Annotated in this window: 67 protein-coding genes, 1 tRNA gene and 1 pseudogene; 28 read left to right on the forward strand and 41 right to left on the reverse strand. The window is 72.9% G+C overall.

The window, feature by feature from the left end:
- Positions 1-379: 379 nt before the first annotated feature.
- Entirely contained in the window at positions 380-598 is a 219-nt protein-coding gene (locus tag ACZ5D2_RS29290) for a hypothetical protein (protein ID WP_468933409.1), read from the reverse strand.
- A 194-nt stretch (positions 599-792) separates the two neighbouring features.
- Positions 793-1,476 carry a GNAT family N-acetyltransferase gene (locus ACZ5D2_RS29295; RefSeq protein ID WP_468933411.1) on the reverse strand — a complete coding sequence of 228 codons (684 nt, stop codon included), beginning with the start codon at positions 1,474-1,476 and terminating at the stop codon, positions 793-795.
- Between the two features lie 1,318 nt (positions 1,477-2,794).
- Between ACZ5D2_RS29295 and ACZ5D2_RS29300 the strand changes: the two genes are divergently transcribed.
- Positions 2,795-3,835: a hypothetical protein gene (locus ACZ5D2_RS29300; protein ID WP_468933414.1), complete on the forward strand. Its 1,041-nt coding sequence runs from the start codon at positions 2,795-2,797 to the stop codon at positions 3,833-3,835.
- Positions 3,836-4,263: 428 nt separating this feature from the next.
- On the opposite strand, the gene ACZ5D2_RS29305 is transcribed toward ACZ5D2_RS29300, so the two are convergent.
- Complete coding sequence (locus tag ACZ5D2_RS29305) at positions 4,264-4,986, reverse strand: hypothetical protein (RefSeq protein WP_468933417.1); 723 nt, start codon at positions 4,984-4,986, stop codon at positions 4,264-4,266.
- A 178-nt stretch (positions 4,987-5,164) separates the two neighbouring features.
- On the opposite strand from ACZ5D2_RS29305, the gene ACZ5D2_RS29310 reads away from it, so the two are divergent.
- Positions 5,165-5,338, forward strand: a complete 174-nt coding sequence (locus ACZ5D2_RS29310) for a hypothetical protein (RefSeq protein ID WP_468933419.1) — start codon at positions 5,165-5,167, stop codon at positions 5,336-5,338.
- A gap of 587 nt (positions 5,339-5,925) precedes the next feature.
- On the opposite strand, the gene ACZ5D2_RS29315 is transcribed toward ACZ5D2_RS29310, so the two are convergent.
- The 3 genes from ACZ5D2_RS29315 to ACZ5D2_RS29325 all read right to left on the reverse strand — a co-directional run bounded on the left by ACZ5D2_RS29315 (position 5,926) and on the right by ACZ5D2_RS29325 (position 9,323).
- Complete coding sequence (locus tag ACZ5D2_RS29315) at positions 5,926-6,129, reverse strand: hypothetical protein (RefSeq protein WP_468933422.1); 204 nt, start codon at positions 6,127-6,129, stop codon at positions 5,926-5,928.
- 771 nt (positions 6,130-6,900) lie between these two features.
- Positions 6,901-7,482, reverse strand: a complete 582-nt coding sequence (locus ACZ5D2_RS29320; RefSeq protein WP_468933423.1) for a peptidoglycan-binding domain-containing protein — start codon at positions 7,480-7,482, stop codon at positions 6,901-6,903.
- A 977-nt stretch (positions 7,483-8,459) separates the two neighbouring features.
- Entirely contained in the window at positions 8,460-9,323 is an 864-nt protein-coding gene (locus ACZ5D2_RS29325) for a hypothetical protein (RefSeq protein ID WP_331732962.1), read from the reverse strand.
- A gap of 1,042 nt (positions 9,324-10,365) precedes the next feature.
- On the opposite strand from ACZ5D2_RS29325, the gene ACZ5D2_RS29330 reads away from it, so the two are divergent.
- The 3 genes from ACZ5D2_RS29330 to ACZ5D2_RS29340 all read left to right on the forward strand — a co-directional run bounded on the left by ACZ5D2_RS29330 (position 10,366) and on the right by ACZ5D2_RS29340 (position 11,206).
- Entirely contained in the window at positions 10,366-10,806 is a 441-nt protein-coding gene (locus ACZ5D2_RS29330; RefSeq protein ID WP_468933427.1) for an IS5 family transposase, read from the forward strand.
- A complete protein-coding gene (locus ACZ5D2_RS29335) occupies positions 10,758-11,033 on the forward strand; it encodes a hypothetical protein (protein WP_331732965.1) in 276 nt (91 codons plus the stop codon). Before ACZ5D2_RS29330 ends, ACZ5D2_RS29335 begins: the two co-directional genes overlap by 49 nt.
- Positions 11,034-11,132: 99 nt before the next feature.
- Positions 11,133-11,206 (forward strand) — tRNA-Ser (locus ACZ5D2_RS29340).
- 54 nt (positions 11,207-11,260) lie between these two features.
- On the opposite strand, the gene ACZ5D2_RS29345 is transcribed toward ACZ5D2_RS29340, so the two are convergent.
- Positions 11,261-11,467 (reverse strand): hypothetical protein, encoded by a 207-nt coding sequence (locus tag ACZ5D2_RS29345; RefSeq protein WP_468933430.1) that lies wholly within the window; start codon positions 11,465-11,467, stop codon positions 11,261-11,263.
- Between the two features lie 184 nt (positions 11,468-11,651).
- Here ACZ5D2_RS29345 and ACZ5D2_RS29350 point away from each other — a divergent pair, with 184 nt between their 5' ends.
- The 3 genes from ACZ5D2_RS29350 (at position 11,652) to ACZ5D2_RS29360 (ending at position 15,757) form a co-directional block, all read left to right on the forward strand.
- Positions 11,652-12,050, forward strand: coding sequence for a DUF4760 domain-containing protein (locus ACZ5D2_RS29350; RefSeq protein WP_331732971.1), 399 nt, complete (start codon positions 11,652-11,654; stop codon positions 12,048-12,050).
- A 240-nt stretch (positions 12,051-12,290) separates the two neighbouring features.
- Positions 12,291-14,798, forward strand: a complete 2,508-nt coding sequence (locus ACZ5D2_RS29355) for a helicase associated domain-containing protein (protein ID WP_468933434.1) — start codon at positions 12,291-12,293, stop codon at positions 14,796-14,798.
- Between the two features lie 323 nt (positions 14,799-15,121).
- Complete coding sequence (locus ACZ5D2_RS29360; protein ID WP_331732977.1) at positions 15,122-15,757, forward strand: VOC family protein; 636 nt, start codon at positions 15,122-15,124, stop codon at positions 15,755-15,757.
- A gap of 289 nt (positions 15,758-16,046) precedes the next feature.
- Here the strand turns inward: ACZ5D2_RS29360 and ACZ5D2_RS29365 are convergent, their stop codons facing one another.
- A complete protein-coding gene (locus ACZ5D2_RS29365; protein ID WP_468933438.1) occupies positions 16,047-16,739 on the reverse strand; it encodes a peptidylprolyl isomerase in 693 nt (230 codons plus the stop codon).
- Positions 16,740-17,393: 654 nt separating this feature from the next.
- Here ACZ5D2_RS29365 and ACZ5D2_RS29370 point away from each other — a divergent pair.
- Genes ACZ5D2_RS29370 through ACZ5D2_RS29380 form a run of 3 tightly spaced genes read left to right on the forward strand, consistent with a single transcriptional unit; the run spans position 17,394 to position 19,220 of the window.
- Positions 17,394-18,416: an aldo/keto reductase gene (locus ACZ5D2_RS29370; protein ID WP_331732983.1), complete on the forward strand. Its 1,023-nt coding sequence runs from the start codon at positions 17,394-17,396 to the stop codon at positions 18,414-18,416.
- 16 nt (positions 18,417-18,432) lie between these two features.
- Complete coding sequence (locus tag ACZ5D2_RS29375) at positions 18,433-18,708, forward strand: hypothetical protein (RefSeq protein ID WP_371681541.1); 276 nt, start codon at positions 18,433-18,435, stop codon at positions 18,706-18,708.
- A 59-nt stretch (positions 18,709-18,767) separates the two neighbouring features.
- Positions 18,768-19,220: a MarR family winged helix-turn-helix transcriptional regulator gene (locus ACZ5D2_RS29380; RefSeq protein WP_468933442.1), complete on the forward strand. Its 453-nt coding sequence runs from the start codon at positions 18,768-18,770 to the stop codon at positions 19,218-19,220.
- Between the two features lie 218 nt (positions 19,221-19,438).
- Here the strand turns inward: ACZ5D2_RS29380 and ACZ5D2_RS29385 are convergent, their stop codons facing one another.
- The 8 genes from ACZ5D2_RS29385 to ACZ5D2_RS29420 all read right to left on the reverse strand — a co-directional run bounded on the left by ACZ5D2_RS29385 (position 19,439) and on the right by ACZ5D2_RS29420 (position 27,218).
- Positions 19,439-20,164, reverse strand: a complete 726-nt coding sequence (locus ACZ5D2_RS29385) for an SDR family oxidoreductase (protein WP_331732990.1) — start codon at positions 20,162-20,164, stop codon at positions 19,439-19,441.
- Between the two features lie 78 nt (positions 20,165-20,242).
- Positions 20,243-21,088, reverse strand: a complete 846-nt coding sequence (locus ACZ5D2_RS29390; RefSeq protein WP_331732992.1) for a cyclase family protein — start codon at positions 21,086-21,088, stop codon at positions 20,243-20,245.
- A 49-nt stretch (positions 21,089-21,137) separates the two neighbouring features.
- Positions 21,138-21,443, reverse strand: coding sequence for a putative quinol monooxygenase (locus tag ACZ5D2_RS29395; protein ID WP_331732994.1), 306 nt, complete (start codon positions 21,441-21,443; stop codon positions 21,138-21,140).
- A 121-nt stretch (positions 21,444-21,564) separates the two neighbouring features.
- On the reverse strand, positions 21,565-22,812 hold the full coding sequence (locus tag ACZ5D2_RS29400) for an MFS transporter (RefSeq protein ID WP_371681542.1): 1,248 nt from the start codon (positions 22,810-22,812) through the stop codon (positions 21,565-21,567).
- 271 nt (positions 22,813-23,083) lie between these two features.
- On the reverse strand, positions 23,084-24,118 hold the full coding sequence (locus ACZ5D2_RS29405) for a 3-oxoacyl-ACP synthase III family protein (RefSeq protein WP_331732998.1): 1,035 nt from the start codon (positions 24,116-24,118) through the stop codon (positions 23,084-23,086).
- Between the two features lie 82 nt (positions 24,119-24,200).
- The gene (locus ACZ5D2_RS29410; protein ID WP_331733000.1) at positions 24,201-24,887 is read right to left on the reverse strand and encodes an HAD family hydrolase; all 687 of its coding nucleotides are present in this window, start codon (positions 24,885-24,887) and stop codon (positions 24,201-24,203) included.
- Positions 24,888-24,915: 28 nt separating this feature from the next.
- Complete coding sequence (locus tag ACZ5D2_RS29415) at positions 24,916-25,989, reverse strand: ScbA/BarX family gamma-butyrolactone biosynthesis protein (protein ID WP_468933449.1); 1,074 nt, start codon at positions 25,987-25,989, stop codon at positions 24,916-24,918.
- Positions 25,990-26,144: 155 nt separating this feature from the next.
- A complete protein-coding gene (locus ACZ5D2_RS29420) occupies positions 26,145-27,218 on the reverse strand; it encodes an aldo/keto reductase (protein ID WP_468933452.1) in 1,074 nt (357 codons plus the stop codon).
- Positions 27,219-27,455: 237 nt separating this feature from the next.
- Here ACZ5D2_RS29420 and ACZ5D2_RS29425 point away from each other — a divergent pair, with 237 nt between their 5' ends.
- Positions 27,456-29,063 carry an FAD-dependent monooxygenase gene (locus tag ACZ5D2_RS29425; protein WP_468933455.1) on the forward strand — a complete coding sequence of 536 codons (1,608 nt, stop codon included), beginning with the start codon at positions 27,456-27,458 and terminating at the stop codon, positions 29,061-29,063.
- An 81-nt stretch (positions 29,064-29,144) separates the two neighbouring features.
- Here ACZ5D2_RS29425 and ACZ5D2_RS29430 read toward each other — a convergent pair whose 3' ends face one another.
- On the reverse strand, positions 29,145-29,972 hold the full coding sequence (locus ACZ5D2_RS29430) for an MDR/zinc-dependent alcohol dehydrogenase-like family protein (protein ID WP_468933458.1): 828 nt from the start codon (positions 29,970-29,972) through the stop codon (positions 29,145-29,147).
- Positions 29,973-30,024: 52 nt separating this feature from the next.
- Complete coding sequence (locus ACZ5D2_RS29435) at positions 30,025-31,269, reverse strand: hypothetical protein (RefSeq protein ID WP_468933460.1); 1,245 nt, start codon at positions 31,267-31,269, stop codon at positions 30,025-30,027.
- Positions 31,270-31,667: 398 nt separating this feature from the next.
- Between ACZ5D2_RS29435 and ACZ5D2_RS29440 the strand changes: the two genes are divergently transcribed.
- The 3 genes from ACZ5D2_RS29440 (at position 31,668) to ACZ5D2_RS29450 (ending at position 38,057) form a co-directional block, all read left to right on the forward strand.
- Positions 31,668-35,612 carry a type I polyketide synthase gene (locus ACZ5D2_RS29440; RefSeq protein WP_331733010.1) on the forward strand — a complete coding sequence of 1,315 codons (3,945 nt, stop codon included), beginning with the start codon at positions 31,668-31,670 and terminating at the stop codon, positions 35,610-35,612.
- 240 nt (positions 35,613-35,852) lie between these two features.
- Complete coding sequence (locus ACZ5D2_RS29445; RefSeq protein ID WP_331733012.1) at positions 35,853-36,497, forward strand: TetR/AcrR family transcriptional regulator; 645 nt, start codon at positions 35,853-35,855, stop codon at positions 36,495-36,497.
- Between the two features lie 159 nt (positions 36,498-36,656).
- Positions 36,657-38,057, forward strand: coding sequence for an oxygenase MpaB family protein (locus ACZ5D2_RS29450; protein WP_331733013.1), 1,401 nt, complete (start codon positions 36,657-36,659; stop codon positions 38,055-38,057).
- Positions 38,058-38,323: 266 nt separating this feature from the next.
- Here ACZ5D2_RS29450 and ACZ5D2_RS29455 read toward each other — a convergent pair whose 3' ends face one another.
- Positions 38,324-39,190, reverse strand: a complete 867-nt coding sequence (locus tag ACZ5D2_RS29455; protein WP_331733014.1) for a DUF8189 domain-containing protein — start codon at positions 39,188-39,190, stop codon at positions 38,324-38,326.
- 374 nt (positions 39,191-39,564) lie between these two features.
- Between ACZ5D2_RS29455 and ACZ5D2_RS29460 the strand changes: the two genes are divergently transcribed.
- Positions 39,565-40,296: a hypothetical protein gene (locus tag ACZ5D2_RS29460; protein ID WP_331733015.1), complete on the forward strand. Its 732-nt coding sequence runs from the start codon at positions 39,565-39,567 to the stop codon at positions 40,294-40,296.
- A gap of 92 nt (positions 40,297-40,388) precedes the next feature.
- On the opposite strand, the gene ACZ5D2_RS29465 is transcribed toward ACZ5D2_RS29460, so the two are convergent.
- The 3 genes from ACZ5D2_RS29465 to ACZ5D2_RS29475 form a co-directional block, all read right to left on the reverse strand.
- The gene (locus ACZ5D2_RS29465; protein WP_331733016.1) at positions 40,389-40,973 is read right to left on the reverse strand and encodes a Rossmann-fold NAD(P)-binding domain-containing protein; all 585 of its coding nucleotides are present in this window, start codon (positions 40,971-40,973) and stop codon (positions 40,389-40,391) included.
- 202 nt (positions 40,974-41,175) lie between these two features.
- The gene (locus ACZ5D2_RS29470; protein WP_468933467.1) at positions 41,176-41,835 is read right to left on the reverse strand and encodes a DUF4232 domain-containing protein; all 660 of its coding nucleotides are present in this window, start codon (positions 41,833-41,835) and stop codon (positions 41,176-41,178) included.
- A 134-nt stretch (positions 41,836-41,969) separates the two neighbouring features.
- Positions 41,970-45,068, reverse strand: a complete 3,099-nt coding sequence (locus ACZ5D2_RS29475) for a BTAD domain-containing putative transcriptional regulator (protein WP_468933470.1) — start codon at positions 45,066-45,068, stop codon at positions 41,970-41,972.
- Between the two features lie 184 nt (positions 45,069-45,252).
- Here ACZ5D2_RS29475 and ACZ5D2_RS29480 point away from each other — a divergent pair, with 184 nt between their 5' ends.
- From ACZ5D2_RS29480 to ACZ5D2_RS29490, 3 genes are all read left to right on the forward strand, one after another.
- Positions 45,253-46,371: an alkene reductase gene (locus ACZ5D2_RS29480; protein WP_468933473.1), complete on the forward strand. Its 1,119-nt coding sequence runs from the start codon at positions 45,253-45,255 to the stop codon at positions 46,369-46,371.
- A 155-nt stretch (positions 46,372-46,526) separates the two neighbouring features.
- Positions 46,527-46,892: a hypothetical protein gene (locus ACZ5D2_RS29485; protein WP_331733020.1), complete on the forward strand. Its 366-nt coding sequence runs from the start codon at positions 46,527-46,529 to the stop codon at positions 46,890-46,892.
- Positions 46,889-47,548, forward strand: coding sequence for a nucleotidyl transferase AbiEii/AbiGii toxin family protein (locus ACZ5D2_RS29490; RefSeq protein WP_468933476.1), 660 nt, complete (start codon positions 46,889-46,891; stop codon positions 47,546-47,548). The genes ACZ5D2_RS29485 and ACZ5D2_RS29490 overlap by 4 nt, the downstream gene beginning before the upstream one ends.
- 2 nt (positions 47,549-47,550) lie before the next feature.
- Here ACZ5D2_RS29490 and ACZ5D2_RS29495 read toward each other — a convergent pair whose 3' ends face one another.
- Complete coding sequence (locus tag ACZ5D2_RS29495; protein WP_331733022.1) at positions 47,551-49,002, reverse strand: amidase; 1,452 nt, start codon at positions 49,000-49,002, stop codon at positions 47,551-47,553.
- 164 nt (positions 49,003-49,166) lie between these two features.
- On the opposite strand from ACZ5D2_RS29495, the gene ACZ5D2_RS29500 reads away from it, so the two are divergent.
- A complete protein-coding gene (locus tag ACZ5D2_RS29500) occupies positions 49,167-49,799 on the forward strand; it encodes a TetR/AcrR family transcriptional regulator (protein ID WP_468933480.1) in 633 nt (210 codons plus the stop codon).
- A gap of 48 nt (positions 49,800-49,847) precedes the next feature.
- Here ACZ5D2_RS29500 and ACZ5D2_RS29505 read toward each other — a convergent pair whose 3' ends face one another.
- From ACZ5D2_RS29505 to ACZ5D2_RS29515, 3 genes are all read right to left on the reverse strand, one after another.
- Entirely contained in the window at positions 49,848-52,805 is a 2,958-nt protein-coding gene (locus tag ACZ5D2_RS29505) for an AfsR/SARP family transcriptional regulator (protein ID WP_468933483.1), read from the reverse strand.
- A 412-nt stretch (positions 52,806-53,217) separates the two neighbouring features.
- Complete coding sequence (locus ACZ5D2_RS29510) at positions 53,218-54,894, reverse strand: AfsR/SARP family transcriptional regulator (protein WP_468933486.1); 1,677 nt, start codon at positions 54,892-54,894, stop codon at positions 53,218-53,220.
- A gap of 76 nt (positions 54,895-54,970) precedes the next feature.
- Positions 54,971-55,432: a hypothetical protein gene (locus ACZ5D2_RS29515; RefSeq protein WP_331733026.1), complete on the reverse strand. Its 462-nt coding sequence runs from the start codon at positions 55,430-55,432 to the stop codon at positions 54,971-54,973.
- A 239-nt stretch (positions 55,433-55,671) separates the two neighbouring features.
- Here ACZ5D2_RS29515 and lanKC point away from each other — a divergent pair, with 239 nt between their 5' ends.
- The 3 genes from lanKC to ACZ5D2_RS29530 all read left to right on the forward strand — a co-directional run bounded on the left by lanKC (position 55,672) and on the right by ACZ5D2_RS29530 (position 58,566).
- Positions 55,672-58,215, forward strand: a complete 2,544-nt coding sequence (lanKC, locus tag ACZ5D2_RS29520; protein WP_468933490.1) for a class III lanthionine synthetase LanKC — start codon at positions 55,672-55,674, stop codon at positions 58,213-58,215.
- Between the two features lie 59 nt (positions 58,216-58,274).
- Entirely contained in the window at positions 58,275-58,376 is a 102-nt protein-coding gene (locus ACZ5D2_RS29525; protein ID WP_331733028.1) for a class III lanthipeptide, read from the forward strand.
- Between the two features lie 76 nt (positions 58,377-58,452).
- Positions 58,453-58,566: a class III lanthipeptide gene (locus tag ACZ5D2_RS29530; protein WP_331733029.1), complete on the forward strand. Its 114-nt coding sequence runs from the start codon at positions 58,453-58,455 to the stop codon at positions 58,564-58,566.
- 501 nt (positions 58,567-59,067) lie between these two features.
- Here the strand turns inward: ACZ5D2_RS29530 and ACZ5D2_RS29535 are convergent.
- Entirely contained in the window at positions 59,068-59,322 is a 255-nt protein-coding gene (locus ACZ5D2_RS29535; RefSeq protein ID WP_331733030.1) for a hypothetical protein, read from the reverse strand.
- A gap of 167 nt (positions 59,323-59,489) precedes the next feature.
- On the opposite strand from ACZ5D2_RS29535, the gene ACZ5D2_RS29540 reads away from it, so the two are divergent.
- A complete protein-coding gene (locus ACZ5D2_RS29540) occupies positions 59,490-60,773 on the forward strand; it encodes a helix-turn-helix transcriptional regulator (protein WP_331733032.1) in 1,284 nt (427 codons plus the stop codon).
- Between the two features lie 78 nt (positions 60,774-60,851).
- On the opposite strand, the gene ACZ5D2_RS29545 is transcribed toward ACZ5D2_RS29540, so the two are convergent.
- The 5 genes from ACZ5D2_RS29545 to ACZ5D2_RS29565 form a co-directional block, all read right to left on the reverse strand.
- On the reverse strand, positions 60,852-61,118 hold the full coding sequence (locus ACZ5D2_RS29545) for a DotH/IcmK family type IV secretion protein (RefSeq protein ID WP_331733034.1): 267 nt from the start codon (positions 61,116-61,118) through the stop codon (positions 60,852-60,854).
- 32 nt (positions 61,119-61,150) lie between these two features.
- Positions 61,151-61,993, reverse strand: a complete 843-nt coding sequence (locus tag ACZ5D2_RS29550) for a hypothetical protein (protein WP_331733036.1) — start codon at positions 61,991-61,993, stop codon at positions 61,151-61,153.
- Positions 61,994-62,177: 184 nt separating this feature from the next.
- Complete coding sequence (locus ACZ5D2_RS29555) at positions 62,178-63,278, reverse strand: serine hydrolase domain-containing protein (protein WP_331733038.1); 1,101 nt, start codon at positions 63,276-63,278, stop codon at positions 62,178-62,180.
- Positions 63,279-63,350: 72 nt separating this feature from the next.
- A complete protein-coding gene (locus ACZ5D2_RS29560; RefSeq protein WP_331733040.1) occupies positions 63,351-64,022 on the reverse strand; it encodes a DUF4097 family beta strand repeat-containing protein in 672 nt (223 codons plus the stop codon).
- Positions 64,023-64,332: 310 nt separating this feature from the next.
- Positions 64,333-65,466 (reverse strand): FAD-dependent oxidoreductase, encoded by a 1,134-nt coding sequence (locus tag ACZ5D2_RS29565; RefSeq protein WP_331733043.1) that lies wholly within the window; start codon positions 65,464-65,466, stop codon positions 64,333-64,335.
- A 138-nt stretch (positions 65,467-65,604) separates the two neighbouring features.
- On the opposite strand from ACZ5D2_RS29565, the gene ACZ5D2_RS29570 reads away from it, so the two are divergent.
- Positions 65,605-66,330, forward strand: coding sequence for a TetR/AcrR family transcriptional regulator (locus ACZ5D2_RS29570; RefSeq protein WP_331733044.1), 726 nt, complete (start codon positions 65,605-65,607; stop codon positions 66,328-66,330).
- Between the two features lie 88 nt (positions 66,331-66,418).
- Here the strand turns inward: ACZ5D2_RS29570 and ACZ5D2_RS29575 are convergent, their stop codons facing one another.
- The 4 genes from ACZ5D2_RS29575 to ACZ5D2_RS29590 all read right to left on the reverse strand — a co-directional run bounded on the left by ACZ5D2_RS29575 (position 66,419) and on the right by ACZ5D2_RS29590 (position 68,265).
- A complete protein-coding gene (locus ACZ5D2_RS29575) occupies positions 66,419-66,877 on the reverse strand; it encodes an iron chaperone (protein ID WP_331733046.1) in 459 nt (152 codons plus the stop codon).
- Between the two features lie 44 nt (positions 66,878-66,921).
- Positions 66,922-67,410, reverse strand: a complete 489-nt coding sequence (locus tag ACZ5D2_RS29580; protein WP_468933510.1) for a helix-turn-helix domain-containing protein — start codon at positions 67,408-67,410, stop codon at positions 66,922-66,924.
- Positions 67,411-67,472: 62 nt separating this feature from the next.
- A complete protein-coding gene (locus tag ACZ5D2_RS29585) occupies positions 67,473-67,883 on the reverse strand; it encodes a VOC family protein (protein WP_331733048.1) in 411 nt (136 codons plus the stop codon).
- 91 nt (positions 67,884-67,974) lie between these two features.
- Positions 67,975-68,265 (reverse strand): DUF4287 domain-containing protein, encoded by a 291-nt coding sequence (locus ACZ5D2_RS29590; protein WP_331733050.1) that lies wholly within the window; start codon positions 68,263-68,265, stop codon positions 67,975-67,977.
- Between the two features lie 150 nt (positions 68,266-68,415).
- On the opposite strand from ACZ5D2_RS29590, the gene ACZ5D2_RS29595 reads away from it, so the two are divergent.
- From ACZ5D2_RS29595 to ACZ5D2_RS29605, 3 genes are all read left to right on the forward strand, one after another.
- Positions 68,416-68,889 carry a DUF3515 family protein gene (locus tag ACZ5D2_RS29595; protein WP_331733052.1) on the forward strand — a complete coding sequence of 158 codons (474 nt, stop codon included), beginning with the start codon at positions 68,416-68,418 and terminating at the stop codon, positions 68,887-68,889.
- A 130-nt stretch (positions 68,890-69,019) separates the two neighbouring features.
- Positions 69,020-69,433 carry a rodlin gene (locus ACZ5D2_RS29600; RefSeq protein WP_331733054.1) on the forward strand — a complete coding sequence of 138 codons (414 nt, stop codon included), beginning with the start codon at positions 69,020-69,022 and terminating at the stop codon, positions 69,431-69,433.
- A 130-nt stretch (positions 69,434-69,563) separates the two neighbouring features.
- Positions 69,564-70,349 (forward strand): aminotransferase class IV, encoded by a 786-nt coding sequence (locus tag ACZ5D2_RS29605; RefSeq protein WP_331733056.1) that lies wholly within the window; start codon positions 69,564-69,566, stop codon positions 70,347-70,349.
- On the opposite strand, the gene ACZ5D2_RS29610 is transcribed toward ACZ5D2_RS29605, so the two are convergent.
- From ACZ5D2_RS29610 to ACZ5D2_RS29630, 5 genes and pseudogenes are all read right to left on the reverse strand, one after another.
- Entirely contained in the window at positions 70,298-70,627 is a 330-nt protein-coding gene (locus ACZ5D2_RS29610) for a chorismate mutase (RefSeq protein ID WP_331733058.1), read from the reverse strand. The genes ACZ5D2_RS29605 and ACZ5D2_RS29610 overlap by 52 nt on opposite strands.
- A gap of 11 nt (positions 70,628-70,638) precedes the next feature.
- The gene (locus ACZ5D2_RS29615) at positions 70,639-72,063 is read right to left on the reverse strand and encodes a DHA2 family efflux MFS transporter permease subunit (protein WP_331733061.1); all 1,425 of its coding nucleotides are present in this window, start codon (positions 72,061-72,063) and stop codon (positions 70,639-70,641) included.
- A 29-nt stretch (positions 72,064-72,092) separates the two neighbouring features.
- Positions 72,093-83,144: pseudogene (locus tag ACZ5D2_RS29620) on the reverse strand (SDR family NAD(P)-dependent oxidoreductase); the annotation flags it as partial.
- A 1-nt stretch (position 83,145) separates the two neighbouring features.
- Positions 83,146-87,879 (reverse strand): type I polyketide synthase, encoded by a 4,734-nt coding sequence (locus tag ACZ5D2_RS29625; RefSeq protein WP_468933504.1) that lies wholly within the window; start codon positions 87,877-87,879, stop codon positions 83,146-83,148.
- 80 nt (positions 87,880-87,959) lie between these two features.
- On the reverse strand, positions 87,960-88,877 hold a 918-nt coding region (locus ACZ5D2_RS29630), incomplete at its 5' end, for an acyl carrier protein (RefSeq protein WP_468933507.1).

Genomic DNA, 88,877 nt, shown 5'->3' on the forward strand with positions numbered 1-88,877 from the left:
CCCGCGGAGCGGGTCCCACAGCGCTGCGCGCTGTGCCAGCGAACCGCCTCGCTGCGCTCGGCGGGCTCGGCTTCGCCGAGCCAGGGACGGCCCTTCGGGCCGGAGTCCTCCGCTTCGCTTCGGACTGATGGGGGTTCCGCTTCGCTTCACCCGAGTGGCCTGGCTTCGCCAGGCCCGGACCTCCCGTGCTTCGCGCGGGAGGTGACCTCGTTTCACGAGGTCCAGGCCTTCGGCCTGTTGGGTGGGTCCGCTTCGCTCCCCCACCTGGTCCTTCCGGCTTCGCCTCCAGGACAAGCCCGCTCCGCGGGCGGCTGGCTGCGGGACCGGTGGGGGTGTGCTGCAGGGATCCCGCTTGGAGGTTGTATCTGGGGCTGGTCGTCTACAGCGTGCCGTCAGCGATACGTTCGGCCGCGTCCCGCGCGACCTCGTTGGCGATGCGTACGCCATGCCTCTCGCCAGCGGCCAGGAGGGCTTCTTTCACCTCCGGCGCCGGTCTGCCGGCATGCGTCGTGCGGATCTCCGTCAAAGCCTTCTCGTAACGCGTCACCTGTTCCCGGATCCAGGGAACGGCTTTGTCGTACTCGGAAGCGTCAGCCACACGAACAACCTACCTCAGGCAGTTTGTGCTTCATTCTCTCTTTCGGATTGATTCTGGAACCGGTGGACTGCACCGCTGGCTCGCCACGTCGCCGATCTGTGAAGCTGCGAAGTCCCTGGTGGGCTCTGCGTCGGGCCGCAGGGTTCAATTTGCTCCTGCTTCCCGTCCCGGGCTACAGGGATAGCTCCAACGGCTCACACCCGCGTCTGCAGCACCTGCCCCTGCCAGAACGACCCGTCCGACCGCAGCTCTTCGAACTCCAGGGTCGCAGTGAAGCCCAACTCCTCGTACTCGCGCACAAAGCGGCCGTCCTCGCCGGTCCAGCAGTGCGTCCGAAGCAGCCTCACGCCACACCGAGCGGCCTCGGCACGGGCGTCAGCGACCAAGGCCGCCATGCTGAGCTGCCGGAACCTCACCCTAGTGACCAGGAAATGCAGATAGAGCTCAGGCTCCTCGGCCGGCGGAGCGAACTCCGGGGCCTCACCAGTCAGCACAGAACCACCCGTGATACGGGTCAGCAGGTCCCAGCAGATCCGCATCTCCCCAGCCTGGGCATGGCGCAGCACCTGCTTGACCACCCGCGGGGGTTCCGTCCACTCCAGCGTCTCGTACAGATTGATGTCTTGGGCCGGAACCAGCCAGGAACTGTGGCCGTGGAGCATCGACACGAACGCCCCAGCCTCATCCAGGCCGCCCACAGTGACCTTCATATCCCACATGGCGCCCTCCCCAGGAATCGTCCCTCCAGCCAGCCGACGGTCAGCGTACTGCCCGCTCATGACCCCGATCCCGCGAACAACGGCACCCATACGAAGAAAGGCATTATCCCAGGATGAACAGGCCAGTTTTGGTGTTATCGCGATATAGGCGCTGATCATGTCCTCGATCTGGGATGACAGTATCGTGCGCGACGAAGTAGCGGAGGAGGTCCGTGAGGGCCAGGGCGGGGTGTTCTCACCAGCCTTGGGCCGAACTGCGGCTCACCGTGCTCATCGACCCCGCCGACGACCCGGCCATCACCGCTGGGGCGCTCGCCTCACACCACCCGGCGGCCGGACTGATCACCGTAGACCCCACCCCCGCCACCACAGCGCCAGCCGCACTGGCCCAGGACGTTCTCCACGCACTCGGCAAAACCTGCCTCGGCACCCCGGACAACCACGGCACCTGGGCCGACTCCCTCACCCCCGCATGGACGGCAGTCCGCGCCTGGACCTCCGCCCTTCACATCAGCGCCCTGACCGTCACCCGCGCCCACCGGCTCACCGAACACCGCCTACGACAGCTCCTTCACATGCGAGAACACACCGGCATCCACCTCACCCTGCTCTGGCACATCCACACCACCCCCACCCTCCGAAAGCTCCTGGCCAAAATCGACCACCACACCACCCACACCCTCACCACCCCGGCCAACACAGCCCCAATACCTGCCAAACGCCGGCCATCACGGACAGCTCTCCCCTGGCTCTATCCGCCACGGCCCCTGCCCTACCTCGCAGCCCCGCGAGCAAAACACGGCCCCTGCGACGGTGTCGGGACCATCCCTCACCCGGCCCGGCCGGGCACACCCGTCCTCGACGGCCACGGCGAGCTCGCCAACCGCCTCCACACCCTCGCCCACCCCCTCCATGCGGCAGCCCTCACCACCACCCTGCTCACCGGAGCCAGCCCCACCCACCTCGCGCTGATCCGCGGCATCGACATCCACGCCCACGGCACCCACGTCAAAATTCACGACCCCCACACCCACCGCCACTGCCGCGTACACGCCCTGCCCACCTGGGCCCAAACCCTCATCAGCGCAGCACACCACCACCATCACGACACCGACCGCCCACCAGACAGCCCCCTCCACCCCTCATCACCGCCCGCAACGCCGCCACCCTCACCGAACACGCCACCGCCATCCGCATCCACCTACCCCACTGACACCCCACCGGCCCGAGGCTCAGCAGTATGGGCAGGTGCGCGGGGCCTCCATGTGCCAGGAAGCGCGCCGAAGTTGTCGGCCGAGTTGAGGCAGACCAGCGACGCTCAGGCACGACCAGGCGTGCCAGGCCGCTGGCCTTTACTGCCGGGACTTGGCTGAGACTGTGAGAGCTGCGGATCTCTCGAAAGCCCGGGCATCCGCTTCTCGGGATCGTCCCAGTACGCCTGCTGACGGCCCTGAGGACAGCCGTAGACTCGCGCGCCATGGAAGAGATTTTCAGGCTTGGAGAGATCAGCTGCCCGTCGGGCACTCTGGTCGTCGTTGACGGAGGGCAGCTGGGGACGTGGAGCGGAGAACGGTCGCCGGCGGAGATCGATCCTGCGCTGCTTGGTGTCGACGATCCCGCGATGGCTGCCGAAGTACGCGGCTCAGTTGACTTTGCCGTGGTCGGCCCGGACGCCTGGGCAGCGGCCCGCACCTTCGACCGGCAGCCAGGGGCCATGCTCCACGACATACCCCCCTCCCGGGCAGCGATGCTTGAGTCGATGTTCGACGAGCACTGCCGGAGCACACGGCTGGACGCCCGCTTGACCGCGTTGCCGAGCCGCGAACCACATGCCCAACGCGCACGCCGTACCGCCGCTCAAGGCGGCGGCGGCTTCCTGATGTTCGGAGTGCCCGTCGTCGCAGTGGGCGGAGTACCCACCGATCGTCACCTGCCGGTTCTGGCTTCACGGGTCGACCACGGCGAGGGCGTCGGACCGCGCTGGTCTGAGATATCGGTTCGAATGAGCGAAGCCCCGACGCAGTCATCCGTGCGCCTGGGTGAGGTCGGCATCGACTGGGCCCGCGTGCTCTTCGGCGACACGGACGCCCTCAACTCCTGGCAGCACGACGAGCCCGTGGACGGCCTGGCCGACGTCGCGTTCTGGGGTGCTGCCGCAGAGGAAGCCGCCGCGAAGTTTTCGGCACCGAAACTGGGCGAACCCGGCGAAGACCGAGTCCACGGATGGGCTGGGCTGCCCGTGGCGGAAGCCTGGGACAAGGCACGCGCTGTGCAGAGCTGGAAGGAGAAGACCGGGCGGCGCATGATGGTCGACTTCCGGCCCCATTCACATCACTGGCAGATCATGCGACAGGTTCGCGCCTCTGCAGTCGAGGCCGGAACCGTGGACCTCGGCGACGCCCGACTACTCTGCGCGATGACCAGCTGGGGCGACGGCTACTTCCCCGTGTTCGCCGACCTGGACGCCTCAGGCGCCACGGTCGCAGTGAGAGTGAGCTTCCCCGACACCACCGAGTAGCGGACTCCCCCGTGACGGCATGGGACACGAGAGAACGCTGACTGGCGACGCTGGACCACGCCAACCCGATCTGCACCAAAACGACCAGCGCAAACGCCAGACATGACAGCACCACATCGGCACCCCATGTCAGCACCAAACACCCACACCCACCAGCGGCGGAAACAGCACCCAGACCACTGACAAAAACCTGCCGAAACCCACCGACAAAAACCTGCAGATCATCACCTGACTTGCCGCCTGATGGGCTAAGAGCTGCACAGACTCCCTCAGGGGTCAAGCCCGTCAAGAACGCCCCCACAGCAGCCCACACGCCCCCGGCCCTTCAGGCCCATACCCCACCAACCACCAAAACGCAGACAACTGACGGGCCGTCAGATAAGATAATGGAATTCAGGCCGTCGCACCAAGAAACTAAGTAATGCGTCTCACGATCCCAAAACAGCCGCCTTCAAATAGATGACATAATTGTCAACTTCTGTCGGGCTATAGCCGTGTCTACCAATACGCGGAAAATCTGATGGCGTCGTCAGAAGAAAAGTCTTCAGTTCCTCCATATTGGTCAAGGCGAGTTTCTTAACCTCGGCTACGTAGCGATCTACTGCAGCAGTTGAATAATTGGCGTTGAAGTCTGGGTGCCCGTACACGAAGCGCACGGGCACCGAGTTGAGAAGCTCGCGACCTTCACGTTCTCGGCGAATCCGATCGGCTTCGGCTTCCTGTTTGGCAGCATGGAACTTCTCCTGCATCTCCCGCGAGCCCTGGACGTAGGCAGAGAGCCGCTCAACCTTCATGTCCAGCTCCATCACTTGGCGGAGTGCGTCCGAGAGCTTCTCCTCCACGAGGGCGACCCGGTTCAGGGCCTCGACCAGCGGGTCGTCGGCAGGTGGCCTTTCCGCCTTCGGGCGGGCGTTGTTGGCCCGATGCCAGGCTCTGGTCCAGGCGCCCTTGTCTCCACCGCAAATGCGTACGAGCTCGTAGAGGGTTCCCTCCTGGGGGAAGCTCGTCCCTCTCGCAGCAGCCCGCACTGTGTTGGGCGCCAGGCCGGCAGCGCTCGCGACCCTCTCCATGGTCTTGCCGCTGTTCAAGATCATCTCGTTGAGCGCCTGAGCCAACTGTTCAGGTGTGCTCACCGTGTCCGGGCCAACCATGTCTTCCCCTCAGAGCTCCTCAATCCTGCGCAGATCGTAGAAAACTGAGGACCCCTCCGACCTGCAGTTTCCGCAACTCCAGGCGGGATCACCCCAAGAGAAATCAGTTCTCCGCATCCTGATCCACACACCCCGTGAGATGAACGCACAAGCATCCGCACACCTCACGGAGGCGCTCATGACCTGGTCCGATCTCTGCTCCACCCTGCTCACCGGCCTGCTGGAGCAGCTCCCGTCAGCCGCAGTCATGACCGCAGTAGGTGCGGTCATCGCGTGCCGACGCCGCCGGAAACCCAGTGCCGCGGAGTCACGCGAAGCCGCGGCCAACAGCGATGCGCCGCCCGCCAGCTGACTCTGACAGCCCCGTCCCGGTAGCGACGCCGGTCACCGGTCGGCCCCGGCCGGAGTGGGCAGGGAGGCGAGCGGGGAGCGCCGGCCCTTGGGCATGGCGCGCAGCGCGGGCCAGTCCACCTCCGGATGGTCGCCGGTCGACGTCACCGGCCCGGTAGAGCCAGATCCCCACTGTTCCGCCGCGGGCCGCGCCGAACTTCACCCGCACCTTCTGGGCGTGGCGGAGGCCCAGAGGCCTGGGCCTAGTCACCGCCGTAGCGGCCGCTGACCCCAGCCGGGCACGGCACCCGCACTGCGCCGGCATGGACTGACCGCATCACGGCTGGAACCTGGCGACGTCACGGATGGGTGGCCACGGGGGTGGACAGCATGTCCGCGCTAGTGGGCACCCACTACAGTGGACATGGCATCACGGGAAGCAAGCTTGCTCTGTACATGCTCACCCAGAGCATTGTCAGTGGTGGGCGGCAGACTGATGTCATGAGACGGCGACCTCTGCCCCAGGTGTGTAAGTGAGACAGAGATCGCCGCGGGTGAAACCGCACCTCGCGCCTCTTGGTGTTCCAGCACCAGGGGGCGCGTCGCGTTTTACAGGTGGCTGACCAGCATCTCGTACAGCCACACCAGGCACTGGTGGATCCAGTGCGCGGCCTCATCAGCAAGACCAGCCAGCAGGGCCTGGGCTACGCCGGCGAGCAGTGCATCGCGAGCGGTGCTGCGGTTCCCACCCCGGACAGACGGCGTGCCATCGTCCTCCGAATCGTCGGACGGCGACTTGTCGTATGCCGGCATGCGAACCCCCATTCAGGACCGCCGCGCCTCAACTGGATGGCCGGGGCGACGGTCCGTCAAAACCCGGCCCTCCAGAAGCTGCACAAGCACCCGAATGGCGTCGACACAGAGTATCGGCACGCACAGACAACCGTTGAAATCCGGCGCCGAGCTGTCCAACCACGCGTTGGTGGCCTCCCCTGTCAGACCACCGCCTGGGTACCGGTGCTGAGGGCCGTGACCTGGTACTTGTCGCTGAGCACCGACTTGTAGCCGGAACCAACGAGGTTCGGACATGGGGGTCCCCTCAGAACTACGTGACGACACGCGAGCGCTTCGTGCGCGAACGGCGGCTTACTCGCGAACAGGACGGGTTCTCACCAGCGCGTACGTCCTGACCCCGATAAGGGGTGAAGCCGTCGAGGATCTCGTCCGTCAAGTACATCTTGCCGACCACGGAGTGGCACTTCTTACCGGTGTTCGGCACCGGAACAGCTTCTTCACGGCGAGTCGTGCCCGGGAGGGGCATACCCGCCTGGTCGATCTTGACCGTCCCCCGCATGACCTGCGGCGATCGCAACAACAACCGGGCCCGATCCGACCCGCACCGGGGCCCTGGAGGGGAAAGAAGACAGTACTGAACACGTGCCCCTCGGCCCACGGACGACTGTGTCTTTCGCGACCTGGGAGGCGTGGTCGAGGCTGTCGCTCATGATGCCCATCGGCTGGGACTCCTTCCGGCTAGCTGGGTGGCTGCTCGTCTGCTGGTCAGGGCCGGACGATGCTGGCAGGTCAGTGGCCGCAGGCCTGCTTGGGGTGGTCCAGGTAGGCCCAGGTGTCCGGCCCCACTTGTCCGTCCGCCTTGATGCCGCTGCAGGCCTGGACCGTCTTGACTGCGGCCTCGGTACCGGAGCCGAAGTTGCCGTCGACCTCGATGGACTGGCCGTAGTTGGAGTTGAGCAGGCACTGGATCTGCTTGACCTTGGAGCCCACCATGCCCTTGGCCATGGTCTGGGTTCGGTCCCAGTTGAACTTGCAGTCCGCCACCCCTGCCGCCCCTGTCGTCGAGGCCTGAGCCGGTGCCGGGGAGGTGCCAGAGGGGCGGGACGCACTCGGCTTCGTGCCTGCGGGCGACGCGGAAGACGAGGGTGGGTTCTTGGAGCCCGGCCCTGGCTGGCTTTCGCTGACGAGCTTCTGCTGCCCGGCCGCAGGCTCGCCCTTGAGGCTGGCCGAGGCGTCCGCAGAGTCGGCGCCTGGGTTCTTGGCCTCCGGGCTGCCGGAGTTGGCGGTGGTGGCTATCAGTCCGGCCGCGCCCCCGAACACCAGGAGTGCGGTGACGGCCGCGATCACGTACGCCCTCGTACTGTTGGGCAACCCGCTCTTCCGCGTGCTCGCACGGGCGACGGAGGGGGTGCTGCTGCCCGCAGCCCGAGGCCCGACCGACGCCGGGTCTTGCGCCGATGGCGGAGCCGGAACAGAGGCGGGAGACCGATCGGGGGCCGCAGTCGGTGCCGACGGGGCGGGTGCCGGCATCGGGGCGGGCGCAGAGGTGGCCTGGGCCGCTTCCTTCGCCTCCGGTCGTGTGGTGTCGTCTGCGGTCAAGGCAGGCTCCGGGGCACTCTTCTCCGCCGGGGCCGCCGCAGCGTCCGCTGTCGGGGCGTCCTTGGTCGATGTGCCGGCTGTCGGCTGCGGCCCGTCCGCCTCTACCAGCTCCGCGGGCGTGGGATCCGGGCGTGCCGGAGCCGCGGTGGCCGAGGGCTGTGCTTCCGCCGTCGCGGCCTCCCACAGGCCGAGGATCCGTTCGGCGTCGTCTTTGGCGTACCGCTGGCAGACGACCTCCATCGCCTTCCGGTCCGGGAAGGCGACGCCTTCTCCCACGAGGAACCGGCGCCAGGACGACCGCGACCACCCTGTCTGGAACTCCAGGGAAGTCAACGACAGCTGGCGGTCGTCCTTGATCTTCCGAAGTTCCTGGCGCAGTGCCTCGGCGGCGGTGGGCGCGGACGGGTTTCCGTCGCGTTCCTGACGCACGTTCCCTCCTGGGGCTGGCCCGCACCGGGGCCTGACCCGCACCATCCCGGGGCCGCCCCGCACGGGGCGGCCCCGCCCTCCCCCGCGATGCCGCCCGCTCCCCCGGCGCAGCGGGTGAGATGCGTTCCTTGCCGCAGGTCACAGGCGTGCGGAACAGCAGGAACGCGGCCGGGCTTTCGGTGGAACGGCGGAACGCCGACCGTCGGTTTTGTCAGCCCGGCCGCAGCAGGCCACAGCCCCCTCTTCTCCCGCACGGTGCGGGGACCCGACCAGGACGGACACCATGCGCGTTCGACCCGGGGCCGAGCCGCCGGAGAAATTCAGCCCCGCTGGATTCCGTACGTGTCGTGGAGGATGCCTCGCCTGCCGTCCTGTATCTGCGCCAGGAGCTTCAGCCCCTGCCACTCGATGGCCAGATACCAGAGGCCAGTCGCCAGCTCGCCGATGGGGGTCGGGCCACCGTCCTCGGGCATCAGAGGTGTCGGGGCCGGGACGGCGAACCAGAAGGGCGCCTTGAAGTCCCATTTCCTCCCGCCCCTGAAGATGGCATCGAGCGGCATCCAACGCTCCTTCCAGGCCGGCAGGGGGTCCTGGGCGTGGGCGTGGAAGATGTGCAGGCTGCCGTTGAGCGGGATGCCGTCGATGACGGCCTGTGCTACGTCCCTGAGGGCCCTCGTCCGGATGGCTTTCGCTTCCGCATGCGCGGCAGCGCGGACCCGGTCGGCCTCTTCATGCGCTTCGGTGCGGACGATCTCCGCCTCTCGGAGGGCCTGTTCCAGGAGTTCCTTCGCGGAGTTCCGTACGCGCTTCCAGGGTGCTTGGGCCTGGCGCTGTAAGAACTTGACCTCGACCCAGCGGTCGCGCCACTGGGTGATGAGCGTGGCGTGGGCTGGGGAATGCGCCGCGGCCTGAGTCCCCGGTTGCTGGGGGATCGGGCTGCAGACGACGCGCACGAACTCCAGCAGCGCCTCGCACGAGGGAAGTCGCTTGCCCGAGAGCGCCTCGTTCACGCCTGCCTTGGTGAGCTTCGGGCGCACGGAGGCTTTGACGAGCTGGGAGTAGGAGGGGGCGCCGAACTGGATGTGGAACCGGGTCAGGTCGATCGCGAAGGTACGCAACGCCTCGTCGTAGGCGCTCATGGCCTCGGCGTCGCCCGGGTGCGTCTCGACACTGCCCTGCGTCACTGCCCCTCCTGGCGTCGCGTACAGCGTGACGGTCCACGGTAGGGCAGTTACGCCTGAACGTACGCGGATTTCACCGAACGTTCCTGAACGGCGTGGCCGTTCGACGAAAAGGCGTGTCTGTTCCACCTGCGACCAGCAGCGTCCGGGTGTTTACGGGGTCATCTGAATCACTGGGGTTTCATGGGACCGAAGCGGTCTGCTGCTTGCATGACTACAGGTGAAGCAGCAGCTCAAACCGCCCTGCAGATCGGCTCCGCGACTGTGCTGACGCCTGGACAGGTGGATGCCGCGATGTCCTTCCTGATCCATGACGTCGCCGGGAACGTGGCCGCCACCGCCCTCGTAGGCCTGGCTCTCGCGGCCTGGCGATGGAACCAGAGGCGGCGAACTCGGAATGCTCCGCAGCCCGAGCCCACTCCTCCCGAGTGACCAGAGCCGGTTAGAGATGTTCTCTGGGGGGGGGTGCGCCCCACGGCCATTTGCCCGCCGGGGCGTAGGTGGCACAGGAGCGCTGCGTTTCACCCGCGCCCAACGCCGGGGCGCGGGGACGTGACGGCCCGGCCGGGCGCCACAGCGGAGGGGGCGGCGGCGGCTCGGATGTCGGCGACCCCACGCCGGATGCGCGCGGCGGTGCCTTCGGTGCCGAGCTCACTACCGCCCGTTGACCACCCCCGATCAGACCCGGACCTCCTCTGGCTTTGTACGTCAGTGGTAACTCACCAACAAAGCCACCCTTCGCTTCCTGGAGCAGTCGAAGCCACGCCGCGTGGTCCGCTGGTCGCGAGGATGCTGCGACTGTTGCCGCGGCGAACGCGTCACCCACGGTGGCGTAGGGGGAGCAAACCACATAGACCGCCTACGCATACGCGAGGGCAAGAATCACCCCTGCGGAGGAACTGCGAGCCGGAGGTCCCGCCGCAGCGAGGACCCCCGGCTCCCGGGCTGCGCGGGCGGCCCGGGAACCCGCAGGAACGACTAGGCAGTGTCTGATGCCTCTTGCCCGGCATGGTGGATCCACCGCTGTTCCGGGCAGGGGTCCGTCATGGTGCGTCGGCATGAACTGACGAACGCTCAGTGGGAGCGCATAGCTCCGCTGCTGCCGGAGACCGGGAACCCGGGTGGGCGGTGGGCTGATCACCGTACCGTGGTCAACGGTGTGTTCTACCGGACGCGGACAGGGATTCCGTGGCGTGACCTGCCTGAACGCTACGGAACCTGGCAGACGGTCTACGAACGCCACCGCCGGTGGTCGGCCGACGGCACCTGGTCGAAGATCCTGCGCGCTCTGCAGGCCGGCGCCGACTCCACCGCCCAGGACACGGACGGCGAGTGGGCGGTCAACGTCGATTCCACCACCTGCCGGGCCCACCAGCACGCGGCCGGAGCCCGGCACGCTCCCCCAACCGACCACCCCGAAAAGGGGGTGGCTCGCGTGTGGACGAAGAGGGCCGCGAGGCCCTGGGACGCTCCCGGGGCGGACTGACCAGCAAGATCCACCTGCTGGCCGACGACCGCTGCCGCCCCCTGGCATGGCTGACCTCGCCCGGCCAGCGCGGAGACGGCCCGATGTTCATCCCGCTCATGCAGGTACTCAAGGTCGCCCGCACTGGGCCCGGGCGTCCGCGGACCCGGCCGGACCGGGCCTGCGGCGACGCAGCCATCGTGATCTGGCTCCGCGACCTCATCAAAGAGCCATCAGACACTGCCTAGCCGGAGGCCCTTCCGGCTCCGCCTCCAGGACCAGCCCGCTCCGCGGGCAGCCAACAGCAAGGGGGCACCTGGGTGGCATAGCCTCAGCCGGCCGCGGCGGGGGCAGGTGGCGCAGAGGTCGACGCACCCTCTTGCTCAGAGGGATGACGCCGGTTCGAATCCGGCCCACCCCTGCCGCGTACTGTCACAGGGAGCCCTCGCTCATGACCTGGTTCAGGCTGACCGGGTCAGTCCAGGGTTTTGTTCGCCGGGCTGAGGGCGTAGAAGAAGTCCCTTCCCACGGTCAGGTCCGTGTTGCCTGACTGACCGCCCAGGAAACTGGCGCTCGACCCGATGGCTCCAGGACCAGCAGCCAAGGCCTGGGGCGCTGCGGCGAAGACGATTGCGGTGCCTGCGAGGGCAACCGCGGCGAGGATGCACTTAATGGTGTTCACAACCCCCTTCAACCATCTCCAAGGCACGCTGAGCTGCGGGTGGCTTCATGTCATGCGATGGAGGCAGAACCGGTTGAGGCACTCTTGGTGAACCCTGACCGCCAGATCACGGGCGGGGCTAGCCTTGGCCTTCAACGGACCGGGGGGAAGCATGGGCTGGGATGCCGTGGCAGCGTTGAGTTCCGTGTCCAGCACAGTCATCGTGGCCCTGGCAGCGATGTACGCCGCCCGCCAGGTCAAGGAGGCCAAACGCACCCGGGCGATCACCTCGCTGGTCGCGCTGCACCAGGAGTATCAGTCTGCTGACCTCAGTCGCATCCGTCGCCGGCTAAAAGCCCATGAGCTCGGGGACTTCACCCACCTTGGCACAGATGACAGGGAGGGCTTGGACAACCTCCTCCAGAAACTTGAGCTCCTCGCAGTGCTGACCAATCGCGGCCTGGTCAACAGCGGAGACGTGGTAGCCCTCTTCCCCGGAATCCCCACAACCTTCGCTTTGGCCCGTCCCTACATCAACCTGCACCGCACCACACGACCGGAATATGCCAGCCAGACGGAAGAGCTCGTACGTCGATACTTCTGATAGATCATCGCGGCGGACCGGCACCCGACGCAGGTGGGACAGACAACTCCCATACGGCACCCTCGGCCCCCTCTCACACCCGACACCGGTGAAGGCTGTCGAACGAGACCTGTCCGCAAATGCCGGGCACATCCATATACTGGTCCGGTAAATTCAAGATACATTGATGCAGTGTGTAGTATCTCGAAAACTCGGCTCCTCCCTTCCGGCGGGGGTGTTTCAGCGGAGTGACGAATGTCGATGACCACCAGAATCACGCTCCGTCCACACCAGGAAGAGGCTGTGGAAGCCATCGTCCACGGGCTGGAAACTCCTCCGGGAAAGCGGATCCCGAAGGCAGGACTGCGGGCAACGGTCGTGTCTGCGTGCGGGACCGGAAAGACGTTCATTGCCGCGGCGGCCGCGCTGAGGCTTGCCCGTGGCGGCCGGGTCCTGGTGCTCCTGCCGACGCTGGATCTCCTCACCCAGACCGCCCGGGAGTGGCGGACTGCCGGCCACACCGGGCCGGCGGTCGCGGTGTGCTCACTTGAGGACAGCGCCCACCTGCACGACCTGAAGGTGCGCGCCACGACGTCGGCGCCGCAGCTCGCCCTGTGGCACGGCCGGGGCCCGGTCACCGTGTACGCCACCTACGCCTCCTTGCCGGTCGTGGCCGAGGCATTCGGTGGGGAGTACGGGCTGGTGATGGAGCCCTTCGACCTGGTGGTGGTCGACGAGGCGCACCGGACATCGGGGTCGGCGGGGAAGGCGTGGGCGGCGGTGCACCGCCAGGAGGTGATCCCGGCCCACCGCCGGCTGTACATGACCGCCACCCCGAGGATCTGGGCCGAGCGGCCGCGGACGCGGGCCGAGATGCGGTCGGCCGCGGCGGCACACCGGCGGAAGGAAAAGGTCCGGCGGCGAAGGGAAGAGGCTGCCGGGCGCACCTACGTGCCATACCACGAAGCGCTGTCGGCGGAGTTGGCGTGCTCGATGGACGACCCGAAGGTGTTCGGTCCTGTCGTCTACGAGCTGTCGCTGGCGGACGCGATCTCGCGGGGGCTGCTGGCGCGGTATCAGGTGGTCGTGGCCGAGCTGGTGGACCCTGTCGTGACCCCGGACCGGCTCTATGGGAAGGAGCGGTGGGAGGAGGAACTGCGGGGCGAGCGGCTCGCAGCGATGCAGACCACCCTCCTGGAAACCATGGCGAGCCACGGTCTGAAGACCACCATCACCTTTCACCACCGCACCATCGAAGCGCAGGCCTTCGCCGAGGGCCTGCCCCGGGTGGCGGCCCGGCTGCATGCCGTCGACCCGGGCCGGCACCCGGCGAAGGTGTGGACGGGATGGCTGCGCGGACAGCACGAAGCCGAACACCGCGCCGACGTCCTCGCCGACTTCGGACGGCGGGCCGGCCGCGCCGTCCTCGCCAACTGCCGGGTGCTGGGCGAAGGTGTCGACATCCGCGCCGTGGACAGCGTGGCGCTGATCGACCCCAAGGGGTCCGCCGTCGACATCGTCCAGGCCATCGGCCGGGCCCTGCGCCAAAAGCCCGGGGAAGGGAAGATGGCGACGCTGATCGTGCCGGTCTTCCTGGCCGAGGACGAAGACCCTGAGGGGATTCTTTCCTCAAAGTCCTACGGACCTTTGATTCGGGTATTGCAGGGTCTTCGGGCGCATGATGAGCGTGCCGTGGAAATGCTCGCAATTCCTCAGGAAGCGCAGAAGCGCATCGTAGCGCCGTCGCCCCTGATCGGCGAGGCGCCCGACGCGGGCGGCGAGGAGGCTCGGCTGCTGCTGCGGTTCGCCGCCCCGCGGGACCCCGCGCTGATCGCGAAGTGGATCAGCTACCAGGTGTTCAACACCGAACGCCAGGACTGGAGGAGGGGCATCGAAGCCGCGCTCCGGTACCGGGAACGGGAGGGCGACCTGGAGGTGCCCTACGACCACGTGGAGGGTGCGCACCCCCTCGGGCGGTGGCTCTCCGACCAGCGGCGTGCCTTCCGCGCCGGGCAGATGACCGGGGAGCGGGCCGCCGAGCTGGAGGAGCTCGGGATCGTGTGGGACACCGCCGACGCCGCCTTCGCCGAGAACCTCGCCGCCGCACGGGCCTACTACGAGCAGCACGGGACCCTGGCCGCGCCGCGGCACGCGACCGCGCTGGACAAGCCGGTGGGGCAGTGGCTGACCAACGTCCGCCGGCCCGGCGGGCTCGGGAAGGACCCGGAGCGCGCGGAGCGGCGGGCCGCAGCCCTCGCCGCGATCGATGCGGACTGGAACCCGGGCGCACTCGGGTGGACCGTGGACTGGCAGCGCCAGTACGCAGGCCTGAAGGCCCTCCTCGCGGACGGTGCACGCCTTGCGGGCATCGTTCCGGGGGTGACATGGCACGGCGAGGACACCGGCCGGTGGCTCGCCACACAGCGCCACGACTTCCGCCGGCTGAACGAGGAGCAGCAGCGCCGCCTCGCCGGCCTCGGCGTGAAGCCGGCGCGGGCCGTACGGACCCGTACGGCGGCCACGGAGCCGGGCACGACCGCCACGTCCGGGCGGGGCGCGGAAGCCTTCCACAAGGGCATCCAGGCCCTCACCCAGTACATCGAACGGGAAGGCGGCGGCCTGCCCGGGCGAGCCCACATCGAGCACCTCCCCGACGGCACCGAGCACCGCACCGGCGTATGGATCACCAACCAGAAGCAGCGCCGCGACCGGCTCGACCAGACGCAACTCGAAGCCCTCGCCGCACTCGGAGTGCAGTGGGCGCAATAGCCCCGCGAGGCCGACACCAGGGCGCTGCCCTACGCGGGCGCCACGGCACCTACCGGGGAAGCGACACCAACCTGCACCAGACGGATGGGGTCGTAGCTGCCAGATGAAGATGCGCGAGGAAAGCATCGGTTCCTTCCGCAGCAATGTATGGGCTCCCTCACCACCGGCGAAAATGGCGGCAGCGCTGCCGCCTGGCTTCGACCGGGCCTCCCCGCCGGAATGACGATGATCAATCCGCTCCACGGCTGAATCCGCAGCGTTCGCGGCCGGAACGGCGGGCGCGGCGTCGGGATTTGTGCGGGTTGTCGGGTGATGATGGCCCAGTGCGACTTGATCACGTGTCCTACGCGGTGGCCCGCGACAGCTTCGTCTCCACCGTCCAGTGGATCGGATCGGCCCTCGGCGGCGGGTTCGTCGACGGGGGCGTGCACCCGCGATTCGGCACCCGCAACTTCATTCTCCCCCTGAGCGGCGGCACCTACGTCGAGGTCGTCACCACGCTCGACCACCCCGCCGCCGACCGCGCACCCTTCGGCCAGGCAGTCGCGCGCCGCGCCGCCGAGGGCGGCGGCTGGCTCGGCTGGGTGGTCTCCGTCGACGACATCGCCCCGGTCGAAGCCCGCCTCGGCCGCACCTCGACCGAGGGCCACCGTGTCCGCCCCGACGGGCTCGACCTGAGGTGGAAGCAAATCGGCCTGCTGGAGCTTCTGGAGGACCCGCAACTGCCTTACTTCCTTCAGTGGTTGGTACCCAACGAGGAGCGCCCGAGCGCCGACCCGCGCACCTCCACCACCATCCACGGGGTCTCCATCGCCGGCAACGCCGCCTCCATCGCCGAATTCCTAGGCGAACCGGCCGACCACCCCCTCGACCAGATCGACGTCACCTGGGTCGAGGATGAGGAACCCGGCCTGGTCTCGGTCGAGTTCGCCACCGCTCACGGCCCCGTCACGATCTGACCCCTGCCGACTGCCCCGCGGGAGCAGCCGGCAGGGGTCTCCCGGCAAAAGGGTGTTACAGAAGGCTCCTTCTCCAGGACGGACAACGGTTGGACGGCGGTCAAGGCGTGCCTCCGCACGCTCTCCCTCCTCGGCGGCTGGGCAATAGCCTCGCTGCTCCGGACGCGGAGGCGAACGGCTTCTCCGTGGCCCTGTGGAAAAGGGGATTCGGGTGGCGTCGAGCAGCCGCCGGAAGCGCGGCCTCAGGCGCCAGGCACGCTCATCGAGGTCGTGGCCATGTCATGGTGCGTCAATGCCGGCCGGACGGCCGGACGCGGAGCAGCTCGGTCCGTAGTACGGGTGTGCCGTCGACCGGTGCCGGGTTCTCCGCGGTCGGCTCGATGCCTCCGGCGGCGGTTTTGTCGAGTGTTGCCAGGCCGTCGGGTCCGACGGTGCCGAACACCGTGTAGTTCGGTCGCAGTGCGGAGTCGCCGTAGACGACGAAGAACTGTGAGCCGTTCGTGTCCGGACCGGCGTTGGCCATCGCCAGCAGGCCGCGTCCGTAGAGGCGGCGCGTGCCGGTGGGATCGGTGGGTGCGGGCGGCAGGTCGACCGGCAGCTCGTCCTTGTACTTGTACCCGGGCCCGCCCTCACCGGTACCGGTCGGGTCGCCGCACTGCAGGACCTTCAGCGTCGGATACGCCGTCAGGCGGTGGCACACCGTACGGTCGTAGAACCCGTGCCGTGCCAGGTGCAGGAAGCTCTGGACCGTGCACGGCGCCTTGGCCCGGTCAAGGTGCAGCGGGAGGGGGCCCTGGCTGGTCGGGACGGCCATGTCGATCACGCCACGGCTGGGGGTGCGCCGCGGGTCGGGCGGCAGCGGAACAGGGCGCGCCGGCGGCTCGTCCGGGGTCTGTGCGTACTGGCAGGGGCCGTGCGTGGTGCGCGGTGGAGCGCCGTCGGAAGCGGTGGCGACGCTCCCCCCGGACACGACTAACGTCACGGCCGCGAATGCGCTGATCAGTGCTCGTTTCATGTTGCGCGCCCTCCTGATGATCGCCAGGTTTTGGAGCGGTCGCAGTCTAGGGCGTGGTTTGGCAGGCGGGAATGGTGAGTAACGGCAGGAGGCCGACGCGGGCGACCCCGAGGTCCTCGCCCTCCAGTTGACGTCCCTGCTCGACGGAGCCACGGGCGGTGCAGGCGTCGGCCGCCCCACAGGCACCAGACGGCGGTCCGGCCGCCGGCAACCGACGCGCCCCGCACCAACCGGCTGTCCTCACCCACACCCACCAGCACAGCTCCCGCTCATCCGCGGGGACGTCGTGGTCGTTGTCACTCACCGGTCGTCGCCTCCTTCTTCGGACCAAGTGCGCCGGTCGGTCGGGCGCGGGCACATGTGTGGGCCTGCCTCACCGCGGCGGGGTTCCCGCGCACCTTCTTCTGCCGCGTGACGGGGGTGGTCCTCCCCCCGAAACCACATCGACGCCGAACGCGCGACGACATCGTCGTGGCCGTCGCGCAGGGTGGCGGTGCGGGACCGGTCGGCAGCGCCGGAGGCAGGGTATCGCAACTCTTCTATGTATAAGATGTCGTATAGTCTGCGGTCGCCGCTGGTGTGTGTGCGGGGCCGTGGGGCACACCGACGGAAGGGGAAGCTGTGCGCACGACCACTCTCGGACGTACCGGCATCACGGTCAGCCGCATCGCTCTGGGCACGATGATGCTCGGCGCTTGGGGGAACCGGGACCACGGGGACGGTGAGCGTCTGGTTCGTGCCGCTCTGGACGCCGGGGTCAACCTCGTCGACACGGCGGACATGTACTCGGAGGGGGAGTCGGAGCGGATCGTCGGGAAGGCGCTCAAGGGGCGGCGGGACGAGGTCGTGCTCGCGACCAAGGTGCATTTCCCCATGGGTGGGGGCGGCAACCGGCAGGGCAATTCGCGGCGCTGGATACGGCAGGCCGTCGAGGGGAGCCTGCGGCGGCTGGACACGGACCGGATCGACCTGTACCAGGTGCACCGGCCCGATCCGTCGACGGACATCGACGAAACGCTGTCGGTCCTGTCCGACCTGGTGCGGGAGGGGAAGGTGCTCGCCATCGGGAGTTCGGACTTCCCGGCGGAGCAGATGGTGGAAGCCCGCTGGACGGCCGAGCGTCGCGGGCACGTGCCCTTCCACACGGAGCAGCCTCCGTACTCCGTCTTCATGCGGGGCGTGGAGCGTGCGGTGCTGCCGACCGCGCAGAAGTACGGCGTCGGCGTCCTGACGTGGAGTCCGCTGGCCAGTGGCTGGCTCACCGGCAAGTACCGCCGCGGCGGGCCGCTGGAACTCAACGACTTCCGGCGTACCCTCATCCCGCACAAGTTCGACCAGAGCCTGCCGGGCAACGCCCGTAAGTACGAGGTGGTCGAGGATCTGCTGCGGCTCGCCTCCGACGCGGGGCTCTCCCTCACGCACCTCGCGCTGGCCTTCGTACTGAGCCATCCGGCCGTCGACAGCGCCATCATCGGCCCGCGCACCGCCGACCAGTTGAAGGACCTGCTGGCCGCCGATGTGGAACTGGACCACGCCGTGCTGGACCGGATCGACGAACTGGTCCCTCCCGGTACCGACCTCAATCCCGCGGACGCGGACTACTCACCGCCGCAGCTGGCGGACGCGTCGCTGCGCAGGCGCTGACGTGTACGCCGAGAGCGTGCCGACGGGCACGTGCGGGTCACGGGCCGCCGCGCAGGAGCTGCTGCACGGGCCGGGGATCGAGCCGGCGCACCCTGTTCCGCTGTCGCCGCGGCATGCCGTGCACCAGTGGTCGAACGGCTTCGGCCAGGACGCGCGCCGCTCGACGGTGAGCGACGCGCTGCCGGCCGTGGTCCTGGGTCCCCCGCCGCGGAGTGGTGGCGGTGAGGAAGTACGGCTGTTCTTCGCCCGGCGCCGTCCCCGGACCGAAACGCACGGGCCGGAGACCATCTGATGTCAGATCATGCGCAGGGGTCATGTGGTGATAAGAGATATGCGGGTAACCTTAACGTCATGGCGTCATCGGCGATGGAAGAACGTATCGGGGACCACATCAAGCGGGTGGAGCAGGAGCTCACGTCCGCCAAGCATGCTGCCCTGAAGCCGTTCAAGCTCAATGTCCCCCAGTACAACGTGCTCCTGGCGCTCCAGCAGCAGCCGGGGCTGTCCGGGGCGGCGCTCGCGCGCCGCGGCATGGTCACACCGCAGACGATGTCGTCGGTACTGGCCACAGTGGAAGGCCGGGGTCTGGTCGAGCGCCGCCCGCACCCGATCCACCAGCAGATCCTGGAAGCCCGCCTCACCCGCACCGGAGGTGCCCTGATCCGGCGCGCCGACGAGGCCGTCCGGGGCGTGGAAGCCGTCCTGACCGCCTGCTTCGAGGCCGACGCGGCCAGAGAGTTCCTGGCGCGGCTGGAGACGTGTTCCGAGGCGCTGGCGGGCTACAAGCCGGCCGAGGGGAAGTAGGGGCGGCCGGACGACAGGCGCCTCGATGCAAAGCCCCAGGCGGGGGGGGGGGGGGGGGGGGGGGGGGGGGGGGGGGGGGGGGGGGGGGGGGGGGGGGGGGCGGGGGGGGTGGGGGGGGGTGGGGCCAGCCGACCGACAGTCGCCGCAACAAAAGCCCTTCCCCGAGCCGGGCCCGGAGCCCGCCCCGGCCGGGGCTTTGCATCGAGGTCCTTCGGGACCTACCAGGCGACGGGGCCCTCGTCGTCGAAGAAGCCGCCGGTGGGGCCGTCCTCGTCGAGGGTGGCCAGGTGGACGACGATACGGGCGCCCTCCTCGACGGTGCGGGTGCCCTGATGGCCGTTGAGGTCGGTGGCCACGTACCCGGGTGTGGCGGAATTGATCTTCAGGGGGGTGCCGGCGAACTCGCGTGCGTAGTGCAGGGTGAGTGAGTTGAGCGCCGCCTTGGAGGAGTTGTAGGCGAGCAGTTGCCGGTGCGGTGTTGACAGGTCGGCGGCCTTGGCGAGGGAGCCGAGGCGGCTGGAGACGTTCACCACACGGCCCGCGGGCGATGTGCGCAGCAGGGGCAGCAGGGCGTGCGTCGTGGTGATGACGCCGAAGACGTTCGTCGCGTAGATGTCGCGGGCGAGACCTGCCGTCGTGGCGCTGGGTTCGACGTCGTCCTCGACGATGCCGGCGTTGTTGACCAGGACGTCCAGGCGCCCGAAGTCCTCCTCGACGGCCGCGGCGGCCGCCTGGACGGTGGCTTCGTCGGTGACGTCGAGGTGCACGAAGCGGGCGTCGATGCCGCTGTGGCGCAGTTCGTCCGCCGTCCTCTCGCCGCGGGCCGCGTCACGGGCGCCGATCAGCACGGTCATGCCCATCCGGCCCAACTGGCGTGCGGTTTCCCGGCCCAGGCCCTTGTTGGCGCCGGTGATCAGGGCGTACCGGCGGTCCGGCTTCGTCATGGGGGTCCTTCCTGCTTCCTGTCGCATGGCGGAGGGGCGGGCGCGCCGTGAGGCACGCCCGCCCGCGAGGTGGTCCGGTCAGTAGATGCCGAACACCCGGCAGGGGCCGGCGAAGCCCTTGCGGTGCTTGATCAGCCCGACGAGGGCGGTGGCCCCGAAGTCGGGCACGGTGTCGAGGTTGGCGATGTTCTCGACGCCGTAGCGCATGTCGCCGAGAATGATGCGGTGTGCGCCGGGGTCGTCGATCTGCAGGTTCTTCGAGGCGTCGAGGCTGGGGGTGTCGGTGCCGGCGGCGACGATCGAACGCTCGCGCACGAGGAGCTCGGCCGCGTCGAAGCCCAGGCCGGGGAAATGCGGAACGCCGTCGGCATCCCGGTTGATGTAGGCCCCCGGCGTGTTGATCCGGTCGCACCAGCCCGAGTCCATGACGACCAGGGCGCCGTCGGGGATCCGGCCGTAGCGGCTCTCGTACGCCAGGATGTCGTCGGCGGTCAGGGTGGCGTCGTGGTCCTTGGCGACGCGTTCGCCGATGCGAATGACGCACAGCGGTGCGATCAGGCGGTCGATGGGGATCTCGTCGGTGTAGATGGGCCCGTCCACGAGGTGTGCGGGGCCGTCCACGTGGGTTCCGGTGTGCTCGTCGATCTCCAGCTTGTTGGCGTTGAACCCCTCGTCCGCGATGTGGGCGAAGTGGTCGATGTTGGGCTTGAGGACGATCGGTTCCAGTACGGGGAAGTCGTTGCCGAAGGTGTGCGTGAGGTCGCTGACCCGGCTGCCCCGGATCAGCGGGGCCGGCTCACGCGCGGGGCGCGGGGCGTCCCGGGCCCCGGCGTTCGTGGCGGTTTCGGTGTCCGTGCCGGGATGACCGCCGCAGTGGTGGCCGTCCTGTCCGTGGACGAGCTTCATGACGTCGGGACTGCACATGGAGTCCTCCTCTGTGGTCGGCGGGCCGGTCGGATTCCGGCCGGGGGGCTCAGGTGCTGGTCGGGTCGATGACGCGGGTGCCGCGGATGAGCCAGGTGGGGCCTTCGGCGATGTGGCCGATCCGCTCGAAGAACCGGGCGAAGTGGGGGCCGGCCATGTGCTTGTCGAACGAGGCCGCGTCGTCGTAGACCTCGTCGAGGTAGAAGCGGTTGGGGTCGTTCTCGTCGACGACGAGCTCGAAGCGCTGGGTGAACGGTTCGTCCACGGCCGACTCGCGGGCGTCCTCGTGGCTGGCCGCGATGAACTCCTCGTGGTGCTCGGGCAGGACGTCGAAGGCAACGGCGACGTGGTACACGGGATCTCCTGGTGGTGGGTACGGGGGCACGCCTTGGCCGCCTCACCGCAGTGGCGGCGGGACGAGGCGTGGCGGGGGATGTGTGGGGGGATGTGTGGGGCGAGTGATCGCCGGGGAGCGGTCAGTCGACGAGTGCGGGGTCCGGCGTGGGGGTGCGGGTGGCGGCCGGCTGCCGCGTCGTGCGGCGGGCGCGCACGAAGCGGTTTCGGCTGGAGCACAGGCCGAACACCAGCTCGGGCAGGGTGAAGACGGCGAGGAGGACCAGCGAAACGGTCCAGCTGTCGGTCGCGCCGTGCAGGAGGCCGAGCAGCAGCGGGCCGGCGATGCCGCCGACCAGGTAGCCGATGGTCTGCACCATGCCGGACAGCTGCGCGGCGGTCTGCGGGTTCTCGGACCGCAGACCGATGAAGGTCAGGGCCATCGCGTGGCCGGCGCCCAGCGTCAGGCCCAGGAGGGCGACCCACAGGACGGCGGCCCCCGGAAGGAAGAGCAGGCCGAGGAGGCTCGCCGCGCCCGCGACGGCGATGACGGTCACGATGGGCGCGGTTCCGCTGCGCCCGACCAGCACCGGGGCGACCAGGGCGCCCGGCACGCTGATGAGCATGGCCAGGGACAGCATGGCGCCGGCCGAGGAGTTGCTGTAGCCGAAGTCGACCAGGACGGTCGGCAGCCAGCCCAGGGCGGTGAAGTAGGCCAGGGCGCGCAGGGCGAGGTAGCCGGTGACCTGCCAGGCCATGGCGTCGCCGAGCAGCGACCCCTTGTCGCCGGTGGGGGCGGCGGCGGCCGCGGGCCGGGAGGACCGCTTGGACAGGGGCAGCCAGACCAGCAGGCCGACGGCGGCGGGAAGGGCCCACAGGGCCAGGGAGTTGCTCCAGCCCCCGACGCTGTCCCGCAGGGGTACCGCGATGCCCGCGGACAGTGCGGCTCCGGCGCTGAGCGCGGCGGTGGCGATGCCGGTGTAGAGCCGGACCCGGTCGGGGAAGGCGCTCTTGATGACCGCGGGCATGAGGACGTTGCCGATGGCGAGGCCCGCTCCCGCGAGGGCGGTGCCCAGGAACATGGCCCAGGCGGCGGTTTCGAGCCGGATCAGGATGCCCGCGATCAGGAGTACGAAGCCCAGCACCAGCGCGACGGGGGTGCCCAGTCGGCGGGAGAGGGCGGGCGAGACGGCGGCGAAGACGCCCAGGCACACCACGGGCAGGGTGGTGAGCAGGCTGACCGCCGAATCGGACAGGTTCAAGGACCCCTGGATGTCGTTGAGTACGGGGGATACGGCGCCGAGCGCGGGCCGTAAGTTCAGTGCCAGTAAGAACAGGCCCACCGTGATCGCCATGGTGCTGGGGCGGCCGCTTGAACTGTGGTCGGACACAGTTCTCCTCCTGCTTGAGAGTTGCGTGATTGCGCATGGTCGGATGACTTCAGCAGAGCATAAGACATCTTATATCTGTCCGCTACCAGCTATCTGCTCGATGGCTGATATTCGGCGCGGAGTGGGACCCCAGCAGCCTTTCGGCGAGGGACCGTTCGACGGCCTGGCGCAGACGCTCCCGCCTGCGCCGGGCGACGTGCCGTTCGATCAGCCTGATGAGGTCGGGGTCGTGTGGGACGGACGCCGTCGCGGCGGGGTACTCGGCCACGGCTCAGACCACCGCCGTGAGTTCCTGGCTGCGGGGCCGCGCGAAGGCGGTGGGCGCCCAGCGGGTCAGCACCGCCCCCACGGTCATCCCCCCGCCGAAGCCGGCCATCAGTACGGTCTCCCCGTCGGCGAACTCCCCGCGCCGGTGTGCCGCGTCGAGCGTGATGGGCACCGACGCGGAGCCGGTGTTGCCGTACTCCTCCACCGCGAGGTGCATCGTCGCCCGGGGCAGGCCGAGCTCGGGCCATACCTCGCCGAGCATGACGCCGTTGGCCTGGTGCGGTACGAAGTGCCGCACCAGCTCACGCTCCACCCCGGCCCGGTCGAGCAGTTCGTGCAGTGCCGACGGCAGGTTGTCCTGCACGAACGAGCGCACCCCGCGGCCGTCCATGCGGAAGAAGTGGGCCCCCTCGCGCAGCGTGCGGTCGTTCGCCGGCATGCGGCTGCCGCCGGCCGGAACGCTGATCAGGCGATACTGGTCGCCGCGGCTGAGCAGACTGGTCTCCGTGATGCCCCGGTCCTCGGGCACCGCGCCGAGCAGCACCGCGCCCGCGCCGTCGCCGAAGAGGATGGCGGTCTTGCGGTCGGAGTAGTCCAGGATGCGCGAGTAGATGTCCGCGCCGATGACCAGGGCGTAGCGGCCCTCCTCCGCGGCACGCAGCAGCCGCTCCGCCACCGTCGTGGCGTAGACGAATCCGCTGCACACGGCGTTGATGTCGAAGGCGGCCGCGTTCACCGCGCCGATGAGGTGCTGCACGATGCTCGCGGTCGCGGGCTGTGGATGGTCGGGCGTGGAGGTCGCGAGCACGATGTACGCGACGTCCTGCGGCTCCACCCCCGCCTGCTCCAGCGCCGCGAGGGCGGCGCGGGCCGCGAGGTCCGAGGTGGCGTCACGGTCGTCGGCCCGGCGCCTTTCGCGGATGCCGGTCTTGCGGACGATCCATTCGTCGCTCACGTCCGCTCCGCGCGCGATCTCCTCGTTGCCGACCACGGTGTCGGGCAGATACGAGCCGGTGGACACGATTCCGATGCGGGTCATTGGGTCCCTCCCCCTGTTCCGGACGGACCGCCGGGTGCGGCCCGCTGGTGGCGCCGGGCCCTGGCGAAGGGCCCGGCCGTTGTCATCGCCGCGCCGGTCCGGGCAGCAGACGTCCCCATCCCGGCGCGGAGGCGTGCACCGCGAGCTCCGGGTCGTAACCGACGACGACGGGATGGCCGACCGCCCTCAGCATCGGCAGGTCGCTGCCGTGGTCGCCGTACGCCCAGCTGCCGGCGAGGTCCAGCCCGCAGAGCGGTGCGGTGAGGCGGACGGCGCGCCCCTTCGTCTCGCCGATCATCGGGGCGAGCACCTCTCCGGTGAGCTCGCCGCGGCGGATCACGGGACGGGTGGCCAGGACGGCCGAGGCGCCCACGTCCGCCGCGATGGGGTCGAGCGGGCCGAAGAAGGATCCGGATACCAGGACCACGTCCCGTCCGGCCTTGCGGTGGGCGGCCAGGGCCTCTTCGACCTCGGGCACGTACAGGCCATCGGCGAGCTCCCGCCACTCCGTGGCGAACCAGCGCCGCCCCTCGTCCGCCAGCCGTCTCGCGCTCTCGCCGCGCAGCAGCCGGTAGTAGCGGCGGTTGACATCCACGCGTGCGGCGCCGCGCAGCGCGGCCTGCCGCAGTTCACCCGTCAGCCGGGCGTAGGTGGCCGGCGGCTCCCCCCGCCCGCGCAGGTAGAACTCCAGGAAGCGGAACATGCTCTTGACGCGGATCAGCGTCTCGTCCACGTCGGAGAACGCCGCGGTCCGTGTGGTGCTGGTCATCTCGGCCCCTTCGTCGGCGTGGCGCGGGTCATGCCGTCATGCGGGTGAGCGTGAAGGCGAAGGTGCACAGCACCTCTCCCTTCTGCGTCGCCTCGACCCCGACCCGCAGGTCCTCGGGGCGCTGCTCGTCCTCGTCGACGGCGGCCAGGACGCCGCCGAGGGTGTAGTCGACGGGCGGCTCGGCCGGGTGGTGGGTACGGCCGGAGCTGCCCACGACGGCGCTCAGCACGGTGTCGTCCTCCAGCTCCCCGAAGCGGGTGAAGCGCACGTCGAGCGCGGTGAGCAGGGTCTTGGAGGCGGAGAGCCCGCGGACTTCGAGCGCGGCGAACAGGGCGAGCTGCCGCGCCCCCTCGGCGATCACCATGCCGGGCAGGTGGTCCTGCGGGTGGTCGAAGAGGCTGGCGTGCCGGGCCGGGATGCGCAGCAGTGCCTGCGCGCTCTCGCCGACGACGACGCCGTCCAGCAGGACGACGTTGTCGGGGTTGGCGCGGCCCACCAGGTGCGGGGCGATGGGCGCGCCGGGGGTGACGGCCGGGTAGGAGGCGGAGGACGGCAGGGCCATTCCGTCACGGTTGTTCAGCCGCAGGGTGAGGTAGCCGTTGGGGTCCTTGAACCGCAGTCCGACGGACGCGGTACCGAAGACGGCGCCGCCGCCGGACAGGGTGATCTCGTAGTCGAGTCCGGTGACCCGGCCCTCGCGTTCCATGCGCTTGCCGATGCGTACGTGCATGGCGAGGCGGAAGGGCGAGGTGCCCACGAACACCAGCTCGGGGTGGTCGATGCGCAGACCCAGGTGGGTGAGGATGAACTTGTTGTCGGCCGGTACCCCGAAGAAGCGGTGGGCGCCCGCGAGGGTGGCCTGGCGGCATGCTTCGAGTATCAGCAGGGGATCGTGGTGGCCGGGGCGGAGCAGGTGGTCGCCGTAGTAGGCGTGCGAGCGGGGCAGCTGCGCCGCCGCCGCGTATCTGGTGTCACCCAGCGGCTGCAGGTCCGTCAGGAACACCTCTCCCAGGGCGTCCCTGTGGACGAGGAGGCGGTCGACGGTACGGGCGTAGTCGAGTTCCGGGAGCGCCTCGGTGGCGACCTCGGTGGCAATGGTCATGGTGGCCTGGCTTTCTGTTCGCGGTGAGGGTTCCTGCTCACTGTCGGTGCACGGACCGACGCGGGCGCGGGCACAGCGGGTGGAGGGACGACACGACGGGTCGTCCCTCCACGGCTGCGCAGTTGTCGCCCGCGCAGCGCGCCAGGTGGTGGTGATCAGGCCGGGTAGACGTCGCCCGGCTGCTTGCGGTCGGCACCGACGGTGCCGATGTGCCAGTACGGGTAGGGGGCGACGGTCTCGCTGACCTTGTCGAGGCGGGCGAGTTCGTCCTCGCTCAGCGTCCACTCCATCGCCTGGAGGTTGTCGGCGAGCTGGTGCGGCTTGGTCGCGCCGATGACGGCCGAGGTGATGCCGGGCTTGGCGAGCACCCAGTTGATGGCGACCTGCGCGACGGTGGCGCCGCGCTCCTCGGCGACCTGCGCCATGGTGTCGACGATGTCGTAGGCCTGGTCCTCGTCGGTCAGCGGCGCCGATTCGGCGGGGGTGCGCTGAGACAGACGGCTGCCCTCGGGACGGCCCTCGCCCCGGCGGTACTTGCCCGTCAGGAACCCGCCGGCCAGCGGGGACCAGGCGGTGATGCCGACGTTCTGGTCGACGGCGAGCGGCACGATCTCCCGCTCGAGGTCGCGGGCGGCGATGTTGTAGTAGCCCTGGTAGCAGACGAAGCGGCTGAGGTTGCGGCGGTCGGAGACCGACAGGGCCTTCATGAGCTGCCAGCCGGCGAAGTTGGAGACGCCGATGTAGCGGATCTTGCCCGAGCGGATCAGGTCGTCGAGCACGCGCAGCGTCTCGTCGAGCGAGGTGCGCGGGTCGAATCCGTGGATGTGGTAGAGGTCGATGTAGTCGGTGTTCAGGCGCCGGAGGCTGTTCTCGACGGCCGCGTAGAGGTGGTGGCGCGTGGCGCCGATGTCGTTCGGGTCGTCCGTGATGCGCCAGCGGCCCTTGGTCCCGATGATGACGCGGTCGCGGACCTTGCCGAGGGTACGGCCGAAGAACTCCTCTCCCATGCCGTTCTTGTAGACGTCGGCGGTGTCGAAGAAGTTGATGCCGGCGTCGAGGGCCTGGCTCATCATCTGCTCGACGTTCCCGTCCTGGACGGTGCCGAACTCCGACCAGTTGCGGTCGGCGGCGCCCAGGAAGGAGGCCCCGCCGCCGAACGTCATGGCGCCGAAGCACAGCTCCGACACGGACAGTCCGGTGTCGCCCAGGTAGCGGTATCGCATCTTCATCCTGCTTTCGGTCGATGGGTGTTCGGGTGCGGGGGGGGACCCGGGGGGGGGAGGGAGCGCCTGGGTAACGGGGGTTTCGCCAGGCGCTCCCGGTCGATGGGGACGCCGTGTCGGCGGCGTCGGCGGGGTGCTCGCCCTCGATGGCCCGTTCCTCTCGCCAGGCCTCGAAGTGAGATGTAAGGTTTCGAAGAAACATAAGAGATTTGATGGTTGTCGTCAATGAGAGGCGGAACAGATATGCCGAGCACCTCCGAACCGGCGCGGACGGCCGGGGCGCCCGAGCCCTACGACGTGCTCGTCGTGGGGGCGGGGCCGAGCGGGATGACGGCGGCGTGCGAACTGCTGCGCAGGGGCGTACGCGTACGCATCATCGACCGCGCGACGGAGCCCTCGCCCTTCCCCAAGGCCCTGCTCGTGTGGCCGCGCAGCATCGACCTCTTCGAGGACCTCGGCGTCCTCGGCGAGCTGCGCGAGGCGGGCATCCAGATCAACACCTTCAGCTACTTCTCCGAGCGCCGGCGCCTGGCCGGGTTCGACTTCCCGCAGCACCTCAGCCCCGTGTGCCTGCCGCAGAACGAGACCGAGCGGATCCTGGGCGAGCGGCTGGCGAGCCTGGGCGGCAAGGTGGAGCGGGGGGTGCGGCTGCTCACGCTGGAGGGCGTCGACTTCTCCGGCCGCATCGACGGGACCTCCGACGTCACGGCCGTGCTCGAACACGGCGACGGCCGCATCGAGCGCACCCGTGCCCCGTTCGTCGTGGGCACCGACGGCGCGGGCAGCGCGGTGCGGGGCCAGCTCGGCGGCGGGTTCACCGGCAGCACGTACGAAAGCGCCTTCGCCCTCGTCGACGCCCGCATCGAGGGGTTCCTGCCGCCGGACCAGGCCCTGTACTACCAGTCGTCGGCCGGCGCGCTGGTCATCGTGGCCCTGCCCGGCGGTGTCTTCCGGTTCTTCTCCAGCCTGCCCGCGGGCGAGAAGGTCAGCGTCGGGCGCATGCAGAAGATCGTGGACGAACGCGGGCCGCGCGGCGTGCGGCTCACCGAGCCGGTATGGGTCAGCGAATTCCGCATCCACGCCCGCCATGCCACCGAGTTCCAACTGGGCCGGGTCTTCATCGCGGGGGACGCGGCCCACGTCCACAGCCCCGCCGGCGGGCAGGGACTCAACACGGGGATCCAGGACGCCCACAACCTGGCGTGGAAGATCGCGGCGGTACTCCACGGTCAGGCTCCCTCCGGCCTGCTGCTCACCTACGGGCCCGAACGAGCCGCCGTGGCGCGTCGGGTGGTGCGTGACACCGACATCCAGACCCGCGGGTGGATGGTGCAGAGGCCCGCCGCGGTCGCCGCCCGGGACGTCGCCTTCCGCATGGCCGAGCGGAGCGGGCTGTTCGGGCTCTACGCGCCGGTCATGGCGGGCCGTCGGCTGGCCTACCCCGCCACGCGCGAGACCCAGGTGCCCTCCGGGCGTCCGCCGTGCCGGTTCCGCTCGAAGCTGCCCGGCGGCCTGGTCGTCGGCGCGGTCTTCCCGCGTGAGCTGGCCCTGCCGCACCGGATCGCGGGCCCCGGCGAACAGCCTGCCGGATGGAGCCTGGTGGTGACCTGCGCGGGCGACGCGGCGGCCTGGCGCGCGCAGACCCGCGCGCTCGCCGCGCCATGGCCACAGGTGCGCGCGGTCGACCTGTCGGCGGGATCCGCCCGCTCCTCGACGGGCTGCGGGCAGCAGGGCTACTACCTCGTGCGGCCCGACGGGCACATAGCCGCCCACGGTCACGCCGGCGACTCGGACCGGCTGCACGCCGAACTGACCTGGTGGCTCGGCCCGGTGGCCCGCGCCACCCGCTGACGCCGGGACGCAAAAGCGTCATGGGGGGTGCGGCCGTCGGGCCGCACCCCCCATGACGTGTGATCAGGCCGTCATATGTGATCAGGCCGTGGCCGTCTGCGCGACGGCGACGGGGCCGAGCGACAGCTCGCCGGTGGTCATCAGGTCCAGCAGCTGGGCGAGGCCGCGGTCCTCCGGGGTGGCCGTGCGGAAGACGAAATGACGCAGGCCGGCCTGCTCGGGGCCGCCGAAGAACCGGAAGAAGCCGATGTCCACGTGGCGCGTGGCGAAGCTCTCGTAGAGGTAGACCGTTCCCCCGTCGGCCGTCAGACCGCGGCCGGCGGCCGTCTGGCCCGCCTCGGCCGCCTCGTAGACGATGTCGAAGGAGCCGGTGACCCCGGCCGGGTCCGCCGTCGCCCGCGCCGCGCCCAGCTCCGCGGCCTCGACGGCCTGGCCCGCGTCGGCCACCAGCGCCGTGACGTCGGCGCCCAGCGCGGCGAGCAGTTCCACCAGCAGCCGCCCTATGCCGGCCCCCGCGCCGGTCACCAGGACGGGCCTGCCGCTGACGGAACCCGCGCTGCGTACCAGGCGCAGCGCCGTCAGGACCGCCACGCGCAGCGCCGCCGCCTGCTCGAAGCTCACGTGGTCGGGCAGGACGGTGGCGTATTCGGTGGGCAGCGCCATGCAGGACGACCACTGGGTGCTCGTGGCCACGGCGACGACCCTGTCCCCCGGCTTGGGGCTGAAGCCCTCGGGGGCCGCGCGCAGCACGACGCCGGCGACGTCCCAGCCGCGCAGCCAGCCCTCCGGCAGCGGCTCGGCCTTGATCATCTCGTCGATCTCGGGAGCCACCGCGCGCACCGCGACGAGGATTTCGTCGTCCGCCTGGGCCGTAACCGTGTCCTGCATGGAGGTGAGCTGATCGGGCATGACAATTCCTCTCATCGGTGTGACGGTTTCCTTGTTGGCGCTGTCCGGCATGTCAGTGCTCCTCGGTGGTCAGGACGGACGTGCCGGTGAACTCGTGCACGGCGACCACTTCGAACTCCTCCGGCTGGTCGAGGACGCACGCCGCGAGGGCGGGATGGTTCTCCAGCACCCGGAACCTGATCCAGGCGTGGCTGTGGTGGTCGTCGGGGACGCCGGGGGCGAGACGGATGCGCAGTTGGATCCGCTCTTCGGGGGTGACGGCGACCTGGGCGGCCGTGACCTCGTCGTGCACGGTGGCCAGGTCGACGAGTTCGCGGGCGGACAGGGTGCGTCCGTGGAAGCGGAAGAACGGCGGGCGGGTACCGAGGACCCGCAGGGCCGGTCCCGGCCGGCCGCACGCGCAGTGCGCGAACTCGCCGCGCTCCTGGGTGTCGTAGCGGATGAGCGCCGGGGTGCGTGAGGGCGTGAGGGTCGTGACCAGCAACCGCCCGTCCACCGCTTCGACGTGCTGGTGGGGCAGTGGGTGGTAGATGCCGGCCAGGCAGTGCGGGCCGCGCTGCCCGATCATCCAGGCCGCGGGGGTGCCGTACAGGCGCCACACGGCGGTGTAGGGGAAGTGGGCGGCCAGCAGGCCGTCGTCGGTGGTGTCGTGGGTGGCGCCGCCCAGCATCAGGGTGCGCAGCCACGGGAGCGGTCGCCCGGCGACGCTGGCCCGCAGCAGCCGGGAGACGGCCTGCGGGGGCGCCGCGATGGCGGTGACGTGGTTGCGGGCGAGGAAGCGGAGCCAGTCGTCGTCGGCGCCCTGGGGTAAGGGACCCAGCGGCAGGACGGTGGCGCCGGACGCGGTGGCGAAGCGGTTGAAGAAGTAGTGGTCGGGCTGCATCCGCCCCGCGGGGTGCAGGTTCGCGACCACGTCGGTGGTGTGGAGCGGGTTCCAGGCGCTACGGATCTCGGGGGCGAACATCTGCTCCGGCAGCAGGGTCAGGTGCGGGGTGTCGAGCGTGCCGCCGTGTGCCCACAGCAGCCCCTCACCCGTGTTGAGGGCGAGGGCCTCGGCGGTCGCCGTGGCCAGTTCGCCCGGGGTGAGTACGGGGAGGTCGGCGAGGGCGAAGGTGCGCCGCGTGAGCTCCCGTTCGTACTTGGCGGCGAGCGACGGGAGGCGGGCCGCCTGGTGCAGCAGCCCCTCCAGTACGGGGACCGGCGCGCCGGTCCCCGTACCGCGTGGAGCGGCGGCGACCTCGCCGAGGCGCTCCGGCGCACTCGGTAAAGGCGCTGGTCGGTGTACGTACGAAACCATCCGAGGTCCCCCTCCTCGTTCCTGTGGTCGACCGGTGCAGGGGTGGTGTCGCAGCACCCGCCATCGGGTTGCCCTGCAATCCATGTTACGACCGGCGTTCTTTCTTGGTCTGGAGTACGAGTTTTTACCATAGACCAGTTTCCACGCGTTGCCCATGGCCACTCTTCTCCCCTTCGGCGACGGGGTGGTGATGACGAATCACCTCAGATCCACATCACCCCTGGTGGGCGACGCGTCGGCTGCCCGGGTGGAATCGACAGCACCCTTCAAGCCAAAGGTTAACTTTCAGCCCATCATTGTCCTGGGGTCCAGATTTGAACTACGATCTCGCCGCGGCGCTGCCGGGGGGCAGCGCCCTGACGCGGTCTCACCGCGTCACCGCAGACAGGGGGGTTCTCATGCGTGCACGCACCGGGGAGACAGCGATCGCGGTGGTCGGGATGGGGTGCAGATTTCCGCAGGCCCGCGGCATAGAGGAGTTCTGGGACAACCTGATCGCGAACAGGGACTGCATCACCCCCGTCCCGCCCGAGCGCTTCGACATCACGCCCTACGTCGCCGAGCGGTCCGGTACCCCGGGCCGCACCGTCAGCCGTTACGGCGGCTTCCTGGACGACCCCTTCCTCTTCGACGCCGGTTTCTTCGGGATCTCGCCGGCGGAGGCCGCCAGTGTCGACCCGCAGCACCGGCTGCTGCTTCCGGTGGTCCGCGAAGCGCTCGAAGACGCCGGCATACGCCCGTCCACGCTGGCCGGATCCGCCACCGGCGTGTACATCGGACAGGCCACAGCGGACTACGGCCGCCACAGCACCGCCGACGGCAACAGCCTGCGCGAGGCGGCCGGCAGCTACTTCCGGGCCATGGCCTCGGGGCGCCTGTCCTACGACCTGGACCTGCGCGGGCCCAGCATGATGGTCGACACGGCCTGCTCGTCGTCCCTGGTCGCCGTGCACATGGCCCGCCAGAGCCTGCTGAGCGGCGAGACGGACCTGGCCATCGCGGGCGGAGTCAACATCATCCTCTCGCCCCTGGACGCGATCGCCTTCTCCCAGGCGGCCATGCTGTCGCCCGACGGCCGGTGCAAGTTCGGGGACACCGGCGCGGACGGCTTCGTCCGCAGCGAGGGCATCGGCGTCGTCGTCCTCAGCCGTCTCGAAGACGCCGAGCGGGCCGGCCACCCCGTACTCGCCCTGCTGCCCGGCAGTGCCGTGACCAACGACGGCCGCAGCAGCGGATCGCTGATCAAGCCGGCGGTCGCGGGCCAGGACGACATGGTCCGAAGGGCGTGGCGGAACGCGGGCATCGAGCCCTCCGACCTCGACTACGTGGAGGCCCACGGCACGGGCACGCCGGTGGGCGACGCCGTCGAGCTGAAGGTCCTGGCCGCGGCCGCGCGCGAACGGGGGCCGCGACGGGGGCCGCTGAGGTGCGGATCCGTGAAGTCGAACATCGGGCACGCCGAAGCGGCGGCCGGCGTCGCCGGTCTCATCAAGGCCGTCCTCGTCGCCAGGCACGGCATCATCCCCGCCTCCCTGCACCTGACGGATCCCCAGCCCCTGCTCACGGACGAGGCGAACCGGCTCCACCTGGTGACCGGAAACGAGTGCCTGAAGACCGACGGCCGCAGTGCCGTCGTGGGCGTCAGCTCCTTCGGCCTGTCCGGAACCAACGCACACGTCGTGGTCACCGAGCCCGAACGCTCGCCCCTGCGGCCCGAACACGGCCCCACGGAACTGCCCGAGGGCAGGCCCGCCCATCTGCTCGTGCTCAGCGCCCGCTCCGAGCAGGCCCTGCGCCGGCTCGCCGGGGCCTGGGCCGACCACCTCTCCCCCGGCGGGGCCGGCAGCGCGCTGCCGCTGTGGGACCTGTGCGCCACAGCCGCGCTGCACCGCGACGCCCATCCCTTCCGGCTGTGGGCGACCGGCGCCGATCACGCCGAACTGGCCGCCGCACTGGGCGACGTGGCCGCCGGGCGGGCCACAGAGCGAGCCGGTACCGGTGACGCCGGCTTCGGCACGGACAAGCGCACCGTCTTCGTCTTCCCCGGGCAGGGTTCGCAGTGGCCGGGAATGGGCCGGTCGCTCATGGCCACCACACCCGCCTTCGCACGCGCGTTCCAGGAGTGCGCCGAGGCCGCGCGCCACGAGACGGGCCGCTCGGTGGGCGAGTTACCCGCCCCGGCGACCCGGGAGTCTCCCGATGACGTCGCCTCGGTCCAGCCCGCGCTGTGGGCCATGGAGGTGGCCCTGGCCGCCGCCTGGCGTGACATGGGGGTCGAGCCCGAGGTGTGCATCGGGCACAGCATGGGCGAGAGCGCGGCCGCCGCCGTCACCGGCGCGCTCAGCGTCGCCGACGCCGCGGCCGTCATCTGCCGCCGCAGCGCGCTGATGCAGAGCACCGCGGGACAGGGCGCGATGCTGTCGGTCGACCTGTCGCCCGAGCAGGCCGCGGACGTCGCGGCCCAAGAGGGCGGCGTCTGCGTCGCCGCCGAGAACTCCCCCACCTCGACCGTGCTCGCCGGGGACGCCGCCGCCCTGGAGCGCATCGGGCGCCGACTGGAGCGGGAGGGTGTCTTCCACCGTTCGGTACGGGTGAACGTGGCCTCCCACTCCCCGGTCATGGACCAGCTGCGCGACGACCTGCTCGCGCGGCTGGCCGGCATAGCACCCCGCGAGGGCCAGGTCCCGCTGCACTCCACCGTCCGCGAATCCATGCTGACGGGGGCGGAACTCGACGCCGCGTACTGGATGGACAACCTGAGGAGCCCGGTCCGCTTCCTCGGCAGCATCCGCCGGCTGGTCAAGGAGGCCGACAGCGTCTTCGTCGAGATGAGCCCGCACCCCCTGCTGCTGACGGCAATCGAGGACACCGCTCTGGAGGCCGGCGGAGCGTCGGCCGTCGTCGCCTCCACGACACGGCGTTCCGCCGACGAGGCGCTGACGCTCGCCCGGTCGCTCGGCGCCTTCTTCGCCGTCGGAGGCCGGGTCGACTGGGAGCGCTGGTTCGGGGGAACGGCCCGTCAGGTGAAACTGCCCGCCTACCCCTGGGACGCGGAGGTACTGCGCCGGACGCCGTGCGCCGGCCCCGACCGGCCGACCGGCCGCATCACCCGGATCAGCGCGGACCTGGACGGCGCGGTGGTCGGCTTGCGCGGGCTGGCCCCCGTTCCCCCGACGTTCCAACTGTCCGTGCTGCACGAGGCGGTCGCCGACACCGCCCCCGCCGGCTCCGTCGTGCTGGAAGACGTGAAGGTCGGGGACATGGTCGACGTCCCGGACGACGGGTCCCTCACGCTGGAGGTGGCGACGGGGTCCGGGGCCGGCCCGCTGCACGCGGAGGTCCGGACGACGGGCGACACGCCCCGGACCGGGCTGAGCGCGCGGGTGCGCCTCGACGGCGCGCCGGCTGCGGGGCAGGGCGCGGGACCGGGGGCGGAGGGGCACCTCGCCGACGCTCTCGGTCGCTGCACCACGCACGTGACGCCGCAACGGTTCCTCGCCGCCCTCGCCCGCCGCGGATACGCCCCCGGCCCGGGTCTGCGCACCGTGCGCCACCTGTGGCGTAGGGACGGGGAGGCGGTCGCCCAGCTGCGGCGGCCCGCGACGTCGCCGCACGCGGCCTGGGAAGGCTGCCTGATGGTGCTGCTGGCCGCCGTCCCCGTGTCGCTGCCAGCCGGCAGCACCTACGCCGTGACCTCGTTCGAGCAGGTGCGGTTCCACCACCCGCTCAGTGACGAGGCCTGGGTGCATGCGCGGTTCGCGCCGCGTCGGGCGGGCCGCGAGGCTCGTGCCGAGGTCCTGGTGAGGGACTTGGAGGGAACGGTTCTCGCCGAATTCCGCGGGATCCGACTGCACCGGCTCGAAGGCGTGTCCAGCCGCGCCGGAACATCGCTGGAGAGGGCGCACCGGTCGGCGCAGTGGTTCGGCGACACCGTGCGCATGCCGATGGGGGCGCTCACCCGCGCCGTGGACCGCCTCTCCGCGGCGGGCCGGCACGCCGATCCGGTGCGGCGGTCGGCGCCGGCGGTCGCCGTCGTCGGGCCGTCGCAGGAGGGGACCGCCGCTCCGGCGCCCCCGCGGGCCGCGGTTGCGAACGGCGGGGCGGCAGACACCGGGGAGGTGTTCCTGAACGCGGCGGCCCAGGTGCTGGGCATCCCGCGGGACCGCCTTGACCTGCGCCGCACCCTGCAGGCGTACGGCATCGATTCCGTGACCGCGGCGCAACTGCGAGGGCGCGTACGACGTGAAACGGGGCGGGACATCGCGCTGCTCCGGCTGCTCGGCGAGGACAGTCTCCGGAGTCTGGCCACCGAGGTGGCCGCCGTGCGGTCCGTGCGCGACTGACCCCGGAAACGGGCCGGTGGGAGCGGTGGTGGCCGGACGCCACCGCTCCCGTTCGCTGATTTCGGACGGGGGCGCAAACATGTACTATTGTTCATTCATGGATCTTGGTACAAGTGGATGGGGCGCCCCGTGCGTGCGCCCCGTCGAGCCCTCGGTCGAATGAACCCGTTCCCCGTTCACACCACGGGCGGCGGCAGCCGGGACGGGCCACCCCGCACACCGCGCGCGACAGGAGTACACATGGGAGACACACCGTCCACCACCGCGACGGAACCGCAGGGCCGCCGCGAACGCAACAAACTGCGTGTCAAGAACCGGATCTACGAGGCCGCGCTGGTCCTCTTCACCCAGCAGGGGTACGACCAGACCACGGTCGACGAGATCACCGAGCGGGCCGACGTGGCGCGCGGCACCTTCTTCAACCACTTCCAGCGCAAGGAAGACCTCATCGCCGAATGGGGGCAGGAACGGCGGGCGTTGCTGCGCGAGGGCCTGGAGGCGGGGGGGCTCACCAACTCCGAGGACAAGGCCACCCGCCAGGTCCTGTCCCGGTGCATGACCATCCTCGCCGACATCAGCCTGCGGAACCCGCCCCAGACCAAGGCGATGCTGACCGCCTGGGTGCGCGCCGGGTTCCCGCTCCACGAGCATCCGTACGCGGCCCACATGTTCAGCGAGTTCATCAGGACGGGGCGCGAGCGGGGCGACGTACCGCAGGACGTCGACGCCGAGCTGGCCGGCCACATGCTGCGCGACATCTACCTCGGCACGCTCTACCAGTGGACGCGCGGCCCGGAGGACGAGGCGGACCTGGAGGCCTCCCTGCAGGCCGCCTGTACCGCCGTCCTCGACGGGCTGGTGCCGCGCTGCGCCAGCTTGCGGTGACTTTCCTCCCGCCCGACGCCCGCGACGGGGCGTCGGGCGGGGCGGGCGGGCGTTCGGGGGGACGCCCGTCAGAGTGGAGGCCGGAGTCCGGGCGGGCCGGGCAGGGGGCGGGAGCGTTGTACGGGGTGTCGGTGTCCCCCGTGAGAGAAGGAAGCTCCTGTGACCTCTGTGGCCTTACCCGCTGTCGAGACCCTGCTGCGGCGGACCCTGGGCGAGCGGCGCATCGGGCTCGTGGCATGGCGGTTGCTCGTGTTGCAGATCGCCCATCCCGTCGTCGCCGCGGGCATGGACCGGTACTCCACCTACCGTGCCCACCCCTGGCGGCGGGTCGAGCACACCATGGAGAGCGGCAGCAGGCTGTTCTTCGCCGGGCCCGAGGAACGGCGCCTGGAAGTGGCCCGCCTCCAGCGCACGCACCGGCGCATCCACGGGACCGACGCGGCCGGGCGGGCGTACAGCGCCGAGGATCCCGAGGTCCGCGGCTGGGTGATGGTCACGCTGTACGAGTCCATGACCGCCATGCGCGAACTGTCCGGCGATCCGCTGTCGCCCGCCGAACGCGACGTGCTGTACGCGGAGTTCCTGGACGTGTGTGCCGCCCTCGGGATTCCGGGCGAGGTGCTCCCGGCGGGCGCCGCCGATGTCCCGGCGTACGTCGAGCGCACGGTCCGGGAGGTCCTGGAGTACGGCCCCGAGGTCCACGACCTGCTCCACGGGATGCTCCGCAACGCCCCCGTCCCCCGCCGGCTGGGGCGGCTGGCACCCGCGTGGCCGCTGCTGCGGGTGGTGATCGCCCGCGCACTGGCCGCCCTCACGGTCAGTGATCTGCCGCCGGCCTGGCACGAGAAGTTCGGGACGTCGCGCGGGCCCGGGGGCGCCATGCTGTCGTGGACGCTGCACCACGGACTGCGCCGCGCCATGGCCGTGGCTCCCGACCGGGTGCGCTACCGCCGCCGCTCCGTGAGCGGCGCGCCCACGCGGGTGGTGGTGCCCAGGGCCCGGAGCGGCGGCGACTCCCGTCCGGCCCGGCTGGAGGCGTTCTTCCGCCAGGTGCTGGACCAGACCGGCAACGGGCGGGTGGACTCCGCCGACCTCCAGGCCATGGTGCACACCGTGTGCTGGCGGCTCGAACTGCCCGCCGAGCGGGAGGACGAGGTGTACGCCGCATTCGAGGGCTGGTGGCGGCAGCTCCGGGCGGCGGCCGACGGGGGCGTGGACGGCGACGGCGACGGGGGCGTGGACTGCCGCGAGTTCGTGTCCGCGATGCTGGCCGGGGTGGACCGTGACCCGGCGTACCTGGAGAAAGGCCTCGTCCCGGCGGTGCGGGCGCTGTTCCGGGCCGCCGACGCCGACGGCAGCGGCTGCCTGGGGGCGGACGAGTACCGACTGCTGTTCGGGGGCCCCCGGGTGCACCCGGCCGAACTCAACGACGGATTCCGGGAGCTGGACGCGGACGGGGACGGACGGGTCGAGGAGGCGGAGTTCGTCGCCGCGTTCTGTGACTTCTTCACCGCCCGGACCGACAGCGCCGCCGGGGCGGGCCTGCTCGGACGGGCCTGAAGCGCAGCGGCCGGATCCGTGACCGGACGGCGCCGGACGGCGCGCTGTGTGGAACGGACCGCACGCTCGCGGCGCCCGTAGGAGCGTCGATGCCCGCCGGGAGCGGCGTACCGCGCGGGCCCGGATCCGTGCCGCCCGGCACCAGCACCGCTCGGCCGGGGCACACCGGCCCACGCGAGCGCTCGCGCAGTGGGTGGAGCGGGAGGGCACGGACCGGCCGGTACCCCGCGCCCACGGCGAGGAGATCACCGTCTCAGTGGACTCGACTATGCCGCCGTCCCGGAGGCCGGCGATGCGTCCGCCGTCGGCCACGGGCCGGCGGTGGCGCTGTGAGCCGTGGCGGCCCCGGCGGCGGCCCGCGGGGGTGGTGCGGCGCCCGGGACCACCGGCTGCCAGGGCCCCCAGCCACCGCCCGGCGCCGATTGCCGGATCTCCCAGGTGCGGTCCCTGTTCCACTCTCGTGCCGTCACGTGCAGCCTGCCGTCGGGCAGTTGTTCCACGGTACCGGGCTGGCTCAGGCCCACACCGGCGTCCGGCACCTGACCCATGGACTGTTTCGGGCCCCAGCCGGCGCCCGCGTTCTGCTGATGGCGCAGCTCCATCGAGCCGCCGCCGTACGCCCCTGAGGCGAAGGCGTCGATGCTGCCGTCCTGCTCCTTGAACAGCACGACTCCACCGTGGTACGGCGTCGGCGCGAGGCCGAAGCCGTCCACCGCGCTCCAGCCGCCCGCACCGCCGTCATCCTCCACCGTGTGGCAGAAGGAACCGTAAGTGGAGAACAACAGTTCCAGCCTGCCCGCCGAGTTCTCGATCGCCGTCATGGCGTAGCTCTTCGGGCCCACGGTCGCCGCGCTCACCCGCTGCCAGCCCCCGTACGCGCCGCCCGGTCCGTTCTGCTCTCGATGCCAGACGAAGGGCAGCCCTCTGGTCGCAGTGGCGTCGTAGAAGAGCTGGAGCTGCGCGATCCGGCCATCCGCACGCTCGACGGACACCAGAGTGCCCGCCACCGGCGAGCTCGCCAGGCCCGTGGCCCCGGTGTCCGTCGAGCACGCGGCCGAGGCCGCCTGCGCCACCGCCGTGGGAGCCATCGCGACCCCGGTGCACGTCAGCGCCACCGCGACCGTGCCGCGCACCCATGCCCCGGCCCATCCGTCCCGTAAAGCTCTCCGAAGTGATCTCATCGGTCCCCCCGCTCTCCAGACCGGCCCGTGTGGCCGGAGAGAATCCTCCCGACGCAGGGCGGTTCGCACCAGGCCATGAATCCGGCCAGCTCCGCCGACAGGATCGAGCGCCGCGTCCGGGTCGCCCCCGGTCCGCACCCTGAGGAACCCCTGATCCGAGTGGGCCCGGTGGGGCCGACGGAGTCGGTGTGGTGTGCGATGTGTGTGCGCGGACTCGCGTTCTTCGGGGCCTCGGCCGTCGGCCGTCGGCCGATCGCCGACAATCGCGTGGGTGTGGCGGGGCCGTGGCGTCGCGCACCCACATTCCGATCTACGAGGGCAGGGCCATGTCGGGGAACACCAGCGGGCGGGACGTGTGGGGCAGGACGTATCTGGCGCTGCTGCCCTGGACCCGCGTACCCGTGGGTGATCTGCACGCGCGCTGCGCGGAGGCGGTGACCGCGGCGCTCGCCGTGCTGTGGGACGGCTGCGACGACGCGCTTCTCGACGCGCCGGCCGGCGACGAACGGATCCACGCGATCGTTGCCGCCCAGAAGGCGTACGGGCTCGGATGGCGCGACGCGGTGCTCGGCGATGTCACGGCCGATGCCCGGGCCGCCCGGCTGGGCGACGGCCCGGGTGGCCTGTGGGCACCGGCCGAGCGCTGGAACCGTGGCCGGGGGCGGGCGTTCCGGCCCACCCTTCGCGGCAATCTGGAATTCTTCGCGGCGCATCCCTGGGCCGGGGAGTTGGAACGGCTGCGGGCCGTGCGGTGCGCCGTCGAAGCCGCTTCGGCCGATCCCCGCACCACGCTGACCTTGCTCTTCCGGACGGCCTGGACGGACAGGGCCGCCGAACGACGGGGCTGGGATGACGCCGAATGGTGGCAGTACCTGGATGTCGAGGCCCTGGCCGCTTGGGCGGTGGTCGCCCTGGGCCTGCCCGTGGAAGACCCCGCCGGCGCGGGAACGGCCGTCGAGGAAGCGGCCGAGTCGGTGAGTCCGTCCGGCTGGACCTGGACGGGGGCGGGGCTGCCGGACGGATTCCTCGACGCCGCGTTCGCCGCGCTGGACCTGTGACGCCGACCGGGCCCGGCGAGGTCGCGGGCCGTCGGGGACCGGTGCACGGCAGGCTCGGCCGAGGGCGCCCACGGGCGTGTGCCGGCGGCGTTTCATGCCGACGGGCGGTCCTCCCAGGGGCGAACCCGTCCGACGACGCGAGGCCGGTCGTCCTCGGGAGCCCGCAGCGCGGCGAGTACGCCCTCGCTGATCTCCCCGTGGTCGAGCCACCGGGTGTGCGGCCCGGTACCGGTGAATCCGAGGACGACGACGCGGTGGCGCGCGCGGCCGAGGGCTTCGGGCGGCCGGGGTGGCGGCGCGGTGGGGGCCAGGGCTCCGCTGCCGACGACCTCGATCACCGACGCGTCCCGCGCCAGGACGTCGGCGACGGCGGCGTACGCGTGCGGCCGTCCCCGGGCATGAACCCACAGCACGGCCCGCCGGAACGGTCCCGTACGGGCCGCGGTACGGCGGAGCGCCCGCGCGAACCGCGCGGGCTCGGTGTAGTCCGCGCTGACGGGTATCAGCACGCCGCCCGCCGTGCCGTGGCTCCCGAAGACGGCCGGGGCGGGTGGCCTACGGGACACGACGACGGTGGTGTGGCCCTCACGGACCAGCCCGCCGACGACTCCGGCCAGCATCCCCGTACCGCCGACCACCAGCACCGGACTTCGAAGGGTCGGCTCGGTGACATTCATTCGGGCATGCTCTTCAGCTCGGCGGCGGGGTGTGACCGTCGATGCCGTCGAGGATGCTCCTCGACAGGTCCAGCTCGAATTGGATGGCCTTCCGCTTGAACCGTGCGGGGTTCTTGGCGTAGATCTCCCGGCCCCGCTCGGAAGACGTTTCGGCACTTCGGCGGCTCCGGGCCGGTGGGCCGGATGGCCGCCGCGGGCCTGGTCAGCTGCCGGGAACGGCGTCCTTCGGGGAGGTGTGCCAGTTGGTGACGACCGGCTTGTCCACGGTGATGGTGCCGACCGGCAGGGAGACCGGGTCGGGGTCGCCGTCACCGACGGCGACGATGATGCTCTCCAGTTCTTTGCCGCCGTTCGCCTTGGTGGTCTTCGGGTTCACTCCGGCGTAGGCGGCGGTGCTCCCGCTCAGCGTGATCTGCTTGCCGACGGCCTGCTCCGCGGGACCGGCCTGGGTGCCGTCGGAACCGAACGCCACGGTGGGGAGCGCGGCCGGCAGGACGCAGGTGATCCCGGGCTTCGCCTTCGCGGTGATCAGGATGTATCCGCCCGCCTGGGTCTCGGACTTGGTGCTCCAGGCGATGTCGTTCGCGCCGCAGGTCTGCCCGACCGGCTTCGCACCGCCGGTGCCGGTGCCGGTCCCGGTCCCGCCCTTGGTCCCCTTGCCCGTGGTGTCGGACCCCTTGGAGGCGCCCGCGGCCGGTGAGCCGGGCGGAGTGGCCGCGCCGGCGGCCGGCGGGGTGGACGAGGAACCCTGCGCGGCGCCCGCACCGGCGGCCGCGTCCGTGTCCTGGCAGGCCGTCATCAGCAGGGCGCCGCACACGACGGCCGTGGAGACGAGGAAGGCCTTGCGACGGTTGCCGGACATGAAATCCCCTTGGGTGAGCGGTGTACGGAGCCGAGGCGGTATCGGCTTCCCGTGCTGGTTCGATCACTATGAGGGAGCTGTGAGCCACCGGGGTACCGGTGTCTTCGTTCCAGGACAGCGCTGTCGCAGACCGGTTACATGATCGCGAAGACGGGGCGGTCCTCCTCCGGACCCGGGAACCCCGGCTCCGTACCGCCCCGGGTGAAGGCGTCCGCGAAGGCGTCGGGGCCGAGGGCGGCGACGGCCGAGGCGGTGATCCGGTCGACGTCGGCGCGTTCGGCCGCGGGGAGCGGGGCCCCGGCGGTCCGGCGGGCCGCGTCGGCGGCGCCGAGCAGGCGTGCGGCGCCCTCGGGGTCGCCGGAGAGGGCCGCGACGCCGGCCAGGCCTTCCAGGGAGAGGGCCACGGCACGGGCGTCCAGGGAGCGGGCGGCGTCCAGGCCGCTCAGGTGGTGGGTCCGGGCGCGGGCGGCGTCGCCGCGCAGCTCGTGGGTGAAGCCCAGTTCGGCGAGGAGGAGGTGCCGGCCGACCGGGGAGGACGTCTCGTCCTGGAGCCGGGTCAGGTACCGCTCGGCCGCGTCGAGGTCTCCCGAGCGGCGGGCGCCGAGGGCGAGGCCCATCAGGGCGTGGACCTCGCCGAACTTGTTGCCCTGCGCCGCGGCCCGGCTCCGGGCCTGTTCGTGCAGGTCGTGGGCGCGGTCCCAGTCCTGGTCGAGGAGGGCCAGGCGGCCGAGTCCGGACAGGTGCGCGGCCACTTCGCTCTCCATGCCGAGGTCCCGGGCGAGGCGCAGTCCCCCGGTGTGGCGGCGGGCGGCCTCCGGGTGGTCGCCCATGACCTCCGCGCGGGCCGCGAGGGGGACGACGGTCTGCAGCTCGCCCCAGGCGTCGCCCAGTTCCCGGAAGGCGCGGGCGCTGTCCTCAGCGTCCTCCCGGATCGTGGAGAGGACGCCCGTGGCCAGGGCCGTGTGGGCCCTCAGGGCCAGGGAGGCCGCCGTGCCCCAGCGGTCCCCGGCCGCGGTGAAGAGCGCGAGGGCGCGGGCGTTGACCTCCGCGGCGGCGGTCGGGTGGCCCGCGTGGAAGAGGGCGTACGCCGACAGCCACAGGTTCCGGGGGGTGGGATCGGCGGTGGCGGGAGCGGTGTCCGGCACCGGGGCGCTCGCGGTGAGCAGGGTGAAGGAGCGCTGTGCGGAGCCGAGTTCGGGGAGCAGGGCGGTGAGGGTGCGGTGGGCCTCGGTGAGCCGGCCGCGCAGCAGCCACCACCAGGTGAGGGCATCGGCGAGGCGGGTGGCCCGGTCGGTGGTGCCGGCCGCCGCGAGGGCCGCGCGGAGGTTCGCGGCCTCCGCGTCGAGCCGGGCGAGCCACAGACGCTGTTCGGGCCCGCGCAGGCCCGCGTCGGCGGTCTGCGCGAGGGCCAGGTAGTGGCGCAGGTGCCGGTCGCGCAGGGCGTCCCGCTCACCGTGGTGTTCGAGCTGCTCCCCCGCGTACTCCGCCACGGACTGCAGCAGCCGGTAGCGCGGGGGCGTGCCGGCCGGACCGGGTGCCATGGCCACGAGGGAACGGTCGACCAGACGCGTGATCAGGTCCAGCACCTCGTCGCGGGCGACGCCGTCGCCCGGGCAGACGGCTTCGGCGGCGTCGAGCGTGCATCCGTCCCGGTGGACGGAGAGGCGGCGCAGGACGGTTTGTTCCGCCGTGCCCAGCAGCCCCCAGCTCCAGTCGATCACGGCGCGGAGGGTCTGCTGGCGGGCCGGGGCGTCGCGCCGGCCGGAGGTCAGCAGCCGGAAGCGGTCGTTCAGTCGGGTGGCGAGTTCTTCCAGGCCGAGCGCGCGTACCCGCGTCGCCGCCAGTTCCAGGGCCAGAGGCAGGCCGTCCAGGCGGGCGCAGATCTCGGCGACGAGTGCCTGCTGCGCCGGGTCGGGGGCGAAGCCCGGCCCGGCGGCGGTGGCGCGTTCGGTGAAGAGCCGTACGGCGTCGGGTGCCGGGAGCGGCCCGAGGGGGTGGGTGACCTCCCCGGCCACCGTCAGCGGCTCCTGGCTGGTGGCGAGGACGTGCAGGTGCGGTGCGGAGCGCAGCAGGGTGGAGCACAGTTCGGCGGCGGCGTCCACGACGTGCTCGCAGTTGTCGAGGACCAGCAGCAGCGGGCGTTCGCGCAGGGCCGCGGCCAGCCGGTGTACGGCCCGCTCCTCGGCTTCCATGGGGCTCTGGCGCAGGCCGAGGGCGGTGCAGACGGCCTGCGCGAGCGCGTCCGCGTCGCCCGTCGACGAGGCCAGTTCGACGAGGACGACGTCACGCGAGGCGGCCATCCGCTCGGCCGCCGCGAGGGCGAGCCGGGTCTTGCCCACGCCGCCCGGCCCGGTCAGTGTCACCAGCCGGGTGGTGGCGAACAGGTCCGTGAGGGCGGTGAGGGATGCGTGCCGGCCGATCAGCGGGGTCGGGGGTGTCGGGAGGGAGGGAGGTGTGGGGGCTCGTTCGGGGGGCCGGGGCGCGAGGGCGGGGGCGGCGAGGGCGGGGTCCTGGCGGAGGATCGCCGTGTGGAGTGCGGCCAGTTCGGGGCCCGGGTCGGTGCCGAGTTCCTCGGCGAGCCGGTCGCGGAGCGCGGCGTAGGAGGCCAGGGCCTCGCTGGGCCGCCCGGCGCGGTACAGCGCCCGGAGCTGGACGGCGCGCAGCCGCTCCCGTAGGGGGTGGGCGGCGACGAGATCGGTGAGTTCTCCGGTCAGCGCGGTGTGCTCGCCCGTTTCCAGGAGGGCCTCCGCGCGCTCCTCCAGGACGGTCAGCCGCTCCTCGGCGAGCCGGTGGGCGGCCGGGCGGGCGAAGGCGGCGTCCGCGAAATCGGCGTACGCGTCGCCGCGCCACAGGTCGAGCGCCTCGTCGAACAGGCGGACGCGGAGCCGCGGTTCCGCGGTGGCCCGGGCGCGGGCGGCCAGGGCCCGGAAGTGGTGCGCGTCGAGCGCGGACGGGTCCTCGCCGAGGTCCAGGCGGTAACCCGGAGGCTGGTGCAGCACCCGTTCGCGGCCGAGGGTGCGGCGGAGCTGGGAGACCTTCGCCTGGAGGGCGTTGGCCGGGTTGCCCGGGGCGTGCCCGCCCCACAGGTCGTCGATGAGCCGGTCGGCGGAGACGACCCGGCCGTCGTGCACGAGCAGGTCGGCCAGCAGGGCCCGCACCTTGGCCTCGGCCACCCTGACGGGTTCGCCCCCGTCGTCGTGGACCGTCAGCGGACCGAGTACCCCGAACCTCATGTGGATCACCGTACACACCGGCTCCGGCGGACCCGTCAGGCACCGGCGGCGGACCGTCAGCGGACCGTCAGCGGATGCGAAGCGCCGGCCAGCAGAGTTCCTCGTACGAAGTCCGGGGCGCACCAGCCCGCCCCGGACGCCGGTCCGGAGCCGGCTCCCGGCCCCTTCCCGAACGGAGATCCCGATGTCCTCGCTCTTCGAGAACACCCGCCTCGCCGCCCTCGACCTGCCCAACCGGCTCGTCATGGCGCCGATGACCCGCAACCGCGCCGCCGCCGACGGCACGCCCGGCGAACTGATGGCCACCTACTACGCCCAGCGCGCCTCCGCCGGTCTGATCATCGCGGAAGGCACCACTCCGAACGCCGTGGGGCAGACCTACGCGAACATCCCCGCCCTCCACGACGCCTCGCACGTCGCCGGGTGGCGGCTGGTGACCGGGGCCGTGCGGGAGGCGGGCGGCCGGATGTTCCTCCAGCTCCAGCACGGCGGCCGGGTCGGCCACCCCGACAACAGCGGTCTCACCCCGCTCGCGCCCTCGGCGGTGGCGCTGCCCGACACCGTGCACACCGCCGGTGGCGCCCGGCCGGCGGTGGTGCCGCGCGAGATGACCGTCGGCGAGATCGCCACCACGGTCGCCGACTTCGCCGAGTCCGCCCGCAAGGCGGTGGAGGCGGGCTTCTCCGGGGTCGAGATCCACGGGGCCAACGGCTACCTGCTGCACCAGTTCCTGGGCCGGGGCACCAACCGTCGTACGGACGCCTACGGCGGGACGGTGGGCAACCGGATCCGGTTCCTCCTGGAGGTGGTGGAAGCCGTGGCCGACGCGATCGGCCCCGACCGGGTCGGGGTGCGGATCTCCCCCGGGGTCACCGTCAACGGCATGGCGGAGGGAGACACCGGGGACATCTACCGGGAGCTGGTGCCGGCCCTCGCCCGCCACGGGCTCGCCTATCTGCACGTCGTCTTCGCCGACCCCGACGACGCGCTGTTCCGGGAGATCCGGCGGGCCTGGCCGGGCACGCTGATCGCGAACCCCGTGCTGGGGTGGGGCGGGCCGCTGCCCGAGGACGGGGGCAAGGCCGCTGCCGAGCGGCTGTTGGCCGCCGGTGCCGAACTGATCTCCCTCGGGCGGTCGTTCCTGGCCAACCCCGACCTGGTCGAACGGCTGCGGGCCGGCGCGCCGCTCAACCGGCTCCGCGAGGACGGCACGTTCTACGGTGGCGGGAGCGACGGCTACACCGACTACCCGGTGCACACCGCGGAGACCGACCGGGGCGTCCTCGAACCGGCCGTCGCCTGACCGCCCCGTCGTGCGCGGCGGTCACGGCGAAGCGCCGGCCCTGTTCGATCCGAAGTGGTCGAACACATGCCCGATGCGCCTGTTCGGGGCGCGTCTCCGGCCTGAACGGCGGATCTGCTGTGCCAGTGGCTGGTGCGACGCGGGATACTGGCCGCATGGCTCAGCTGTCCTCCCCCGTCCCACCGGCACTGGCCGGCGAGGTACTGCGCGCCCGGTACGCCGGCCGTCTGCCGGTCTCCCTCCACGACCTGGCGGGTCCCGTCTCCGGCCCGGTCGAGCTGCCGCTCCACGTGGCCTGGTCCGGGCTGCGGACGTACGACCTGGACCGCCCCCGCCAGCGCATGAGCCTGTACCGCACGGTGCTCGCCGAGGGGCAGTACGAGGACCTCGTCGCCTTCCTCGACCGCGATCTGCTCACCGCGCAGTGGCCGGCCCTGCGCACCCTGGTCAGCCGGCACGTCCGGGAGGTGTGGGAGGAACGCTTCCCGCAGCTCGCGGCCGGGACGTCGTCAGCGGCGTGAACCTCAGCGCACTGCACCGCCGGCTCCTGGCCGACGTGATCGCCATCGGCAGCCCCTACCCCCTCGTGATCACCGGCGGGTACGCCGTACAGGCCCACGGGCTCGTCGACCGCCTCAGCCAGGACCTCGACGTCGCCACCGAGAACCCGGCCCCCATGGACGACATCGCCGCGGACCTGGTCCACGAGCTCGGCAAGCGCGGCTGGCGCGTCACCGTCATCGGCGTCGACCCGCTCTCCGCGCGCCTGCTGGTGACCGACCCGGCCGACGGTGCCACGTGCGAGGTCGACGTCCTCAAGGAGAACCTCTGGTCGGCCCCCGAACAGACCGAGTACGGCCCGGTCCTCGCCCTCGACGACGTGATCGGCACCAAGGTCCGCGCGCTGGCCGACCGGGGATTCGTGCGCGACCTCATCGACGTGCACGCCGCGTCCCTCCTGCGCGGCGCCGCCGACCTGGAGCGCCTCGGCAGGCGGCACGGGCGCGACGACTTCCGCCTCGAAGACCTGCGCGACCGGCTGGCCGGCGCCGACTGGTACGACGACGAGGAGTTCCTGGCCTACGGCGTGGAGCCGGCCGGCGTCGCGGAGATCCGCGCGTGGGCCCGGCGCTGGGCCACCGACGTCGGACGGCGCCTCGCCCGCGACACGCGCTGACGTCAGGCGCCGTCGTGACCGCCCGCCCACACGGCGGGGGTCCGCCGCGCCCAGGGCGCGGCCCGTTCCAGCTGTCCGGCGAGGCGGAAGAGGACGTCCTCGCGTCCGTGGCCCGCGGCGAACTGGACGCCCACGGGGAGTCCAGTGGCGGGGTCGGTCTCCAGGGGGACGGACATGGCGGGGGTGCCCGCGACGTTGAACGGGGCGGTGAAGGGCGAGCGGTGCAGGAGCTGCCGCAGCCGGCCGAGACCGTCCGCGCCTTCGGCGCCCTCGGCGTACGTGCCCAGGGGGACGGGCAGTTCGGGCAGGGTCGGGGTGAGCAGCAGGTCGTGGTCGGTGAAGTACCGGCCGATCGCGCGCGCGACGCCGTTGCGCATCGCGAGGGCGTCGACGAACTCCGTCCCGCTGACCCGCTGTCCGTAGGTGTAGGCGGCCAGCGTCCAGGGTTCGACGGTGGTGGGGTCGACGGGTCGTGCGGAGGCCGCGGCGAAGCCGTCGATCCAGGTCACCAGGTTGGTGCTCCAGAGGCGGGCGTTGGCCAGGACGAATTCCTCCCAGTCGACGCCGAGGTCGACCCGGACCTCTTCCACCCGGTGCCCCAGGGACTCGGCGAGGCGGGCCGAGCGCAGCGTGGCGTCGACGACCACCGCGTCGACGGCCCGGCCGCCCCAGGGCCGGGTGAGGAGGCCGATCCTGAGGCTGCCCGGGGAGCGGGTGACCTCCTGGGCGTAGGGCCGTTGCGGTCGCCGGGCGGCGTAGGGGTCACCGGCCTCGGGGCCGTGGACGAGGTCCAGCAGCGCGGCGCTGTCGCGTACCGAGCGGCTGAGGGCGCCGTGGACGGCGAGCCCGTTGAAGACCTCGTCCGCGTCGGGGCCCATGGAGATGCGGCCGCGGGTCGGCTTCAGCCCGAACAGGCCGTTGGCGGCGGCGGGGACACGGATGGAGCCCGCCGCGTCGGTGGCGTGCGCGATCGGGACGATGCCCGCGGCGACGGCGGCTCCCGAGCCGCCGCTGGAGCCGCCGGGGCTGCGGGCCGGGTCCCAGGGGTTGCGGGTGGCCCCGTACAGGACGCCTTCCGTGGTGGTGCTGTAGGCGAACTCCGGGGTGGCGGTGCGTCCGAGGGTCACCAGTCCGGCGCGACGGAAGCGGGTCATGAGGGAGGAGTCGGCCGCGGCGGTGTTGCCTGCGGCGATGCGGCTGCCCAGCTCGACCCGCTTGCCGGCCATCGTGACGGCGAGGTCCTTGATCAGGAAGGGGACCCCGGCCAGTGGCGTACTGCCGGGAGCCGGGGCGTCCTCGGCGGGCCAGGTCTCGACGACGGCGTTGATCAGCGGATTCACCGCGTCGGACGCGCGTCGGGCGGTCGCGGCGAGTTCCGCGGCGGTCACTTCCCCGCGGGCGACCAGGCCGGCCAGGCCGACGCCGTCGTGTTCCACGTATTCGGAGAGCTTCATTTTCGTCCGTTCGGGAGGGGCGGAGGGCGGGATCGAGCAGACGGTACCGCTCGGTACTGTGCGATACCGATCGGTATCGCATGGGACTGGGCGGTACCGTAGCATGGGGTGGAGGTGGTGCGACGTGACGCCCCACCGGACCGACGAGGGGCCGGGTGGCGGGCATGGACAGGGCCGGCAGGCAGAGCAGGGTGGCCAAGTTGCCGCCCCGCGAGCGGATCCTCGACGCGGCGGAAGAGCTCTTCTCGCGCGAGGGGATCAGGGCGGTGGGGGTCCAGGCGATCGCCGACCGGGCCGAGACCACCAAGATGGCGCTGTACCGCCATTTCGAGACCAAGGACGCGCTGGTCGAGGAGTGGCTGCGGATCGTCGCGGCCGACTACACGGCCGTGTTCGACCGGCTGGAGGAAGCGCACCCCGACGATCCCCGGGCGCAGGTCCTGGGGATCACCCGGTTCATCGCCGACGGGCTCTCGGAGATCTCCCACCGGGGATGTCCGTTCATCAACTCCGTGGCGGAACTGCCCGACCGCACCCACCCGGCGCGGCGGCTGGTCGAAGCCCACAAGGCCCGCCAGCTGCGCCGGCTCACCGGCCTGTGTACCCGGGCCGGACTGCCCGATCCGGACGGGGCGGCCGCGGAGATCACCTTCCTGCTCGAAGGGGCCCAGGTCAGCGTCCAGAACGGAAGCGTCGAGCACGCGGGCGAGCGGCTCATGAGGATCGTCGGGGGTGTTCTGGACCGTCACCCGGCCGCAGGGACCGACCCGTCCGCGGAGGGCCGCGCCGCGGAGTGATCCCGGTGGGGTGGGCGGCCCCCTCCGCCCGTGCGTGCCCGCGTCGCCTCACACCGACCGGACGTCGGGGGGCAGGAGCGGGTCGTCGGGGTGTCGGGGCAGGCCGGAGAGGGTGAGGGCGTCGGCGGCCTGGTCGAGGTGGTCCCTGGCGCGCTTGCGGTCGCCGGTGGCCGCCAGGGCGCTGCCCAGGAGCCGCAGGGCCCGGACCTCGGCCGCGTGCCAGCGGAGCCTGCGGGTCGCCTCCACCGCGCGCTCGCCGCACTCCACGGCGTCCGGCAGGCGGTTCCCGGCCAGTTGGGCGGCCGTTTCCGACACCAGGTTCATCGCCTCCATCGTGGGAGAGCCGGACCGCGCTCCCAGTTCGGCGCCCTGCCGGTGCCGGTCGACGGCCTCGTCGGTGCGGCCCTGGTGGCGGGCGGTGCGGCCCAGGTTGTAGAGGGCGTACGCCTGGCCGCCCCGGTCCCCCGCGTCGACGGCGGACGCGAGGGTGGTCCGGCTGATCTCGGCGGCCTCGTCGGGCCGGCTGAGGCTCAGCAGTGTGTTGACGCTGCTCGCGCGGGCGTTGCGGCAGGCCCAGTCGCTCCCGTACGCCTCGGCGGCGGTCACGGCCTCCCGGTGCAGGACGTCGGCCTGGTGCCATTGCGCCCGGTACTGGCAGACGTGGGCCCGGCGGTTGAGGATCCCGGTGTGCACCGCGTCGTCCCCCACCGCCCGCGCCGCGTGTTCGGCGGCGTCCAGGATCCGGTCCGCCTCGTCCACCCGCCCCAGGTGGGCCAGTGCGCTGCCGAGCACGTGGCCGGCGCGGCCCGCGGCACGCAGGTGGCCCTGGTCCCGGGCGGTCCGCAGGATCCCGCGGAGCGGTTCGAGGGACTCGGCCCACAGGTACGAGCCCTCCAGGAGCGGTTCGACGGCGAGCGCGAGGTCGGCGGCCACGGCGACGGCCGACGGCACGGCTTCGAGGATCTGCGCGGCGACGGCGAGCGCGCCGTCGTGCTCGGGGTCGACCAGCCGTCGGCGGCTGTCGGGGCGGCCGGGGCAGGGGTCCGGGGGGAGCAGGCCGAGGACGCGGTGGCCCGGACGCTCGGCGGCGTGCACGGCGCGGGCCTCGGCGAGCAGGTGGTCGAGGAAGCGGGTGATGGCCACCGCCTGCTCCTCGGGGCGGTCGTCCTCGCGGGAGCGCTCGGCCGCGAACATCCGCAGCAGGGGGTACTGGCGGTAGACCCCGGGACAGGGGGATTCCAGCAGGCCCAGACCGGTCAGCCGTTCCAGGAACTGCCCGGCGCGCGCCGGTGAGAGCCCGCCGAGGGCGGCCGCCCCCGCGATGTCCGTGGCGCCCCGGCGGGGGAGCGCCAGCAGCCGGAACAGCCGGGCCTCCTCGTCGTCGAGCAGGTCGTAGCTGGGCCGGATGCACGCGGTGACGCCGTCCTGCGATCCGGCCGGGGCGGGGAACACGGAGAACGGGGGCAGGGCGGGGAAGGCGGGGTGGGTGCCGTCGAGCAGCCGGACGAAGTCGGACAACGACCACGAGGGCCGTGCCGCGAGCCGCGCGCCGGCGAGGCGCAGGGCCAGGGGCAGTCCGCCGCACCGCTCGGCCAGGGCCGACGCCTGTCCGGGGTCGGCGGCGATCCGCTGCCGGCCCGCGACGTCGCCGAGCACGGCCAGCGCCTCGGGGACGGCCAGGGGCTCCAGGCGCACGCGGCGGGCGGTCTGCAGCCCGTCCAGCGCGGCGCGGGCCGTGACGAGCACCGCGCAGGTCGCCGAGCCCGGGAGCAGTGCCTCGACCTGGGCGGTGTCCCGGGCGTCGTCCAGGACCAGCAGGATCCGCCGGTCGGCCACGGTGGTGCGGAAGAGCGCGGCCCGCTCGTGCGGGCCGTCCGGGATCCGCTGCTCTCGCGTCCCGAGCGCCTGGAGGAAGCCGGCCAGTACGGCGGCGGGGTCGGCGGGGTCCCCCGAGGTACCGCGCAGGCTCGCGTACAGCTGCCCGTCCGGGTAGTGGTCACGCAGTCGTTGGGCGACGTGGACGGTGAGCGCGCTCTTGCCGACTCCCGCGGTGCCGGTGACCGTGGCGATGGCGGGAGCGAGGGGTTGCGGCGTCGTCAGGGTGTCGATGAGCTCCCGTACCGCCTCGGTGCGGCCGACGAGGTGGTCCGGGGGGAAGGGGAGCTGGGCGGGTCTGGGGAGGTCGGCGCCCGCGCCGTCCGGGCGGACGGGGGGCTCGTGGGGTGCGGAGGGGCCGTCGGCGTCGGAGGTGTCACCGGCGGCGGAGGGCTCACCGGGTGCGGAGTGTTCGCCGGCGGCGGGCGGTGTGCGGGGGCTCCGGTGGGGGCGGGTGTGCCGCTCGTCCCGCTGGTCCTGGTGGTCCTGCGCCGTCGGGGCGTTGCGGCCGCTGCGGGCCAGCGCGAGCCCGGCGAGTTCCCGCAGCCGGCCGTGGAGGGGGTGTTCCGCGCAGAGCCTGGTCAGTTCGGGGACGAGGCGGGCGTGGCGCCCCAGTCGCAGGTCGAGCTCGATGCGTTCCAGCAGCACCGACAGCCGCAGTTCCGACAGGCGTTCACGGTGGATCGCGGCGTAGGGGCCCGGTAGTCCGGCGAGCGGGGCCCCCCGCCACAGGCCGAGCGCCCGGGCCAGCAGGTCGGCCGCCTCGCCGGTGTCCTGCGCGGCCGCGCGGGCGCGGGCCTTGGCGACCAGCCGGTCGAACACGTCGAGGTCCAGTGTGCCGGGGGCGGTGTGCAGGAGGTATCCCTGGCCGTGCGTCGCGATCCGGGGGCCGAGCGGGCGCCGGAGCCGGTAGACGTGTGACCTGACGGTGCCCACCGCCGTGCGCGGTGGCTCCTCGCCCCAGAGCCCGTCGACGATCTCGTCGAGGTCCACGATGTCGTTGCGCCGCAGGAGGAGCATCGCGAGCAGCGCCCGCTGCTGCGGCGATCCGAGGGGGAGCGGTGCGTCGCCGTGACGGACGTGGACCGCCCCGAGCACGGAGAAGAACGGTTCGCACTCAGTGCTCGTCACGGTGGGCTCCCTCCTGGGGCGGGAGTGTCCGTTCGTCCGTGGGGGCCGGGAGGGTGTGGGGGGCCGGAACCGGTCCGGTGGGGATGTGGGCGGCGATCGTGCGCACGCGTCACCTCCGTTGAAGAGCAGGTGGGGTTGCGATGGCCCGGCGGGCCGGTCGGGGGAACCGGACCGCCGGGCCTGGAACGACCTTGCCAGGCGGTCCGGTGACATGACTGCACTCTCGAAGGATCATGTGAATGCCATGCACCAATAGGAGGCATGGAGTGGGTGGGGGCACCTGTGCCCGGCCGGATCGCGCCGACGGGGGCCACTGGGGGATGTTCCGGGCGGCGGCGCACCCGCGGGCGGGGGGGCGTGACGAATCTCCGGAGCGCGTCACGAAACTCGCGGCGGCGGTCGGCGCCGGTGCTCAGGGCCGGGCCTGCGGGCGGTAGGTGCCCGCGGCGGGAGTGTCCAGTACCCCCGCGTCCACCAGGGCCTCGGCGGTGAGGGCGGCGTCGGTGAGACCGGTGCCCAGCACGGCCGCGAGGTCTCCGACGGACGTCGGGCCGGGTCCGGAGCGGGCGAGCAGGAGGGCGGCGCGCGCCAGTTCGGGCGGCAGGTGCTCCTGGCCCGCAACGGCACCGTCCGGGGCGCGGGTTCCTTCGCCGGGGTCCGTCCGCGCGGCCCGCGGCCGGGCGGCGTCGAGGTCGACGTACGCCGCACCGGGCAGGCCCAGGGCACGGGAGCGGGTGGTGACGAGGACGGCGTTGCCGGGTGCGCCGGGCAGCAGGGGCGTCACCTGTGCGGCGTCCCGGGCGCCGTCGAGGACGACCAGGACGCGCCGTACCGCGAGGGCCGACCGGTAGAGCGCGGCCCGCTGCTCCGGATCGTCGGGAACCCTCGCCGCGGGAATCCCGAGGGTGCGCAGGAGGTCCGCCAGGAGGGGGCCGGGGCCGGCCGGGACGGGGGCCCGGGTGTGCGGGGCGTGCGGGGTGACCGGGGTGACCGGGGTGACCGGGGTGCGCAGGTCGACGAAGAGCGGGCCGTCGGGGAAACGGTGGGCGATGGTGTCCGCGATCCGCACGGCCAGAGCCCGCTTGCCCGACCCGGCGGGGCCGGTGAGCACCAGGACGGGGACGGCCGCGCGGCCCGCCGTGCCGGTGAGCACGCGTTCCGCCGCGTCGAGGGCGCGTTCCTCGGCGTGGGCGCGTTCCTCCGCCGGGGCGCGTTCCGCCTCGTCCGCGGGCGCTCCCGCCCCGAGCGGGCGGGCCGGGGCCACGGGCCGGGTCTGGAGGAGCGGCTTGGGCGCGTCGGTGAGCAGGCGGGCGTGGAGGGCCGTCAGTTCCGGGCACGGGGTCACGCCGAGTTCCTCGGCCAGGATCCGGTGCGTGTCGGCGAACACGGTGAAGGCCTCCGCCTGCCGGCCGCAGCCGTGCAGGGCCCGCATGAGCAGGGCCCGCAGTTCCTCGTCGAGCGGGAACTCGGCGGTGAGCGCCGTCAGTTCGGGAATCACGGTGTGGTGCAGGCCGAGGCGCAGGGCGCAGACGATGTGCCGCTTGCGGGCGGTCGTGCGCAGGGCGGCGAGCCGGGTGCGTTCCGCTTCCGCGAACGGGCCGGGTACGCCGGCCAGGGCCTCCCCCGACCACAGGGCCAGGGCGCCGGCCAGCAGGGCGTGTTCGGCGGCGGTGTCGCCGCGTTCGCGGGCCTGCCGGGCGGCCTCGGCCCGCTGCTCGAACCGCCAGGCGTCGACCGATTCCGGCGGGGTGTGCAGCGTGTATCCGTGCTCGTCGCCGCGCAGGATCCGGGCCGGGCCCCGGGCGGTGCGGCCGGGTTCGAGCAGGGTGCGCAGCCCCCACAGGTGGGTGCGCAGGTTCCCGGCCGCGCTGGCCGGGGCGTCGTCCCCCCAGACGGCGGCGACGAGCCCGGCCACCGTGACCGGGCGGCGCCGCCGTAACAGGAGGACGCTCAGGACCGCCTGCCGGCGCGGCGGGCCGGGGCGGACCGCCGGAGCGCCGGGCAGGCCCACCCTGACCGGTCCGAGCAGCCGGAAGAGGGGGGTGTGGTCACCGTCGGGCGCGCCGTCGGCCCCGTCCCCTGCCCGCATCCGGACTCCTCGGCGGTGTCGAGCGATCTGACTGCGTGGCGGCTGCCCGCCCGGACCGGGTCCGGGCGGGCGACTGTCATTCGTTGTTCACGAAGACGGTAACGCCCCACGCGTCCTGCGAGCCGATGACCGCGATCAGGCGGCCGTCGCTCAGGCCCACTTCGTAGCGCCACTTCCCGTTGTCCTGGCAGTAGGCGTTCGGCGCCCCGACCCTGACCACGGTCTGAATGTCGTCCCAGGAGACCCTGCGCTCCGCCATCCGCTGCCGCATGTGCTGTGACGCCCCCCGGAGGCTGGTCGGAGCGGTTCCGCCGCAATCCGTCGGCTCCTTGACCGGGGGGCAGCCCTGGCCGTCGTCGCGGCAGCGCATCGGCGAGATCGGCGAGTCCAGCAGGTCCGCGAGCTGGACCGTCGTCGCGGTCTGGGTCCGGGCCTGGACCGGGGCGGGTGTCGCCGCCTGGGCCGGGACCGCGGTGAGCGCCGCCGCGGAGGCGGCGAGGGCGACCAGCGCGAGCCGGAAGCGCTGCGAGTTGATCATGGGGGGCTTCTTCCCTTGTTCCGTCACGTGTGCGGCCCTGCGACCGCCTGGAACGAATGTCGGCGGTGGCCGTCCACGCGTGATGAGCGGGCGGTCGGTCCTGTGATCACCGGCGATGGGCGTCCGTCCATCGCACGAGGACCGGCCCGCCGCACAGTGGTGGCCATGAACGACGAACCGACCGTCCACCACCGGGAACCGCCGGCGGACGGCGGAGCGGATTCCGGGAGGAGGAAGCGATGAATCTGGAACAGATGTACGCCTTCTGTCTGGCCGACCCGGTGTTCTTCGACGTGCCGCAGCGCCTTGCGGACGAGGACGAACGCTGGACGCCGCCGCAGGTGGGCGACGCCACCGTGGTGCAGGACGACGCGGATGTATGGGTGCGGGTGTTCTTCGGCAGGCCCCTGCCGAACCAGGGCTGGAAGATCCACGTATCGGCCGATGTCCCGGCCGCCCAGGAGGTCCTGGACAGGGCCGCCGCCGTCTGCGCCGCCCACCGCGTCGCCTTCAAGTACCTGCGCAGCGGCCGGCTCCTCTCGGCGTTCAACTCCAAGTACGCCCACCGCGGTTCCTCGGGGAAGTTCATCGCCGTCTACCCGGCGGACGAGGCGGAGCTGAAGACGCTGCTGGACGACCTCACGGACGCCCTGGACGGGCAGCGGGGCCCGTACATCCTGTCCGACCTGCGCTGGAGCGAGCGCAGCCCGGTGTTCCTGCGGTACGGGGCGTTCGCCGCGATGTGGGCCGACGACGGGGGCGACGCTCCGGTGCTGGCGATCGTCCGGCCGGACGGTACGCCGGTGGTCGATCCGCGGACGGCGGCGTTCACCCCGCCGCAGTGGGCCCCGATGCCCGGCTTCGTCCGTGAGCGCATCGAACGGTTCAGCGTGATCAGCCGCGTCGACCTGCCCTACGAGATCGTGCGGCCGCTGCACTTCTCCAACGGGGGCGGGGTCTACCTGGCCAAGGACACCGGCAGCGGCGACCTGGTGGTGCTGAAGGAGGCGCGGCCCCTGGCCGGGCTGGACGCGCGGGGTCTGGACGCCGTCGCCCGGCTGCGGCACGAGCACCGCATGCTCACCGCGCTGGCCGGGACCGGTCTCGTACCGCGTGTGCTGGGTTACGAGACCCACTGGGAGCACGACTTCCTCGTCCAGGAGTACATCGACGGCGACGCGCTGGCGAAGGCGGGCGTGCTGCGCCTGCCGCTGGTGCGACCGGGTGCGACACCGCAGACGTACGCGGAGTACACCGGCTGGGCGCTCGCGGTCCTCGACAGGGTCGCCGCGGCGGTCGCCGCCGTCCACCGGGCCGGGGTCGTCTTCGGCGATCTGCACCCGAACAACGTCATCGTGCGCCCCGACGACAGCGTCACCTTCATCGACCTGGAAGCCGCCCACCCCATCGGCGAGGAGCGCACCGGTCTGCTGGGCGCGCCGGGGTTCGCGGCGCCCGCCCACGTCACGGGCACCGACGTCGACGCCTACGGCCTGGCCGCCCTGCGCCTGGACCTGTTCGTCCCGCTGACGGCGCTGTCCGGCCCGGATCCGGCCAAGCCCGACCAGCTGGCACGGTGGGTCCACGAGCTCTTCCCCCTGCCGGCCGACTACGCCCACCAAGCCGCCGCCGCCATGGCCGCGATCGCCGGGACCACCCCACCGGCACCACCGGGCCCAGGGGCTGTCGGCAGGGACTGGGAGGAGAACCGGGCGGGGCTCGTCGCGGCGCTCACCGCCTGCGCCACCCCCGACCGGGACGACCGGCTCTTCCCGGGCGATCCCGACGGGGCGCGGGAGGGCGGCGGGACCAACCTCTCCAACGGCGCGGCGGGCGTCCTGTACGCCCTGCACGCCACGGGCCACGCCGTCGACCCCGCGTGGACCGACTGGCTCACCGCCGCGACGCTGCGGGACATCGACCGTGCGCCCGTCGGCCTCTTCAACGGCTCCTGCGGGGTGGCCACCGTCCTCGACCTCCTGGGACGGCACGGGGAGGCCACCGAGATCCTGGGCCGGACACTCGACCGCTCCGGCGAACCGACGAGCCTCGGTCTGCTGACCGGACTGCCCGGCACGGGTCTGACCGCGCTCGGCTTCCATGCCCGGCGCGGGGACGGCGGCCACCTCGACCAGGCCCGTCGCATCGCGGAACGCATCGGGGCCGCCCTCGACCGCCCGGTCGTCAAGGACCCCGGCGCGGGCCTCATGACCGGGGCGGCCGGAGCCGCGCTGTTCCTCGTACGGCTCCACGAACGCACCGGCGAGCCCGGTTACCTCGACCTCGCCGAGACGGCACTGCGCCGCGACCTCGCGCGGTGCGTGGACGTCGACGGCTCCCTGCAGGTCGACGACGGCTGGCGGTCCGTGCTCTACCTCGGCACCGGATCCACCGGCATCGGACTCGCCCTGGCGGCCTTCCTGAAGCACCGCACCGGGGAGGGGCTCGCCGACGCCCTCGCCTCGATCCGGCTCGCGGCACGCGGCCAGTTCACCGTCTTCCCCGGTCTCTTCGACGGCCGCGCCGGACTGCTGTACTTCCTGACGGCCGTCGGCCACGGCGCCGACGACGACCTCGCGCTCCAGGGGCACCGGCGCGATCTGTGGCGGCACGCCGTGCCCCACGGCGACGGGCTCGCCTTCCCCGGCAGACACCTGGTCCGGCTGTCGATGGACCTCGCCACCGGATCGGCGGGAGTGCTCCTGGCGATGGACGGCGCCCACCGTCGCACCGACCATCTCCTGCCCCTGCTCGGCGGGCCGGCACCGGCCACCGCCGCCTGAAGCTTGCCGGGCCGATCCCGGTCCGGCGAAACCCCTACCGCCGGAAGGAGGTGAACGACATGTCCATCCTCAACCTCCAGCAGCTGGAGATCGCCGAGGAGGAGGGCGCCGCCCTGCTCGCCAGCGCCATCAGCTACGCGTGCCACGGCACGGCCGCCTGAGTCGTGTCCCGCCTCCGGCGGGAGCGCCCGGCCCGGCCGGCAAGGAACCTCCGCCCACGGAATCGAGGTGAACACCATGTCCATCCTCAGCCTCCAGCAACTGCAGGTCACGAACGCAGAAGGCGACCTGCTGCTCATGAGCAGCGCCAGCTTCGGATCCCAGTGCTGCACCACACCGGCCTTCCACTGAGCCACGGGGGACGTACCCGGCCACACGCACACGGAAAGGAGGTGAACACCATGTCCATCCTCAACCTCCAGCAGCTGGAGATCGCCGAGGAGGAAGGCGGCCTGCTCCTCATCAGCAGCGCCAGCTTCCAGTGCCACAACACCAGCTTCCACTAGGCGACGGGTGACACACCCGCCCGCCCACACCACCACGGAAAGAAGGAGACCATCATGTCGATCCTCAACCTCCAGCAGCTGGAGATCGCCGAGGAGGAAGGCGGCCTGCTCCTCATCAGCAGCGCCAGCTTCCAGTGCCACAACACCAGCTTCCACTGAGCCGCGGGGGTGACACACCCCTTCAGTTGACGCGGTGACGATCCGTTCGCGGATCAGAACGGCCTGCGGGGCAATGCCCCGCAGGCCGTTCCGTCATGTCCTGCCCCCGCACCGGGCTCGGGCCCACGTCCACCCAACCGGCGGCGGATGGTATCCGCCGCCCCCGCACCCGGTCGCCCGGGCGGTCCTAGTGGAGCCGCGTGTACGGGCACTCACCTGTGCCCCACGCGGTCGTGGTGATGCACCCGTGGCCCCGGCCGGCGCCTTCGCGGTGCGAGCTCGAACCCTCCGTCGGCGCGTCCGCGGCCGAAACCACCGTCGTGTTCGACATCGCGCTCGTGGTCGTGGTCGTGGTCGCGCTCGTGCTCATGCTCGCGGCGCCCATCCAGACCACGCCCGCGGCGGCCAGCACCGCCATCCCCCGTACGGTCTTGTTGATCACGACAACTCCTCTGTGACGTATGGCGTGTGACGGATGGGACTCCGGCCGGTCATGCCGTTCCCCTTGTGCCGCTCCCGACTCTGCCAGCCGTGGGATGACATCGGCAGACCCGTAGTGGATCATCTGTGTGCCATGCACTTTTAGGAGGCAAGCACGTGGAGACGGGCATGGCAGCGGGCGTGCCCGAGGTCGACAACTCGGCGGTCGTCCTGTACCGGTGGATGCTCGTGCACGGCGGGCTCCGCGCCCCGGACCTGCCGCGGGCCGCGGGCGAAATCGGTCTGACGGAGGAGGAATGCCGCCTCGCGGTGCGCCTGCTCACCGACACCTGTCTGGTACGGGTCGACGGCCACGGCTGGCAGGCCGTCAGCCCACAGGCCGCGGGGGCGCGGCTGCTGTGCGGACCCGAGGCCGCGCTGCGTGCGCACGAGGAGGAACTGCGGGTGCGCAGGGACGAACTCCAGCGCCGGCGTGACGCGTTCACCGGGCTCATCCCCGTCTACCTCCAGGCTCGGCAGCACGCCTTCCCGCAGGGCACGATCGACCACCTGCCCGACCAGTTCGCGGTGCGCGAGCTGCTGACCGAGGTCATCGACGGCTGCCGCGGCGAGGTGCTCGTGTCCAAGCACGGCGGCTCCTTCCCGGAGGCCGCGCTGCGCGAAGCGCTGCCGCGTGACCTGGCGTTGTTGGACCGGGGGGTGCGGATGCGCAGCCTCTACCAGCACGCCACCCGCTTCGACCCGGCGACACGGGCGCACTCGGAGCGGCTGATCGAGGCGGGGGCGGAGATCCGCACGCTGCCGGAGGTGCTGCCGCAGATGATCGTCGTCGACGGGGAGCTGGGCTTCCTGCCGTCCCGGTCCGGCGGGGCGCTGCTGATCCGGGAGCCGGACCTGCTCGGCTACCTCCTGGACGTCTTCCAGCGGGACTGGGAGTACGCGACGCCGTTCGCGACGGGCCCGCAGGCAGCGCACGACATCTCGGAGACGGTCAAGCAGAGCATCCTGGCGCTCCTGGCCAAGGGCCTGAAGGACGACTCGATCGCGCGCCGTCTGGGCATATCGCTGCGGACCTGCCGCCGGCACGTCTCGGAGCTGCTGCTCGGGCTGGGGGCGCACAGCCGCTTCCAGGCCGGGGTGATCGCCGAACGGCAGGGTCTGACGGAGACGCGCGGGCCGTCGCCGGAACAGGAGGAGCCCGGCGCGGTCCCGGGCACCGGCATGGCGTCCGCCCCGCATCCGGAGCCGGCGCGGGGGCCGGAGCCGGTGGTGGCCGGTGCCGACGGTCCCTCCCGCTGTCCCGGCTGCGGTGTGGGGCTCCCCGCGACGGGGGGCCGCCGCCCGGCGCCGGGCCGGCCGGCCCGCCACTGCTCGGCCGCCTGCCGGTCGCGGGCCTACCGGGCCCGCCGCAAGCCGGGGGCCGGGGACGGCGGGCCCGCCGCCGGAGCGTGACGAAACACGGTCCCGTCACGAAATCCCCCGTGCCCGCCCACGGGGGCCGGGGGTGGCAGCACCGCCGACGGCCACCTCTCAGAGGCCTTCGATCTCCAGCCGGACCGTCCGCCCGTCCACGGAGCCCAGGAGAAGGGGCGTTCTCGGCATCTCGTACGCCTTCGTCCCGTCGGGAGCGGACACCGTCGCGGTCCAGGCCGGAAAGATGACGGTGAGGCGCGTCCGGAGGTAGACGCGGTGGTCGAAGAGCCAGGCCCGCACCGGGCCTCCGCGCACTTCGAGCTCCACGGCCCGCCTCGGGACCACTCCCTCCAGGACGTTCAGCAGCGTGACGTGTCGGGCCATCCGGGAAGCCTACGTCCGGAGCCGGCCGGCGGCTACGGTCGTTCGAAGGCCTGGAGCACGCCGCCGATCGAGAAGCACAACGCGCCGGTGAGCGTGCCCCAGTTGGCGATGTCGGCGTTGATCAGGCTTCCGGTGGCGGGCCGGGTGAAGGCGGCCAGCGCGGAGACCATGAAGAGCACCGACCCGAGCTGGTTCACCGCGACGACCCACCAGCCGAGGCTGCGCGAGCGCAGGCACGGCCGGGCCCGGTGGCAGATCTCGACGAACGCGAGGTGCCCCGAGACCAGGAACAGCACGCATCCGACCACGTCGGGGGTCCAGATCAGCCGGTTGGTCTGCTGAACGGTGAGCCCTTGCAGGAAGGAGTCCAACAGGTTGACGCCGAACACGAGCGTCCCGACGAACAGCACGAAGGCGCTCAGCCAGGCCACGCGCATCGGCTCGTACCCCCACCACCTCCAGCCGGCCGTGACCAGTGGCCCGCCCCCGTGGGTGTGCCGGGGCGCGTTCAGTACCTGCAGGAGCGAGGTGTAGCCGCCGGTGTTGAAGAACAGTCCGCCCGCGAAGTAGACCGCGGCGCTCTCCAGCGGGTCGCCCGAGCCGAACTGGGCCACGGCGGCGCCGAGGGCGAAGAGCGCTCCGCCGATGACGAAGGCGCCCGAGGCGACGGCGTTGAGCCTGCGCAGACGGCCGAGGGCTTCGGCGTCGGCCGCCGGGGACAGGGTGAGCGAGTCTCCCGGGCCGCGGACCGACAGCGCACCGCGCCTGCGCGCGACCCGCGACTCCCACACCACCGTTCCCCCTTCGGGGCGGTGCCAGGTGAGCCGGGTGGTGAAGGGTCCCGCGCCTTCGGCGCGCTGCTCGGGCTGTCCCACGGCCCGAGCGTAGCCCCGCGGGCGGCTCCGGACGGGGCAGGCCCGCCGTGCCGTGCCGAGGACGGGCCCGGTTGGTCCGGCCCGGTTGGTCCGGCCCGGTGTGGTCCGGCCCGGTGTGGTCCGGCCCGGTGTGGTCCGGCCCGTCGGCCGCGCCGGCCGGGGGCCGCGTGCCGGCTCGGCGTCGTCAGCCCGCGGTCCGTTCGGCGCCGAACACCGCTTCGACGAGCCGCTGCGTCGCCTGCTGGACCGGCCCCGCCAGGGACAGCCCGGCGTCGTCCACGTAGTTCAGTGCGGCGGTCAGGGTCCTGCTGCCGTCGGGCGTGCTGTACAGCAGTGCCGCGTGACCCGCGATGCCGCCGTTGTGGGTGATGACCGTGCCTTCGCCGTCCGGGCCCGGCTGTACGAACACGCCCAGGCCGTAGCCCGCCTTGGGGTGCGGCTCGCACATCTCGGCCAGCAGCGGGGCCGGCAGGAGCCTGCCGCCCATCAGTGCGGAGACGAAGGTGTGGAGGTCCCGGGTGGTGGAGATCATGTCACCGCCGGTGGAGATCCAGGAGGGGTTCTGGCGGGTGACGTCGACCGTCTTCCGCTCGCCGTCCTCCTCGTACCGGTAGTAGGCGTGGGCGTGGGGCTCGGGGACCTCCGTCCGGGTGTCCGGTACCACGGTGTCCGACAGGCCGAGCGGCCCCAGTACGAGCCGCTGCATCTCCTCGGCCAGCGAACGGCCGGTGACCCTTTCGATCAGCAGCCTGGCCAGTACGTAGTTGGTGTTGGAGTAGCTCCAGTCCGTCCCCGGCTCGAACCGCGCCGGCTTGGACAGCGCCAGCCGTACCAGTTCCTCCGGCAGGTGGGTCTTGAACCGGTTGTCCACCCACTCCCGGCCCTGCCAGGGGATGCCGGGCACGACCGTCCCGTCCTCGTAGTACTCCCCGGTGAAGTTGAAGACGCCGCTGGTGTGCTGCAGCAGCATCCGTACGGTGATCCGCGGGTCCAGCCCGAGTTCGGGCAGGTGGCCGGCGACCGCGTCGTCCAGCCCGGTCCTGCCCTCCGCCACGAGCCGGAGCACGGCGGCGGCGGTGAACGGCTTGGTGACGCTGCCCACCCGGAAGTATCCGTCGACGGGCGGCGGGGCGCTCTCGCCCAGCTCGGCGACGCCGGCGGTGGCGACCCATTCGCCCCGGTGGTCGTTCACGCGCAGGTGCACTCCGGTGAAACCGGAGCCGATCATCTCCTGGATGATCTGCCGCAGCTCCGGGCGGTCCTGGACGGTGGAGGTGACGGACATGGTGGTGTGCTCCCTGAAGGGTGTCGCGGACTTCGGCTGGACTGAGGGGACCGTCATGAGCGCGGCCGCGGGTCAGAGGCTGCGGGCGGTGATGTCGCCGTAGGAGGTCGTCGCCCGGATGTCGAGGGCGGCGCCGGCGCCGTCGGCGTTGCCGAGGGTGTTGTGGATGCGGCCGTAGGCGGTGCCGGCGTCGAGGGTGGCGGAGGTTCCGCGGGCGGCGCCGACGGTGATGTCGCCGTGCTCGGTGCGCAGTTCGACGGTGCCGCGGTGGGCCTCGGTGATGCGGAGGTGGCCCTTCTGGGTGCCGATCCGGGCGGGGCCGGTGAGGCGGCCGACGGTGATGTCGCCGGCCTGGACGGTGAGGCGGGCGCCGGCGGTCTCGTCGAGTTCGACGGTGGCCTGGGCGCCCTCGAAGGTCACGTCGCCGAGGCGTCCGACGCCGCGGAGTTCGGCGGCGGCGGCCTTCGCCTCCACGTGGGAGCCGGCGGGGAGCTGGACGGTGAGCTCGATGGACCCGGAGTTGCCGAGGAACCGGTTGTCGGCCTCGGCGGCCCCGATGCGCAGGACTCCGTCGGCGTATTCGACCGTGGTCCGCTCGGCGGCCTTCACGTCGCGGCTCTTGGAGCCGTCGGCGGGCCGGACCTCGACGGTGGTGTCGGCCCGGTCGGCTGCGACGAGCCGGATGCGCCCGGCGGGGATGTCCAGGACGACGGAGACCGGGGCGGTGGTGTCGAACTTCTGCATGATGCTTTCCTTCGGCTCGCTGTTTCTGATGATGGAAAGCTACGTTGCGTTCATGAGATTGGCAACATATTCGTTGCACGCTAACCGTATTTACGCATGTCACAGACGTGAAATCGTTGCAACGACTGTGAACGTAATGCAACATCAGTCATCCGGGGCGTTGCAATGGATCGAGAGTGAACGCTATGGCGGCATGCGGAACGCACTGCGGGCCCGTCTGCGCGGCTCGACGGCCGCGGGGACGGGCCCGCTCTGTGGTGCACTACGCCCTCGGGCGCGGGAGGTGGCGCATCGCCGTGTCCTGGCCCTCCTATTGCGCGGGCTGGAGGATCGCCACCAGGCGCCGCGCGGCGTCGGGGGACATCAGGATCTCGTGGATGCGGGCGGAGTGGCGGGCGGCCTCCCGCGCGCGGGGGAACATGGCCCGCTCGTAGTGGTGCGCGGCCGTATCGGGGGCATGCGGGTCGGCGGCGAGGGCGAGGCCGAGTTCGGCCCCGTCGAGGAGGGCCGCGTTGGCGCCCTCTCCGGCCGGCGGCATCAGGTGGGCGGCGTCGCCCAGGAGGGTGACGCCCGGTACGTGGGGCCAGGTCAGCCCGACCGGCAGGGTGGACAGGGAGCGGATCGTGAGCGTCTGGTCGCACGCGTCGATCAGGTCGGTGAACTCCGGCGCCCAGTCGGCGAACCGCTCGCGCAGCCGGGGGCGGGCTCGGACCGGGTCGTCGAAGGGGATGCCACAGGTGGCGGGCCAGTCCTCGGGGCCGTGGAAGGTCAGGTAGACGCGCAGCCGGCCGTCGCCGTTGAGCTGGGCGGACAGCGAGCGGCGCGGGCCGAAGGCCCAGTAGTTGCCGCGTCCCACCAGGGCGCCGAGGTCGGGCCGGGTGCGGACGAGGTCGGGTATGCCCAGTTCGACGACGTGGGCGCCGAGCGGGGTGGGCCGGGCGTCGGTGACGAGGGGGCGCACACGGGAGTAGGCACCGTCCGCCCCGACGAGCAGCTCGCATTCGGCGGTCCGGCCGCCGGTGAAGTGCAGGCGGTGGCGGCCCCCGGGCAGCGGCTCGGCCCGCTCCAGGCCGTGGCCCCAGGCGACGGCGCCGGGCGGCAGCGAGCCGAGGAGGGTGGCGCGCAGGTCCGCGCGGTCGACCTCGGGGCGGTCCAGCGGGGCGTCGTCGGGGGTGTCCTGCCGCAGCAGGACCGTCCCGGTGTGGTCGAGCAGGCGGTGGTCCTGGCCCTCGCGCCGGGCCATGGACAGGAACTCCGCCTCCAGTCCGGCCTCGCGCAGCGCACGCTGGCCGGTGTCGGCGTGCAGGTCGAGCATGCCGCCCTGGGTGCGGGCGGTCGGCGACGCGTCGCGCTCGTACACGACCGACTCGATGCCGTGCAGGTGGAGGACGCGGGCCAGGAGCAGGCCGCCGGGTCCGGCTCCGATGATGGCGATGCGTGACATGGGTGTGCCCCTCGTTCGGGATCGGATCCGATTTCGATACGCCGTATTGTGACGATACACCGTATCGGAGAGATATCGATACACTGTATCGACTCAGGGGTACGCGAACCCGAGGATCCGAGGAGAGGCAGGGAGCCCGTGCTCATCTGGGAACGGCCCGAGCCGGCCGCACGGTCTTCGCTCAGCCCGCTGAGCCGCGACCGCATCGTGCGGGCCGCGATCGGGCTGGCCGACGGCGACGGACTGCCGGCGGTCTCGCTGCGCAAGGTCGCCGCCGCGCTGGACGCCGGCCCGATGCGGCTCTACCGCTACGTGGACACCAAGGAGGAACTCCTCGACCTGATGGTCGACGCGGTGTACGCCGAGATCCCCCTGCCCGATTCCGAGGAGGAGGGCGAGGGGGACGAGGCGGGGTGGGAGGCACGTGTACGGGCGCTCACCCACGGCCTGCGCGGCGCGGCACTGCGCCACGAGTGGTTCGCCGACCTCCTCGGCGGCCGCCCGCAGTTCGGCCCCGCGGCCCTCGGTTACCTGGAGGCGATCCTGGCCGCCCTGCGCCGCGCCCCGGGCATCGACGAGGACGACCCGAACGCCCTGATGCGCGCCCTGCAGGCGGTGAACGGCTACGTACTCGGCGCGGTCCGCCACGAAATCGTCGAACTGCGCGTGGAACGCGAGAGCGGCCAGACGGAACGCCAGTGGCAGGCCGCGTCCGGCCCCTACCTCCGGCGCCTCATCGCCACCGGCCGGTACCCCGCCCTCGCCCACCTCGTGACCCGTGGCGCGGACCAGGAACCCGCCGCGATGTTCGTCGCCGGCCTGGACGTCGTCCTGACCGGCCTGGCGGCTCCGGCTCCGGCCTAGCCCGGACCGAAGGCTTCGCCCGCTCGCCCCACGCCCGCGCCGGTGGCCCGTTCGGACCGACGGCGCGGGGTGGGACGGTTTGGGCCGGTCAGTGCAGCGACCGCTCGACGAGGGCGGCGATGCGGTTCTCCACCTCGGGCGTCACCTCGGTCAGGGCGAAGGCGGCCGGCCACATGGTGCCGTCGTCCAGCTTCGCGAGGTCGCTGAACCCGAGGGTGGCGTAGCGTGCCTTGAACTTCTCGGCGCTCTGGAAGAAGCAGACGATCTTGCCGTCCAGCGCGTAGGCGGGCATGCCGTACCAGAGCTTCGGGGCGAGCGCCGGGGCGGTGGCCGTGACGACGGCGTGGACGCGCTCGGCCATGATCCGGTCCGGGTCCCGCATCTCGGCGATCTTCGCGAGCACGTCCCGCTCGGCTTCGGCCGCCTTGTCCGCGCTCGACCTGCGGCGCGCCTCCTGCTTCAGTTCGCGGCCGTGGTCCCTCATCGCGGCCCGTTCCTCAGCGGTGAATCCCTCGTAGGTGGTGGTGGTGTTCTCGGTGCCGGCCATGGCGGACTCCCCCGGGTGTGGTGTGGGCGTGGTGCGGGTGGGTGTCAGGACAGGACGTCGGACGGTGGGACGGTTTCCCGGTCGAAGCCCTCCGGGTCGGTGAAGGGTTGAGGCTGCGGGAGGGCTGCTGCTCGATTCCTGACCGGTTCGGCCGCGCGCTCCTGCCCGCACGGCGGGAGCCCCGCCCGGGTGTCGGCGGCGAGGCGGCGGTAGGTGTCGGGGGACATGCCGACCAGTTCGGTGAAGCGGGTGCCGAAGGTGGACGCCGAGGTGCAGCCGACCGCGGAGCGGACCTCGGTGACGCCGAGGCCGCCGTGGCGCAGCAGGGCCGTGGCGCGTTCGACGCGGCGGGTCATGAGGTAGGCGTACGGGGACTGGCCGTACGCGAGCCGGAACCGGCGGCTGAGGTGCCCGGCGGGGAGGCCCGCGCCGCGGGCGAGGGCCTCGACGTCCAGCGGCCGGGCGTACTCCCGGTCGATCCGGTCGCGTACGCGGCGCAGTCGGGCGAGGTCGTTCAGGCGCTGCGCCGCCATGCGGGCGCGGCCCCATGCGGGGTGGCACACGGGAGGACTCCTGTCGTCGGGGGCCGTACGGCTCAGCGCAGTTGCTGGATGCGGATCAGGTTGCCCGCGGGGTCGCGGAAGGCGCAGTCGCGGATGCCGTAGGGCTGCTCGGTCGGCTCCTGGACGACCTCGGCGTCGCAGGCCTGGACCTTGTCGAAGACGGCGTCGAGGTCCGGGGTGGCCAGGAGGATCCAGCCGTAGGTGCCCTTGGCCATCATCTCGGCGATGGTGCGGCGCTCGTCCTCGGTGATCCCGGGGTCGGCGGCGGGCGGCGCGAGGAGGATGGACGTGCCGGGCTGCCCCTTGGGGCCGACGGTGATCCAGCGCATCTTGCCCTGTCCGACGTCGCTGCGGACCTCGAAGCCGAGGACGTCGCGGTAGAAGACGAGGGAGGCGTCCGGGTCGTCGTGCGGGAGGGCGCTGGTGTGGATGGTGAGGTTCATGACGGTCAGGCTAGGGGTGGTGGGGCGGCCCGTGCTTCTCGATTCCTGATCGGTCGTGACACGGGCCGCGGCGTCCCTGACCGGCCGGGGCTCAGGCGGGGCGGGTGGCCTTGCCGTCCAGCCAGAGGGTGTCGGATTCGTCGCGGTGGACGCCGGTGCTTCCGACGTGCTTGGCGTCGATCTTCGGGCCGTTCTTGATGACGTGGACCAGCGCCATGCCGTGTCCGCGGCCCAGGCCGTGGTCCTCCTTGAGCCAGGCGAGGACCGTTCCCGCCTTGGTGGACGGGTCGTCGTAGCCGCGCTCGTGGGCGAGGGCGATGAAGGCGCGGGGCGTGAGGCCCGTCTTGGTCTCGATGGTGTCGAGGTAGGCCTGGAACGACATGGGATTTCCTTCGGGTGGAGGGACGTTACGGAGTGTGGACCGGGGCCGGGAGCGAAACTCATCGGTCGGTGGGCGATGGATTTTCGGCGCTGCCTAGGGTGGGGGGGAGGCGGCTCGACGGAGCGCCGACGGGGGGGCGGGAACGTGGTGGTGCGTGGGCGGAACGCGGTGGTGTGCGCGGTCGCGGTCGTGGCGGTCGGCGCCGCCGTGGTGGGGACCCTGACCGACTACGACGTGCCGGCCGGGCCGTTCGCGCACGGCGCCCCGTGCGCGGGCGTGGTCGCGGGCCTGCCGGGGACCCTCCTCGGGCAGGGCCGTGACGCGGTCGACGGCGTGGGGGCCGCCGGGTGGGGTGGCGGGTCCATCGTGCTGCGGTGCGGTGTGCGGCCCCTCGGGCCGACCGTGGACACCTGTGTGAACGTCGACGGTGTGGACTGGGTGCTCGACGACGGGCGGGCCGGGCGCGGCGGGGTGTGGGCGTTCACCACCTACGGGCGCGAGCCGGCCGTCGAGGTCGTGTTCGCCGGGGGTTCCCGGTCGGCGGGTGACGCCCTGATCGCGGTCAACAAAGGGGTACGGGGCTTCCCGCAGAACTCCAAGTGCCTGGCGCTGAGCGACACGTGAGGGGGCGCCGCGGAGGGGCGGAGCGCGCGCATTCGGGTGACAGACCGCCACGGGCGGTGGCACGCCGGCGTTAGAAGGTCGACTTGCCCAACAGGGGCCCGTTTCCGCTCTAGCGAAGGATTGCTTGAGAATGCTGAAGAAGATGATGGTCACCGCAGCAGCCACCGCCGCCGCGATCGGCGCGGGCGCTGCCGCTGCCGCGCCTGCCATGGCCATCGGCAACGACAACGGGATCAACACCGTCAACGGCAACGGCGCTTCCCAGATCTACGGCAACCAGAAGACCGCCGGTGACATGAGCCCGCAGCTCAGCGCCATCCAGGGCACCCTGAACAAGCCCTGTGTCGCTCTGCCGGTCAAGGTCAACGCCCAGTCCCTGCTCGCGCTCCTCGCCAACGTCGGCGTCCAGGACATCAACGTCCTGTCCAACCCGCAGAACCAGCAGTGCACCGAGAACTCCACCCAGGCCAAGGGCGACGAGCCGCTCTCGCACATCCTGGACAACATCCCGGTCCTCTCCGGCAACGTCTCCGCCAACAGCTGATCCACCGGCAGGGCCGGTCGTGGGGTTCCGCACGAGCCCCCACGGCCGGCCCTTCCGCGTGCCCGGGGTGCCCCCGTGGGCGCGTCGGGGGGTGGGGGGCCGGGCTGCCCGACGATCTATGCTCCGGGTCATGACAACGGGGTTGGCGGGTGCCGGTGGGGGCGGGGAGCGGGTCCTCCTGTACGGGGCGGACGGGCTCGTCGAGGGTGAGGAGGCGGCCGGGGCGTTGGCGGCGGCCGACTCCTGGCTCGTCGAGGAGGGCCGGGTACGGGAACTGCCCGCGCACTGGCGGCGGTTCGCGGCGGCCGTCGCCGAGGCGGGCGGGCCGGAGCCCGGGGGCTTCCCGGAGGCCGTCGTCGCGGCGCTGCCCCGGCGGGGGTGCTGGTTCCCCCGGGTGGAACTGGTCGGCGGACGGTTGCAGGTACGGGTGAGGCCGGCGCCCGCGCGGACGGACGCGGTGCGGTTGTGGGCCGGGGGCGAGGACCCCCGGCGGGCACCGCGGCGCAAGGGGCCGGACCTGGGGGCGCTCGGGGCCCTGCGGGCGCAGGCCGTCGCTGCGGGCGCCGATGACGCGCTGCTCGTCTCCGACGACGGGGTGGTGCTGGAGACCGCCACGGCGAGCCTGGTGTGGTGGGAGGGGGACGTCCTGTGCGTCGTCGATCCCGCCCTGCCGGTCCTCGCGGGGGTGACGGCCTCCTGGGTGGTGCGGCGCGCCGGGGAACTGGGCGTCGCGGTGCGGCGGCGCCGGGTGCGCCCGGCGGAGCTGGACGGGTGCGAGGTGTGGGTGACCAACGCGTTGCACGGGCTGCGGCCGGTCACCGGCTGGGTGGGGGCCGACGTGGCCGTCGGCCCCGCACCGCGGGTTCAGGAGTGGCGGGCCGCCTGGGCGGACGCCGCGGTGCCGCTGCCCCGGTAGCGGCAGAGGTTGAGCAGGATCATGGCCACGTCCACTCCGGGGCGGCCGAGGCCGTTCCCGTAGCGGCCGATGACCTGGGTCTCGCGGGACAGGCGGGTGCCGGGGCCGCCGGCGGCGGTCCGGTCGCGCTGGATCTCGTGGACCAGGGCGACGCGCTGGGCGACCAGGGAGATGATCTCGTCGTCGAGTGCGTCGACCTGGTGGAGGCGGACCTCCTCGTTGAGCTGGGTGAGGAGGGCTGTTGTCTCCGCGGGTGCGGGGTCTGTGCTGACGGGCATGACGGTTCCCCTCAGTGGGTGGAGGCGGGATCGGGGCGGCGGCGCCCGGCGCGGGCGAGCAGGAGGGCGCTCAGCGCGGCCACCGCCGACAGGGCCAGCGACCAGCCGAAGGTGACGGCGAAGGCGGAGGCCTTGTCGTGCGGGCGGCCGTCGGCGTCGTCGAGGCCGCTCTGCAGGACGGTGACGAGGACCGCCGTGGCGACGGAACCGCCCAGCCGTTGCAGGATGCTGAGCTGGGGCGAGGCGTCGCCGATCTTCTGCGGGTCGAGCCTGCGGAACGCGGAGGTCATGGCGGGCATGACGGACAGGCCGGCGCCGAATCCCGAGACGCACATGGCCGTGCCGATGAGCGCGTAGGAGGTGTCGGCGCCGACGAACACGAACGGCACCGCCGCCGCGAGGCTGAGCGAGGCGCCGGCCAGGGCCGTGCGGCCGCCGCCGAGGCGTTCGGCGGCCCGGCCCGAGAGCCAGGTCGCCGCGGCCGCGCCGATGCTCGACGGCACGAGGAGCATGCCGGTGGTGACCGGGTCCTCGTGGCGTACGTCCTGGAAGTACAGCGGCATCAGGACCATGCCCGCGTACATGCCCATGGACAGGAAGAACGTGGTGAGGGACGCGGCGCGGAAGACCCGGTCGCGGTAGAGGCGGATGTCGAAGAGCGGGTGCGGGGTGCGCAGGGTGCGGAGGGTGAACAGGACGAGGAGGGACGTGCCGACGGCGATGGCGGACAGGGCCACCGTCGGCGAGCCGGTGTCGGTGCTGCCCAGGCCGTAGGTGAGGACGGCCATGCCGGTGGAGATCGCGGCCAGGCCGGGGACGTCCAGCGGCGTGGTCGCTTCGGGGCGGTCGGACGGCAGCAGGCACAGGGCGCACAGGACGGCGGCGGCGCCCACGGGAAGGTTGACCAGGAAGATCCACCTCCAGTCGGTGTAGTGCAGCAGGAGCCCGCCGATGAACGGGCCGAAGACCGGGGCCAGCACGATGGGGACGCCCACCGTCGCCATGACCCGGGACATGTTCTTCGGCCCGGCCGTGCGGGCCAGGATCATCTGCCCGACGGGCATGATCAGTCCGCCGCCGAGGCCCTGGACCGCGCGGAAGGCGATGAGCTGTCCGGCGTCCTGGGCGGCCGCGCAGAGTGCGGAGCCGAGGGTGAACAGGACGACGGCGGCCACGTAGGTGCGGCGGGCGCCGAAGCGGCGGGCGGCCCAGCCGGAGACCGGGACGACGGCGGCCACCGCCAGGAGGTAGGCGGTGACCACCCATTGGACCGTGCTCAGCGGGGCCCGGAAGTCGGTGCCGAGGGCGCTGAGCGCGACGTTGACGATGGTCGAGTCGAGGAACGACATGGTCGCTCCGACGATCACGACGGTGGCGGCCTTCCAGACGTCGCGGCCGAGGCCGGTACGGGGCGCGGGTGCGGTGCTCGTGGTCATGCCGCGGTCTCCGTCAGCCAGTGGTCGACGGCGCCGGCGGCGGCCTGCGCGTCGTCCTCCATCATCGTGAAGTGGTCGCCCGGTACGTCCACGGCCGTGTGGGCCAGGGGCCAGGACGCGTGGTGGCCGTCGCCGTCCACCAGGGAGCGGCCGGCTCTGACGAGCAGGGTCGGCACGGTGGTGGCGGTGGGCCGCCAGCCGGGGAAGAGCCGGAAGTAGCCGCCCATGGCGGTGAGCCGGAGGTCGGTCATCCAGCCGAAGGAGTCCTCCCGTTCGAACATGGCGTCGGTCATGCGGGAGCGGAACGCGGGCTGTGCCGCGTCGCCGGGCAGGAACGTGTCGAGCAGCACCAGTCCGGCGGGGGCGCTGCCGTGGCGTTCCAGGTGTGCGGTGACCTCCTGGGCCAGCCAGCCGCCCGAGGAGTACCCGGCCAGGGCGAACGGGGCGCCGTCGGCGAGGCGCAGGACCTCGGCGGCCACGTGTGCGACGAGGGCGTCGGCGGTGGCGGGCAGCCGCTCGCCCTCGCCGTAGCCGGGGAGCGGCAGGACGTGGACGTCGCGGTGCTCGCGGAAGGGCGCGGCGAAGCGGGCGAACTGGTGGGGGCTGGAGAGGGCGGTGACCGAGGGCAGGCAGATCAGGACGGTGCCGGCGGTCCGGCCGGACCCGTCGGCGGCGGTCGCGGCCGGGGTCGCGGTCGCGGTGGCGGTGGACAGGCGGACCGGTGCCGGGGCGTCGTCCGTGCCGTCCGTGTCGAAGGAGGGGCGCAGCAGGGAGGCCGCGACGAGCAGGTCGGTGGCCTCCTTCACCTTTCCGTCGGCGCAGGCCTGCCGGTAGAGCGCCGCGATGGGCTGCTCCGCCGCCGGCCGCCGTACGGGTTCCTGCGGCTGCGGGGTGCGGGCCGCGGCGAGTTCGCCGCGCATGTGGTCGGCCAGGGCGGCGGGGGTGGGGTGGTCGAAGACGGCGGTGGCCGACAGTCTCAGGCCGGTGGCGGTGTTGAGGCTGCCGCGCAGGCGCACCGAGGTCAGCGAGTCGAAGCCCAGCTCCAGGAACTTGCGGTCCGGGTCGATCCGGTCGGCGGAGGTGTGGCCGAGGACGGTGGCCGTGTGGGCCTGTACGAGGGGCAGCAGTTCTTCCGGGTCGAGTACGGGTGCGGCGGCCGGGGCGGTCGCGGGCCGCCGGAGCGGGGCGGGCACCAGGGCGTGCAGCAGGGGCGGGAGGGCCTCGTGCCGGGCGCGGGCGCGCAGGGCGGGGAGGTCCAGGCGGATCGGTACCGCCAGGGCCCGGTCGAGGGCGGGGGCGGTGTCGAGGAGGGCGAGGGCCTCCTCGGTGGCGAGGGCGGCGACGCCGCCCCGGTTGATGGCCTCGACGTCGGTGGCGTCGAGGGCGCCGGTCATGCCGCTGCGTTCGGCCCACAGGCCCCAGGCGAGGGAGATGCCCGGGAGGCCCTGCTCGCGCCGGTGCTGGGCGAGGGCGTCGAGGTAGGCGTTGGCGGCGGCGTAGTTGCCCTGGCCCGGGGCGCCCAGGAGACCCGAGGCGGAGGAGAAGAGGACGAACGCCGACAAGTCCAGGCCGGCGGTGAGTTCGTGGAGGTTGTCGGCCGCGTCCGCCTTCGGGCGCAGGACCGCGTCGAAGCGCTCCGGGGTGAGGGACTCGATCACACCGTCGTCCAGGACCCCCGCCGTGTGGATGACGGCGGTCAGCGGGTGCGCGGCGGGAATCGAGGCCAGGAGGGCGGCGAGGGCGCCGCGGTCGGCGGCGTCGCAGGCGGCCACGGTGACCGAGGCGCCCAGCTCGGACAGTTCGGCGACGAGGTCCTCGGCGCCGCCGGAACGCGAGGCCAGCAGGAGGTGGCGTACGCCGTGGACGGCAACCAGGTGGCGGGCGACGGCCCGGCCCAGGACGCCGGTACCGCCCGTGACCAGGACCGTGCCGCCCTCGGTGAAGGACAGCCCCTCGGAAGCCACCGGGGCGGGGGCCCGGAGCAGGCGCGGGATGCGGGCCGCTCCCCCGCGCACCGCCAGCTGCGGCTCCGGTGAGGTCAGGTACGGCGTCGGGTCGACGCCCTCGTCCAGGTCGAGGAGGTGGAAGCGGCCGGGGTGCTCCGACTGCGCCGAGCGCACCAGACCCCACACGGCCGCACCCGCCGGATCGCGTACGTCCTCGCCGACCGCACCCCGGGTCACGAACACCAGGCGCTCCTCCCCCGCGTCCGCGAGGGACCCCTGGAGGGCTTCCAGGGCCCGGCCCAGGGCGGGGCGGACGCCGTCGGAGCCGTCCACCTCGTACGCCCTGCCCGCGGACAGGGCCCCGCCCGCCGGGGCCGCCGCCCAGTCCAGGGCGAAGAGGGTGTCGCGGTGTGCGAGGTGGTCGGTGGCGACCGGGCGCAGGGCCAGTGAGTCGACGGTGGCCACCGCGCGGTCGGCCGTGTCGGTGACGGTGAGCGCGACGGCATCACCACCAACCGGGCTCAGCCGGACGCGCAGGGCGCGGGCACCGCCGGCGTGCAGGGAGACCCCGTTCCAGGAGAACGGCAGGCGGACGCCGGGACCGTCGAGGAAGGAGCCGAGGCCCACGGCGTGCAGGGCGGCGTCGAGGAGGGCCGGGTGGAGACCGAAGCGGCCAGCGGCCTCCTGCCGGTCGGGGGCGAGGGCGACCTCGGCGTACACCTCGTCGCCGAGCCGCCAGGCGGCCCGCAGGCCCTGGAAGGCGGGCCCGTAGCCGAGGCCGGCGTCGGCGAGCCGGTCGTAGAAGCCGGTCAGGTCGACGGGTTCGGCACCGGCGGGGGGCCAGGTGCCTCCGCCGGCCGGGGCCGGGGCCGGGGCGGTGGCCGGGGTGGTGCAGAGGACGCCGGTGGCGTGGCGGGTCCAGGGTTCGCCGGTCTCCTGCGCGGAGCGGGCGTACGTGGTGACGGTGCGGCGGCCGTCCGGGTCGGCGGGGCCGACGGCCAGCTGGACCTGCACGGCGCCCCGCCCGGGCAGCGCCAGCGGGGCCTCCAGGGTCAGTTCCTCCAGGTGGGGGTGGCCGGTGCGCAGGCCGGCGTGCAGGGCCAGTTCGACGAAGGCGGTGCCGGGCAGCAGGGCCGTGCCGGCCACGGCGTGGTCGGCCAGCCAGGGCTGCGCGGACAGCGACAGGCGTCCGGTGAAGAGGTGGTCGTCGGAGGCGGCGAGGGTCACCGCCGCGCCGAGCAGCGGGTGGTCGGCCCCCTCCAGGCCCGCCGAGGCCATGTCGCCGGAGGCTTCGGCGCCCTCCAGCCAGAACCGCTCGCGCTGGAAGGGGTACGTGGGCAGGTCGACGTGGCCGGCTCCGGGGAAGACGGTGTCCCAGTCCACCGCGACGCCGTGGACGTGGGCCTCGGCGAGGGCGGCGGTGAAGCGGCCGGGGCCGCCGTCGCCGCGGCGCAGGGAGCCCAGCGCGGTGTCGGGCAGGCCGTGGACGAGGACGGGGTGCGGGCTGACCTCGATGAACACGCCGTGGCCCGCCCGGAGGAGGGTTTCGGTGGCGTCGGAGAGCAGGACGCTCTGGCGGAGGTTGCGGTACCAGTACCGCTCGTCGAGTTCGGTGCCGTCCAGCCAGGTGGCGTCGACGGTGGACAGGAACGGGATCTCGGCGGGACGGGCGGTGATGCCGGCGAGGGCGTCCAGGACGTCGGTGCGGATCTCCTCCACGTGGGCGGAGTGGGAGGCGTAGTCCACGGGGATCCGGCGGGCGCCCTCGACCGCGGCGAGCACCGCGTCGAGTGCCTCCGGGTCGCCGGAGACCACGACGGAACGGGGGCCGTTCACGGCGGCGAGCGACAGCCGCTCGCCCAGGTGCGCGGCGGCCTCCTCCCGGGAGAGCGGCAGGGAGACCATGCCGCCGCGGCCGGAGAGGGCCAGCAGGGCCTTGCTGCGCAGGGCGACGACGCGGGCCGCGTCGTCGAGGGTGAGCGCCCCGGCGACGCAGGCGGCGGCGATCTCGCCCTGCGAGTGGCCGACCACGGCGGCCGGTTCCACGCCGTGGGAGCGCCACAGCGCGGCGAGGGAGACCATCACGGCCCACAGGGCGGGCTGGACGACGTCGACGCGGGTCAGGGCTGCCTCGTCGGCGAGGGCCTCGCGCAGCGACCAGTCCACGTAGGGCGCCAGGGCGCGCTCGCAGGCGTCCAGCCGGTCGGCGAACACCGGGGAGGCGTCGAGCAGTTCGTGGGCCATGCCGGCCCACTGCGAGCCCTGGCCGGGGAAGACGAACACGGCCGTCGCGGCGGTGCGCGCCGAGCCGCGCAGCAGGTGCGGGGAGGGCTCGCCGGCGGCCAGGGCGGTCAGGGCGGCGGCGAAGGCGGCGGGGTCGTCGGCGACGACGGCGGCCCGGTGCTCCAGGGCGGCGCGGGAGGACGCGAGGGAGCGGCCGATGTCGGCGAGGGGGTGGTGGGGGGCGCCGTCGTCGGGGGCCCGCTGCGCGGTGAGGCCGTCCAGGGCGGCGAGGAGGTTGCGGGCCTGGTCGCGCAGGGCGTCGTCGGTCTTGCCGGACAGCACCCACGGCAGGGCGGTGCCCTGTTCGGCGGGGGATGGCGGGCCGGCGGGCCGTGCTCCGGTGACGTCTTCGAGGGGGGCCTGTTCGACGATGACGTGGGCGTTGGTGCCGCTGACACCGAACGAGGACACGCCGGAGCGGCGGGCGCGCCCGGTCTCGGGCCACGGCACGGGCTCGGTGAGCAGGCGTACGGCGCCGGCGTCCCAGTCGACGTGCGGGGTGGGCTCGTCGACGTGGAGGGTGCGCGGCAGGACGCCGTGGCGCATCGCCTGGACCATCTTGATGACGCCGCCGACGCCGGAGGCGGCCTGGGTGTGGCCGATGTTGGACTTGAGGGAGCCCAGCCACAGCGGCCGGCCGTCGGGGCGGCCCTGCCCGTAGGTGGCGAGGACGGCCTGGGCTTCGATGGGGTCGCCGAGCCTGGTGCCGGTGCCGTGGGCCTCGACGGCGTCGACGTCGGCGACGGTCAGGCCGGCGTTGCCGAGGGCCTGGCGGATGACGCGCTGCTGGGAGGGGCCGTTGGGGGCGGTGAGCCCGTTGGAGGCGCCGTCCTGGTTGACGGCGGAGCCGCGGATGACGCCGAGGACCCGGTGGCCGTTGCGGCGGGCGTCGGAGAGGCGTTCCAGTAGGAGCATGGCCGCGCCCTCGCCCCAGCCGGTGCCGTCGGCGGACGCCGCGAAGGACTTGCAGCGGCCGTCGAAGGACAGGCCGCGCTGGCGGGAGAACTCGACGAACGTGTTGGGCGTGGCCATCACGGTCGCACCGCCCGCCAGGGCCATGGTGCACTCGCCGCCCCGCAGGGCCTGGGCGGCCAGGTGAAGGGCGACCAGCGAGGAGGAGCAGGCGGTGTCGACGGTGACGGCCGGGCCCTCCAGCCCGAGGACGTAGGAGATGCGGCCGGACAGGACGCTGCCGGCGTTGCCGGTGCTGAGGTAGCCGTCGATGCCCTCGGGCACCTCGCCGCCGCCCAGGAGGGAGGCGTAGTCGTGGTACATGACGCCCGCGAACACGCCGGTGGCGGTACCGCGGACGGAGGTGGGGTCGATGCCGGCGCGTTCGAAGGCCTCCCAGGCGGTTTCGAGGAGGAGCCGCTGCTGGGGGTCCATGGCGAGGGCCTCGCGGGGCGAGATCCCGAAGAAGCCGGCGTCGAACTCGGCGGCGTCGTAGAGGAAGCCGCCCTCGCTGACGTACGAGCGGCCGGCCGCGTCGGGGTCGTCGTCGAAGAGGCCGTCGAGGTCCCAGCCGCGGTCGGTCGGGAACGCCGCGATGCCGTCTCCGCCTGCGGAGACCAGGTTCCACAGGTCCTCGGGCGAGCGGACCCCGCCGGGGTAGCGGCAGCTCATGCCGACGATCGCGATGGGGTCGTCGGCGTCGGCGCCCGGGGCGGCGACGGGCACGGTGGCAGCGGCGGTGTCCGGCGCGGCCTCGGTCAGCCCGGCGCGCAGGTGCTCGACGAGGGCGGCGGGGGTGGGGTAGTCGAAGATCAGCGTGGCCGAGAGCCGCAGGCCCGTCTCGGTGGTGAGCCGGTTGCGCAGTTCGACGGCGGTGAGGGAGTCGAAGCCGAGCTCGGTGAACGCCTGGCCGAGGTCGATCGCCCCGGCCGTCGCGTGGCCCAGTACGGAACCGACGTGGGTGCGGACGAGTTCGGCGATCTGCCGTTCGGTCCACTCCGTACGGGGGGTGGCCGGGGCGGACGCGGCCGCCCGGCGGGCCGGTCCGCGCACCAGGCCGCGCAGCAGGGCGGGCGGCGTCGCGGTGCGGGCCGCCGCGCCGGGCGGCGGGGTGAGGTCCAGGCGGGCGGGGACGAGCAGGGGCTCGTCGAGGCCGCCGGCGAGGTCGAAGAGTTCGAGCCCCTCGGCGGCGGACAGGGCGGCGACGCCGGATCCGGTGATGCGCTGACGGTCGTTGCCGGCCAGGCGCCCGCCCATGCCGCCGCCTTCCGCCCACAGGCCCCAGGCGAGGGAGACGGCGCTGAGTCCCTGCGCGGCACGGTGCTGGGCGAGGGCGTCGAGGAAGGCGTTGGCGGCGGCGTATCCGGCCTGGCCGGGGGCGCCGAAGACGCCGGCGGCCGAGGAGAACAGGACGAAGGCCGACAGGTCCGCCTCCCGCGTCAGCTCGTGCAGGTGCCAGGCCGCGTCGAGCTTGGGGCGCAGTACGGTGTCCAGCCGTTCGGGGGCCAGCGAGCCGATCACCCCGTCGTCGAGGACGCCGGCGGCGTGCACCACCGCGGTCAGCGGGTGTCCTGCGGGGATCCGGGCGAGCAGGCGGGCCAGGTCGGCGCGGTCGCCGACGTCGCAGGCCTCGATCAGGACGTGGGCGCCGGACCCGGTGAGTTCGGCGGCGAGTTCGGCGGCGCCCTCGGCGGCCGGACCGCGCCGGCCGGCCAGGACGAGGTGGCGTACGCCGTGCTCGGCCACCAGGTGGCGGGCGAGCAGGGCGCCGAGGCCGCCGGTGCCGCCGGTGATCAGGACGGTGCCGTCGGGGTTCCACTCCCGGGGCGCGGCGGGGGCGGGGACGCGGGCCAGCCGGGGGGCGTACAACAGGCCTTCGCGCAGGGCGAGTTGCGGCTCGTCGAGGGCCAGGGCGGCGGTCAGGGATCCACTCGGGCCCGATTCCGTGTCGTCGTCCGCGTCGTCGTCCGTGTCGATGAGACGGAAGCTGCCCGGGTTCTCGGCCTGCGCCGACCGGACGAGGCCCCACAGCGGCGCCTGGCCGAGGTCGCGGACCTCCTCACCGGGTCGCACGGCCAGCGCACCGCGGGTGACGAGGACCAGCTGCGACGCGGTGTACCGGGGCTCGGCGAGCCACGTCTGGAGGAGTTCCAGGACGCGGTGCGTGCCGGAGTGCGCGTCGGTGACCAGGTCTTCGGTGTGCGGGCAGCGGACGAACACGGTGTCCGGGACGGTGTCCAGCGCGGCCAGGTCGGCGGTCGAGGCGATCCAGTGGGGCCGCGCGTCGGCGGGTCCTGCGGGTGCGGCCCCGGCCGCGGTCCGGGGCAGGGCGGTCCAGTCGACGCGGAACAGGGAGTCGCGGTGCCGGTGCGTGCGCTGCGCGGCGGCCGGGCGCAGGGCGAGGGCCTCGACGGTGGCGACCGGGGCGCCGGCCTGGTCCGCGGCCTCCAGGGCCACGGTGTCGGGGCCGGCGGGTGACAGCCGTACGCGCAGCGCCGGGGCGCCGGCCGCGTGGAGGGTCACTCCGCGCCAGGAGAAGGGGAGGCTGGCGGCGCCGTCGGTGACGAAGTCGCCGAGTCCGACGGCGTGCAGGGCGGCGTCCAGCAGGGCGGGGTGCAGGCCGAAGCGGGACGCCTCGGTCTCCTGCGGCAGCCGCACCTCGGCGAACACGTCCTCGCCGCGGCGCCAGGCGGCCCGCAGGCCCTGGAAGGCCGGGCCGTAGCCGAAGCCGACCTCGACGAGGTGCTCGTAGAGCCCGTCGACGGATATCGGCTCGGCGCCCGCCGGGGGCCATTCGCCCATGCCGGGGTCGGCGGGCGGGGTGGCGGCCGGGACGGGGTCGGCCATCAGGGTGCCGCCCGCGTGCCGGGTCCACGGCTCGTCGGCGTGCCGGGAGTGGAAGGTCAGCGAGCGCCGTCCGTCCGCGTCCGCGGGTCCGACGGCGACCTGGAGCTGGACCGCGCCCTGTTCGGGGAGGACCAGCGGTGCCTCGATGGTCAGTTCGTCGAGGCGGGCGCAGCCGACCTGGTCGCCGGCGCGGACGGCCAGTTCCACGAAGGCGGTGCCGGGGACGAACACGGTGCCCATGACGGCGTGGTCGGCGAGCCAGGGGTGGGTGCGCAGGGAGAGGCGGCCGGTGAACAGCACCTGGTCGGCCTCGGCGAGGGTGACCATGGCGCCGAGCAGGGGGTGGTCGGCGGGGCCCAGGCCGGCGGCGGCCACGTCGCCGCCGCCGGTCGTGGCGGGCCAGTAGCGCTGCCGCTGGAAGGGGTACGTGGGCAGGTCGACGCGGCGTCCGGGGAGCAGGGGCGTCCAGTCGACGGGCAGCCCGCGGGTCCAGGCCTCGGCGAGGGCACCGAGGAACGCCTCGGGCTCCGGGCGGTCCCCGCGGAGCGCGGGCGTCAGGAGTCCGGCGAAGTCCGCCGGCAGGGACTCCCCCGCCATGGCGGCGAGGACGCCCCGCGGGCCCAGCTCCAGGAAGTGGGCGACGCCCTGCTCCTCGGCGAGGTGGGCGAGGGCGTCGCCGAAGCGGACGGCGGACCGTACGTGCTCGACCCAGTGGTCGGCCGTGAACCCGGTGGTCTGGGCGCCCGTGAGGGTGGAGACGACCGGGATCTCGGGGGCGTGGTGGGTGAGGGTTTCCGCGACCTCGCGGAAGGCCTCCAGCATCGGCTCCATCAGCGGGGAGTGGAAGGCGTGCGAGACCGTGAGGCGCTTGGTCTTGTGACCCCGCTCGGACAGCTGCGCGGCCACCTCCAGGACGGCCGCCTCGGCGCCTGAAATCACCACCGATGAGGGCCCGTTGACCGCCGCGATGTCCACCTCCGGGGAGGACAGGAGCGGACGGACCTCGTCCTCCGTGGCGCGCACGGAGACCATCGCGCCGCCCTCCGGCAGCGCGCCCATCAGGGCGCCGCGGGCCGACACCAGCCGGGCCGCGTCCGCCAGGGACAGCACCCCGGCCACGTGCGCGGCCGCGATCTCGCCGATCGAGTGACCCGCCACGAAGTCCGGACGCAGGCCCAGCGACTCCGCCAGGCGGTACAGCGCCACCTCGACCGCGAAGAGGGCCGGCTGGGTGAACTCCGTGCGGTGGATCTCCTCGCCGCCCCCGAACACCAGGTCCTTCAGGGGGAGGTCGAAGTGGGCGCACACCTCGTCGAACGCCGCGGCGAACACCGGCTGGGCCCCGTACAGCTCACGCCCCATCCCCGGACGCTGCGCGCCCTGGCCCGAGAAGAGGAAGGCAAGCTTCCCGTCGGAGGCGGCGCCCTCGACGAGTTCCTCCCGGTCGGTGCCGGTCAGCACGCCGCGGTGGGCGAGCGGCGTCCGCAGGGAGAGGGAGTGGGCCAGGTCGGCGGGGTCCAGCTCCGGGTGGTCCTGCGCGTACGCGCGGAGCTGGTCGGCCCGCGCGCGCAGCGCCTCGGGGGTGTGCGCCGACAGGGGCCACGGCGTGGCGGTGGGGAGCGGTGTCCGGGGCTCCCGGGCGCCGGCCGGCGGCCGGGCGTCCTCCGGGGCGGCCTGCTCGACGATCAGGTGGGCGTTGGTGCCGCTGACCCCGAACGCGGACACGCCGGCGCGGCGCGGCTCGCCCGTCTCGGGCCAGGGCGCGGGCTCGGTCAGCAGGCGTACGCCGCCGGCCGTCCAGTCGACGTGCGGGGTCGGCTCGTCCACGTGCAGGGTCCTGGGCAGGGTGCCGTGCTGGATGGCGAGGACCATCTTCATCACGCCGGCGACGCCGGCGGCGGCCTGGGTGTGGCCCAGGTTGGACTTGACGGAGCCCAGCCACAGGGGTCGGTCGGCGGCCCGCTTGCGGCCGTAGGTGGCGAGGAGGGCGTGTGCCTCGATGGGGTCGCCGAGCCTGGTGCCGGTGCCGTGGGCCTCGACCGCGTCGACCATGTCCGGGGACAGCCGGGCATTGGCGAGGGCCTGGCGGATGACGCGCTGCTGGGCGGGGCCGTTGGGGGCGGTGAGCCCGTTGGAGGCGCCGTCCTGGTTGACGGCGGAGCCCCGCAGGACCGCGAGGACCGGGCGGCCGGCCCGGCGGGCGTCGGAGAGCCGTTCGAGGACGAGCAGGCCCGCGCCCTCGCCCCAGCCGGTGCCGTCGGCTGCGGCGGCGAAGGGCTTGCAGCGGCCGTCGGCGGCGAGTCCGCGCTGGCGGCTGAACTCGACGAAGACCCGGGGGGTGGCCATCACGGTCGCGCCGCCCGCGAGGGCCAGGGAGCATTCACCGCGGCGCAGTGCCTCGGCGGCCAGGTGCAGGGAGACGAGGGAGGAGGAGCAGGCGGTGTCGACGGTGACGGCGGGGCCTTCGAGGCCGAGGACGTAGGAGAGGCGGCCGGAGAGCACGCTCGCCGCGTTGCCGGTGCCGATGTAGCCTTCGAGGCCCTCTTCGGGCCGGTCGCCGAACAGGGTGCCGTAGTCCTGGCCGTTGGTGCCGACGAAGACGCCGGCCCGGCTGCCGCGCAGGGCGGCCGGGTCGAGGCCGGAGCGTTCCAGGGCCTCCCAGGCGACCTCCAGCAGCAGTCGCTGCTGGGGGTCCATGGCGCGGGCCTCGCGCGGGCTGATGCCGAAGAAGGCGGGGTCGAAGTCGGCGGCGCCGCCGAGGAAGCCGCCCTCGCGGACGTAGCTGGTGCCGGCCCGGTCGGGGTCCGGGTCGTAGAGGGCGGCGAGGTCCCAGCCGCGGTCGTCGGGGAAGGCGGCGAGGGCGTCGGTGCCGTCGGCGAGCAGGGTCCACAGCTGTTCGGCGGAGTGCACGCCGCCGGGGAAGCGGCAGCCCATGCCGACGATCGCGATCGGCTCGTGGGTGAGGTCCTCGGCGTCCTTCAGGCGCCGGTTGGCCTCGTCCAGGTCGGCCGTGACCCGCTTGAGGTATTCCAGGAGCTTGGTCTCGTTCACCATGTCAGCGGGTCCCGTATTTCTGGTCGATGTAGGCGAAGAGGTCGTCCGCCGTGTCCAAGGTCGGTGGGGTGTCGGCGCCCGGCGCGTCGTCGGTGCCGGGTCCGGAGCCGGGGGTCGGTCCGGTGCCGATGCCGTCGCGGGGGCGGGCCCGTGCCAGGAGGGTCTGGAGGCGCGTGGCGACCTCCGCCCGTACGTCGGGGGCGTCGAGGACCGCGAGGGCGTCCTCGACGCGGTCGAGGTCGGCCAGCAGGCGGGCGGCGGCGGTGCCGCCGAGTTCGGCGTCGAGGTGGTCTGCGAGGGCCTGCGGGTTGGGGTGGTCGAAGACCACGGTCGTGGGGAGGTTCAGGCCCGTGCGCAGGCCGAGGACGTTGCGCAGGTCGACGGCGGTGAGGGAGTCGAAGCCGAGTTCCCGGAAGGGGTGGGTCGGGGTGACGGCCCCGGGGCCGTCGTGTCCGAGGACTGCGGCCGCCTGGGTGCGTACGAGGTCCAGCAGGGCGGCGGCGCGTTCGGCGTCCGGGAGCAGGGTGATCCGCTCCCGCCAGCCGGGTTCCTCGTCGGCGGGGCGGGGGCGGGCCTCCTCGACGCCGGTGAGGAGCGGGCTGGGGCGGACCGTGGTGAAGCCGGGGGCGAACAGGGTCCAGTCGATGTCGGCCACGGCCAGGCCGGCGTCACCGTGGTCCAGGGCCTGCTGGAGGCCCTCGATGGCGTGCCGGGGCGCCATGGGGCGGATGCCGTGGCGGCGCAGGCGTTCGCCGACGGCCTCCTCGTCCTCGGCCATGCCGCCGCCGGCCCAGGCGCCCCAGGCCACGGCGGTGGCGGGCAGTCCGTCGGCGCGGCGCTGCTCGGCCAGGGAGTCGAGGTGGGCGTTGGCGGCCGCGTAGTTGGCCTGGCCGGCGCCACCGACGGCGCCGGCGAAGGAGGAGAAGAGGACGAACGCCGACAGGTCGAGGCCCGCGGTGAGCTCGTGGAGGTTGCGGGCGGCGTCGGCCTTGGGGCGCAGGACCGTCGCGAACCGTTCGGGGGTGAGGGTGTCGAGGACGCCGTCGTCGAGGACGCCGGCGGTGTGCACCACCGCGGTCAGGGGCAGCTCGGCGGGGATCGCGTCGAGGACGGCGGCGAGCGCGTCCCGGTCGGCGGCGTCGCACGCCGCGATGGTGACGCGGGTGCCCGTCGCGCTCAGTTCGGCGGCGAGTTCGCGGGCGCCGGGGGCCCGGTCGCCACGGCGGCTGGTGAGGACCAGGTGTTCGGCGCCGGACGCGGCGAGCCAGCGGGCGATGTGGCCGCCGAGGGCGCCGGTGCCGCCGGTGACCAGGGCGGTGCCGGAGGGCCGCCAGGGCGTGACGGGGGCCGATGCCCTCCGTACGCGGACCAGCCGGCGGGCGAGGATCCCGGTGGGGCGGATCGCCAGCTGGTCCTCGGCGGGGGTGCCCGGGCCGGCCAGCAGCAGGGCGGCGAGGCGGTCCGGCGCGGTGGCGTCGGCTTCGGAGGGGAGGTCGACGAGCCCGCCCCAGCGGGTGGGGGTTTCCAGGGCGGCCGCCCGGCCCAGGCCCCAGACCTGTGCCTGGCCGGGGTCGGAGGGCCGGTCGTCGGGGCCGGTGGAGAGGGCGCCGCGGGTGGCGCACCACAGGGGTGCGGTGATCCCGGCGTCGCCGAGGGCCTGGTGGAGCAGGAGGGCCGTGTCGGCTCCGGGGTCGCCGGGTGCGGCGGGCAGGAGCAGGACGCCCGTGCAGCGGTCGGCGCCGGCCAGGGCCGCGAGGAGGCGGAAGGACAGCGCCTCGCGGTCGAGTCCCGTGCCGGGGTCCAGGTCCAGGCGGGCGGTGGTGGCGCCCCGGGCGGCGAACGCCTCGGTGACCGGGTCGAGGTCCCCCGGCCGGGAGCCGACGACGAGCCAGGTCCCGGTCGGGGCGGCGGGGGCCGACGGGGTGGCGAGCGGCTGCCAGTCGATGCGGTACTGGAGGCCGGCCGCGGGGTCCCGGTCGGGGGCGGCGGTCCCGGCGGGGGCCTCGCCGGGGCGGGCCCAGTAGCGGGTGCGCCGGAACGCCGTGGTCGGCAGGGCCACCCGGCGTGCGGGGCGTCCTGCGAGGACCCCGGTCCAGTGGGGGGTGGTGCCGTGGACGAACAGTTCGCCGAGGGCGGCGGTGACGGTCTCCCGCTCGGGCCGGTCGCGGCGCAGGGCCGCCGTGAGGACCGGGTCGGGGCCGTTCACGCAGGCCTGCCCGGCGGCGGTCAGGACGCCGGAGGGGCCCAGCTCGACGAAGCGGCGTACGCCCTGGGCTTCGAGGTGGCGCATCCCGTCGTGGAAGCGCACGGCGGCGCGTACGTGCCGGACCCAGTACTCGGGGGTGCGGAGCTCGGCCGGGTCGGCGGTGCGGCCGGTGATGTCGGAGACGATCGGGACGGACGGCTGGTGGAAGGTGAGCGTGCGGGCGACGCGGCCGAATTCGTCGAGCATCGGCTCCATCAGCGACGAGTGGAAGGCGTGGCTGACGTTGAGCCGCTTCGTGCGGTGGCCCGCGGCGTCGAGGAGGGCGGCGGTCGCGGAGACCGCGTCCTCGGGGCCCGAGACGACCACGGCGCGGGGGCCGTTGACGGCGGCGATGTCGACGCCGGCGGCGAGCAGGGCGCGCACCTCGTCCTCGGCGGCCTGGACGGAGACCATCGCCCCGCCCTCGGGCAGCGCCTCCATCAGCCGGCCGCGCGCGGCGACCAGGGTGGCCGCGTCGGGGAGGGTGAGGACGCCCGCGACGTGGGCGGCGGCCAGTTCGCCCACGGAGTGGCCGAGGAGGTAGTCGGGGCGCACCCCCCAGGACTCGAAGAGGCGGTACAGCGCCACCTCCAGGGCGAACAGGCCCGCCTGCGTGTAGTGGGTCCGGTCGAGGAGGGCGGCGTCGCCGGTCACCACCTGGCGCAGCGGGCGGTCCAGGTGGGCGTCGAGCGCGGCGCAGGCCGCGTCGAAGGCCTCCGCGAAGACGGGGAACGCCGTGTACAGCCCGTCTCCCATGCCGACGCGCTGGGCGCCCTGTCCGGTGAACAGGAACGCGAGCCCGCCGGGGGCGGCGCTGCCGCGCAGGACACCGGGGGCGGGGGTGCCGCCGGCGAGCGCGGCCAGGCCCTCCAGGAGGGCGTCGCGGTCGCCCGCGACCACGGCGGCGCGGTGGTCGAGGGTGGCGCGGGTGGTGGCGAGGGAGTGGGCGACGTCGCGCGGGGACAGGTGCGGCTCTGCCGTCAGGTGGGCGTGGAGCCGGGCGGCCTGGTCGCGCAGCGTCTCCTCCTCGCGTGCGGAGAGCACCGCGAGGACGGGGGCCGGATCGGGGGCGGGCTCGGGGGCCGGGGCCGGATCGGGGGTGGTGAGGTGTTCTTCGACGAGGACGTGGGCGTTGGTGCCGCTGATGCCGAAGGAGGAGACTCCGGCGCGGCGCGGGCGGCCGTCGGCGGGCTGCCAGTCGAGGTTCTCGGTGAGCAGCCGCACGGAGCCGGCCGACCAGTCGACCTGGGGCGTGGGCTCGTCGACGTGCAGGGTGCGCGGCAGGACGCCGTGGCGCATCGCCTCGACCATCTTGATGACGCCCGCCACGCCCGCGGCGGCCTGGGTGTGCCCGATGTTGGACTTGACGGAGCCGAGGCGCAGCGGCCGGTCGGCCGGGCGGTGGTGCCCGTAGGCCGCGATGAGGGCCTGTGCCTCGATGGGGTCGCCGAGGGTGGTGCCGGTGCCGTGGGCCTCGACGGCGTCGACCTGGTCGGGCGTCAGGCGGGCGTCGGCGAGGGCCAGTTCGATGACCCGCTGCTGGGCGGGGCCGTTGGGGGCGGTGAGGCCGTTGGAGGCGCCGTCCTGGTTGACGGCGGAGCCGCGGACCACCGCGAGGACGGGGTGGCCGTTGCGGCGGGCGTCGGAAAGCCGTTCCAGTACGAGCATGCCCGCGCCCTCGCCCCAGCCGGTACCGTCGGCTGCGGCGGCGAAGGCCTTGCAGCGGCCGTCGCGGGCCAGGCCGCCCTGGCGGCTGAACTCCGCGAACAGGGTGGGCGTCGACATGACGGTGGCGCCGCCGGTGAGGGCCAGCTCGCACTCGCCGCGCCGCAGCGCCTGGGCCGCCAGGTGCAGGGCGACGAGGGAGGCGGAGCAGGCGGTGTCGACGGTGACGGCGGGGCCCTGGAGCCCGTAGACGTAGGAGAGGCGGCCGGAGAGGACGCTGGCCGCGTTGCCGGTCATGATGTGCCCGGCGAGGTCGTCGGCGGAGTGGACGGCCACGGGCGTGTAGTCCTGGCCGTTGGTGCCGATGAACACCCCCGTGCGGCTGCCGCGCAGGGTGTCCGGGGCGATCCCCGCGCGTTCGAAGGCCTCCCAGGAGGTCTGCAGCAGCAGGCGCTGCTGGGGGTCCATGGCGAGGGCCTCGCGGGGCGAGATCCCGAAGAAGGCGGCGTCGAACTCGCCCGCGCCCTCCAGGAATCCGGCCCGGCGGGCGTGGGAGGCGCCAGCCCGCTCCGGGTCGTCGGACAGCAGGCCCTCCAGGTCCCAGCCGCGGTCGGTGGGGAAGCCGGACAGGGCGTCGCCGCCGGAGACGAGCAGCCGCCAGAGGTCTTCGGGGCCCTGGACCCCGCCGGGGAAGCGGCAGCTCATGGCCACGACGGCGATCGGCTCGCCGTCCCGGTTCTCGCTCTCGCGCAGCCGTTCCCGGGTCTGCTCCAGTTCGGCCGAGACGCGCTTGAGGAAGTGGCGGAGTTTGTCTTCGTTGGACACGTGGGGGTTCTCCCTGGCGGAGGGGCTGGCGGCGGCGGGGCGGGGCGCGGGGCCGGGCACGGGCACGGGCGAGGGCGCGGTCATGAGATGCCGAACTTCTCGCCGAGCAGGCCGAACAGTTCGTCGTCGGTCGCCGTCTCGTACGCGTCGGCGCTCGTGGCGCGCTCCGGGTGGTCGGCGGCCTCCTGGCCCTGGGCCAGCAGGGCCCCGAGCCGCTGCATGATCTTGGTGTGGTCGGCGGTGCCGGGCTCGATACGGGCCAGGGCACGTTCGAAGCGGGCGAACTCCGCCAGCGCGGACGGTCCGTCCGCACCGGCGTCCCCGCACAGCTCGGCCAGCAGGTAGGCGGCGAGGGCGGCCGGGTTGGGGTGGTCGAAGACGACGGTGGCGGGGAGCGTCAGGCCGGTGGCCGTGCTCAGCCGGTTGCGCAGTTCGACGGCCGTCAGGGAGTCGAACCCCGCCTCGCGGAAGGCCCGGCCCGTGGCGACCTCCTGCGCGGTGCCGTGTCCGAGGACGGCGGCCACGTGGGTGCGGACCAGGTCGAGCAGGGTCCGTTCCCGGGCTTCGGCGGGCAGGCCCGGGAGGGTGTCCCTCAGGGAGGTGCCGGCGGCGCGGCCCTCGTCCAGGGCCGCGAGTACGGTCCGCACCTCGGGGACGCCCGTCAGGAGCGGGCTGGGGCGGCCGGTGACGAAGGCCGCCGTGAAGCGCTCCCAGTCGACCCCGGCGACGACGAGCGTGGTCTCGTCGCGGTCCAGGGCCTGCTGGAGGGCGGTCATGGCCAGGTCGGGGGCCATCGGCAGGAGGCCACCGCGGCGCATGCGGGCGGTGACGGCGTCGGATCCGGTGGCGAGGCCGTTGTCGGCCCAGGCTCCCCAGGCGATGGAGGTGGCGGGCAGTCCGTCGCCGCGGCGCTGCTCGGCGAGGGCGTCCAGACAGGCGTTGGCCGCCGCGTAATTGCCCTGACCGGCACCACCGACCGTACCCGCGAACGAAGAGAA

The organism is Streptomyces sp. NPDC031479 (assembly GCF_055581065.1).

Coding starts and splice junctions, on each gene's coding strand:
- ACZ5D2_RS29295 (WP_468933411.1), bottom strand. CDS start 1,476: ATGATCAGCGCCTATATCGCGATAACACCAAAACTGGCCTGTTCATCC.
- ACZ5D2_RS29300 (WP_468933414.1), top strand. CDS start 2,795: ATGGAAGAGATTTTCAGGCTTGGAGAGATCAGCTGCCCGTCGGGCACT.
- ACZ5D2_RS29305 (WP_468933417.1), bottom strand. CDS start 4,986: ATGGTTGGCCCGGACACGGTGAGCACACCTGAACAGTTGGCTCAGGCG.
- ACZ5D2_RS29310 (WP_468933419.1), top strand. CDS start 5,165: ATGACCTGGTCCGATCTCTGCTCCACCCTGCTCACCGGCCTGCTGGAG.
- ACZ5D2_RS29315 (WP_468933422.1), bottom strand. CDS start 6,129: ATGCCGGCATACGACAAGTCGCCGTCCGACGATTCGGAGGACGATGGC.
- ACZ5D2_RS29330 (WP_468933427.1), top strand. CDS start 10,366: ATGGTGCGTCGGCATGAACTGACGAACGCTCAGTGGGAGCGCATAGCT.
- ACZ5D2_RS29355 (WP_468933434.1), top strand. CDS start 12,291: ATGACCACCAGAATCACGCTCCGTCCACACCAGGAAGAGGCTGTGGAA.
- ACZ5D2_RS29380 (WP_468933442.1), top strand. CDS start 18,768: ATGGCGTCATCGGCGATGGAAGAACGTATCGGGGACCACATCAAGCGG.
- ACZ5D2_RS29385 (WP_331732990.1), bottom strand. CDS start 20,164: ATGACGAAGCCGGACCGCCGGTACGCCCTGATCACCGGCGCCAACAAG.
- ACZ5D2_RS29390 (WP_331732992.1), bottom strand. CDS start 21,088: ATGTGCAGTCCCGACGTCATGAAGCTCGTCCACGGACAGGACGGCCAC.
- ACZ5D2_RS29405 (WP_331732998.1), bottom strand. CDS start 24,118: ATGACCCGCATCGGAATCGTGTCCACCGGCTCGTATCTGCCCGACACC.
- ACZ5D2_RS29410 (WP_331733000.1), bottom strand. CDS start 24,887: ATGACCAGCACCACACGGACCGCGGCGTTCTCCGACGTGGACGAGACG.
- ACZ5D2_RS29415 (WP_468933449.1), bottom strand. CDS start 25,989: ATGACCATTGCCACCGAGGTCGCCACCGAGGCGCTCCCGGAACTCGAC.
- ACZ5D2_RS29420 (WP_468933452.1), bottom strand. CDS start 27,218: ATGAAGATGCGATACCGCTACCTGGGCGACACCGGACTGTCCGTGTCG.
- ACZ5D2_RS29425 (WP_468933455.1), top strand. CDS start 27,456: ATGCCGAGCACCTCCGAACCGGCGCGGACGGCCGGGGCGCCCGAGCCC.
- ACZ5D2_RS29430 (WP_468933458.1), bottom strand. CDS start 29,972: ATGCCCGATCAGCTCACCTCCATGCAGGACACGGTTACGGCCCAGGCG.
- ACZ5D2_RS29435 (WP_468933460.1), bottom strand. CDS start 31,269: ATGGTTTCGTACGTACACCGACCAGCGCCTTTACCGAGTGCGCCGGAG.
- ACZ5D2_RS29440 (WP_331733010.1), top strand. CDS start 31,668: ATGCGTGCACGCACCGGGGAGACAGCGATCGCGGTGGTCGGGATGGGG.
- ACZ5D2_RS29445 (WP_331733012.1), top strand. CDS start 35,853: ATGGGAGACACACCGTCCACCACCGCGACGGAACCGCAGGGCCGCCGC.
- ACZ5D2_RS29460 (WP_331733015.1), top strand. CDS start 39,565: ATGTCGGGGAACACCAGCGGGCGGGACGTGTGGGGCAGGACGTATCTG.
- ACZ5D2_RS29465 (WP_331733016.1), bottom strand. CDS start 40,973: ATGAATGTCACCGAGCCGACCCTTCGAAGTCCGGTGCTGGTGGTCGGC.
- ACZ5D2_RS29470 (WP_468933467.1), bottom strand. CDS start 41,835: ATGTCCGGCAACCGTCGCAAGGCCTTCCTCGTCTCCACGGCCGTCGTG.
- ACZ5D2_RS29475 (WP_468933470.1), bottom strand. CDS start 45,068: ATGAGGTTCGGGGTACTCGGTCCGCTGACGGTCCACGACGACGGGGGC.
- ACZ5D2_RS29480 (WP_468933473.1), top strand. CDS start 45,253: ATGTCCTCGCTCTTCGAGAACACCCGCCTCGCCGCCCTCGACCTGCCC.
- ACZ5D2_RS29485 (WP_331733020.1), top strand. CDS start 46,527: ATGGCTCAGCTGTCCTCCCCCGTCCCACCGGCACTGGCCGGCGAGGTA.
- ACZ5D2_RS29495 (WP_331733022.1), bottom strand. CDS start 49,002: ATGAAGCTCTCCGAATACGTGGAACACGACGGCGTCGGCCTGGCCGGC.
- ACZ5D2_RS29500 (WP_468933480.1), top strand. CDS start 49,167: ATGGACAGGGCCGGCAGGCAGAGCAGGGTGGCCAAGTTGCCGCCCCGC.
- ACZ5D2_RS29510 (WP_468933486.1), bottom strand. CDS start 54,894: ATGCGGGCAGGGGACGGGGCCGACGGCGCGCCCGACGGTGACCACACC.
- ACZ5D2_RS29515 (WP_331733026.1), bottom strand. CDS start 55,432: ATGATCAACTCGCAGCGCTTCCGGCTCGCGCTGGTCGCCCTCGCCGCC.
- lanKC (WP_468933490.1), top strand. CDS start 55,672: ATGAATCTGGAACAGATGTACGCCTTCTGTCTGGCCGACCCGGTGTTC.
- ACZ5D2_RS29525 (WP_331733028.1), top strand. CDS start 58,275: ATGTCCATCCTCAACCTCCAGCAGCTGGAGATCGCCGAGGAGGAGGGC.
- ACZ5D2_RS29530 (WP_331733029.1), top strand. CDS start 58,453: ATGTCCATCCTCAGCCTCCAGCAACTGCAGGTCACGAACGCAGAAGGC.
- ACZ5D2_RS29540 (WP_331733032.1), top strand. CDS start 59,490: ATGGCAGCGGGCGTGCCCGAGGTCGACAACTCGGCGGTCGTCCTGTAC.
- ACZ5D2_RS29545 (WP_331733034.1), bottom strand. CDS start 61,118: ATGGCCCGACACGTCACGCTGCTGAACGTCCTGGAGGGAGTGGTCCCG.
- ACZ5D2_RS29555 (WP_331733038.1), bottom strand. CDS start 63,278: ATGTCCGTCACCTCCACCGTCCAGGACCGCCCGGAGCTGCGGCAGATC.
- ACZ5D2_RS29560 (WP_331733040.1), bottom strand. CDS start 64,022: ATGCAGAAGTTCGACACCACCGCCCCGGTCTCCGTCGTCCTGGACATC.
- ACZ5D2_RS29565 (WP_331733043.1), bottom strand. CDS start 65,466: ATGTCACGCATCGCCATCATCGGAGCCGGACCCGGCGGCCTGCTCCTG.
- ACZ5D2_RS29575 (WP_331733046.1), bottom strand. CDS start 66,877: ATGGCCGGCACCGAGAACACCACCACCACCTACGAGGGATTCACCGCT.
- ACZ5D2_RS29580 (WP_468933510.1), bottom strand. CDS start 67,410: ATGGCGGCGCAGCGCCTGAACGACCTCGCCCGACTGCGCCGCGTACGC.
- ACZ5D2_RS29585 (WP_331733048.1), bottom strand. CDS start 67,883: ATGAACCTCACCATCCACACCAGCGCCCTCCCGCACGACGACCCGGAC.
- ACZ5D2_RS29590 (WP_331733050.1), bottom strand. CDS start 68,265: ATGTCGTTCCAGGCCTACCTCGACACCATCGAGACCAAGACGGGCCTC.
- ACZ5D2_RS29600 (WP_331733054.1), top strand. CDS start 69,020: ATGCTGAAGAAGATGATGGTCACCGCAGCAGCCACCGCCGCCGCGATC.
- ACZ5D2_RS29605 (WP_331733056.1), top strand. CDS start 69,564: ATGACAACGGGGTTGGCGGGTGCCGGTGGGGGCGGGGAGCGGGTCCTC.
- ACZ5D2_RS29610 (WP_331733058.1), bottom strand. CDS start 70,627: ATGCCCGTCAGCACAGACCCCGCACCCGCGGAGACAACAGCCCTCCTC.
- ACZ5D2_RS29615 (WP_331733061.1), bottom strand. CDS start 72,063: ATGACCACGAGCACCGCACCCGCGCCCCGTACCGGCCTCGGCCGCGAC.